103 protein-coding genes, 1 tRNA gene, 1 pseudogene and 1 riboswitch (1 of these 106 running past the window's edge) are annotated in these 115,343 nt (G+C 32.8%); of the genes and pseudogenes, 58 read left to right on the top strand and 47 right to left on the bottom strand.

Going from position 1 to position 115,343, the window contains the following annotated elements; genetic code table 11:
- The 6 genes from B0A66_RS00825 to B0A66_RS00800 form a co-directional block, all read left to right on the top strand.
- Nucleotides 1–285, top strand: partial view of a carboxypeptidase-like regulatory domain-containing protein gene (locus tag B0A66_RS00825; RefSeq protein ID WP_089048141.1) — the 3' portion only. 441 nt of this gene lie to the left of the window's left edge; 285 of the gene's 726 nt are visible here — the last part of the coding sequence; the start codon falls outside the window, past its left edge; the stop codon is at nucleotides 283–285.
- Nucleotides 275–1,027 (top strand): ferritin family protein, encoded by a 753-nt coding sequence (locus tag B0A66_RS00820; RefSeq protein ID WP_089047951.1) that lies wholly within the window; start codon nucleotides 275–277, stop codon nucleotides 1,025–1,027. Before B0A66_RS00825 ends, B0A66_RS00820 begins: the two co-directional genes overlap by 11 nt.
- On the top strand, nucleotides 1,027–1,533 hold the full coding sequence (locus B0A66_RS00815) for a DUF6702 family protein (RefSeq protein ID WP_089047950.1): 507 nt from the start codon (nucleotides 1,027–1,029) through the stop codon (nucleotides 1,531–1,533). Before B0A66_RS00820 ends, B0A66_RS00815 begins: the two co-directional genes overlap by 1 nt.
- A gap of 66 nt (nucleotides 1,534–1,599) precedes the next feature.
- Nucleotides 1,600–3,843 (top strand): M1 family metallopeptidase, encoded by a 2,244-nt coding sequence (locus tag B0A66_RS00810; RefSeq protein WP_089047949.1) that lies wholly within the window; start codon nucleotides 1,600–1,602, stop codon nucleotides 3,841–3,843.
- A gap of 105 nt (nucleotides 3,844–3,948) precedes the next feature.
- Nucleotides 3,949–4,296, top strand: a complete 348-nt coding sequence (locus B0A66_RS00805; protein WP_089047948.1) for a Sec-independent protein translocase subunit TatA/TatB — start codon at nucleotides 3,949–3,951, stop codon at nucleotides 4,294–4,296.
- Nucleotide 4,297: 1 nt separating this feature from the next.
- The gene (locus B0A66_RS00800; RefSeq protein ID WP_089047947.1) at nucleotides 4,298–4,861 is read left to right on the top strand and encodes a phosphatase PAP2 family protein; all 564 of its coding nucleotides are present in this window, start codon (nucleotides 4,298–4,300) and stop codon (nucleotides 4,859–4,861) included.
- 203 nt (nucleotides 4,862–5,064) lie between these two features.
- Here the strand turns inward: B0A66_RS00800 and B0A66_RS00795 are convergent, their stop codons facing one another.
- The 6 genes from B0A66_RS00795 to B0A66_RS00770 form a co-directional block, all read right to left on the bottom strand.
- Complete coding sequence (locus B0A66_RS00795; protein ID WP_089047946.1) at nucleotides 5,065–5,706, bottom strand: O-methyltransferase; 642 nt, start codon at nucleotides 5,704–5,706, stop codon at nucleotides 5,065–5,067.
- A 113-nt stretch (nucleotides 5,707–5,819) separates the two neighbouring features.
- On the bottom strand, nucleotides 5,820–6,218 hold the full coding sequence (locus tag B0A66_RS00790) for a hypothetical protein (RefSeq protein WP_089047945.1): 399 nt from the start codon (nucleotides 6,216–6,218) through the stop codon (nucleotides 5,820–5,822).
- 183 nt (nucleotides 6,219–6,401) lie between these two features.
- Nucleotides 6,402–7,010 carry a hypothetical protein gene (locus B0A66_RS00785; RefSeq protein ID WP_244283371.1) on the bottom strand — a complete coding sequence of 203 codons (609 nt, stop codon included), beginning with the start codon at nucleotides 7,008–7,010 and terminating at the stop codon, nucleotides 6,402–6,404.
- A gap of 32 nt (nucleotides 7,011–7,042) precedes the next feature.
- On the bottom strand, nucleotides 7,043–8,434 hold the full coding sequence (locus tag B0A66_RS00780; RefSeq protein WP_089047944.1) for a hypothetical protein: 1,392 nt from the start codon (nucleotides 8,432–8,434) through the stop codon (nucleotides 7,043–7,045).
- 8 nt (nucleotides 8,435–8,442) lie between these two features.
- A complete protein-coding gene (locus tag B0A66_RS00775; protein ID WP_244283370.1) occupies nucleotides 8,443–9,027 on the bottom strand; it encodes a YceI family protein in 585 nt (194 codons plus the stop codon).
- A gap of 430 nt (nucleotides 9,028–9,457) precedes the next feature.
- Nucleotides 9,458–10,048, bottom strand: coding sequence for a YceI family protein (locus tag B0A66_RS00770; RefSeq protein ID WP_089047942.1), 591 nt, complete (start codon nucleotides 10,046–10,048; stop codon nucleotides 9,458–9,460).
- Between the two features lie 477 nt (nucleotides 10,049–10,525).
- On the opposite strand from B0A66_RS00770, the gene rlmN reads away from it, so the two are divergent.
- The 6 genes from rlmN (at nucleotide 10,526) to dnaG (ending at nucleotide 17,678) form a co-directional block, all read left to right on the top strand.
- A complete protein-coding gene (rlmN, locus tag B0A66_RS00765; RefSeq protein WP_089047941.1) occupies nucleotides 10,526–11,569 on the top strand; it encodes a 23S rRNA (adenine(2503)-C(2))-methyltransferase RlmN in 1,044 nt (347 codons plus the stop codon).
- 276 nt (nucleotides 11,570–11,845) lie between these two features.
- Nucleotides 11,846–12,823, top strand: coding sequence for a polyprenyl synthetase family protein (locus B0A66_RS00760; protein ID WP_089047940.1), 978 nt, complete (start codon nucleotides 11,846–11,848; stop codon nucleotides 12,821–12,823).
- 175 nt (nucleotides 12,824–12,998) lie between these two features.
- Entirely contained in the window at nucleotides 12,999–13,559 is a 561-nt protein-coding gene (locus tag B0A66_RS00755) for an RNA polymerase sigma factor (protein ID WP_089047939.1), read from the top strand.
- Nucleotides 13,546–14,289, top strand: a complete 744-nt coding sequence (locus B0A66_RS00750; protein WP_089047938.1) for a hypothetical protein — start codon at nucleotides 13,546–13,548, stop codon at nucleotides 14,287–14,289. Before B0A66_RS00755 ends, B0A66_RS00750 begins: the two co-directional genes overlap by 14 nt.
- Nucleotides 14,290–14,455: 166 nt before the next feature.
- On the top strand, nucleotides 14,456–15,490 hold the full coding sequence (locus B0A66_RS00745) for a hypothetical protein (RefSeq protein ID WP_089047937.1): 1,035 nt from the start codon (nucleotides 14,456–14,458) through the stop codon (nucleotides 15,488–15,490).
- Nucleotides 15,491–15,617: 127 nt separating this feature from the next.
- Nucleotides 15,618–17,678 (top strand): DNA primase, encoded by a 2,061-nt coding sequence (gene dnaG, locus B0A66_RS00740; protein WP_089047936.1) that lies wholly within the window; start codon nucleotides 15,618–15,620, stop codon nucleotides 17,676–17,678.
- Here dnaG and B0A66_RS00735 read toward each other — a convergent pair.
- Together B0A66_RS00735 and nadE are read right to left on the bottom strand one after the other, a co-directional pair.
- On the bottom strand, nucleotides 17,675–18,304 hold the full coding sequence (locus tag B0A66_RS00735) for a response regulator transcription factor (protein ID WP_089047935.1): 630 nt from the start codon (nucleotides 18,302–18,304) through the stop codon (nucleotides 17,675–17,677). The two genes, dnaG and B0A66_RS00735, sit on opposite strands and share 4 nt — an antisense overlap.
- Before the next feature lie 94 nt (nucleotides 18,305–18,398).
- Nucleotides 18,399–19,205 (bottom strand): NAD(+) synthase, encoded by an 807-nt coding sequence (nadE, locus tag B0A66_RS00730; RefSeq protein WP_089047934.1) that lies wholly within the window; start codon nucleotides 19,203–19,205, stop codon nucleotides 18,399–18,401.
- 99 nt (nucleotides 19,206–19,304) lie between these two features.
- On the opposite strand from nadE, the gene gldB reads away from it, so the two are divergent.
- Together gldB and gldC are read left to right on the top strand one after the other, a co-directional pair.
- A complete protein-coding gene (gene gldB, locus B0A66_RS00725; RefSeq protein WP_089047933.1) occupies nucleotides 19,305–20,264 on the top strand; it encodes a gliding motility lipoprotein GldB in 960 nt (319 codons plus the stop codon).
- Complete coding sequence (gene gldC / locus B0A66_RS00720; protein WP_089047932.1) at nucleotides 20,264–20,602, top strand: gliding motility protein GldC; 339 nt, start codon at nucleotides 20,264–20,266, stop codon at nucleotides 20,600–20,602. The genes gldB and gldC overlap by 1 nt, the downstream gene beginning before the upstream one ends.
- Before the next feature lie 106 nt (nucleotides 20,603–20,708).
- On the opposite strand, the gene yihA is transcribed toward gldC, so the two are convergent.
- Together yihA and B0A66_RS00710 are read right to left on the bottom strand one after the other, a co-directional pair.
- The gene (gene yihA, locus B0A66_RS00715; RefSeq protein WP_089047931.1) at nucleotides 20,709–21,329 is read right to left on the bottom strand and encodes a ribosome biogenesis GTP-binding protein YihA/YsxC; all 621 of its coding nucleotides are present in this window, start codon (nucleotides 21,327–21,329) and stop codon (nucleotides 20,709–20,711) included.
- A gap of 42 nt (nucleotides 21,330–21,371) precedes the next feature.
- Nucleotides 21,372–22,136 (bottom strand): alpha/beta fold hydrolase, encoded by a 765-nt coding sequence (locus B0A66_RS00710; protein WP_089047930.1) that lies wholly within the window; start codon nucleotides 22,134–22,136, stop codon nucleotides 21,372–21,374.
- Between the two features lie 378 nt (nucleotides 22,137–22,514).
- Here B0A66_RS00710 and mraZ point away from each other — a divergent pair, with 378 nt between their 5' ends.
- The 17 genes from mraZ to B0A66_RS00625 all read left to right on the top strand — a co-directional run bounded on the left by mraZ (nucleotide 22,515) and on the right by B0A66_RS00625 (nucleotide 40,268).
- Nucleotides 22,515–22,988, top strand: coding sequence for a division/cell wall cluster transcriptional repressor MraZ (gene mraZ / locus B0A66_RS00705; protein ID WP_089047929.1), 474 nt, complete (start codon nucleotides 22,515–22,517; stop codon nucleotides 22,986–22,988).
- Nucleotides 22,963–23,871 (top strand): 16S rRNA (cytosine(1402)-N(4))-methyltransferase RsmH, encoded by a 909-nt coding sequence (gene rsmH / locus B0A66_RS00700; RefSeq protein WP_208862558.1) that lies wholly within the window; start codon nucleotides 22,963–22,965, stop codon nucleotides 23,869–23,871. Before mraZ ends, rsmH begins: the two co-directional genes overlap by 26 nt.
- A 12-nt stretch (nucleotides 23,872–23,883) precedes the next feature.
- Nucleotides 23,884–24,231 (top strand): FtsL-like putative cell division protein, encoded by a 348-nt coding sequence (locus B0A66_RS00695; RefSeq protein WP_089047928.1) that lies wholly within the window; start codon nucleotides 23,884–23,886, stop codon nucleotides 24,229–24,231.
- Nucleotides 24,222–26,228 (top strand): penicillin-binding protein, encoded by a 2,007-nt coding sequence (locus B0A66_RS00690; RefSeq protein WP_089047927.1) that lies wholly within the window; start codon nucleotides 24,222–24,224, stop codon nucleotides 26,226–26,228. Before B0A66_RS00695 ends, B0A66_RS00690 begins: the two co-directional genes overlap by 10 nt.
- On the top strand, nucleotides 26,225–27,688 hold the full coding sequence (locus tag B0A66_RS00685) for a UDP-N-acetylmuramoyl-L-alanyl-D-glutamate--2,6-diaminopimelate ligase (protein WP_089047926.1): 1,464 nt from the start codon (nucleotides 26,225–26,227) through the stop codon (nucleotides 27,686–27,688). Before B0A66_RS00690 ends, B0A66_RS00685 begins: the two co-directional genes overlap by 4 nt.
- Nucleotides 27,689–27,775: 87 nt before the next feature.
- On the top strand, nucleotides 27,776–29,008 hold the full coding sequence (gene mraY / locus B0A66_RS00680) for a phospho-N-acetylmuramoyl-pentapeptide-transferase (protein ID WP_089047925.1): 1,233 nt from the start codon (nucleotides 27,776–27,778) through the stop codon (nucleotides 29,006–29,008).
- Nucleotides 29,009–29,052: 44 nt separating this feature from the next.
- Nucleotides 29,053–29,403, top strand: a complete 351-nt coding sequence (locus tag B0A66_RS00675; RefSeq protein ID WP_089047924.1) for a four helix bundle protein — start codon at nucleotides 29,053–29,055, stop codon at nucleotides 29,401–29,403.
- Nucleotides 29,404–29,473: 70 nt separating this feature from the next.
- A complete protein-coding gene (gene murD, locus B0A66_RS00670) occupies nucleotides 29,474–30,805 on the top strand; it encodes a UDP-N-acetylmuramoyl-L-alanine--D-glutamate ligase (RefSeq protein WP_089047923.1) in 1,332 nt (443 codons plus the stop codon).
- A 122-nt stretch (nucleotides 30,806–30,927) separates the two neighbouring features.
- Nucleotides 30,928–31,248 carry a four helix bundle protein gene (locus tag B0A66_RS00665; RefSeq protein WP_244283369.1) on the top strand — a complete coding sequence of 107 codons (321 nt, stop codon included), beginning with the start codon at nucleotides 30,928–30,930 and terminating at the stop codon, nucleotides 31,246–31,248.
- Between the two features lie 51 nt (nucleotides 31,249–31,299).
- On the top strand, nucleotides 31,300–32,628 hold the full coding sequence (locus B0A66_RS00660; protein WP_089047921.1) for an FtsW/RodA/SpoVE family cell cycle protein: 1,329 nt from the start codon (nucleotides 31,300–31,302) through the stop codon (nucleotides 32,626–32,628).
- Between the two features lie 44 nt (nucleotides 32,629–32,672).
- Nucleotides 32,673–33,758 carry an undecaprenyldiphospho-muramoylpentapeptide beta-N-acetylglucosaminyltransferase gene (gene murG / locus B0A66_RS00655; protein ID WP_089047920.1) on the top strand — a complete coding sequence of 362 codons (1,086 nt, stop codon included), beginning with the start codon at nucleotides 32,673–32,675 and terminating at the stop codon, nucleotides 33,756–33,758.
- Nucleotides 33,759–33,913: 155 nt separating this feature from the next.
- Nucleotides 33,914–35,263, top strand: coding sequence for a UDP-N-acetylmuramate--L-alanine ligase (gene murC / locus B0A66_RS00650; RefSeq protein WP_089047919.1), 1,350 nt, complete (start codon nucleotides 33,914–33,916; stop codon nucleotides 35,261–35,263).
- Complete coding sequence (locus tag B0A66_RS00645) at nucleotides 35,250–35,972, top strand: cell division protein FtsQ/DivIB (protein ID WP_089047918.1); 723 nt, start codon at nucleotides 35,250–35,252, stop codon at nucleotides 35,970–35,972. Before murC ends, B0A66_RS00645 begins: the two co-directional genes overlap by 14 nt.
- Before the next feature lie 6 nt (nucleotides 35,973–35,978).
- On the top strand, nucleotides 35,979–37,400 hold the full coding sequence (gene ftsA, locus B0A66_RS00640; RefSeq protein ID WP_089047917.1) for a cell division protein FtsA: 1,422 nt from the start codon (nucleotides 35,979–35,981) through the stop codon (nucleotides 37,398–37,400).
- 99 nt (nucleotides 37,401–37,499) lie between these two features.
- Nucleotides 37,500–39,482: a cell division protein FtsZ gene (ftsZ, locus tag B0A66_RS00635; RefSeq protein WP_089047916.1), complete on the top strand. Its 1,983-nt coding sequence runs from the start codon at nucleotides 37,500–37,502 to the stop codon at nucleotides 39,480–39,482.
- A gap of 203 nt (nucleotides 39,483–39,685) precedes the next feature.
- Nucleotides 39,686–40,135, top strand: coding sequence for a GatB/YqeY domain-containing protein (locus B0A66_RS00630; RefSeq protein ID WP_089047915.1), 450 nt, complete (start codon nucleotides 39,686–39,688; stop codon nucleotides 40,133–40,135).
- 59 nt (nucleotides 40,136–40,194) lie between these two features.
- Nucleotides 40,195–40,268, top strand: a tRNA-Arg gene (locus tag B0A66_RS00625).
- Nucleotides 40,269–40,505: 237 nt separating this feature from the next.
- Here B0A66_RS00625 and B0A66_RS00620 read toward each other — a convergent pair.
- From B0A66_RS00620 to B0A66_RS00610, 3 genes are all read right to left on the bottom strand, one after another.
- Nucleotides 40,506–41,927 (bottom strand): WG repeat-containing protein, encoded by a 1,422-nt coding sequence (locus tag B0A66_RS00620; RefSeq protein WP_089047914.1) that lies wholly within the window; start codon nucleotides 41,925–41,927, stop codon nucleotides 40,506–40,508.
- 180 nt (nucleotides 41,928–42,107) lie between these two features.
- Nucleotides 42,108–43,007 carry a hypothetical protein gene (locus B0A66_RS00615; protein WP_089047913.1) on the bottom strand — a complete coding sequence of 300 codons (900 nt, stop codon included), beginning with the start codon at nucleotides 43,005–43,007 and terminating at the stop codon, nucleotides 42,108–42,110.
- Between the two features lie 95 nt (nucleotides 43,008–43,102).
- Nucleotides 43,103–44,095 (bottom strand): phosphotransferase, encoded by a 993-nt coding sequence (locus B0A66_RS00610; protein WP_089047912.1) that lies wholly within the window; start codon nucleotides 44,093–44,095, stop codon nucleotides 43,103–43,105.
- A gap of 229 nt (nucleotides 44,096–44,324) precedes the next feature.
- Here B0A66_RS00610 and B0A66_RS00605 point away from each other — a divergent pair, with 229 nt between their 5' ends.
- On the top strand, nucleotides 44,325–44,729 hold the full coding sequence (locus B0A66_RS00605) for a helix-turn-helix domain-containing protein (RefSeq protein ID WP_089047911.1): 405 nt from the start codon (nucleotides 44,325–44,327) through the stop codon (nucleotides 44,727–44,729).
- Between the two features lie 180 nt (nucleotides 44,730–44,909).
- On the opposite strand, the gene B0A66_RS00600 is transcribed toward B0A66_RS00605, so the two are convergent.
- A complete protein-coding gene (locus B0A66_RS00600) occupies nucleotides 44,910–46,523 on the bottom strand; it encodes a hypothetical protein (protein ID WP_089047910.1) in 1,614 nt (537 codons plus the stop codon).
- A complete protein-coding gene (locus B0A66_RS00595; protein WP_089047909.1) occupies nucleotides 46,516–48,981 on the bottom strand; it encodes an AAA family ATPase in 2,466 nt (821 codons plus the stop codon). Before B0A66_RS00595 ends, B0A66_RS00600 begins: the two co-directional genes overlap by 8 nt.
- A gap of 391 nt (nucleotides 48,982–49,372) precedes the next feature.
- Here B0A66_RS00595 and B0A66_RS00590 point away from each other — a divergent pair, with 391 nt between their 5' ends.
- Together B0A66_RS00590 and B0A66_RS00585 are read left to right on the top strand one after the other, a co-directional pair.
- Complete coding sequence (locus tag B0A66_RS00590; RefSeq protein ID WP_089047908.1) at nucleotides 49,373–49,729, top strand: type II toxin-antitoxin system MqsR family toxin; 357 nt, start codon at nucleotides 49,373–49,375, stop codon at nucleotides 49,727–49,729.
- A gap of 5 nt (nucleotides 49,730–49,734) precedes the next feature.
- On the top strand, nucleotides 49,735–50,739 hold the full coding sequence (locus B0A66_RS00585; protein WP_089047907.1) for a type II TA system antitoxin MqsA family protein: 1,005 nt from the start codon (nucleotides 49,735–49,737) through the stop codon (nucleotides 50,737–50,739).
- Between the two features lie 535 nt (nucleotides 50,740–51,274).
- Here the strand turns inward: B0A66_RS00585 and B0A66_RS00580 are convergent.
- From B0A66_RS00580 to B0A66_RS00570, 3 genes are read right to left on the bottom strand one after another with little or no spacing between them, the layout of a single operon-like run.
- The gene (locus B0A66_RS00580; protein WP_244283368.1) at nucleotides 51,275–52,075 is read right to left on the bottom strand and encodes a hypothetical protein; all 801 of its coding nucleotides are present in this window, start codon (nucleotides 52,073–52,075) and stop codon (nucleotides 51,275–51,277) included.
- A 34-nt stretch (nucleotides 52,076–52,109) separates the two neighbouring features.
- Nucleotides 52,110–53,429, bottom strand: a complete 1,320-nt coding sequence (locus B0A66_RS00575) for an MFS transporter (protein ID WP_089047906.1) — start codon at nucleotides 53,427–53,429, stop codon at nucleotides 52,110–52,112.
- 31 nt (nucleotides 53,430–53,460) lie between these two features.
- Entirely contained in the window at nucleotides 53,461–54,903 is a 1,443-nt protein-coding gene (locus B0A66_RS00570) for a mannitol dehydrogenase family protein (protein WP_089047905.1), read from the bottom strand.
- 291 nt (nucleotides 54,904–55,194) lie between these two features.
- Between B0A66_RS00570 and B0A66_RS00565 the strand changes: the two genes are divergently transcribed.
- Nucleotides 55,195–56,235: a LacI family DNA-binding transcriptional regulator gene (locus B0A66_RS00565; protein WP_089047904.1), complete on the top strand. Its 1,041-nt coding sequence runs from the start codon at nucleotides 55,195–55,197 to the stop codon at nucleotides 56,233–56,235.
- A 1-nt stretch (nucleotide 56,236) separates the two neighbouring features.
- Here the strand turns inward: B0A66_RS00565 and B0A66_RS00560 are convergent, their stop codons facing one another.
- Nucleotides 56,237–56,941 (bottom strand): LytR/AlgR family response regulator transcription factor, encoded by a 705-nt coding sequence (locus tag B0A66_RS00560; RefSeq protein WP_089047903.1) that lies wholly within the window; start codon nucleotides 56,939–56,941, stop codon nucleotides 56,237–56,239.
- A gap of 5 nt (nucleotides 56,942–56,946) precedes the next feature.
- Nucleotides 56,947–58,032 (bottom strand): sensor histidine kinase, encoded by a 1,086-nt coding sequence (locus tag B0A66_RS00555; RefSeq protein ID WP_089047902.1) that lies wholly within the window; start codon nucleotides 58,030–58,032, stop codon nucleotides 56,947–56,949.
- 326 nt (nucleotides 58,033–58,358) lie between these two features.
- Between B0A66_RS00555 and B0A66_RS00550 the strand changes: the two genes are divergently transcribed.
- Both B0A66_RS00550 and B0A66_RS00545 read left to right on the top strand, forming a co-directional pair.
- Nucleotides 58,359–59,849, top strand: a complete 1,491-nt coding sequence (locus tag B0A66_RS00550; protein ID WP_089047901.1) for a serine hydrolase — start codon at nucleotides 58,359–58,361, stop codon at nucleotides 59,847–59,849.
- Between the two features lie 195 nt (nucleotides 59,850–60,044).
- Complete coding sequence (locus B0A66_RS00545; RefSeq protein WP_089047900.1) at nucleotides 60,045–60,437, top strand: helix-turn-helix domain-containing protein; 393 nt, start codon at nucleotides 60,045–60,047, stop codon at nucleotides 60,435–60,437.
- Nucleotides 60,438–60,870: 433 nt separating this feature from the next.
- Here B0A66_RS00545 and B0A66_RS00540 read toward each other — a convergent pair whose 3' ends face one another.
- The 8 genes from B0A66_RS00540 to B0A66_RS00505 form a co-directional block, all read right to left on the bottom strand.
- Nucleotides 60,871–61,434 carry a helix-turn-helix transcriptional regulator gene (locus B0A66_RS00540; protein ID WP_089047899.1) on the bottom strand — a complete coding sequence of 188 codons (564 nt, stop codon included), beginning with the start codon at nucleotides 61,432–61,434 and terminating at the stop codon, nucleotides 60,871–60,873.
- 36 nt (nucleotides 61,435–61,470) lie between these two features.
- Entirely contained in the window at nucleotides 61,471–61,806 is a 336-nt protein-coding gene (locus tag B0A66_RS00535) for a type II toxin-antitoxin system HigB family toxin (RefSeq protein ID WP_089047898.1), read from the bottom strand.
- A gap of 130 nt (nucleotides 61,807–61,936) precedes the next feature.
- The gene (locus tag B0A66_RS00530) at nucleotides 61,937–63,073 is read right to left on the bottom strand and encodes a transglutaminase domain-containing protein (protein ID WP_089047897.1); all 1,137 of its coding nucleotides are present in this window, start codon (nucleotides 63,071–63,073) and stop codon (nucleotides 61,937–61,939) included.
- Between the two features lie 48 nt (nucleotides 63,074–63,121).
- Complete coding sequence (locus tag B0A66_RS00525) at nucleotides 63,122–64,186, bottom strand: serine hydrolase domain-containing protein (RefSeq protein WP_089047896.1); 1,065 nt, start codon at nucleotides 64,184–64,186, stop codon at nucleotides 63,122–63,124.
- A gap of 67 nt (nucleotides 64,187–64,253) precedes the next feature.
- Nucleotides 64,254–65,759 (bottom strand): serine hydrolase, encoded by a 1,506-nt coding sequence (locus tag B0A66_RS00520; RefSeq protein ID WP_089047895.1) that lies wholly within the window; start codon nucleotides 65,757–65,759, stop codon nucleotides 64,254–64,256.
- A gap of 251 nt (nucleotides 65,760–66,010) precedes the next feature.
- Nucleotides 66,011–66,865 (bottom strand): hypothetical protein, encoded by an 855-nt coding sequence (locus tag B0A66_RS00515; RefSeq protein WP_123868190.1) that lies wholly within the window; start codon nucleotides 66,863–66,865, stop codon nucleotides 66,011–66,013.
- Between the two features lie 45 nt (nucleotides 66,866–66,910).
- The gene (locus B0A66_RS00510) at nucleotides 66,911–67,705 is read right to left on the bottom strand and encodes a hypothetical protein (RefSeq protein WP_089047893.1); all 795 of its coding nucleotides are present in this window, start codon (nucleotides 67,703–67,705) and stop codon (nucleotides 66,911–66,913) included.
- Between the two features lie 85 nt (nucleotides 67,706–67,790).
- A complete protein-coding gene (locus B0A66_RS00505) occupies nucleotides 67,791–68,477 on the bottom strand; it encodes a hypothetical protein (RefSeq protein WP_089047892.1) in 687 nt (228 codons plus the stop codon).
- Between the two features lie 389 nt (nucleotides 68,478–68,866).
- Here B0A66_RS00505 and tssD (B0A66_RS00500) point away from each other — a divergent pair, with 389 nt between their 5' ends.
- The 7 genes from tssD (B0A66_RS00500) to B0A66_RS00460 all read left to right on the top strand — a co-directional run bounded on the left by tssD (B0A66_RS00500) (nucleotide 68,867) and on the right by B0A66_RS00460 (nucleotide 75,927).
- Nucleotides 68,867–69,253, top strand: a complete 387-nt coding sequence (tssD, locus tag B0A66_RS00500) for a type VI secretion system tube protein TssD (RefSeq protein WP_089047891.1) — start codon at nucleotides 68,867–68,869, stop codon at nucleotides 69,251–69,253.
- Between the two features lie 156 nt (nucleotides 69,254–69,409).
- Nucleotides 69,410–69,805: a type VI secretion system tube protein TssD gene (tssD, locus tag B0A66_RS00495; protein ID WP_089047890.1), complete on the top strand. Its 396-nt coding sequence runs from the start codon at nucleotides 69,410–69,412 to the stop codon at nucleotides 69,803–69,805.
- Nucleotides 69,806–69,861: 56 nt separating this feature from the next.
- Nucleotides 69,862–71,673, top strand: a complete 1,812-nt coding sequence (locus tag B0A66_RS00490) for a type VI secretion system Vgr family protein (RefSeq protein ID WP_089047889.1) — start codon at nucleotides 69,862–69,864, stop codon at nucleotides 71,671–71,673.
- A 3-nt stretch (nucleotides 71,674–71,676) separates the two neighbouring features.
- A complete protein-coding gene (locus B0A66_RS23050) occupies nucleotides 71,677–73,236 on the top strand; it encodes a GIY-YIG nuclease family protein (RefSeq protein ID WP_089047888.1) in 1,560 nt (519 codons plus the stop codon).
- Nucleotides 73,237–73,239: 3 nt separating this feature from the next.
- Nucleotides 73,240–74,076: a leucine-rich repeat domain-containing protein gene (locus B0A66_RS00480; RefSeq protein WP_089047887.1), complete on the top strand. Its 837-nt coding sequence runs from the start codon at nucleotides 73,240–73,242 to the stop codon at nucleotides 74,074–74,076.
- A 30-nt stretch (nucleotides 74,077–74,106) separates the two neighbouring features.
- On the top strand, nucleotides 74,107–74,451 hold the full coding sequence (locus B0A66_RS00475) for a ribonuclease E inhibitor RraB (protein WP_089047886.1): 345 nt from the start codon (nucleotides 74,107–74,109) through the stop codon (nucleotides 74,449–74,451).
- Between the two features lie 990 nt (nucleotides 74,452–75,441).
- Complete coding sequence (locus B0A66_RS00460; RefSeq protein WP_089047883.1) at nucleotides 75,442–75,927, top strand: hypothetical protein; 486 nt, start codon at nucleotides 75,442–75,444, stop codon at nucleotides 75,925–75,927.
- A 548-nt stretch (nucleotides 75,928–76,475) separates the two neighbouring features.
- On the opposite strand, the gene B0A66_RS00455 is transcribed toward B0A66_RS00460, so the two are convergent.
- The 3 genes from B0A66_RS00455 to B0A66_RS00445 all read right to left on the bottom strand — a co-directional run bounded on the left by B0A66_RS00455 (nucleotide 76,476) and on the right by B0A66_RS00445 (nucleotide 79,245).
- A complete protein-coding gene (locus B0A66_RS00455; RefSeq protein WP_089047882.1) occupies nucleotides 76,476–76,940 on the bottom strand; it encodes an Mpo1 family 2-hydroxy fatty acid dioxygenase in 465 nt (154 codons plus the stop codon).
- A 152-nt stretch (nucleotides 76,941–77,092) separates the two neighbouring features.
- Nucleotides 77,093–77,794, bottom strand: a complete 702-nt coding sequence (locus B0A66_RS00450; protein WP_089047881.1) for a gasdermin — start codon at nucleotides 77,792–77,794, stop codon at nucleotides 77,093–77,095.
- 221 nt (nucleotides 77,795–78,015) lie between these two features.
- Complete coding sequence (locus B0A66_RS00445) at nucleotides 78,016–79,245, bottom strand: TMEM143 family protein (protein ID WP_089047880.1); 1,230 nt, start codon at nucleotides 79,243–79,245, stop codon at nucleotides 78,016–78,018.
- Nucleotides 79,246–79,463: 218 nt separating this feature from the next.
- Between B0A66_RS00445 and B0A66_RS00440 the strand changes: the two genes are divergently transcribed.
- Entirely contained in the window at nucleotides 79,464–79,880 is a 417-nt protein-coding gene (locus tag B0A66_RS00440) for a DoxX family protein (RefSeq protein ID WP_089047879.1), read from the top strand.
- 9 nt (nucleotides 79,881–79,889) lie between these two features.
- On the opposite strand, the gene B0A66_RS00435 is transcribed toward B0A66_RS00440, so the two are convergent.
- Together B0A66_RS00435 and B0A66_RS00430 are read right to left on the bottom strand one after the other, a co-directional pair.
- Complete coding sequence (locus B0A66_RS00435; RefSeq protein WP_089047878.1) at nucleotides 79,890–80,600, bottom strand: LytR/AlgR family response regulator transcription factor; 711 nt, start codon at nucleotides 80,598–80,600, stop codon at nucleotides 79,890–79,892.
- Complete coding sequence (locus B0A66_RS00430) at nucleotides 80,576–81,343, bottom strand: sensor histidine kinase (RefSeq protein ID WP_244283367.1); 768 nt, start codon at nucleotides 81,341–81,343, stop codon at nucleotides 80,576–80,578. The genes B0A66_RS00435 and B0A66_RS00430 overlap by 25 nt, the downstream gene beginning before the upstream one ends.
- Before the next feature lie 413 nt (nucleotides 81,344–81,756).
- On the opposite strand from B0A66_RS00430, the gene B0A66_RS00425 reads away from it, so the two are divergent.
- The 3 genes from B0A66_RS00425 to B0A66_RS00415 all read left to right on the top strand — a co-directional run bounded on the left by B0A66_RS00425 (nucleotide 81,757) and on the right by B0A66_RS00415 (nucleotide 84,813).
- Entirely contained in the window at nucleotides 81,757–82,737 is a 981-nt protein-coding gene (locus B0A66_RS00425; protein WP_089047876.1) for a DUF6268 family outer membrane beta-barrel protein, read from the top strand.
- A 62-nt stretch (nucleotides 82,738–82,799) separates the two neighbouring features.
- A complete protein-coding gene (locus B0A66_RS00420) occupies nucleotides 82,800–83,012 on the top strand; it encodes a hypothetical protein (protein ID WP_089047875.1) in 213 nt (70 codons plus the stop codon).
- Between the two features lie 271 nt (nucleotides 83,013–83,283).
- Complete coding sequence (locus B0A66_RS00415) at nucleotides 83,284–84,813, top strand: SulP family inorganic anion transporter (RefSeq protein WP_089047874.1); 1,530 nt, start codon at nucleotides 83,284–83,286, stop codon at nucleotides 84,811–84,813.
- A 49-nt stretch (nucleotides 84,814–84,862) separates the two neighbouring features.
- Here B0A66_RS00415 and B0A66_RS00410 read toward each other — a convergent pair whose 3' ends face one another.
- From B0A66_RS00410 to miaB, 9 genes and pseudogenes are all read right to left on the bottom strand, one after another.
- Nucleotides 84,863–86,068 carry an alkaline phosphatase family protein gene (locus tag B0A66_RS00410; protein WP_089047873.1) on the bottom strand — a complete coding sequence of 402 codons (1,206 nt, stop codon included), beginning with the start codon at nucleotides 86,066–86,068 and terminating at the stop codon, nucleotides 84,863–84,865.
- A gap of 269 nt (nucleotides 86,069–86,337) precedes the next feature.
- Entirely contained in the window at nucleotides 86,338–87,966 is a 1,629-nt protein-coding gene (gene groL / locus B0A66_RS00405; RefSeq protein ID WP_089047872.1) for a chaperonin GroEL, read from the bottom strand.
- Nucleotides 87,967–87,993: 27 nt separating this feature from the next.
- Complete coding sequence (locus tag B0A66_RS00400) at nucleotides 87,994–88,368, bottom strand: four helix bundle protein (RefSeq protein WP_089047871.1); 375 nt, start codon at nucleotides 88,366–88,368, stop codon at nucleotides 87,994–87,996.
- Nucleotides 88,369–88,502: 134 nt separating this feature from the next.
- Nucleotides 88,503–88,778, bottom strand: a complete 276-nt coding sequence (locus tag B0A66_RS00395; protein ID WP_012023920.1) for a co-chaperone GroES — start codon at nucleotides 88,776–88,778, stop codon at nucleotides 88,503–88,505.
- A 144-nt stretch (nucleotides 88,779–88,922) separates the two neighbouring features.
- A complete protein-coding gene (gene secG / locus B0A66_RS00390; RefSeq protein ID WP_089047870.1) occupies nucleotides 88,923–89,267 on the bottom strand; it encodes a preprotein translocase subunit SecG in 345 nt (114 codons plus the stop codon).
- Between the two features lie 3 nt (nucleotides 89,268–89,270).
- Nucleotides 89,271–89,567, bottom strand: a pseudogene (locus tag B0A66_RS23250) (tetratricopeptide repeat protein); the annotation flags it as partial.
- Nucleotides 89,568–91,542: 1,975 nt separating this feature from the next.
- Complete coding sequence (locus tag B0A66_RS00380) at nucleotides 91,543–92,046, bottom strand: LptE family protein (RefSeq protein ID WP_089048138.1); 504 nt, start codon at nucleotides 92,044–92,046, stop codon at nucleotides 91,543–91,545.
- Between the two features lie 98 nt (nucleotides 92,047–92,144).
- On the bottom strand, nucleotides 92,145–93,401 hold the full coding sequence (locus B0A66_RS00375; RefSeq protein ID WP_089047869.1) for a sigma-54 interaction domain-containing protein: 1,257 nt from the start codon (nucleotides 93,399–93,401) through the stop codon (nucleotides 92,145–92,147).
- Between the two features lie 97 nt (nucleotides 93,402–93,498).
- A complete protein-coding gene (gene miaB / locus B0A66_RS00370) occupies nucleotides 93,499–94,944 on the bottom strand; it encodes a tRNA (N6-isopentenyl adenosine(37)-C2)-methylthiotransferase MiaB (protein WP_089047868.1) in 1,446 nt (481 codons plus the stop codon).
- A 620-nt stretch (nucleotides 94,945–95,564) separates the two neighbouring features.
- Between miaB and topA the strand changes: the two genes are divergently transcribed.
- From topA to B0A66_RS00335, 7 genes are all read left to right on the top strand, one after another.
- On the top strand, nucleotides 95,565–98,099 hold the full coding sequence (topA, locus tag B0A66_RS00365; protein ID WP_089047867.1) for a type I DNA topoisomerase: 2,535 nt from the start codon (nucleotides 95,565–95,567) through the stop codon (nucleotides 98,097–98,099).
- 18 nt (nucleotides 98,100–98,117) lie between these two features.
- A complete protein-coding gene (locus B0A66_RS00360) occupies nucleotides 98,118–99,269 on the top strand; it encodes a formimidoylglutamase (protein ID WP_089047866.1) in 1,152 nt (383 codons plus the stop codon).
- Between the two features lie 263 nt (nucleotides 99,270–99,532).
- A complete protein-coding gene (gene porK / locus B0A66_RS00355; RefSeq protein ID WP_089047865.1) occupies nucleotides 99,533–100,945 on the top strand; it encodes a T9SS ring complex lipoprotein PorK/GldK in 1,413 nt (470 codons plus the stop codon).
- Nucleotides 100,946–101,013: 68 nt separating this feature from the next.
- On the top strand, nucleotides 101,014–101,661 hold the full coding sequence (porL, locus tag B0A66_RS00350) for a type IX secretion system motor protein PorL/GldL (RefSeq protein ID WP_089047864.1): 648 nt from the start codon (nucleotides 101,014–101,016) through the stop codon (nucleotides 101,659–101,661).
- A gap of 52 nt (nucleotides 101,662–101,713) precedes the next feature.
- Nucleotides 101,714–103,255, top strand: coding sequence for a type IX secretion system motor protein PorM/GldM (gene porM / locus B0A66_RS00345; protein ID WP_089047863.1), 1,542 nt, complete (start codon nucleotides 101,714–101,716; stop codon nucleotides 103,253–103,255).
- Nucleotides 103,256–103,299: 44 nt separating this feature from the next.
- Nucleotides 103,300–104,289, top strand: coding sequence for a type IX secretion system ring subunit PorN/GldN (gene porN / locus B0A66_RS00340; protein WP_089047862.1), 990 nt, complete (start codon nucleotides 103,300–103,302; stop codon nucleotides 104,287–104,289).
- A gap of 77 nt (nucleotides 104,290–104,366) precedes the next feature.
- The gene (locus B0A66_RS00335; RefSeq protein WP_089047861.1) at nucleotides 104,367–105,440 is read left to right on the top strand and encodes an NAD(P)/FAD-dependent oxidoreductase; all 1,074 of its coding nucleotides are present in this window, start codon (nucleotides 104,367–104,369) and stop codon (nucleotides 105,438–105,440) included.
- Here B0A66_RS00335 and B0A66_RS00330 read toward each other — a convergent pair.
- On the bottom strand, nucleotides 105,421–105,804 hold the full coding sequence (locus B0A66_RS00330; RefSeq protein ID WP_089047860.1) for a DUF983 domain-containing protein: 384 nt from the start codon (nucleotides 105,802–105,804) through the stop codon (nucleotides 105,421–105,423). The two genes, B0A66_RS00335 and B0A66_RS00330, sit on opposite strands and share 20 nt — an antisense overlap.
- 75 nt (nucleotides 105,805–105,879) lie before the next feature.
- Here B0A66_RS00330 and B0A66_RS00325 point away from each other — a divergent pair, with 75 nt between their 5' ends.
- Nucleotides 105,880–107,793 (top strand): ABC-F family ATP-binding cassette domain-containing protein, encoded by a 1,914-nt coding sequence (locus B0A66_RS00325; RefSeq protein WP_089047859.1) that lies wholly within the window; start codon nucleotides 105,880–105,882, stop codon nucleotides 107,791–107,793.
- Between the two features lie 121 nt (nucleotides 107,794–107,914).
- Here B0A66_RS00325 and B0A66_RS00320 read toward each other — a convergent pair whose 3' ends face one another.
- Nucleotides 107,915–108,877 (bottom strand): App1 family protein, encoded by a 963-nt coding sequence (locus B0A66_RS00320; protein ID WP_089047858.1) that lies wholly within the window; start codon nucleotides 108,875–108,877, stop codon nucleotides 107,915–107,917.
- 62 nt (nucleotides 108,878–108,939) lie between these two features.
- Here B0A66_RS00320 and B0A66_RS00315 point away from each other — a divergent pair, with 62 nt between their 5' ends.
- Nucleotides 108,940–109,809, top strand: coding sequence for a diacylglycerol/lipid kinase family protein (locus B0A66_RS00315; RefSeq protein WP_089047857.1), 870 nt, complete (start codon nucleotides 108,940–108,942; stop codon nucleotides 109,807–109,809).
- Between the two features lies 1 nt (nucleotide 109,810).
- Here B0A66_RS00315 and B0A66_RS00310 read toward each other — a convergent pair whose 3' ends face one another.
- Both B0A66_RS00310 and B0A66_RS00305 read right to left on the bottom strand, forming a co-directional pair.
- Nucleotides 109,811–110,956 carry a GNAT family N-acetyltransferase gene (locus tag B0A66_RS00310; protein WP_089047856.1) on the bottom strand — a complete coding sequence of 382 codons (1,146 nt, stop codon included), beginning with the start codon at nucleotides 110,954–110,956 and terminating at the stop codon, nucleotides 109,811–109,813.
- Between the two features lie 120 nt (nucleotides 110,957–111,076).
- Nucleotides 111,077–111,565 carry a DUF1761 domain-containing protein gene (locus tag B0A66_RS00305; protein ID WP_089047855.1) on the bottom strand — a complete coding sequence of 163 codons (489 nt, stop codon included), beginning with the start codon at nucleotides 111,563–111,565 and terminating at the stop codon, nucleotides 111,077–111,079.
- Nucleotides 111,566–112,100: 535 nt separating this feature from the next.
- Here B0A66_RS00305 and B0A66_RS00300 point away from each other — a divergent pair.
- Nucleotides 112,101–112,406 carry a hypothetical protein gene (locus B0A66_RS00300; RefSeq protein WP_089047854.1) on the top strand — a complete coding sequence of 102 codons (306 nt, stop codon included), beginning with the start codon at nucleotides 112,101–112,103 and terminating at the stop codon, nucleotides 112,404–112,406.
- Between the two features lie 232 nt (nucleotides 112,407–112,638).
- On the opposite strand, the gene B0A66_RS00295 is transcribed toward B0A66_RS00300, so the two are convergent.
- On the bottom strand, nucleotides 112,639–114,189 hold the full coding sequence (locus tag B0A66_RS00295) for a PL29 family lyase N-terminal domain-containing protein (protein WP_089047853.1): 1,551 nt from the start codon (nucleotides 114,187–114,189) through the stop codon (nucleotides 112,639–112,641).
- Nucleotides 114,190–114,398: 209 nt separating this feature from the next.
- Nucleotides 114,399–114,621, bottom strand: a riboswitch (cobalamin riboswitch).
- Between the last annotated feature and the right edge of the window lie 722 nt (nucleotides 114,622–115,343).

The following is a 115,343-nucleotide window of genomic DNA, read 5'->3' as shown; positions in this document are numbered from 1 at the left end:
GATCTTTTGCTTAACTCTATTTCGGGACGAAAAGCAATGCTGAAAAAGGAGGTTGCAATAGAGAAAAAAGAGGCGCTTTTTAACAAGATTGAATACTTTTTTGATGAGAATTATTATACCGAAAGATTGAAGATTCCGCAGGAATATATCAAAGGATTTCAATTGTATTGCATAGAAGACGCCGAATTTGCTGTATCTTTGAGTAATAAGAACAAATCAATGTGTATGTTTTTAATAACCGATTTAGCCCGAAAATATCTAAAAATTATCGAAAATGAAAAATAGTTTAAGCCTACTTTTTGCCTGTGTATTTTGTCAAATTGCATTTGCTCAAAGTACTATAAGAAAGCCATTGCATGGAGAAGTCACCAACAAATCCCTTACGATAGAAAGTGGTTATGTGATGAATATAAACGCCAATACAAGAACATTTATCGGTCTAAACGGATTGTTTGATATTTTGGCGAGACCAAAAGATACTTTAGTGTTTACAGGACCTGAATTTCAGCCTAAAAAAATAGTCCTTACAGAAAAAGATTGTGCTCAGAGACTTTTTTCGGTGCATTTGGATTTAGTGAATGTAGAATTAAAAGAGGTTTTGGTTCATAAGGAATTAAAAGTAAAAGCATTAGAAGGAGGTTCGCAACAATTTGTAGATATGCAGGTTGTAGACGATCAGCAATCGATGGCAAAAAATAGTGTAATGCTTTCTGATCAGCCTATTAAATACGGAACTGATTTTGTGAGAATCTTTAAAGATGTAAAAAAAATGCTTCGTAAAGATCACGAAGTAGAGGATAAGGTTATCAGCGATATTGCTTTTGTAGAATATTCTAAAGATAATTTCACACCTGATTTTTATACTAAAACATTGAAATTGAAGGAAGATGAAATCGATTTGTTCTTAATGTTTTGCTCTAACGATGCTGAAGCTCAGAAACATTTGAAACCAGAAGAAAAATTTGAATTAATTGATTTTATGGTTAATAAGAATAAAGAATTTAAAAATATTAAGAACGATAAATAATGAGAAACAGAATAGTTTATTCTCTTGCCGGAATATTATTTTTCTTTCTTACTTCTTTTGGATTTCATAAATTTTATGTTGGTGTTTATCAGGTGAATTATGCTGCCGAAAAAAAAATGATTCAGATTACGTCACGTATTTTTCTGGATGATTTGAATAACGGATTAGAAAAGCAGTACCATAAAAAAACGTTTGTTGGCACGGACAAAGAAACGCCGGCCGATGAAGAACTTTTGAAAAAATATCTGGCAGAAAATTTTCGTATCAAAATAAATGGTCAGTCTAAGCCTATTACGTTTTTATCCAAAGAGGTTGAAAATGGCGATGTCTTAGTGTGCTACTCCAGAATAAAGGATATTAGTAAATTCAATACGATCGAGATTTCGAATACTATTTTGGTAGATTGGAATCCCGATCAGCAAAATATTACACACGTTTCTGCATTCGATACTAAAAGGAGTGTGCTCTTTACTGTTTCTTCCAGGAAAGAAGTGTTAAAATATTAGAGGAGTTAAAGAATTACTTTTTTAATTGTTATTTTCACGCTCTGATAAAAATACCATAAGAAATTTATGAAAAGACTTTCATTATTATTACTTTTTCCTGCTATGCTTATGGCGCAGGACAAAACCACAACTGTTGCTCCTAAACAACAAGGTAGATATGATACCAATAAATTTAGTCAGATGTATGATTTATTAGCAACGCCTAATATGTTTCGTACAGCATCTGGAGCTCCGGGTCCTGCTTACTACCAACAACAAGCAGATTATAAGATTGATATTGAATTAGATGATAAGAATTCAAAATTAAGTGGTTCTGAAACGATTACGTATTCTAACAACTCTCCGGATAGTTTAGAGTATTTATGGATTCAGTTAGATCAGAATCAGGCAAGAGCGAATACACAAACTTCTTTGGCAGAAGGTGAAAAAATCAATCAGGTTTTGCCTTTGGAAGGTTTTGCAAACAAATACTTGAGAAAAAATTTAGAGCGCGGTTTTAATATAGAGCATGTAAAAGACGCAAAAGGAAACATGATGTCATACGATATTAATGAAACCATGATGCGTATCAACCTGGATACGCCTCTAAAACCGGGTGCTAAAATTGTATTGGCTATAAAATGGTGGTACAACATCAACAATTACAGAAAAGAAGGAGGCCGTTCCGGTTATGAATTGTTTGAAAAAGACAAAAATAAATTATACGTAATTGCGCAGTTCTATCCAAGAATGGCAGTGTATAATGATGTAGAAGGATGGCAAAACATGCAATTCTGGGGAACAGGAGAATTTGCGTTGCCTTTTGGAAATTTTGATGTAAACATTACAGTTCCTGCTGATCACGTAATTAATGCAACGGGAGAATTGACCAACAGAAGCGAAGTTTTTACAGCTGAGCAGGTAAAACGTTACGAGCAGGCGCAAAAATCATTTGATAAGCCGGTTGTGATTGTAACGCAGGCAGAAGCAGAAGAAACAGAAAAAGGTTTCTCTGAAAAGAAAAAGACATGGAAATTTAGCGCTAAAAATGTACGTGATTTTGGAATTGCCTCTTCGAGAAAATTCATTTACGATGCAATGGCGGTAAAGCTTAATAATAAAGTAGTTATGGCAGAGTCTGTTTATCCAAAAGAAGCGAATCCGCTTTGGGGAGAAACATCAACAATGGTTGTAGCGCATACCTTAAGAAGTTATTCATCGCACACATTTGATTATCCTTATCCAAAAGCAGTTTCTGTTTCGGCAGAAGATCAGGGAATGGAATATCCAATGATTTGCTGGAATTACGGTCGCCCAGATGAAAATGGTGTAACAAGCAAAGAGGTTAAAAACGGAATGATTGGTGTTGTAGTTCATGAAGTAGGGCACAACTTTTTTCCAATGATTGTAAATTCAGATGAGCGTCAATGGTCATGGATGGATGAAGGGTTAAATTCTTTCTTAGAATATTTGGCAGAACAGGAATTGGATCCTACTTTTCCATCAAGACGTGGTCCTGCAAAGAATATTGTTCCTTACATGAGTGGAGATCAAAAGTTCTTAGAACCTATTATGTCTAATTCTGAAACCATTCACCAATTCGGAAACAATGCTTACGCAAAACCGGCTACAGGACTTAATATTTTGAGAGAAGTAGTAATGGGAAGAGAATTGTTTGATTATGCTTTTAAAACCTTTGCAAACAGATGGAAATTTAAGCATCCAACTCCAGAAGATTTCTTTAGAACAATGGAAGACGCTTCGGCAGTAGATTTAGACTGGTTTTTTAGAGGATGGTTTTATTCAACAGATTTCGTAGATATTGGTATCAAAGACGTAAAACAATATTATGTTTCTGATACGCCAACAGCAGATCTTAAAGATGTTAAAGTGAGAAAAGGACGTTTTGGATACGAAAAAGGACCGTTCGTTTATTTACTTTCAGGAGACAATACAGAAGTTACTGCAACGAAGAAAAAGCCGTTGCAAGTAGAAGATTTGAAACCTTTAGCTGATTATGTAAACCAGACTTTTAGCGCAGAAGAAAGAGCTGCTTTTAAATCGCCTAAATATTTCTACGAAGTAGAGTTTAATAAGCCAGGCGGAATGATTATGCCTATTCTTGTAGAAATTACGTATGAAGACGGAACGAAAGACAATTATAAATATCCGGCGCAAATCTGGAGAAAAAGTAATGAAACCGCTAAAAAAGTATATGCTACTTCAAAAGTGATAAAAAGCATTCAAATAGACCCGCAATTATTGACAGCAGACATTGATGTAACCAATAATTCCTGGCCAAAAGTAGAAACAAAGTCAAAATTTGACTAAGCAAAAACCAAAGAAGACTCTGAAAAGAGTCTTTTTTTTTAAGTTAATTTTAAAACGAGGGGCTACAAAAATTAATATCTTTGTGGACACATAAAAATAAAATATATGTTTGGTATAGGAGGAGGAGAATTAGTTTTCATACTGTTTATAGTACTTATGCTTTTTGGTTCAGATAAAGTTCCTGAAATTGCTCGTACAATGGGAAAAGCGATGGCGCAACTTAAAAATGCGACAAATGATATTAAAAGCGAAATTCAAAAAGGTGCAGAAGCAAATGGTTTAGATTCTAAAGCTTTAACAGATATCACAGGAAATATCAATGCTCAGATCAGCGATGCAAAATCGAACTTGTTAGGTGATTCTACTAATTTATTAGGCGATACTGCTACAGAAATCGACAAAGTAAAAGAAGATATAGATTCTATTTCAGGACCAGTAAAACGCCAAAGATAATATGATTGAAAAAATAAAAGAACTAGATAGCAATCTGCTTGTTTATCTTAATGGTTTGGGGTCTGAAAAATACGATCCGTTTTGGTTGTTTATTACCAATCAGTTTTACTGGACACCCTTTTTTCTGCTCTTGTTTTATCTTATTTATAGAAAGATAGGTGGTAAGCAATTGTTATATATAATTCTTTTTGTTGCTGTTTTGATTGCATTTACAGATCAGACAACGAATCTTTTTAAACATACTTTTGCACGTTTACGACCATGTAACAGTCCTGATATAAAATCGATTATTCGCCTTGTTCAGGTTCGAAGTTCCTATAGTTTTTTCTCTGGTCACGCAGCGAATACAATGGCGGTTGCGACTTTCTTATTTTTGATTTTAAGACGCCATTTTAAATATTTAGGATTCTTATTCTTATGGCCTTTAATTTTTGCTTATAGCCGAATATACTTAGGATTGCATTATCCTGGTGATATCCTGACAGGATACTTCTTTGGAGCTCTTTTTGGGTCACTTCTGTATTTAGTATACAGAAAGCTGAAGCCGCAATATTTTCCGGGTTAATTAGGAGCTGATCCAGCTGTCCACTATATCTTTTCCTCGCTAAAGAAGCGAGAAAAAGGATGCCGTTTCCATCTGGGCTAGGGTATCAGTTTTCAAAATAAATAAAAGGTTTATTTATATATTCAATATAAAAAACATGCAAACAGTTTTACTAGTAATAGTAATTGTTTGCATGTTTTTTTTATGTTTAGTTTAATTGAAATTTACAAAACCCTGCTAACAGTTAAACCATCACGAATAGGCAGTAAAACAGTTTCGACTCTAGGATCATTTTTTAAAAGTAAATTGTATTCTAAAAGTACTTTTGTACTCACATCATTTGGGTGAACCGGTTCCAGGATTTTACCGCTCCATAAAACATTATCAGATAAAATAATACCTCCTTTATTCATTTTGGGAACGATCATTTCCCAGTAGTTCAGGTAATTTTCTTTGTCTGCATCGATAAAAACCAAATCAAACTTAACATCTAAAGAAGGGATGATTGTAACCGCTTCGCCTAAATGCTGAAAAATTTGTGGTCCCCATGCAGATGCATCGAAGTATTTTCTTTGAAAATCTATTAATTCTTCTTTTATATCTATGGTATGCAATTGTCCGTTTTCCTGCATGCCTTCGCACAAACACAAAGCAGCATAACCTGTATAAGTTCCTATTTCGAGGATGTTTACAGGACGAATAAGTTTAGACAACATACTTAATACACGCCCCTGAAAATGTCCGCTTAACATTCTTGGTAAAAGTATTTTCTGGTACGTTTCTTTGTTTAAACGAGCCAATAATTCCGGTTCGTTTTCAGAATGTTGTTCGATATAATCTTCCAGGTCTTGTGAAATAAAATGCATGTTGTAAATCTTAAAATGAAACGCAAAAATACAAAAAATAACGGCTCGCTTTTTTGCATAAAAAAAACCATTCGCAATAACGAATGGTTCTGAATTAATTAATTATAGATGAATTATTTTTTCAAAGCATCATTGACTTCTTTGGCAGTTTTAACCGTTCCGTCTTTTGCCGCTTTCGCAGCATTTTCTACTTTTTCAGCTCCTTTTTTTGTAGCGTCTTTTACATCTGTAGCTGTTTTTTTAGCGGCAGTTTCTACTTCGTTAACTGTTTTTTTAGTAGCATCTTTTGCTTCCTGTAATGCATTTTCCGAAGCTTCTTTAGCTTTAGCAGCAGCAGTTTCTGCTTTTATTACTGCACTATCTTTAACTTGTTCGATGTCGGTAGTTAAAGTATCAACTTTGTTTCCAAGTGTTAATTCTTCTTCTCCTTGTTTCGGTTCTTTCTTTTCGCAAGACTGAACAGCAAATGCTAATAAAGCAATAGCGGCTAAACTTAAAATCTGTTTTTTCATGATTAGTTAATTTTTAAAAGGTTATAAAAATATAAAGGTTATAAAGCTGAAAATAAAATTACAAATTTTAAAAATTAGTGCGCGTTCTGTAATATTATTTTTCTTCTCATAGAAAAACAATACTTGTGCCAAATTTTTTAGTTTTAACAGTTTAATGCAAAAAATGTATGTAAAGAACTTTTTTTAATTTTTAATAGATAAACTTGGAGCGCTCACAGTTTTAAATAGCGTGGTAACTGATTTTTGTGTTGTGCCTGTTTTTAGTACTGTTGGCTCTTTGTATAGGGTAAAATTAACGACAATAGCATCTTTTACTTTAATCAGTCCGGCCATTTTTACCGGCGCTTTTAACTCAATATCAGAGAAATTCAGATTCAATGATCCGTGAATTCTATCATCGGCATTGTATAACATGAAATCTTTATACTTAAGCGTTTTATTGGTTACAATAAAGGTAAGGTTGCATTTGTAATTTTTACCGCAAGGTTTTATGTCAGAAAGAGAAACAGTACTGTTTGGAAATTGTTTTACCTTAACAGTTCCCTGTAAATCTTTAGTCATTATTTTGTTTCCACAATCAAATTTAGACATGTTAATCTCTGTATCAAAACTATCGTTTTTGGATGAGTTTAAACAAATGGTGTCTTTTTTATTAAATGTGGTGGAACAATTGTATTTTCCAACCGTAGATAATCCTGTAATTTCAATTTTAATTTTACTAATTAGCAAGACAGGATCGTCTACAAAATTAGGTTTAGCACTTCCTAACGTGAAGAAAGTGGCTAAACCCATAATTAATATTTGAAATCTACTTAACATGTCTGTTAGAATGAGATTACTGCTTCGAACATTAGACCTTTGAAGTTACCACCGTAAAAATCGTTTGGTGTAGCTCCGTTGAATTGAGAGAAGTTTTTATAAGTTTGATCTACATATTCTAGTTTTGCCAGAACATTTTTAGTCATAAACCAACCTGCTGCTGCTTCGAATCTGTTTATTTGGATATTCTGAGCACTTGCATTTGAAAGTTTTCCATCAACTAAATTGTATTTTCCACCTACATAAAATCTTTCACCTTCTCCAAAACGATACACGATATCTCCAACATACTGATTTACTTTACGAGTATCATCAGTTCCTTTGCGGTCACCTCCAGAAGTTAATTCGATAGTTCCAAAAAACTCAAGACCTTTGTATTTTACGAATGGATTGATCATGTATGATGTAGCCCAGTTTCCGTATCCGGGATTAAATCTTCCGGTATCTTTATTGGCAGCTGCGTCAAAATTGTTTGCTACGGCAGTTGTTGTAGTTCCGGTAACCGGATCAATAACGTTGTAAGCATCGTGCGTCATCACACCGTAAAAACGGCTTCCGGCTCTGTCAGAAGAATATAAATTTCCACTAGAATTTGCAGTATGATATAATGATCCTGTTAATCTAATTCTCAAATCATCATTAATTTGTTTGTCATAACCCAATTTTGCTAATATTGACGGACTCACTGTTGTATTTTGATCAGGTGCCGCTGGTGTAGTTGGTGAAGGAACGATTTCAGCAACACTTTGATTTAGTTTAGAGTTGGTAACCCCAAGCATACTAACAAATCCATCTCTGTTATAGTACACTTCCGCACCCATTTCAGTAATAAAGGCATCCATAATATTGTTTCCTACGAAAGGATTAGCAAAAGCATTTCCGTTGTCAGATCTTCTAAAGTGTGCATCACCATAGTTGTTCTCCATTTGACCAATTTTAATCGTAGTGTATTGCATAAATTCGGCAAGGAAATCTTTTTTGATGAAGTCTAACTTGTCAATTTGCAAATACCCGCCTTTTACCCAAGTTTCGTTATGGTGTCTTGAAGCCAGGTAAACATCTAAGTTTACACGAACACCGTCAAATAATTGTGCGCCTATTGTAAAGTTGGCATTTGGTAAATTAAAGTTATTCTCTAAATTATTTAATCTGTAACCTGGTGCTGTTGCAAGGTTTTTTTGATCGTTGAATGAGTTTACAGCTTGAAATTGTAAAGCGAAAGCCGCTCCCATATCTACACTTACTCCTTTAAATTCTACAGAATCTTTTTTTACATCGAATTGATTGATTCCTTTTTGACTTCTTGGAATTTGATTCTGAATGTGTCCAAAACTAATTTGTGCATTTGCAGCAAACGTACTAACTAATGCTGCTATAAGGATATATATATTTTTCATGACGCTTCTTAATTGAAGTTTATATTAAATTTTACCGTTAAGTCTTCACCTGTTTTAATAGTACCTAACATTGCTGTTGGAGATTTCATTCCAAATTCAGTAAAAGTGATTTTGTTAGATCCCTGTAAGTTAAGACCGTCTTTTGTTACAGTTGTTTTTACAGTTGTTTTAAGAACTTTGTTTGTTCCGGCGATAGTGTAAGTACCAGTAAGTTCCCAAGTAGTTTCATTTACTTTATGAGCTGATTTAAGTACATATTTAAGAGATGGGTGTTTGTCTGTTTTCAAAGTAGTATAAGCTACTTTATCCATACTTTTTTTATGACTTTTAACGTTTTCTACCGGGAGGCTTATTGATAGTGCTTCGATTGCTGTAAGTTTAGAATCTGCAATAGTAAGATTGGCTGTTCCTGTAGCTGCGGTTGTTTTCTCTGTTCCTGATGGAGATGTCATTTCCCAATCGTGTAGCGTTGAAGTACCTGCAACTGAAAAAGTAGATGTTTTGTCTAATTTATAGCTTTTTTGTGCGGTTACCATTGTAGCAATTCCGAAAAAAGCAATAAAGGCTAATAATTTAAATTTTGTAATGTTCATTTTGGAAATTTTTTTGGTTAAACAATAATTTGGGACTTGGGCTTAATAACTATTGGGTATTTTAATAAACTGATTTAATGTTTTTTGATCTGACATCGAAACAATTACCTCGTTATTTTTTAGCAATTTTATCGAATAAGAACCTAAAATCTTAATAAACCTACTAAATACTTGCTCACTATATTTTAAATAGGAATTAGTTTATTTATAGAACTAAGATATAGATTTTTATTACATTAACAAATTAATAGTCAGTTTTATACTCCAAATACCCAGCGAAAACGATTGATTGTAGTTTTTTATACCTTAATTGTGGTATTTAAAAGGCATAGAACCATTGTCTATAAATCACTCGTGTGATAATAGGGCATTATTGTAGTTATAATAAAGATTCGGTCTGAGTATGGCTTACATCGAAACCATTTTTAAATTAATTACTTGATAAAAAATTCTTTGCACCGGCTGGATCAAAAGTGATGTTAAAAATCACTGTTACGTCTTTTCCAGCTTTTACAGCTCCCAGGGCTGCTGTTGGAGGTGCCATTTCAAAATCAGTAAAAGTGATGTGGTTAGCTCCTTGTAAGGTAAACATGTCATTGTTAATGCCGATTTTTACCTGAGTCTTGTATTCTCTACTAACGCCTGCAATTGTATATATTCCGGTTAGCGCCCATGTAGTTTCATTCACTTTTTCTGCATTTTTTAAAAAATAGCTGATCGTGTTATTGGTTTTTGTGTCTAAAGTTTCATAGGCCACATGATCCATACTTGATTTGCCACTTTTTAAGCTTTCTGCTACTAGTATAATGTTTAAGCTATTTATTCCAGCCAGCTTAGAATCAACAATACGTAAATTTGCTGTACCATTTGCTGCTGTAGATTTCATTGTCCAATCATGAATATTAGAAGTTCCTGCAATTTCAAAACTAGATTCAGATACGTTATATTTTCTTTGCGCGTTTGCTTGTAATGTTATTGTTAATAAAAGCGCTGCTGCTAAAATTGATTTAATTGTTCTCATTTTGATAGTGTTTAGTTAGTAGGTCAAATAAAGAAAGTTTGTGATTTGATTACCGTTAGTGAGAGTATTAAATCCTTTCCTTTATTTTTATAGTACAAATTTACCACCCATACCTATCTTATAAGATGATAAAAATCATGGTTAAAGTTTTATTAAATAGTTATAATAATAAGGGTAAAAGCATTTAAACAGATGATTTATGGTTTTAATTATTCTTTTTTAATGTTAATTCATTGATAATCAGTTATTTGTATGTTTTGTAGAATTTATTATGATTGCTGATTTCTCAAAAACAGCATCAAATTTTGTGATTTTAGCAAAATCCACATGCTGAAATTGCGAAATGAGCAATCACAGGGCTTCAGCTCTAATATAACGTTTGAAATAAAAATGAAATTATTTTTATAATTTTTGGACTTAATTAACAATGGAGTAAAAAATCAAAAAAAAAATGACAAAAGTGATTAACTTTGCACCATGCAAATGGAAAAAAAAGACATAAGAGCCTTATCAAAAGACGAACTTCGAGATTTTTTTGTCAAAAACAATGATAAAGCATTTCGTGGTAATCAAGTTTATGAATGGTTATGGAGTAAAGGAGCGCATAGTTTTGAGGATATGACAAATGTTGCAAAAGCAACACGTTCGATGCTCGAAGATAATTTTGTAATCAATCATATTAAGGTAGACACCATGCAGCGAAGCAGCGACGGAACAGTAAAAAATGCTGTACGCCTGCATGACGGTTTGGTAGTCGAATCTGTTTTAATTCCAACAGATACCAGAACTACTGCTTGTGTTTCGAGTCAGGTTGGCTGTAGTTTAGATTGTAATTTTTGTGCAACTTCCCGATTAAAGCGTATGCGAAATCTGGAGCCCGGCGAAATTTACGATCAAATTATGGCAATTGATAAAGAAAGCCGTCTGTATCATAATCATCCGCTTTCGAATATTGTTTTTATGGGAATGGGAGAGCCTTTGATGAATTACAATAATGTCATCAAAGCAATCGATATGGTCACTTCGGCAGAAGGTTTAGGAATGTCTCCTAAACGTATTATGTTATCGACTTCGGGAATTCCGAAGATGATCAAAAAAATGGCTGATGATGATGTGAAATTCAAATTAGCAGTTTCGTTGCATTCCGCTATCGACGAAACCCGTGCCCGCATTATGCCTTTTAGTAAAAATTTCCCTTTAGCAGATTTAAGAGAAGCATTAGAATATTGGTACAGAAAAACGAAAAGTAAAATCTCGTACGAATATGTAGTGTGGAAAGGTATTAATGATGATAAAGCTTCGATTGATGCATTGGTCAAGTTTTGCAAGTATGTACCCTGCAAAGTAAATTTAATTGAATACAATCCAATTGATGACGGAGAGTTTCAGCAAGCTTCAGAAGAATCAATTTTAGCTTACATAAAAGCATTAGAAAATATTGGCGTAGTAGTAAAAGTGCGACGCAGCCGCGGAAAAGATATCGATGCCGCCTGCGGACAATTAGCCAATAAAGAAGGATAAGTCAAAATAAAGATTTCAAATAAATAAAAAAGCATTAAAGACAAGTAACAACTTGTTTTTAATGCTTTTTTTGGGCAAAAAGGGTGGTGTGTTTTAAAATGTTTTTCTGCTAAACCATCATCTTTAATTATTCTTCACAATATTTTTAATTGAATTTAGATTAAAGACTGCATTTTAGTATTTTTGTTTTACTTTTCAATAAAAACATAAAATATTCATATACTAATATAAAATAAAGAACGTTTTTTTATTAAAAATAGTATATTTGGAATCGAAATGAATATTACTTCCCAAATAAAACAGCCCATCTTTGACGAGATGGAACTTTTTGAAACAAAGTTCCATGAATCGATGACTTCAAAGGTTGCGTTACTGAACCGTATTACCTATTTTATCGTAAACCGAAAAGGAAAGCAAATGCGTCCGATGTTTGTATTTCTTACAGCAAAAATGGTTTCGGGAGGCATAGTAAACGAAAGAACGTATCGTGGCTCTTCTGTAATTGAGCTTATTCATACCGCAACTTTAGTTCATGATGATGTAGTCGATGATAGTAATCGCCGCCGCGGATTCTTCTCTATAAATGCGCTTTGGAAGAACAAAATTGCCGTTTTGGTTGGAGACTATTTATTATCAAAAGGATTGTTGCTATCTATAGACAATGGCGATTTTGATTTACTTAAAATCATTTCAGTTGCCGTTCGCGAAATGAGCGAAGGCGAATTACTTCAGATTGAAAAAGCCAGAAGACTCGATATTACAGAAGACGTTTATTACGAAATCATCCGAAAAAAGACAGCTACACTTATTGCGGCATGTTGTGCTTTGGGTGCGAAATCAGTAATTGAGGATGAGGCAGAAGTCGAAAACATGCGTAAGTTCGGTGAACTTATCGGAATGGCTTTCCAGATCAAAGACGATTTATTCGATTACAGCGAAGAAGCTATTGGTAAACCAACCGGAATCGATATCAAAGAACAGAAAATGACCTTGCCGTTAATTCATGTTCTGAATACCTGTACAACTCAGGAAAAAAAGTGGTTGATAAACTCCATCAAAAACCACAACAAAGACAAGAAACGCGTTAAAGAAGTAATTGCTTTTGTAAAAAATAATAATGGTTTGGCTTACGCCGAAAATAAAATGGTGCAATTTCAACAAGAAGCACTTGCCTTATTAGAAAATTACCCTGATTCAGAGTTTAAAGCAGCACTTACCTTAATGGTGAACTACGTTATCGAAAGAAAAAAATAAAGTTTTTAAAATAAATTAAGAATTAAATATCATGCTAATTGTTTTACAGTTAGTGTGTTATGTTGTTTTTTAATTTTTTAATTTTAATTTTTCATACCTCATGCAACCCTTTTACAACTTTAATCGTCTATGCTAATAGAAGTCTGTTAGTAAAACAAAATCTGTACGCTTATTAATGAAAATTATTTATTTACATCAAGAAGAAACCGAAATCATAAAGTTGGCTGTCGAAAATAATCGACAAGCGCAGCAGCAGATTTATAGCCGTTTTTCTTCGAAGATGCTGAGTGTTTGCCGACAATACATAAAAGACATTCAATTAGCAGAAGATGTAATGATCACAGCGTTCATGAAAGTCTTTACCAGTTTAAACAAATTTGAGCATAAAGGCAGTTTCGAAGGCTGGATTCGTAGAATTATGGTTAATGAATGTATTTCGTATTTAAGAGTTCAGAAAAAAGTAAAATTTGTTGAAGACGAAATTTATATAGAAGAAAGTTTTAACGCTATTGACAGTCAGTTCTCCATAGATCAGATTCAGTTTTTAATAGATGCTTTGCCGGATGGCTACAAAATGGTTTTTAATTTATACGCTATCGAAGGATACAAGCATAATGAAATTGCAAAGATGTTAGGAATTAATGAAGGAACATCTAAATCTCAATTGTCGCACGCCAGAAAAATGCTGCAGACACAAATTAATACATTAAAAAAACAAGATAATGGAACCGAATAATTTTGAAAAGGATTTCCGTGAAAAGCTAAACCAACGCAAGATCGAACCAAGTGACAAAGCCTGGGATCGATTGGATGCGATGCTGAGTATTGCTGAAGAAAATAAGCCTGCAAAAAAAGCTAAAAACAAAAGAAAATGGATGTATGTCGCGGCAAGTATAGCGGGTTTTCTATTGTTGGGTACTATCTTCTTTAATCAAAGTAAAAATTCATCGGAAGTTTTGAACACTATCGAAGTTCAGAATGATAAGAATGTAGTAATCGAAGAGGGAACACAAAAAGATTCTGTTATAAAAACTATTGTTCTCCAAAAAGATTCAGATAAAAAAGTTATTGCAGTTTCAGAACAAGTTTCGGTAAAGTCGACAAATCAAGAAGGCATTAATAGAAGTACGAAGTCAAATAAAACCATACACATTGCGTCAAATCAAATAACGGAGTCTTCAATCATCAATCAAAATCAGGAAATACAATCAATCAAAAACCAAAGTGCAGTTACAGAAACCGCTGCAAAAGAAAGCACAGATCAATTATTGGTAAAGGCTGAAAAAAATAATTTAGCTGATAATGTAGTGAAACCAAAATCAAAAGTAAAAATTAATGCCAATGATCTGCTTAATCAAGTCGATGGCGAATTAGAACTTTCGTTTAGAGAAAAAATGATTGCTAAAGTCAACAAGAATTATCAATCAGTAAAAGTGGCTATAACGAATCGAAATCAAGAAGAATAAAGAGTTATGAATTATGAATTATGAATTATGAATTATGAATTACATTTTATAATCCACAATCCACAATCCACAATCTATAATCTACAATTTACTATTCACAGTTCACCGTTCACAACTTACAATTCACAATTAAAATCATCAATCAACAATCAAAAAAAAATCAATCATGAAAAATTTTACAGTTTATCTCGTTATTCTCATTTTCTTATTTGTTAGCAAAGTATTGGGACAGGAAACCTTTGAATCGAAAGCAAAGAAGATTGCCAATAAAATAGAGCAGATTACCAAAGAAGAAAAAGAAGCTTTAAAGGAAGAAGTAGAAGTAGTAAATGTCCAGTTATCGGAAGGGAAGATTTCGCACGAACAAGCAGAAAAACGCAAAATAGAATTGGCAGAAGCCAGAGCACTACGCATAGAAGAAAAAGTAACGCTGGCGCAAAATGAATTGAACGAATTGGTACAACAAAAAGTAGACGGAAAAATAAAAGAAGATTCGTCTCGTGTATACATTCTTCGTTTTAATCCAAGAAAATGGGAGAGAGACTCAACGCGTATTCATGGCGAAAAACGAACCACTTCACAATTTGTATTTGCGATGGGTTTAAATAACATGATGCAGGACGGAGAACTTCAGGATTCTAATTATCGTTTTAAAGGTTCGCATTTTTACGAATGGGGTCTGACCTATAATACAAGGCTATTCAAAAATGATAATTTACTACACGCCAAATACGGGCTTTCGGTAATGTACAATAATATCAGGCCAACAGATAATCGCAGTTTTGTGGTAAGCGGAAATCAGACCAATTTAGAGGTAAATCCAGTGCATTTAACGGAGTCTCGTTTTAGAAACGTATATCTTGTTGTGCCGGCGCATTTAGAATTTGATTTTACAAAAGCAAAAGAAACAGATGGGAAAAAATATTTCAAAACACATAAAAGTTTTCGTTTTGGAATTGGTGGTTATGCCGGAGTTAACGTGAAATCGAAACAAATTTTAAAATTTGAAGAAGAAGATTTAAAATACAAAACGATCATAAAAGGAGATTATAATGTAAATAATTTTATTTATGGATTAAGTTCTTACGTAGGTTACAGGGATGTAAGTTTGTATTTAAAATATGATTTGAACCCCTTATTTAAAGATAATGAAGTAAAAGAAAATAATATTTCATTAGGATTACGTTTTGATTTGAATTAAAACAAGATTGCGATTAGTTAGTAGAAAAAGCACTTCGAAAGAAGTGCTTTTTTTATTTGAAATTACCTTGTTTAATGCAGGATTTGTGTACTTTTACAGGCTCTAAACTCTAAAAATATTTTACGTTTTGATTTCACAAAATACAATTGATACTGTTTTTGAAACTGCTCGTGTAGAGGAGGTTATTGGTGATTTTGTTAATCTAAAACGTGCCGGAAGTAATTTCAAAGGATTGAGTCCGTTTTCAGATGAGCGCTCTCCGTCGTTTATGGTTTCGCCTGCAAAAGGAATATGGAAAGATTTTAGTACCGGAAAAGGAGGGAACTCTGTTAAATTCTTAATGGAACATTCGCAGTTTACCTATCCGGAAGCCATTCGTTATCTGGCGAGAAAGTACAATATAGAAATTGAAGAAACAGAACAATCTGATGCTGAAAAAGCGATGACAGATGTTCGTGAAAGTATGTATTTAGTTTCAGAATTTGCGGCAAAGTATTTTCATGATGTTTTACTCAATTCAGAAGAAGGAAAAGCGATTGGACTTTCGTATTTCAAAGAAAGAGGGTTTACCAATGAAACCATTAAAAAGTTTGATTTAGGGTATTCTCCGGAAACCTGGGATGCGCTTACCAAAGAAGCGTTAGGAAAAGGATATAAGTTAGAGTTTTTAGAAAGTACAGGATTAACCATTGCGAGAGAAGATCGTCCTTTTGACCGATTCAAAGGACGTGTGATGTTTCCTATTCAAAGTATGTCCGGACGAGTTTTAGGCTTTGGAGGACGTATTTTAACCAATGATAAAAAAGCAGCAAAGTATTTAAACTCGCCGGAAAGTGATATTTACCATAAAAGTAAAGTGCTTTATGGAATCTTTCAGGCGAAACAAGCTATTGCAAAACAAAACAATTGCTATTTGGTAGAAGGTTATACCGATGTTATTCAGTTTAATCAAGCCGGAATAGAAAATGTTGTAGCGTCATCAGGAACCGCTTTAACGCCAGATCAGATTAGGTTGGTAAATCGTCTGACCAGAAACATAACTGTTCTTTTTGATGGAGATGCTGCAGGATTACGTGCTTCTGTTCGAGGAATCGATTTGATTTTGGAGGAAGGTATGAACGTTAGAGTTTGTGCTTTTCCTGACGGAGAAGATCCGGACAGTTTTGCCCGTAAAAATTCTCATGATGAGCTAGTAGCTTATTTAGAAACAAACAGTAAAGATTTTATACAGTTTAAAGCATCTCTTTTAATGAAAGATGCAAATAACGATCCTATCAAAAAAGCCGATCTTATTAGAGATATGGTCAATAGTATTTCGAAAATTCCGGATCGTATTCAGCGTGAGGTATATATTCAGGAATGCGCCAGAATCATGGATATTTCAGAGCAGGTGCTTACAAGTACTTTGGCTCAGCTGATTCAAAAAGATATTGCAGAAGCAAATAAAAAGCTAAAGCAGGATCAAAAGCCTTTTGAAGTTTTCAGAAATCAGAATCCTAAAAATGCAGGATATTCAGGAGGAGACCCGGAAGATCCAAGAACGGGACCACCAGATGATTATCCGGGAGAGCCGGGATATTCGGCACAACCTACGGAGAAAGTTGATATTCTGTATCGTTTAGAGCGAAAAGTAATTGAAATATTATTGCTTTACGGAGATCAGACAGAAGAGTTTGAAGATGTTCACTTAAAGAATAATGAAGAAGGTGAAATCGAAATGGTTACAGAAAACAGACAGTACAAAGTTTTTCAGCGCATCTATTTGAGTTTGCAGGAAGACGAGGTGGAACTTTCTAATAATTTGTTTCGTGAAATTTTTCAGGATTTAACTGCTTTTTATCTTCAACATGAAAAATTCAGTCTGGAGCAATATTTAATGCGCTTACAGCCTGACTTTGCTCAGGAAGTAACCGATATTTTGATGGAAGATGAAAGATTGACGCTTCACAATTGGGAAGGGCAAAATATTTTTTCGAAAGGGAAACACGAAACAATTGCGCAATACGTTAATGAAACCATCATGTCTATGCGCTGGTATTTGGTAGATAAAATTATCGAAGAATTAAAAAGCTCCATAAAACCTGATAATTCAGATAATACGGAGCTTTTGTCAATGGTTGTAGATTACTCAAAACTTGTTAATTCGTTTTCGAAAAAACTAGGACGAGTAATGTCCAGATACCATTAAATGATCTCTAAGGTTTTAGCCTTATTAACTAAGTCAACTAAATTAGTAACATTTAATTTAGTTAACAATCTCAATTTGTAAGTACTGATCGTTTTTTCGTTCAAGTTCAAAATCTTTGAGATTTCATTGTTTTTCTTACCGTCACTTAAATAACGTAAAACCTCGATTTCACGGTTTGACAGTTTTCTGTACAAGCGTTCGCTTTTGCTTTGTTTCGCAATCAAAGCCATGTTTTTGCGAACCGTTTCATTGATAATAATTTTTCCTTCGTGTACTTTAACAATAGAATGACCTAAAGTTTCAAGTTTTTCTGTTTTGTGTACATACCCGGATACTCCCGCCTTAATCGCATTTGGAGCATACATTTGTTCAGCCAAGTCACTAAAAATTACAATCTTTGTTTTTGGGAAATTTTTCAAGATCGACTTTACTTCAAAAATGCTCGAAAGACCTTCTAATTCTAGATCTAGAATTAAGATGTCGATCTCCTTCGTTTGAAGAATATCTCTTACCATTGAAAAGTTACCTACGTTGGCAACAATTGAAATTTGATCGTGGTCTTTAAAATAAGACTTTACGCCAAAGTGAGTCACAGGATGATTGTCTGCTAGACATACTTTAATCATAATTTTACTTTTTTAGAATTATTATCATGTTTTTTGGAGCTGTAAAATTAATAAATAAATTCTGTAATTAATCGCAGATAAATGTTAAAATGTATTATTTTAACGTTTTGGGTATTAAACAGACCGGAATTGGATCCATTTTATGCTTGTTGCTGGTGTTTAAATGTTTATAAATTTCAAAGACAGATTTTTCTCTCCCAATGTACTCAGCTCCCGTGTTTCCTGACTCCACAGCTTCCATCGCCCATTCGAGTTCGTCGTAACTTGCTCCTAATTGGTCTTCATCTGTGCGATTATCGCCAAATAATCCATCGGTTGGTGCAGCGGTCAAAATTGACTCCGGAATGGCTAAAAATTGTCCCAAAGCGTACACATCAGACTTCATAAGGTCTGCAATTGGACTTAAATCGACTCCACCATCGCCATATTTTGTATAAAAACCTACACCAAAATCTTCAACTTTGTTTCCAGTTCCCGCAACTAATAACCCGTAAATTCCTGCTAAGTAATATAGAGAGGTCATTCTTACGCGAGCTCTTGTATTTGCCAAAGACAAATTTACTTTTGCTAAATCGTCTGATTGAGGTACGGCACTTTTAAAGGCTTCAAATGTTGCCGTTAAATCAGTTTCTATATTAGTAACATTCGGAAAACGTTTTTTTAGTTGCTCAATATGTTCTCTACCTCTTGAAACCTGGTTTGGAGCCTGGTGTATTGGCATTTCTACACATAATACCTTAAGTCCGGTTTGAGCACATAAGGTTGAAGTTACAGCAGAATCAACTCCACCGGAAATTCCAATTACAAAACCATTTACTTTTGCATTGTTAGCGTAATTTTTTAACCACTCTACAATGTAAGTATTTACTTTTTCTACTTGAATAGAACTTTTTTTAGCCATAATAGTTTAAGTTTTAAGATGCAGGGACGTATATTTGCACAAATATTTTTTAAGTATATGTTTACTTAAGTTAAGCAACACAAATCTAATTAAAATAAAATGAAAATATATCGCTTTGTAGTGGTTCTGTGCTTGTTTTTTTTATCATGTGATCAAAAAAGTAAGGCAGAAAAAGCCATTGAAGAAATTCCGGTTGATATTAAGGTAGAACGTTTTGACAAGGTGTTTTTTGAAACTAAACCGCAGGATTTGGCCAAAGTAAAAAAACAATATCCTTTCTTTTTTCCAGCGGGAAATGATGATAATGTCTGGCTTAAAAAAATGCAGGATCCGCTTTGGAAAGAGGTTTACACAGAAGTCGAGAAAAAATACTCGGATTTTGAACCAGTCAGAGAAGAGTTTAATAATCTGTTTAAACACGTAAAATATTATTTTCCTGAAACTAAAACGCCAAAGGTAATAACCGTAATTGGAGAAATGGATTATACTGCTAAGGCTATTTATGCTGATAGCCTTGTGATAGTAGCATTGGAATTGTACTTAGGAAAAGAACATAAGTTTTATGAGTTTCCGAACTATATGAAAGAGAATTTTGAAGAAAGACAAATTATGCCGGATGTAGTGTCTAGTTTCTCTTACCGAAATATACCCGCTTTTCCTGATAAAAATTTACTTTCTCAAATGATTTTTGAAGGAAAGCAATTGTATGCAAAAGATTTGCTTTTACCGGATTACTCAGATGCTGAAAAAATGGGATACACACCAGAACAAATAAAATGGTGTCAGGAAAATGAAAGTTATATGTGGCGCTTTTTTATAGAAAGTGAAATGCTTTACAGCGAAGATCCTAAACTAAACACACGCTTTATCGCACCGGCTCCTTTTTCGAAATTTTATTTAGAAATAGATAATGATTCACCCGGAAGAGTTGGAGCGTGGATCGGATGGCAAATGGTTCGCTCTTATATGAAGAATAATAATAGTGTAACTTTGCCGGAATTATTAAAAACAAATGCAAAAGAAATTTTTGAAAAATCAAAATATAAACCTAAGAAGTAATGTCAGATACAGTAAACTCAGAAATTAGATTCAATATAGAATTAGATCAAAACCGTGTTCCGGAAAAATTATCATGGACAGCAAAAGATGGCGGAGTAGAAGCCGAAGAAGCAAAAGCTATTATGTTGTCTATTTGGGATAGCAAAGCCAAAGAAACCATGAGAATTGATTTATGGACCAAAGATATGCCGGTAGATGAAATGAAGATTTTCTTTCACCAGACTTTAGTAGCGATGTCAGATACATTCAAGCGTGCTACAGACGATGAGAAAATGGCAGACACAATGAAAGATTTCTGTGATTATTTTGCAGAAAAACTAGATTTGACAAAATCATAAGCAGTAAGCTATAAAATCAAAAAGCCCCAAATTTTAGAATAAAATTTGGGGCTTTTTGTATATTTTAGAACCATCAACCATCAACCATCAACCATCAACCAAAATCCTAAAATTGGCTATTGTTTTTAAAAACTTCCTGATTTACGTCATCAATATAGCTTAGCACTTCTTCTTTACCTGTTGATTCGGTTGCAGAAGTCACAAAGTAATGCGGCATTTCTTCCCAGTTGTTGGCGTACATTTTTTTCTTGTAGGCAGCAATATGAGAATCTATTTTAGTTTTACTGATTTTATCGGCTTTAGTGAAAATAATGCAAAACGGAATTTCACTTTCTCCCATATAAGACATGAATTCAATATCGATAGTTTGAGCCTCATGACGAATATCGATTAAAACAAAAGCACAAACAAGTTGTTCTCTGGTTTCAAAATAATCAGTAATAAACTGTTGAAAAACAGATTTAGTTTTTTTTGATACTTTAGCATATCCGTAACCTGGTAAATCGACCAAAAACCAATTGTTATTAATCTTAAAGTGATTGATTAATTGTGTTTTTCCGGGTCTTCCAGATGTCTTAGCTAGGTTTTTATGATTGGTAAGCATGTTAATTAACGAAGACTTACCTACGTTTGATCGTCCGATAAAAGCATATTCCGGCAAAAAATCCTGAGGACATTTTGCAACTTCAGAATTACTGATAATAAATTCGGCGGTTGTAATTTTCATTTGTTTTGTTTTTAAAACCTCCTTGAAATCGAAAGTTAAGTGCTATAAATTCTTTTTAGTAAGCCATTCTTCAAGAATTACATTAAATTCCTGAGGGTGCTCCATCATAGCAGCGTGTCCACATTTGTCTATCCAGTATAAAGTGGAATTAGGCAATAAATTATTGAATTCTTCCGCAACATTCGGAGGAGTTACAGCATCGTTTTTTCCCCAGATAATGCAGGTTTCTGCAGTCATTTTAGGTAAATCTTTTGCCATATTATGTCGAATTGCACTTTTAGCAATCGTTAAAGTTTTGATTAGTTTGATACGGTCATTAACCGTGGCATAAACTTCGTCGATAAGTTCCGGAGTTGCTATTTTTGGGTCATAAAATACATCTTCAGCTTTCTTTCTGATGTATTCGTAATCGCCTCTTTTTGGATAGCTGTCTCCCATTGCGCTTTCATAAAGTCCTGAACTACCTGTAATTACAAGACCTGCTACTTTTTCAGGATATAATTTGGTGTGGTAAAGCGCTATATGACCGCCTAAAGAATTGCCTAATAAAATAACCTTATCAAATCCTTTAAAAGTGATAAAATCCTTTACATATTTTGCAAAACTTTTTACGTTCGTTTTTAAGATACTCTGCGTGTAGATTGGCAAATCTGGAATAACAACTTTGTATCCTTTCGTGGGGAAATATTCCGCTACAGCATCAAAGTTACTTAGGCCTCCCATTAAGCCATGTAAAATAACGATAGGAGTTCCTTCTCCAGCTTCATAATAGCTGTATTTGCCTTCTTTTTTGTAGTTCTTGTCCATTTAATTTAATGCCAATTTCATTTTGGACAAATATAGGGTTTAATAAATAAAAATGAATTTTTGATACCGTTTTTTAACTAGATTATTTTAGTAGAACTTATAAGTGGTTAAAAATCAGCTTTTAATGTCTTTTTTGGAGTATTCGGAAAATGTTAAATTGTTTGCGTAATCTGCAATTTTTTAAGAGAATGACTGTGTATTTTTCGCAATACTTAAACAATAATGTTTTTTGGATAATTAATATCTAAAGTATTGATAATCTATGAATTAATGAAGGTGCTCTAAAAGTGGTTAAACTTATTAACAAAGTGGTAATTAGTGGTAATTAGTGGTAATATTTTTTATATTTTTGCTGTGTAACATGCTAATACATTTTTCTTGAACACAATTGTTGGAACATACGAGTGTAAAGTCGATGCTAAAGGCAGGCTAATGATACCAGCCCCTTTAAAAAAGCAATTGGCTTCATCACTTCAAAACGGATTTGTTTTGAAGCGCTCTGTCTTTCAACAATGTTTAGAGTTGTATCCAATGGACGAATGGGATCTCATGATGCAGAAAATCAATAAGCTAAATCGCTTTGTAAAAAAGAACAACGATTTTATCAGAAGATTTACCGCCGGAGTAAAAGTGGTAGAGATTGATGCATTAGGAAGATTATTGATTCCAAAGGATTTGGTAGCATTTTCAGGTATTGCCAAAGATGTGGTTTTTTCATCTGCGGTTAATATTGTTGAGATTTGGGATAAAGATTTATATGAAAAATCAATAAGCGGCGAAGATATGGATTTTGCAGATCTGGCCGAAGAAGTAATGGGAAATATTAATGACGACGACAATGGAATATCATAATCCGGTTTTACTTCATTCTACAGTAGATGGCTTAAATATTAAGCCTGATGGAATTTATGTAGATGTTACGTTTGGTGGCGGTGGACATTCAAAAGAAATTTTGAAGAGACTGGGACCAAACGGAAAATTATTTGCTTTCGATCAGGATGAGGATGCTCTTGCAAATGCATTGCCGGACGAAAGATTTACTTTAATCAATGAGAACTTTAGATTTATAAAAAGGTTTTTACGTTTTCACGGTGTTAAAGGAGTAGATGGAATTTTAGCAGATTTAGGTGTTTCATCGCATCAGTTTGATGTGCCGGAAAGAGGTTTTTCTACCCGTTTTGATGCGGGACTGGATATGAGAATGAGTCAAAAAAATGATTTAAATGCCTATCGGGTAGTAAATGAATATGACGAACAGGATTTACGTCGTGTTTTTTATGATTATGGAGAATTAAAGAATGCACCGCTTTTAGCAAGATCAATTGTAGAAGCAAGAGAGCAAAGGTTAATTAAAACTACAGATGAATTAAAAGACGTTCTGGCGAAATTTTTACCGGAGAGAATTCGAAATAAAGTATTAGCTCAGATTTATCAGGCAATACGTATTGAGGTCAATCAGGAAATGGATGTTTTAAAAGAATTTATTGAGCAGTCGTTAGAAATTTTAAACCCGGGCGGAAGATTATCAGTGATCTCTTATCATTCTTTAGAAGACAGATTGGTAAAAAGATTTATAAAAAACGGAATGTTTGAAGGAGAACCGGAACGAGATTTTTACGGAAATTTTTCAGTTCCCTTTAAAACCATCGGAAAATTAATTATTCCGGATGACGCTGAAATCAAAATCAACAACAGAGCAAGAAGCGCTAAATTAAGGATTGCAGAAAAGATATAATTAATAGGTAAGATGAAAGGTGGAGTATTTAGCATATTAAAAGCAAGATTTCTGTTAAACGATGATGCAGTAAAAAACTGGCGATTCATTGTTTTTATAATTCTGCTTGCAATAATAATGATTGCAAATACACAGCGATACGAACAAAAGGTTTTTGAAATTGCAAAGTTAAATAATGAGGTAAAAGAATTGCGCTCAGAATTTGTAGATCGAAGATCAGAATTAATGAAGTTAAAAATGGAGTCTACCATATCGGATAAAATGCTCGAAAAGCAAATTTTCCCATCAACGGTACCTCCGGTTAAAATAGAAATTAAAAAAGAAGAAGAAAAAAGTTTCTTTAAAAGAATATGGCAGTAGACGATAAACATATATCCTACAGAATTTACCTCGTAGCAGTTTTCATCTTTTTGATGGCAATTGCTATTGTTGTTAAGTTAACCAATATTCAATGGGTTGAAGGTGATCATTACAGAAAACTGGCGAAACAGCGTACCGTTAGAAATTTCGTAATCCCGGCAAACAAAGGAAATATTTATTCTGCTGACGGAAGTTTATTGGCAACCTCAATTCCTAATTATGAGATTAGGTTTGATGCCAAAGCACCGAAAACAGAAACTTTTGAAAAACATGTTAAAGCATTATCAGATTCACTAGTAACGGTCTTAGGAAAATCAGGTAGTTATTTTGAAAAAGAATTAAGAAAAGCCAGAGAAAATAAAAACCGCTACTATCTAATTGCCCGTAATCTGAGTTATACAGAATATGTGAAAATTAAAGGATTTCCACTATTTAATCTTGGAGCTTTTAAAGGTGGTATTATAATCGAGCAGGAAACCATCAGAAAACACCCGATCGGAAAAATTGCAGAAAGAACCATTGGTTATGACAGAATTGACCCTTCAACAGGAGTAGAAGTCGGAAAAGGAATTGAGTGGGCATTTAAGAGTTATCTGAATGGAAAAGACGGAAACATTCTGAAGCAAAAAATAGCAAAAGGACAGTGGAAGCCTATTCGTGATGTCAATGAAGTTGATCCGCAGGACGGTTATGATGTAATTTCAACAATAGATGTTTTTATTCAGGATATCGCGCACCACGCGCTATTAAAACAATTAGAAAGCTACGAAGCAGATCATGGTTGTGTAGTGGTAATGGAAACAGAAACAGGTCATGTAAAAGCAATTTCGAATTTAGGAAGAGCAGAAGACGGATCGTATTATGAAACCACAAATTATGCAATAGCAGAATCTCATGAGCCGGGATCTACTTTTAAATTAGTCGATTTAATGGCGATTTTAGAAGATAAAGTAGCAGATACAAGTACTGTTTATGACAGTAAAGGTGGAGTAGTTAAATATTACGGACGTTCCGTTCGCGATTCGCATATAGGAGGTTACGGAAAAGTTTCGTTAGCACGCGGATTCGAGCTTTCATCAAATACAGTAATGGTTCAGGCTGTTTATGAAAATTATAAAAACAATCCTTCAAAATTTGTAGATCATATTAGGGGTTTTGGATTGCATAAAACGCTGGGACTTCATTTTAAAGGAGAAGGAAGAGCAATTATTCCGCATCCGGGCGATAAAAACTGGTCAGGAGTTTCACTTCCGTGGATGGCATTTGGTTATGGCGTTTCGGTTACACCAATGCAAACGCTAACATTATACAATTCTGTTGCCAATAATGGAGTAATGGTGAGACCACAATTTGTTTCCGAAATTAAAGAGTGGAATAAAACCATTAAAAAGTTTGATGTCGAAGTAATGAATCCGCAGGTATGTTCGCCGGAAACCTTAAAAAAGGTAAAAGCAGTTTTGCTGAATGTGGTTAAAAAAGGAACAGGATCTAAGTTGTATTCAAAAGATTTTTCTATGGCAGGAAAAACAGGAACAGCGATGGTGAATTATGGTAAAGCAGGAAGAGAAGGAATGTATTATGCTTCTTCATTCGTAGGTTATTTTCCCGCAGATCATCCTAAATATTCTTGTATTGTAGTCGTTCATAAACCGAATACAGCACGAAATAATTATTACGGAGCAGACGTTGCAGGGCCGGTTTTTAAAAGAATTGCGCAAAAAATATTTACGGACGCACCATCAACAAATAAAATTAAAGAGTTAGATACAAAAATTCCGAAACAGGAAAATAGTTATAACGAATATTACGCTAAAGCGGAAAAGAAAACAAAGCAAATTCCGAATTTAAAAGGAATGCCGGGAATGGATGCTATTGCTTTACTTGAGAATCTGGGTTTAAAAGTAAAAGTAAATGGAGTAGGGAAAGTAAAAAAACAGTCGTTAGAAGCTGGAGAAAATATTAGTAAAAACACAACAATAGTATTAGAATTATCGTGAAAATACTGAAAGACATATTATACAAAGTAGCCATTGAATCGGTAACAGGTTCGACTGAAATTGCTATACATAAAATTGATTTCGATTCAAGAAAAATTGAAGAGAATGATGTTTTTGTGGCAATCCGCGGATCACTTTCTGATGGTCATGATTATATAGAAAAAGCAATTCAGTTAGGTGCTGTGGCAATCATTTGCGATGAATTGCCGGAGAATCCTGCAAAAGGAATTACCTACATCAAAGTAAAAGATACCAATACAGCATTGGCTTTTATGGCGGCTAATTATTTTGAAAATCCTTCGGAAAAATTAAAATTAGTTGGGGTAACCGGTACTAACGGAAAAACAACGATTGCATCATTATTGTTTCAGTTGTTTCAAAAAGCTGGATTTAAAGTTGGTTTATTATCAACTGTAAAAATCATGGTAGATGAAACAGAATACAAAGCAACACATACTACTCCGGATTCGCTGACAATCAATCATTATTTAAATGAAATGATCGAAGCGGGAGTAACACATTGTTTTATGGAAGTGAGTTCACACGGAATTCACCAAAAGAGAACAGAAGCCTTGCATTTTGTGGGTGGAATTTTTACGAATCTTTCACACGATCATTTAGATTATCATCCAACTTTTGCAGAATACAGAGATGTAAAAAAATCATTTTTTGATTCATTGCCAAAAACAGCTTTTGCTTTATCAAATATTGATGATAAAAACGGACCTGTGATGCTGCAAAATACAGTTGCAAGAAAATTGACTTACGCCTTAAAATCGTACGCTGATTTTAAAGCTCAAATTTTAGAAAGCCAATTATCAGGTTTATTGCTAAAAGTAAATGACAATGAAGTTTGGGTAAAACTAATAGGAACTTTTAATGCTTATAATGTTTTAGCTATTTACGGAACAGCAATAGAACTAGGAATGGATAGTCTGGAAGCCTTGCGTTTATTATCTGATTTAGAAAGTGTTTCGGGGCGTTTTCAATATATTGTTTCAGAAGGGAATGTGACGGCAATTGTCGATTATGCACATACACCGGATGCTCTTGAAAATGTACTTAAAACAATTGCTGATATCAGAACAAAAAACGAGCAGCTCATAACCGTTGTAGGATGCGGAGGAAACAGAGATACAACCAAGCGTCCGATCATGGCAAAAATTGCAGCTGATTTAAGTGATAAAGCCATTTTAACATCTGATAATCCAAGAAATGAAGATCCTGAAGTGATTTTAGATGAAATGGAAAAAGGAATTGAAGCGCATAATTATAAAAAAATGCTGAGAATAACCGATAGAAAGCAAGCCATTAAAACAGCTTGTCAATTAGCTCAGCCTAGTGACATTATATTAATTGCCGGTAAAGGTCATGAAACCTATCAGGAAATAAAAGGTGTTCGCAGTCATTTCGATGATATGGAAACAGTAAAAGAAATTTTAAATCAATTAGGAAAGTAAAGTTTAAAAGTTAGGTGGTTTTCATAATCAGATAATTATCAAACGAACAATTAACAAAACAACGATAAAACAAATAAACAAAGATATATGCTATACTATTTATTTGAATATTTAGATAAAACATTAGATGTTCCGGGAACTGGAGTTTTTCAGTACATCACTTTTAGATCTGCATTAGCTTTTATGCTTTCGCTTCTTCTGTCAACGATTTACGGAAAACGAATCATTAATTTTTTGCGCAATCAACAAGTGGGTGAAACAGTTCGTGAGCTAGGTCTTGCAGGTCAAAATGAAAAAGCAGGAACGCCAACAATGGGAGGACTGATTATCATTTTCGCCACATTAGTGCCCGTTTTGTTATTTGCTCGTTTGCACAATATTTACATCGTATTATTGATTGTAACGACATTGTGGATGGGGATCATTGGTTTTGTTGATGATTACATTAAAATATTCAAAAAAGACAAACAAGGATTAAAAGGAATTTTTAAAGTTATTGGACAAGTTGGTTTAGGGATTATCGTGGGATCAGTTTTGTATTTCAATCCAGCCGTAACCGTAAGAACTGATACCGGAAAAATCGATATTTATAAAAGCGTGAGTTCTACAGCAGTTGTTTTACCGGCTCCTGTTGAAGAAAAATCGACAGCTACAACAATACCTTTCATAAAAGATAACGAATTTGATTACGCAGAACTTTTAGCATGGACTGGTGAAGGATATGAAAAATGGGCTTGGTTAATTTTTATTCCGGTTGTTATTTTTATCATCACGGCAGTTTCAAATGGAGCTAATTTAACAGATGGTATAGACGGTCTTGCTGCAGGAACTTCGGCAATATCAGTGCTTGCCCTCGGGATATTTACATTTGTTTCGGGAAATATTATTTTTTCCAATTATCTAAACATCATGTACATACCCAACTCCGGGGAGATGACGGTCTTTATATCGGCCTTTGTCGGTGCGCTGATAGGATTTCTCTGGTACAATTCTTTTCCCGCATCGGTTTTTATGGGAGACACAGGAAGTTTGACTATTGGTGGAATCATTGCTGTTTTGGCGATTGCAGTTCGTAAAGAAATATTGATTGTTTTCTTCTGTGGAATTTTCCTTGCCGAAAGTGCTTCCGTAATTATTCAGGTAGCGTATTTTAAATATACAAAAAAACGATTTGGTGAAGGACGCAGGGTTTTTCTAATGTCTCCATTACATCATCATTATCAAAAAAAGGGATATCATGAAAGTAAAATTGTAACCAGATTCTGGATTGTTGCGATCATGTTAGCTATTTTATCAATCGTTACTTTGAAACTGAGATAATGATCAATTAAAAATTGAGAATTAAAAATTAAAAGTTCATAGGAATGAAAGAAAATGTTGTTCAGGATAAATCATTTCTGTTCGCGGTTAGAATAATTAATTTATATAAATATCTAACCACTAAAAAGAAAGAGTTTGTTTTGAGTAAACAGATTTTAAGATGTGGAACTTCAATTGGAGCAAATATAGAAGAGTCAATTGGAGGACGTTCTGATAAAGAGTTTCTGTTTAAACTTGAGATTTCATATAAAGAAGCGAGAGAAACAATTTATTGGTTGAAATTATTAAAAGCAACAGATTATATCTCTGTAAGTGAATTTGAAAGTCTCTTTAGTGAGGCTGATGAAATTTGCAGAATATTAGCAAAAATTATAATAACCCTAAAAGGAAAATAGGAATTTGATTAAAAGCCTGATTGGAAAAGATTTTTAATTTTTAATTCTCAATTTTTAATTGACATAGAGTATGAGATTAGTTGTTTTAGGAGGAGGAGAAAGTGGTGTCGGTACCGCTATTCTGGGAAAGAAAAAAGGATACGATGTATTTGTATCGGATTTTGGAAAGATAAAGGAGAGTTACAAAGAAGTTCTTATTATTAACGGAATTGCGTGGGAAGAAGAAACACACTCTGAAGACCTGATCTTAAATGCCGATATCGTCATGAAAAGTCCGGGGATTCCAGATAAATCTCCTATCGTAAAAAAACTAAAGGAAGCTGGAGTTAAAGTTATTTCTGAAATAGAATTTGCAAAACCTTTTACAGAGGCTTTAACAATTGGAATTACAGGAAGTAATGGTAAAACAACAACAACATTGCTGACACATCATTTACTGAAATCAGCAGGATTAAATGTTGGATTAGGAGGAAACATCGGAAAAAGTTTTGCCTGGCAGGTTGCCGAGAATAAATTCGATGCCTATGTTTTAGAACTCAGTAGTTTTCAGCTTGACGGAATAGAAGAATACAGACCGGATATTGCAATTATTACCAATATTAGTCCGGATCATTTAGACCGATACGAATATAAATATCAAAATTATATTGATTCAAAATTTAGAATAACGATGAATCAAACCGAAACAGATTATCTGATTTACGATGCAGATGATGAAGCAATCGGAGAATGGTTGAAAAATAATACAACAAAAGCAAAATTAATTCCTTTTTCATTGACTAAAGAATTCGGTGAAGGGGCTTCTATAAATAACAACAAAATGGAAATAAAGATCAACCAAGAAGAGTTTACAATGGACACAGAACACATTGCGTTAGAAGGAAAACATAATATTAAAAACGCAATGGCAGCAAGCTCGGTAGCAAAGTTGATGCAGATTAGAAATGCAACAATTCGCGAAAGTTTATCGAATTTTCAAGGTGTTGAACACCGATTAGAAAAAGTATTAAAAATTCAGAATGTACAATACATCAACGATTCAAAAGCAACCAATGTAAACGCTACGTTTTTTGCTTTAGATAGTATGACTGCTCCAACCGTTTGGATCGTAGGAGGTGTTGATAAAGGAAATGATTACAACGAATTGATGTCATTGGTTCGCGAAAAAGTAAAAGCAATTATTTGCTTAGGAGTTGATAATCATAAAATTATTGACGCTTTTGGAAACGTGGTTGACATGATGGTTGAAGTAAATAATATGAGCGATGCTGTAAAAACAGCACAACGTTTAACAGAAAAAGGCGATACTGTTTTATTGTCTCCTGCCTGCGCAAGTTTCGATTTATTCGAAAGCTACGAAGACAGAGGAAAACAATTTAAACAAGCAGTACAGAACTTGTAATTTTAGATTTCTGATTTTAGATTTTAGATTGTTTTCTAAGTTCTGAATTCAAAAAGGTAATGTAGGTTCTTAGGATTATGACGACGGATGAAATGAAGGTGAGAACGAAAAAGTTCTCTTTAATGATAATTGATTTAGCTGAAAAATTACCAGCAACATACGTAGTAAAGGTAGTAGCAAATCAAGTTGTGCGAAGTGGAACATCTGTAGGTGCGAATTACAGAGCAGCTTGTAGAGCAAGAAGCGACAAAGAATTTGTTGCCAAAATGAATATAGTTTTAGAGGAAGCTGATGAAACTTTGTTTTGGCTAGAAATTATAAATGAAAAAATGTGGATTGCTAAATCTGAATTAGAAAGAATTTGGAAAGAAGGAAATGAGTTAACGGCCATTTTCGTAAGCAGTTTAAAAACAGTAAACAATAGAATTAATAATAAAAAATAAAATCGAAGATTTTAAAAACAATCTAAAATCTAAAATCAGAAATCTAAAATTATGAAGCAACTCGTAAACAAACTAAAAGGAGATAGAGTAATATGGTCATTCGTGGCTTTATTAGCGCTGTTTTCGTTTATGCCAGTTTTTAGTGCGAGTAGTAATTTGGCTTATATCGGTCATGGTACCGGAAATACATTAGGTTATTTAGTAAAACATTTGGCTCATATCTGTATCGGTTTCATGATTATTTATTGGGTACATAAAGTTCCGTATCATTATTTCAGAGCGATTTCAAAAATTGCATTGCCTGTAGTTTGGATTTTGTTGTTGTATACGTTGCTAAAAGGAACTGTAATTGCGGGAGCAAATGCAAGTCGTTGGATTCAGGTTCCTTTTATTGGAATCACGTTTCAGACTTCGACCTTGGCTTCTATAGTATTGTTTATATATGTGGCTCGTTATTTGTCTAAAACCAAAGAAGAGAACGAACCTTTTCAAACCTCGTTAGTAGAGCTTTGGATTCCGGTTTTTATCACATTGGCATTGATTTTACCAGCCAACTTTTCGACCACAGCGTTGATTTTTGCAATGGTAATGATGTTAACCTTTATTGGAAAATATCCGATGAAATACATAGCCTTTATCATAGGGTCAGGTATTGCAATGTTGATGTTTTTTCTTTTACTGGCAAAAGCATTTCCGGAATCAAGATTCTTTAGCAGGGTAGGAACATGGGGAAGTCGTATTGAGAATTTTACAACAGACAAACCGGACGAAGACGATTATCAGATAGAAAAAGCAAAAATTGCAATTGCCTCAGGGAGATTAGGAGGTTTAGGTCCCGGGAAAAGTGTTCAGAAGAACTTTTTACCACAATCCTCTTCCGATTTTATTTACGCGATCGTAGTAGAAGAATACGGACTTGTAGGCGGAGTAGCTATTTTGGTTTTGTACTTATTGTTGTTGTTCCGATTTGTAATAGCATCCCACAAAGCCAATACATTATTTGGAAAATTAGTAGTAGTCGGTCTCGGTTTTCCGATGATATTTCAGGCCATGATTAATATGGCGGTTGCCGTAGAGCTGTTGCCCGTAACAGGACAAACATTACCACTGATAAGTAGTGGAGGTAGTTCGATTTGGATGACCTGCTTTTCTCTCGGAATTATAATTAGTGTAACTAAAAAAGACGAAGAAATTGTTGAAGAGCAAAAAGAAAAAGAAAGAAGAAAAGAAGCACTTCAGCGATTAATAGATAAAGAACTGGGAGAAGATGATTTGGTTCGTAATGAAAGCGAAAACAAAGAAACCTACCAATTAGAAGAGCAAATGTATTCGATTGAAGATAATTCTAAAAATCCAATGAATGCAGTATTAAATAAATAAACTAAAACAGAATAGTTTTTAAAACGGTATAACTTTTTAAAAATATGACAAAGTATAAATTCATACTAAGCGGTGGAGGAACAGGAGGACACATTTATCCTGCGATTGCGATTGCGAACGAATTAAAGTTGCAATTTCCTGATGCTGAATTTCTTTTTGTAGGCGCCAAAGATAAAATGGAAATGCAAAAAGTACCACAAGCTGGTTATGAAATAAAAGGACTTTGGATTGCTGGTTTACAAAGAAAGTTAACATTGCAAAACATGATGTTTCCTTTAAAACTAGCCACGAGTTTATTAGAATCCAGAAAAATCATAAAACAATTCAAGCCCAATGTAGTTATTGGAACTGGTGGTTTTGCCAGTGGTCCTTTATTGCAGGCAGCAGGAGCAGCAGGAATACCAACCGTTATTCAGGAGCAAAACTCATTTCCGGGAATTACCAATAAATTATTGAGTAAAAAAGCCAATGCTATTTGTGTGGCCTATGAAAATTTAGGACGCTTTTTCCCAAAAGAAAAAATAGTTTTGACAGGAAATCCGGTACGTCAGGATTTAATTGATATCGATAGTAAAAGAGAAGAAGCGATTGCTTTTTACGGATTAGATACTACAAAGAAAACGCTTTTAATCCTGGGCGGAAGTTTAGGAGCAAGAAGAGTAAATCAATTAATAGAAAAAGAATTAAAAAATATCTTGTCGCAAGATGTTCAGGTAATCTGGCAATGCGGAAAATTATATTTTGAAGAGTATAAAAAACACAATCAGCTGAATGTAAAAGTGGTTGATTTTATTGAAAGAATGGATTTTGTGTACGCTGCGGCAGATGTAATCATTTCGCGTGCAGGAGCATCATCAGTTTCGGAATTATGTATTGTTGGAAAACCTGTAATTTTTATTCCGTCGCCAAATGTTGCCGAAGACCATCAAACAAAAAATGCACAGGCAATTGTAGATGAAAAGGGAGCTATTTTGTTGAAAGAGTCAGAATTAGACAGTCAGTTTGCTATTGTTTTTGAATCGCTATTAAAAGACGAAGGAAAACAGAAGCAATTGAGTGAGAATATTAAAAAACTGGCCATGCCCAATGCGACAAAAGTGATAGTCACAGAAATTAAAAAGTTGTTATAATGTAACTTTTTACGAAAATTATACAACACAAGACAACTGACAGAACGTTATTTTTAGACGTTTTGAGTTATTAAAATAAGAAAATTACAAAGGCTTAATTACTAGTTTTTTATAAAATAAAGTAACCCGTAAATAGCTCAAAAAATAAAATTAAAATGAATTTAAATCAAATACAAAACGTTTATTTCATAGGTATTGGAGGCATAGGTATGAGTGCTCTGGCCCGCTATTTTAAATATATCGGGAAACAGGTATCGGGTTATGATAAGACGCCATCAATGCTAACGACGGAATTAATTGAAAGTGGTATTGATATTCATTTTGAAGACAATATAAATTTAATTCCAAAAGATTATTTTGTAGAAAATACATTGGTCATTTTTACACCAGCTGTACCTATGACACACTCAGAATGGAATTACTTTATCGAAAGACATTACGAAGTAAAAAAGCGTGCTGAAGTACTGGGAATAATCACAAAAGATACGTTTTCGTTTGCTGTTGCAGGAACACATGGTAAAACAACCACATCGAGTATTTTAGGTCATATTTTATATGAAAGTGGAGCCGATGTTACTGCTTTTGTGGGTGGAATTGTAGAGAATTACAATTCAAACTTAATTGGTAACGGAAAAACAGTAACCGTTGTTGAAGCAGATGAATTTGATCGTTCGTTTTTGCATTTACATCCCAATATTGCCTGTATAACTTCAATGGATGCAGATCATTTGGATATTTATGGAACAAGTGATGCAATTGAAGCTTCATTTGTAGAATTTGCTTCGAAAGTAGTAGATAAGTCTAAGCTTTTTATAACAAAAGAGTTGCCTTTGGAAGGTGTTCAATGTGCTGTAAATGAGGACGCTGTGTATAAAGCTTTCAACATTAGAATAGAAGACGGAAGCTATATTTTTGATGTACAGACGCCAACAGAAATCATGAAAGATTTACACTTTGGATTGCCTGGGAAACATAATTTAATGAACGGGTTAATGGCTATTGCAATGGCCAAAACCTACGGAACATCTACAGCGGCAATTGCAAAAGCAATTGCTTCTTTTAACGGAATCAGAAGACGTTTTTCGTATCAGATAAAATCAGATAAGTTAGTTTATATAGATGATTACGCACATCATCCAACAGAAATAAATGCGGTACATCAGGCAGTTCGTGAGTTGTATCCGAATCGTAAAGTATTGGCAATTTTTCAGCCGCACTTGTTTAGCAGAACAAGAGATTTTGCGGATGGATTTGCTGAAAGTTTGTCAAATTTTGATGAAGTGTTTTTGATGGATATCTACCCGGCACGTGAATTGCCAATGGAAGGAGTAACATCAGAATGGTTGTTAGAAAAAATGACAAATTCGAACAAAAGAATTGTTGCAAAAAATGATTTATTAGCGTCTATCCAAGCCAGTGATGCGCCAATAATTGTAACAATAGGAGCTGGTGATATTGGTGAAATGGTTCCGTCAATCAAAAAAATGCTAAATGAAACTATTTAATTGGACAAACATTCGATTAATTCTCATTTTTGGGCTTGTACTTTTCTTGTATTCGTTCGCTCAGCATCGAAATGGGGATAGAAAATTAAAGAAATCTACCGTAGTTTTTGTAGGAGAAAATACGTTGTTTATTAAGCCTGAGACAGTTAATAAATTGTTGATAGAAAATAAAAAAAATGCTTCTAGTATCCGAAAAGATGAAGTAGATTTGAACAAAATTGAGAAAACCCTTGACACGCAAGACATGATTGAAAAATCAGACGTTTTTGTAAGTATCGACGGTGTTCTAAAAGCGGTAGTAAAACAGAAGACACCAATAGCGAGAGTTTATGATGGTGTTAACTCTTTTTATATTGACTATGAAGGAAATAAAATGCCTTTATCAGACAATTTTACCGCGAGAGTTCCTATGGTTTCAGGAACAATAAATAAAAAAAATAACGAAGAATTAGCTACCCTATTTCGCACAATTTATGACGATGCGTTTTTGAAAAAAAACATCATTGCAATCCAAATTATGCCTAATGGTAGCTTAAAATTGTTTAATAGAAACTATAATTACTTCATTGATTTTGGCAGAACAATGAATGTAGATACAAAATTTAGAAACTATAAAGCGTTTTTTCAAAAAGCAGTTTTAGATAGTTCGTTATATAAATACAGTAAGATTGATCTTAGGTTTACGGAACAAGTAGTTTGCACAAAATAGTAGAAAATGGAAAAAGATAACATTGCAGTAGGTCTAGATATTGGAACGACAAAGATAGTTGCCATGATAGGCAAGAAGAACGAGTATGGTAAGCTTGAAATTTTGGGTATTGGGAAATCCAAAAGTTTAGGTGTTGCCAGAGGTGTTGTAAACAACATTACGCAAACTATTCAATCCATTCAGCAAGCTATACTTGAAGCAGAAAACAATTCAGGTTATAAAATAAAAGATGTGGTGGTGGGTATTGCCGGACAGCACATCAGAAGTATTCAGCATACAGATTACATCAGCCGAAGCAATCCGGAAGAAGTAATTGGAGAGAATGATATTCAGCTTTTAATAGATCAGGTAAACAAATTAGCCATGTTACCTGGAGAAGAAATAATTCACGTATTGCCGCAAGAATTTAAAATTGATGGACAATCTGAAATAAAAGAGCCAATCGGAATGTACGGCGGAAGATTAGAATCTAGTTTTCACGTTGTAGTTGGACAAGCATCATCGATCAGAAATGTAGGAAGATGTATTCAAAGTTCAGGAATCGAATTATCTGGTCTGACTTTAGAACCTTTAGCTTCTGCTGATGCTGTTTTAAGTCAGGAAGAAAAAGAAGCCGGAGTAGCGCTTATTGATATTGGAGGCGGAACAACAGATTTAGCCATTTTTAAAGATGGAATCATTCGTCATACAGCTGTAATTCCTTTTGGAGGAAATGTAATTACAGAAGATATTAAAGAAGGATGTTCGATTATAGAAAAGCAGGCAGAATTGCTTAAAATTAAATTTGGTTCAGCCTGGCCAGGAGAAAATAAAGACAACGAAATTGTTTCTATTCCTGGATTAAGAGGAAGAGAGCCAAAAGAGATTTCGCTTAAAAACTTATCTAAAATTATTCATGCCCGTGTGGTAGAAATTGTAGAGCAGGTTTTTGCTGAAATTAAAGCGTATGGACACGAAGACCCACGCAAGAAACTGATTGCAGGAATTGTGCTTACAGGTGGTGGAGCTCAGCTAAAACATATTAAACAATTAGTAGAGTACATTACCGGAATGGATACCAGAATAGGATATCCGAATGAGCATTTAGCAGGAAATTCGAGCGAAGAAATTTCAAGTCCGTTATTTGCAACTGCAGTAGGTTTGGTAATGAACAGTATCGAAAACAGTACGCAAAGTGCTGTTAGAATGGAACTTGTAAATGAACAGCCGAGAGTAGTATACAGAAATGTTCCTCCACAGGCAGAACAACCTGTAAGAGCCAAATACGAAGTTGAAGAAAACTACGTTGAAAGAGTAGAAACTGTTGAACAACTAAGAGATAACGGTAGTAATTTGGTTAAAGAAGAATCTACAGAAACAAAAATTAGAAGATCGTTTTTTGATCGTTATGTCGATAAAATCAAAGATTTCCTTGACAACGCAGAATAAATCGATAGAAAAAATAGAGTAATAAAAGAGAAGGATTACTATTTGGCCCCAAGTCAAGAAGTAAAAAATGTATTTAATAAGAATTTCAAAACCAAAAAGATGATGAGCAACTCAGAATTTGGAAGTATTTCATTTGATTTACCAAAAAACCAATCAAATGTAATCAAAGTAATAGGTGTAGGTGGAGGTGGAAGTAACGCTATAAACCACATGTTCAAGCAAGGTATTAAAGGGGTAGATTTTATCGTTTGTAATACAGATTCACAAGCACTACAAAACAGTGCTGTACCAAATAAAATTCAATTAGGGGTAAACTTAACAGAAGGTCTTGGAGCAGGAGCAAATCCTGACGTAGGACAACAATCGGCTATTGAAAGTATCGCTGACATCGAAAAAATGTTAGATCGTGGTACTAAAATGGTGTTTATTACCGCTGGTATGGGTGGAGGAACAGGTACAGGTGCTGCTCCCGTAATCGCTCAGTTAGCAAAAGAAAGAGAGATTCTGACAGTAGGTATCGTTACCATTCCGTTTCAGTTTGAAGGGAAAGTACGTCAGGAACAAGCGCTTTTAGGAATCGAGAAATTGCGTAAGCAGGTAGATTCGCTAATTGTGATCAACAATAATAAATTAAGAGAAGTATACGGAAATCTTGGTTTTAAAGCAGGATTCTCGAAAGCGGATGAAGTTTTAGCAACAGCCTCAAGAGGTATTGCTGAAGTAATTACGCACCACTATACTCAAAATATCGATTTACGTGATGCTAAAACTGTTTTATCAAACAGTGGAACAGCGATCATGGGATCATCTGTTGCCGAAGGTGAAAACAGAGCAAAAGAAGCTATTGTTTCAGCTTTAGATTCTCCTTTGTTAAACGACAACAAAATTACAGGAGCCAAAAACGTATTGTTGCTTATCGTTTCTGGATCTAACGAAATTACATTGGATGAAATTGGAGAGATCAATGATCACATTCAGTTAGAAGCTGGTTTTAATGCTAATATTATCATGGGAGTTGGTGAAGACGAAACTCTTGGTGAAGCTATTGCCGTAACAATCATTGCAACTGGTTTTGATGTTGAACAACAAAATGAAATTGTAAATACAGAACCTAAGAGAATCATCCACACGTTAGAAGACGAGCAAAGAAGTGTTCATAATTTAACGAATAAACCGCTTACTTCATTTGACATAAACGCTGAAACGCCTGTTGCTAAAACAGAACCAAAAGTTGTTTTTGATTTAATGGAAGACACGGTTGCTCCAACATTACCTGTACAAAATCCTGTGACTGTTGCTCCGGTTGCTCCAACAATGAATCAGGACGAGTTAGTAGTAATGTCTGAGTTTATTAAAAACCTGGATGTAACTTTTGAAATCGTTTCGCCAATTACAGATATCGATTTTACAATTACAACACCTCAGGCACCAACTTTTCAAGAGCCGGTTCAGCCAAGAGTTTTTGAAAGAGAAGAACAAACGACTTTTTCATTCGATTTGCCTATTTTCAGAGCAGAACCGGAAGTTAAGAAAGAGCCAGTTGCAGAAGAGCCTAAGATTTTGTTTGAATTAACAAACGAAACACGCAATATAAAAGTTAACGATCCGGTACAATTTGTTCCGGTAACAGAAGTTTCAGACAAAGGTGTAATCAGATATTCGTTAGAAGAATACATGGAAGTTGAAAACGACTTGTTAACGTCTAAACCTGTTGAGAAAGTGGTAGAAGAAGTAATTCCTGAGGAATTAAACATTACCATGAAACCAAGAGTTGATTTTGCAAGCGAAGCAACTTACACAACTAAAGACACAATATCTCCGATGGAATTAACAATCGAAGAAACATTGCGTTTAAGAGCTGAGGAAAGAAGAAAAAAATTAAAAGAATTTAATTATAAATTCCATAATAATGTTTCGAGAATTGATGAGCTAGAAAAAGAACCAGCTTACAAAAGACTAGGTATCGATCTTTCAAGTAATCAGTCGAATACAACCAATTCAAGAATCTCTGTTGGTACAGATAGTAATAACGATTTACAATTGCGTTCAAATAATTCATTTTTGCACGATAACGTAGATTAATTTTACAATCATAATAATAGGATAACCCGAAAATTGGATTTAATTTTCGGGTTATTTTTTTTATCTTCGCACAGAATTTTAAATTTGACTTCTTTACTCGGTTTTAAAAGTTAATTTTGCTGTCCCGGCAATTGAAGACGAAGAATAGATTCTCAATCAATATATAAATTTATAAGCCTGGCTTATTCAAATAAAAAACTAAAATGAGTTTACAAACACAAATCATGGACGAGATAAAAACCGCCATGAGAGCAAAAGATACAGTAGCATTAGAAGCATTAAGAGCCATTAAATCTGAAATGTTATTGGCAGCTACAGCTTCTGGTTCTAAAGAAGAATTATCAGAAGACGAAGAAATCAAATTACTTCAAAGATTGGTTAAAACCCGAAAAGAAAGTGCCAGAATTTTTACTGAGCAAAATCGTCCGGACTTAGCTGAACCAGAATTAGCACAAATCGCTGTAATAGAGAAGTTTTTACCAGCACAATTAAGCGAAGAAGAAGTAGAAGCTGTGATTGCTAAAATCATTGCTGAAACAGGAGCTTCTGGAATTGCTTCTATGGGTAAAGTTATGGGATTAGCATCTGCTCAATTAGGTGGAACTGCTGAAGGAAAAACCATTTCTACAATAGTGAAGAAATTATTAGTATAATAATTTTAGATTTTAGAGTTCAGATTAATTTGAACTCTAAAATCTAAAATTAAATATAAGACCGCGTAGTTCAACTGGATAGAATATCAGATTTCGGCTCTGAGGGTTGGGGGTTCGAACCCCTCCGCGGTCACTATAAAAAAATGAAAGCCTGCAAAGTGTATATTTTGCAGGCTTTTTTATGGTTTTAAGTCTCTTCGATATTTTTTTATTTTTAACAGAGTCTCTCTGTTCAGTTGATTAAGCTTCTAAGTTGTATAAGGTCTTTTCTAATTTTTTAAATAAAATTTTATCTTTTGGATTTGTTTCGGGTAAATTACTAATGATTATACCAGCTGTTGTTATTCACATATTTTAATTTATTTATATTTTATTCTTCAACTTTATTTTCTTTGTTTTGTATTAAATTATATTGAACTTGCTTATAAAATTCCCAGTATTTCCCAATATTTTCATCATCTTCAAATTTTAAATTAGGATCTATTTGATAATTAGCAATGTGTTGTTTCTCATACCAATATTCGTAAAAATGGTCTAAAAAGCTAGCTGCATCTTCCTTGAACATAAATCGGTAAAGTCCTATTTCTAAGTTGTTTTTATCATTATAAGCATCTATGCCTTCATTCGTTAATAATCCTATTTTTTTAAAACATTTCAAAATAAAATAAAATGGTTTTATAGCGCCTTTCTTTGTAATGGAAAAGCCGTCATAACTCCATTCTGCTTTATCCCAAACTTGTTTTTGTTCTACACTTTTGCTCAGAAGTTCTCTTAATTCGGTGTATACAATTTCTTTTTCTATTGTTTCTATTTTTGAAATTAAATTACCTTGAATATCAATGTAATAGTCCTCCTTATTAAATTCGGCACGAGTAAGTTTGGCATCAAAATAGTCGCGACTTTCCAAGACCTTATTAAAATCAGAAATATGTTCAAATTTCGGTTCAAATTTTATTTCTCCAATAAGATTGATTAATGTCCATTTTTTACCAATTTTAGCTGGAAAAACTCCATTCCCAATCCATCTTACGTTATCAAATTTAAATTCAATAATTGTATGTCCTGATGTATTAATTAAACCGTATTTATCTCCTATCTTAGCTAAACAATGACCTTCGGTGAAAACACCTACGATCCTGTCATATAAATAATCGATTACAAGCTCATTGTTTTCGTTAATAAATCCATATTTGTTTTTAAGTTTAACAATCGCTCTATCTTCATAAAATACTGAAGTTATCTTATGCTTTGTTTTATAAATTTCTCCGCTTTTATTTATTAATAATTCTTTGTTTTTGATTTTTACTAATGAATAACCATTTTGAAAGTTATCCGCTTTATCATAATCAAATGGGATTACAATCTCATTTTTTTTATTTATAAACCCATATTTCTCATCTTTTTTTATTCTCGCAAGACCATTAGAAAATAAAGAATATTCAATTTCGGAAGTTGAAAAAATAAACGGAATGACTTCTTCTCCATTTTTGTCTAAAACTCCATGTTTCTTTAGTTTTTCATCATAACAAAAAGCAACATCATCAGAGTATCTATTAATTGTTAAATTTTTTTTGAAAGGAAATAGTATATCACCCTCTTTATTTATGATTGTAGAAGAGGTGTAATAATAAATTTCCCCATTATATTTAAAATGTATTTCTGACAGTTTATTTGAAACACGACAGACTTCATTTGAAAAATGGTCAGTATAATCAAATATAGGCTCGATGATTATTTCACCTTTTTCATTAATAAAACCCCATTTATCATTGCGTTTAATTGGATATAGCATAGTTCGTAAAATTCAAGTCAATAATTTATTTTTTTTGATTACAATATAGAATTATAGTTAAAAGTTTTTTTAAGCTTAGATTAAATATTTTCTAAAAGTTCATTAGATTTTTTAATTGATTACTTGTCTGAAAAACTATACATTTATTTTAAACAAATTGCCAAAGTTCTTTTGTATCTTTTAGTAGTAGCTTTTTTGTCTTTCATATGTAGTAAGTATGTTTTCCATTATGTTGTAAAATCCATCTTTATCAAAATCCTTTGGTTTTCTTTTTAAATTCTCATAATCGTTTATTCCTTCGAGAATTTTTTCTTTCAATAATTGATACTGTTGCTTTTCATCAAGATTTTTTATTTCTGAATAATCGAAGTGTTTGACTACAAGATAGTTTTTATATTTCGTTCCATATCTTTTATAGTTCTCTGTTTGTTTCATAAATGGTGCAAAGCCACCATTGAAGTCATATAGTTCAAAACCAAAGTCTATAGCAGTAATAGATTGACCGAATGTTTTGCCGGCAATCTCATTATTTATGAAATCCTGAATTTCGTTAAGATCAAAATAGATTTTATTTTTATCAACTTCGATTGTTTCAGTTCTTCGGAAAAGAAAACGGGTAGTATCAAAAAACTTGAGAATAGCTTGGTCTGTTTCAGCTTGACCTAGTAACAATGATTGGCTTTTTAAATATTCTTTATAGTCCGTAAACAAATATTCTGCATTAAAATCTTTTGGTAAAGGAACTCTTTGTTGTAAATATTTTACTAGAATTAAAGAAGCATTGAGAAGTAACCTCAATTTTTCGTCATCACTTACTTTGTCAAAGAGTTGTTTGTCAATATGAGCAGACAAGTGAGCACAACTATTATAAATACTATCAGCTTGTCTTCCAAAATTTATTTTTGGTTCAATATAGATGTCAAAACGAAAAAGCCCGATACCTAAACCATAATTTTTATCAGAAATAAAATCAAGAAATACTTTTATAGCTTTTTGTTCAATTGCAACAAATTCTTTTTCAAAAATATGTTGGTTGACTAAAAACCAACATCCATATTTCTGTTTATTGTCATTTTTCATTTTAGGACTTTTGGTTGTGTTTGTAGTTTTCGTCTTCTTGGTTTTTCTTAAAAAAGCTCACTTTTTTTAATTTTTGATTAAGGCTAATATATAACTTATTTCATTTCAATTTTATTATATGCCATCCATCGTTTTAGATTAGCAGTAAACCTTTTTAAATGATCTTCGTTTAGAAATATGTTTGTCCAATTATCAAATCTGTCGCATTGCATTGCTATATAATATGTCATAATGCCTAAACAAACAAAGGGTAAAATTCGTTGCTCTTCTTTACTAATCTTTATTATATTTTCATATCCTCTAAGAAATGCCTCCGCTTTTTCTTCGTAGTCTTTCTCATTCGGATTTGTTATGAATAATTGAAATAGAAAATAAGAAATATCCAAACATAACCATCCATTACCACAAAAATCAAAATCAAAAAATGTTACTTTATTTTCGTCGTTAAAATGTAAATTATCGAACCATACATCAAGATGAACCGCACCAGATCTAATTTGGTCGGTTTTTACATTTGCAAATTCATTTTCAATAAACTGAGCCATTTTTTTCAAAAAGACTATTTCATCAGTTTCTTTTTTAAAAAAATCTTGTGTTAGCTTTATCGAATTTACTAGCAGAACCTTCTCACTGTATGTTTCCCTGTTCAAAGCGAAATTTTCGGTTGATTTGTGCACTTCTGCTAAAGCTTGTCCGATAAAAAAACTTGTTTCCGCATTAAATCTTGCTGATTTCGCACCGTCAGCAAATGAAAACAACACACCAAATCTTTTCCCTTCAGGAGCATTTAATTCTTGGATATATTCATTTAGATTATCTGTAATTGGAAAAGAAACAGAAGTTTTATTTTCATGTAAGTGAAGTAAAAGTCTTAATTCTTCGGCTATTTCTATTTTTGTTCTCCAATTAAAAGTGTAGACACGGAAAATGTATTTTTTATCGCCATCAGTAACAATATAAACATGGTTCATGGCAGCTCTAAACAGTTTACATTCAGTTTGTTTACTTAAGCCGTATTTCTGTTGTATTAATTCTCCAAGTTTGGTAGCTGAAAGTATGGAACTTATTACACTAAAATGTTCTGTCATTTGGTTACTTTATTCAGGATTTTTGAAAGCATAAAATTAATGTTAATAGTTAATTAAAAATAATTTGATTGCAGATCATTTCTAAATATGTTCTTTAATTGATTACTTGTCTGAAAAACTGTACTTTTGTATTAGACACTAATAAGTAAGTAAAACATGTATTTTACGGCAATTAAATGTATCATACATACAGCTTACTTTTTTTATTTGTAATTATTATCTTTGAATTATGACGACATCAGCAAAATCAAACCACATAGGGCGAAAAATCAGCCGTATTCGTGAATTAAAAGACATGAAGCAGGAAGCATTGGCTTTGGCTATGGGAACAAACCAGCAAGCTATTTCTATTATTGAAAACAGTGATACTATAGATTATGAAAAATTGAAAGAGGTAGCAAGAGCGCTTGGTGTAAGTATTGAAGCAATTGAGAATTTTTCAGATGAAGCTGTGTTTAATATTATTAGTAATACAGTAAACAATCATGATAGTGCATCATCAAATTCAATTTTTCAATATCAGCCAACGTTTAACCCGCTTGATAAAGTAATAGAACTTTATGAGCGTTTGGTTCAAGTTGAAAAAGATAAGAATGTTTTTATGGAGAAATTATTGAAAGAGAAAAAAGAGTAAAATTTTATATATTTAGTAAGAAAGAGACTTTAAGGTCTCTTTTTTATTTTTAGATTGTTTCTGTAAAGAAATTGATGTTTGAATTGACTATAGCAATGGTTACGAAATTGAGAAGCTCCGCATATCGAGGTTTTTTAAACTCCATATTAGTGAGAAAAAAGTTGTAATTTTTTTATTGTATTATTCATTAAATAAAGTTTTTTCGATGAAATTTTTTAGATTGGTATTTTTAACTTTAGAAGGTAAAATGCTGATTTTTGGTTTAAAGATATCATTGCCAAAAATTGTCTCTTCATTTTGTCCTGGATAGATAAGTATTAATTCTTCAACTTTTGTTGATTTAGAATTAGTAATTCCAATATCAAGGATATAAGTATTTATACATTTTGGTAAATGTCTATCTTTAACTGTGTTTTCTGAGGAATATTTTGAGTCTAAAATGTAAAAGTATATATTATATTCTGTTTCTAATTTGATTATATAATCAGGTTTGTAGTACCCATTAGAAATTCGTTGTAATCCAATTTTGTTTTGTAAATTACCTATATAAGCGTCGTAATACAATGATATTTTGTAATTTGTAAATTGAAAATAAAATTCTTGAAATGTATTGTCGTCAAGTTTAGGGTTTTCCTTTTTAAAACTAATTGGATTTTTAAGTAATATAGAATTTATTAAAACGAAAAGATTAAATCTTTCATATAAAGTACTTAATTTTTTAATGTTTAGTAAATTTAGTTCTCCATCGAGATTGATTTTTATATCTCTTATCAATCTTATTTTATTATAAGCATCTGTATAGTGTCTTTTATTTGAAAATACAGGTGTTAACTTAGGAAAAGTATTTTTTGAATTTGCTTTGACAAATATATCTTTGTATTTTCTTTGTAAAGACTTAATTTTGCTTTCTATTTTATCTAGATCGTCTTTAAGCTTTAGAAAAGGTATTATTTTAAACTCATTGATACTGTAAAAATCTTTTTCGTAATATTGTTTTGTAGAAAGGTAACTTTTAATTTTGTTTTTTATTTTTGCTATTTCTAGAATAACATAGTCAAAAGTTCCAAGAATAATTTGATTTTCATATATATTGAAGTCGCTGAATTTTTCTTCAGTTAGAATTTTTTCGATTACACCGTAATTGTTTTTTATTGGTATTGAGTTTTTGTCATTTTTATATGAGTAATCTATATGCAATTCATCAAGGTTATTTATTAGCCAATCAATAGAATTATTAGAAATATCAGATGTTTCATAGTCTTTAATTATGTTTTTTGTTCTTAAAACATTATGAGGTAATGATTTAAAAACAAAAAAACTGTTTTTGAAAAAATTGTAGTAATCTTCGAAAATATTTACAAATTTTGAACTATAATCTAAATTTTGATTCTCCTTATCAAGTTTTGATTTTAAGGTGCTTTTTGAGAAAAAGTTGTCAAAAATAATAGGATCTTGGTTCCATAAATATAAAAGTATTTCTTCTAATTCTGGTACTTTTAATTTCTGAATTCTTACCTCAAAATTAAAAGTATGATCGCATATATTAATTTTTAAATATCCAAAATAATCTTCGAAAATTCTTTTTTTTTCTTTAGTTGAAATACTGTTTTCTGTGAAGGTAATTAATTTATTTTCGTAATCAAACACTTCATCTTCAATAAAAATAGTTTTACTTGTAATTGATCCAGTAAATTGAAATTTATATTGATATAATTCATAAACAACATATATCCCGTTCTCGGGATATACTTCGTGTGCGTTATGATATTGGTCTATTGAAAAAATTTTAAACATTTGATAAAGTTAAAAAGTAATTAAAACTGTCTTCATAAATCCCTTTTTCAGAACCGATGCTAATTATGTCTTCTAGAATTAATGTAGAAATTTCACATTTATTAGTTTTTAATTGTTCCTTTAAAGATTCTAATCTCTGCTTATTTTCGGAACCTTGTAGATTAATTAATGGTAATAATCTTTGTGCTACACAATAATCCAATGGTTTATTAACATCGGACATATATTTACTTGCCAAAGTTATATATCTTTTTATGGCAATTTCTACTCTTGGGCTGATGAAAATTTTCAATTTCTTGAACTCACTTTTAATTTCTTTATATCCTTTTTCTATTCGATCTTCTATTTTTAATTCAACTGAATTCGTATCTGTTAGTTCGAAAAAATCTATACATCTTTTATATGATAATTGAATGTTTTTAATTTTTGAACTAGATATATTGTTAAAAATTATATCTTCGGATTTGTTAAGTTGAATTATATTTATTCTATCTAAAACCCTTGGAGATAATTCCTCTGTTGTGTGGTCATAATTAATTGTGCCAATAAATCTTAAATTATTTGGAAATTTAATAGTTTCATTATGGCCAAGCTTAACTTCAAGCATACCTGTTGAATCTGTTAAATTATAAAATGATGACCAATAATGCTCTAATGGGCTTAAATTAGCTTCGTCAAGAATAATAAAGGACATAGGTGTTTTTAGATAAATCTCTTTATCCTTTGATTCTTCATTCATTTGTTTTGTTAGAGAATATATGTCCGTTGATGAAGAATGAAACCTTTTCGTTAATGGATTTACAAAACCAATAAAATCTTTTTGAGATGACCATCCCCTATTTACAGAAACTTCTCTTATTTTTCCCTCTGGAGTCAGAATATTAGTTAATATTCTTGCTAGTGTGGTTTTACCAGTTCCTGGAACACCAGCAAATATTGTTAAAGTATTTTGAAAAATAGATATTAAGAGATTATCTACAAAATGAGTTTCAAAATTTCGATTATGTTGTTTTAAAATAGATACTAATTCGTTTCTAAATTCACGATACTGATTCTGTTTATATTGGTCGTTTATTTTAAAATCTTGAGGGATAAAAGTATTGCTCTCTTGTTCGGATAAATCTCGTCCACTTATAAAATCAAAATGAACTTTTGATTTTATTAAATTTTGTAAGCTAATTTGAGCGTTTTTTTGTTCTTCTTTAAAATCTTCTTTTAAATTATCTATTTGAGTTTTTAATTCTGTTTTGTTTCTTTCATAGTAATCAATATCTTCTCTTGTTTTGGCTAAACTTTTTTCTAAATTTAGTTTATTTTGTTCTACTTCTTTTTCTAAATTATTTTTACGTGTTTCTAAAATTTCAATTTCTTTGTGAAATTCATTTTTTTGTTTTTCTAATTCTGCTGTTTTTGTTTCTTCTAAAATCGTGATTTCTGTTTGTAAATCTTTTTTTCGTGCAGTTATTTCTTCAAATTGTTGATTGTGTATAAATAATTCTTCTTCAATTTGCTTTTTTTCTTCTTTTATTTTTTTTACTTCTGGAATTAAATTTATTAAATCAATATTTCTAATAAGCATTTTTTTGCTTTCTTGAAGTAATTGTTCTAGGCGACTATTGTCATTTATTATTTTTTCTAACGATTTTAATTCGGATGATTTTGTAATTATTTTTTTTATATTTTCTAAAGAAATTTCATTAAAATATTCAGGATGGTTTGTTAATTCTTTTTCAAATTCATTTAATAATTCTTCATCACTAATAAAACGGTATTCTTTATGGTATATTAAACTTAAATTACTTGTTTCAATGTAAATTTTTCGAATTATTTCATTTGCTTTAAACTCTAAAAAAGACTTTTCATTAAATTTATATTCTCCAAAATTTTTAAAGGTGCTCTTTGCGATTTTAAACGAGTTTTCATTTACTTTTAATGCTGTGAAAGGACCAATAAGTTTATTTTCAAAAATCGCAAAAAAACAATTTTCACTTTCTACATAAACATTTTTTATTAATTCAAAAACGTTCGCTGAATTTGGAGTGAATAGAGAATCACCTTCATTTATATTACCTTCAAAGAATTCGATTATTTGATTTGTGTCAAAAGAATTAATGTTTGCATTGAAAGTTTTTACTTTTGGCATATTGGGATTTTCAGCTCCTAAATTTTCAATAATTGTTCCATAATCTATTTTTATCAACTGATTAATATAGAATCTGTTTAAAGATAGATCTTCGATGTTATGTGGGTTATTATATGGAGGTCTTGTTGCAAATAAGTTGTTCTCAAACTCATATTCGTCTAAGTCGATCAATTTATTGTTTTCAACAGCTATAATAGTTTTTATGTTAAACTCATATCTTTCATCTCTTACACATATTATGAATTTTTGTTCTGAAAATCTTTGATTTTTATAAGAAAAGATTTCATGCGATTCTGTTAAGCTTCCAACTTTCATATGTTCTTGCTGTTAATTTTGTTTATGATTAAATGTTTTTTATTGTGGATTGATTTAGTTCAGTAATATTAGAGGTATTTAATTATTTAAAAATATACAAAAGCAATTTTTAGCTTGAATAAATTAGGTTTTGCTCTTCTATCACCAAATAACATAAAAAACTTTATTATCCTATTACTGAAAACCGTAACAAGAAAATGATTTAAATAATTAGATGCAACGCGTAATTATACTGGTTTTTCATCAATAATGATTGATTTAGTTAAAGAGTATTTGTGTTCTAAGTTCAATTTTAAAGTGGTTTAATTGTGTTTTTATGATCGATTAACAACTATAAAGTTGTATTTTTGATAATAAACGATTACTTTTGTAGAGTTATTAAATTATAAATATGTCTCACAAAGCCACTGTAAAATCTTTTTTGCAAGAACTCAAGCAAATCATAAAGACGTGGGATATATTCTTTGTAAACAGACCCAAGAACAGTGTGCAGGATTTAGCAGATATTGGTATCACAGCTAATTCAAGAAAAGAAATAATCGCTCAGTTAGAAGTTGAGGATTATAGCGAAGGACCACTACCAGAAACACAATTCAATGGAAAGGAATTATGGATTTTTGGAAAAATTATTAAAAAACAAGAAGTTTACATCAAGTTAACGATATCAAGGACTACCAATAATGCGATTTGTATTTCATTTCACAAAGCAGAGCATTCTATGGAATTCCCGTATAAACAACAGACATAAAAATCATGAAAAGTCCAATTACAGGTAAGGAAATGACCTTGAAAACCAGCAAAAGCAGCGTGGTTTTTCGTAAAGAAGAGTTTGAATATTTACATTTAGCATATTATTGCCAAGACACTGACGAACAATTTACAACAACAGAACTTGATGAGTTAAATTTAAATCAGGTTTATAATCAGTATAGAAGTAAACATAATATTCTTTTTGCAGACGAGATTTTATGTATCAGAGAAAAATATGGATTATCTGCAAACAAGATGTCGCAAATACTTGGTTTTGGAGCAAACAGCTATAGAAATTATGAAAAAGGAGAAGTTCCGAGTATGGCAAATGCCAATTTAATACAAACTATATCGAATAATTCTAATGTTTTTAGAGATTTAGTTTTAAGAAGTTCTGATTTGGAAGAGCAGGAAAGGAATAAAGTATTGGTAAAAATTGATGCTGCAATAGATTTAGAAGATGAATCAAAGGATGAAAACAAATTTGTGAGTATGCTTTTTGGTAATATGCTTCCAGATGCTTTTTCAGGATATCGAAAACCAAACATTCATAAACTGTCTGAAATGGTTGTATATTTTACAGAAAAATTGCATCCGACAGTTACTATGATGAACAAGCTATTGTTTTATGCTGACTTTTTAAATTATAAAAAATCTGCTTATTCCATAAGTGGAGCAAGATATATGGCTCATAATTATGGACCTGTTCCAGTTCGATTTCATGGTATATTTGATTATATGACAAATAAAAAAATTGTCGAATTACAAACAGAAAATTTTGGTGAGTTTACGGGAGAAAAATTTATTCTTCCAGTCACTAAAAATTTTAATTCTGAATTGTTTAATGACATAGAATTAGAATCTTTAAAGGATGTTACAGCTAAGTTTAAAAATTGTAACGCCACCGATATTAAAGAGATTAGTCATGAAGAAAGAGCGTGGATTGAGAACGAAAAAGAGAAGAATAATATTAACTACAATTACGGATTTGATTTAATTCATGTCTAGAAGGTTATTTAATTACATTGTACAGTTAGGCAAGTAATCTATTAAATATGCTTTTTAAAATTCCGTAAGAATTAACGATTTTGTAGCAACGGATTTCAATCCGTTGATCGTATATTGATCACAACAAAAAGTTCCATAGGAACGATCCATTTCGCACGTTTTTTTTCGCGATTAACCCAAAATATGCCCCGATCCTATGGATCTATTTTTCTCTTTTTAATACATAAGACCGGATTAAAATCCGGTCCTACAATGTTTCCGAGCCTCTGGCTCTTTAGTGGTTTCGAATAAAGAAATCGATATTATATTTTAATGTAAATCGTAAATTCAGATTATGCACGCTTTTTAAAATTCCATAGGAATGAACCATTTTTAGCAACGGATTTTAATCCGTTGATTGTTATTGATTGCAATAAAAAGTTCCATAGGAACGATCGATTTTTTCTATTTTTTTATTTGAAATAATTGCACTAAACGGCTACTAATTACAATAGAATCTCGCAAGTCTAAATCAGAAAGCTTTGTTTCAGCAAGCTTAAAAAGAATAAACTTCTGCTGAAAATTGCAGATAACCATGATTATCTACAGGATTCCACATGGCCCATATACCAATTGGAAGTTCAAATCCCATAATGGGTATTTCTTTTGAAACGATTAGGCTTACTTCATTTAATCCGCTTTTGTGGGCAAAGAAATTGTTTTTTTCGCCGGCACTATTCAATGCAGAGGAATATCCTATTCTTCCTTTTACCTTTAGCGTTTCTTTTTCGTAAAGCAGATATTCTGCAGATGCAAAATAAGAATATTTGTTTTCCGTATTTTGTACGTTTCTGTCACGACCAAAAAGAACGGCATTCCAGCTAAGTGTTAAAGGAAAATTTTCAGATATTGTATAATTAGACCTGAAATCAAGGAAGCGTCCCGTTTCATTTGCATTATAGTTGAAAAATTCAGTATTGTTATACGTTGCAGCGGGTGAGAAATTATAAATATCCCATAGTTCAACGTTGAATCTTCCTTTTTTAAATCCTGCATAATTGTTGAATTCTTTGTAAACACCATCACCGCTTCCTCCGCCCCAGAAGCCACCATAGAAATATTTTCCGTCAAGGTGCAGATCCCCGGTAAAAACCAAACCTGAAGCAACTTCTATTCCGCGCCATAAATGACTATTTCTGGCTTGTAGTGAAGAATGAAAATCCTGACTGTAGGAGATATTCGAAAAAGTTATGAAAGCACCAAAAAGTAAAATGGGATTGCTTAATCTCAAAATTTTTGATAATAGGATATCTTGGCCGTCATGTAGTAACAATGACAGAGAATGTATAAATTTCATAAAAAAAATGGTCTTATAGAAGTACTAAAGTAATTTAAAGGATGATATCTTTTTTTCTTTGGTGAGATCCAAATAGTGCATACGACAGCATTACCAATTCGCATATAAAAGAAAGAATCCATGTCCATCTCCAGGCGCCAAATACATCGGCAAGAACGCCTTGTAACAATGTGAATACAGCACCGCCAAATACCGCAGAAACAAATATTCCTGAAGCCTTAGAAGTATATTTTCCCAAACCTTTTATGGAAAGAGAATAAATACAACTCCACATTGAAGAATGCAAAAGACCAATGGCAACCAAAAACCAGATGTTTTGAGTAATCATAGCAATTATTACAAAAATTGCAGCAATACTTGTAGTGGTAATTAATTGTTTTTTAGCCGAAATATGACTTAGAAAACTAGAAACCCCACGACCAACCATAAATCCGCCCCAATACAGTGTGGAGAGCAGCGCATGTATGCCGAGATCCATATTGCCGATGATAATTTTGGTTTTTCCGAAAAAGCTTACAGGATATCCCAATGCTTCCAGTTCAAAGGCATATAAATTTATATTGGCACCAATGGCTACTTCAGTACCTACATAAAAGAAAATAGCCATTACGCCTAATACAAAATGTCTAAAAGACCAGACACTTCGCTCCAGTTTTTCTCCTGAGGTATCACGAGTATTCTCAATATCCGGTATTTCCAGTTTTCTGGTCAGTAATAATACGGCTGCTATACAAAATATAAGAATAGCCAAAGGAGTCATAAGCTGTTTTATCTGGATGTTCTCGATAGAGACACCGCTAAAAATTACGAGTGTTACAAAAAATGGGGCAGAGGTGGTACCTATAGAATTGATTCCTGTGGTAATATTCAAACGCTGAACAGATTGCGTTCCCGGCAAATCATAAGAAGCTACATAAGGATTTACCACCACCTGAATTACTGCAGCAGAAGTTCCCATAATAAAAGAACCAATTAAAAAAATAAGAAAACTATAAGGAATAATGGCATCTCCAATCTCAAAATGAAAGTCGGGGAATTGATACCCCATCCATGAAGAACATAAATACAAAGTCAAGCCAGAGATAATAAAAAACATGCCTCGGATTATGGTATTCTTGTAACCATAAATATTAACCCATTTGCTTCCTAAAGATCCATTTAAAAGATATCCTAAGAAAAAGAAGAAAGAAATTGAGGTGGTAAGCGTATTTTTGTAACTTCCTGCTTCGGCTAAAAAAGTAAACTTTAATGGTGCCTGAAGTTGCTCATTTATTGTAGTAAGAAAACCTACAATGAAATAAATGAAAGTCACAATTGCAAAAGGTAAAATCTTGTTTTGTGGTTTGGTTGTCATAAAATACGGGTTTTAATAGATTAGTACGATTTTAGTCTACAATTGTCTTTATCGCTGATTTGATTCCTTTTTCTTTAATCATTTCTGTAAAATGAATGTAACCTTCAATAAATTGCTCTGAACTGCCAAGGCTGTAATTTTTAAATGGCGCAATATTTAAGAAATCAGTTGGATTATTGCTTTGAATCCATTTAGAGTCATCCGGAGTTAGCCAAGGTTCTGCAATATCGTAAGCCGCATTTTCAGAATCTGTTTTGTATTTTAAATAATGTCTGTAAGCAGCAAAAAGAAAAGTTACTCGTTTTAAATCTTTGCCATCTTTAATCATTTTAGAAAGATTTGGCATAATATAAACAGGGAATTTTGAAAAACCATCAAAACATAGTCTGCTCAATTGGTCGCTTACGCTTCGGTTTGCAAAACGTTCGATAAGTGTTTTTTTATACAATTCAAGATCGGTTCCTTTTGGTGCCGGTACATAAGGAGTAATATCAATATTCATAAAGTCCTGAACGAAGCGAATAATTAGCTGATCGTGCATAGCATCATCAACTTTTCGATATCCCATTAAAAATGACGGGTATGACAAAAGTGTATGAGAGGCATTAAGAAGACTTAATTTCATGTTTTCATATTGAGAAACATCCTCCGTAAATTCAACACCAACACGCTCCCAATTAGGTCTTCCGGCTATAAAATTATCCTCGATAACCCATTGTACAAAATCCTCACAATACACAGGAACAGCGTCAGTAGTAGTATTCTTTTTATTGAGCCATTCTACATTTTCAGGCAATGTAGCGGGAGTAATTCTGTCTACCATACTGTTTGGGAAACTTATGTTTGTTTTAGCCCAGTGTGCCAGATCTTTATTTTGGGCTTCAAAAAAACTCATAAATGCATTTTTGGCTGTATTGCCGTTATGTTGTAAATTATCGCAGGATAGAATCGTAAGACCTCCATTGCCTGAGGCGATTCGTTTGCGAAGACCCTGGGCAACAAAACCAAATACAGTTTTGGGAGTATCAGGATTTAAAACATCATGTTGAATATCTTCATTTTCAATATTAAAAGCATTACTATGTTTGTCTATATTATAACCACCTTCTGTAATAGTAAGCGTAATTATTTTTACATCAGCATCAGCAATTTTATCGCTAACTGCCCCAGGATTTTCTACGCCCCAGATAAGTTCAGTCAATGAACCAATTTTATAAGCTTCATCATGTCCATCACGTCCACAGATCGTTAATGTATATTCGCCATTCTGTTTTTTTAATTTTTCTACTAAAGAGGCATCAGAAGGTAATAAAGCTATTCCGCAAATACCCCATTGCTGCTGATCACTATTTTCAAGAATCAGGTTAGTATAGTACTGCTCATGTGCACGATGGAAATTACCAACTCCTATGTGTACAATTCCAGTCTTAATTTTCGTACGGTCATATTGATAACCAATTAAATTTGTCTCCATATTTATATGTTTTGATTCAACTATATCGTTGTAGAACGAGTGCAAAGTAGTACTAAAGTTAAATATAATGTTGCAGCAGTTGGTAAAATCAACCTGCAAACGTTTCTGCAAACGTTTGAAAAATCTGCAAACGTTTTAAATTTGGGTTAATTAATCAATTTTCTAACAGCTTTTTGGATTTATTCTGGAAAGCAAATTCAAACCTTAGTCTGTTATTTAAATAATTTTTTACAATCAACTTTGTTTTTTGTATGAATATCCTAAATTTGTTTATTCTCAAATATTTATGCTGTGAAACCTGTTACTATTAAAGACCTCGCTAAACATCTTTTATTGTCCTATTCAACGGTTTCAAGAGCATTGTCCGATGATAAAAATATTCGTAAAGAAACTCGTGAACGGGTAATCGAAGCGGCCAGGGAATTTGGGTATCAGCCAAATACAACTGCTCAGAATCTTAGGTTAGGCCGTTCCTACAGTATTGGAGTTATTGTACCGGAAATGATTACTCCTTTTGCATCACAAGTGCTGGAAGGAATTCAGGAAATACTGGGAACAAAAGGATATAAAGTAATTATTGCGCAATCCGATGAAAATCCTGAAACTGAAAAGAAGAATCTTTTGATGATGGAACAATTTCGGGTCGATGGACTTATTATTAGTTTAACACATCAAACCTATAACAACGAAATATTATTGCAATTACAGCATAACGGAATGCAAATGGTTTTTTATGATCGAATACCAAGCAATCTGGACGTTACAAAAGTAATTGTAAATGACTATGCCAAATCTTTGCTGATGGTAGAGCATCTTATTAGCAGTGGAAGAAAACAAATTGTACACATTCAGGGGCCGGATCATTTGCATAATGCAAAAGAGCGGGCAAGGGGATATAGTGATGCGCTTGCAAAATTTCAGATACAAAAAAAATCAGATTACATTATAAAGGCAGGTCTTACCTTTGAAGATGGTCGCCAGGCTGCAGAAGAATTGCTTAGAAAAAAGATCCCGTTTGATGGTGTTTTTGCTTTTACAGATACGCTCGCAATTGGTGTAATGAATTACCTGCGGGAACAAAATCTTAAAATACCCGAAGATGTAGCCATTGCAAGTTTTTCAGGAACAAAATTATCTACAATCGTTTATCCTCAGCTTACTACGGTGGAACAACCATTAAACGAAATGGGACGTGTGGCTGCCGAATTACTGCTGGAAAAAATAACAGATAATACTAAACCGGATAAGACTATAATACTAAGTGCTGAACTAAGATTTAGGGCTTCTACTAAACTATCTGAAAATCCAACAATTAAAGATCGAACAATCTAAATCAATTACTCTTAAGCATCTTAAAAACATATTCCTTGTAACTTGCTCCAATAGGTATTTCGATGGCGCCAATTTCAACATCGTAAGCGGTAAAAGCGGTAATGTTTTTTAGATTGATGATATAGGAGCGATGAATGCGCAGGAAATTTTTGTTCTGCAGTTCGATTTCGATATCACTAATTTTATACTTCGCATTCAGTTTTACTCCGTCTTTTTGGTGTACGATAATATAGTCTTTTACACTTTCGATGTACAAAATAGAATCTACATTGATCTTGTTGAATTTTGAGGCGTTTTTGATGTAAATAAAGTCTTCCTGCGATGGTGTAATGATTTTATTATTTACGGGACCACTTATTCTTAAATAACGATCCGTCGCTTTAAAGAAACGATCGAACGTTATAGGTTTTAAAAGATAATCTACAATTTCAAGTTCATAACTCTCCAGTGCGTATTCGCGATATGCCGTAGTAAAAATAACCGAAGGAGGATTTCGTAATGTCTTCAGGAAATCTATTCCTGTAATTTGAGGCATTTTAATATCGAGAAACATCAAATCAACAGCCGTTGTTCTTAAAACTTCTGCTGCCTTTAGCGCATTCGGACACGTACCCACCACTTCTAAGTAATCTAATTTACTAATGTGATTTTGTAGTAAGCTAATTGCCAAAGGTTCGTCATCGACTAATAAACACTTTATTTTCATCTGTCTTAAGCTAAGTTATATTGTGATGCAAGATTGATCTTTAGTTGTGCCGTAAAATCCTCAGCGGTTTTCGTGACATTAAAAGTATAATTTTCAGGATAAATTTTATCAAGCTGCTGAATAATATTGTTCAGACCAATTTTTCCGGTTTCGGTTTCAAACACGGTTTTGCTGATGGTGTTTCTAATGGTAAATTCAAAGTTGTTGTTGATTAATTTTAGATCAATTTCAATTTTAGGTGCAATTCCAACATCTTCTCCGGCACCGTGTTTAAAAGCATTTTCTACCAAAGAAAGCAAAATCAAAGGCGCAATTGATCCGTTTTGATCCATTTCATGATTGAAGATTACACTTAAACGTTCGTCATAACGTAATTTTTCGAGCGAAATATAATTTTCGAGTAAAGTGATTTCCTGCGAAAGCGGTACATAAGTGCTGCTGCATCGGTATAAAATACAATCTAATATCTCAGACAAAACAGCAATAGATTTTGAGGTAATCGGAGAGTTTATAACCGAAAGCGAATAAATATTATTAAGGGTATTGAACAGGAAATGCGGATTCAGTTGTGCTTTCAGGATTTTTAATTCCGTTTCGGCTTTTTGTTTTTCGAGCAACAAAGACCTTTTCTGAATGATGTACTGATCTTTTATCAATTTTATGAAAATAAAAAATATCGATAACGACAGAATGTGCAAAAAATACGCTCCAAACAAAGTAGGCAGATCAGCCAGGATTTCCGTAATGGATTCCTGCTTAAAAGGCGGTTTTCGTACAATAGGTTCCAGAACAAAAACCATCGTTAGTCTTGCAATGACAGAAATAAAATAACTTCCTAAAATAAGTTCTCCCCACGTCCAATTGTTTTTTTGTGTTGTCATTAAACGAGGCAGAATTCTGTAAGACAAAAAATAAGCTACAATTATAGAAAACAACTCGTAATACAGCGTGTATAAAACCTCAATCTTAAACTCTTCAGGATTAGAAAAATTTTTATTAAAAAAGAGAATAAAAATAAAGATCCAAAAAATAAGATGCGTAGTTATTCTGTGGGCAGAACTGAAGTTTATAATTTTTTCGAATGGTGTCATGCAGTCAAAGTTAGTATTTATTTGTAAAGACAAAATAGTTGTCGATGAACATGCAAAAAAAAGATACCAACAAATAAAAATTAAGGATAAACGCGACTTATATCCCTAATCTTATTGTTTGTCGATAATAAAAGTCCTTATAGCATACATGCGAATTTTGATTGCAATAAAAAAGGAGATTTGCTTCAAATTAAAAACACAAGCAAAATGAAACCAAAACAGCATTGTATTATTTACAATCAGAATTTAAATCGAAAGGGCGCTATGTAAAGCTAACTGTGATACCCTTTCAACTCCTAAATACTATACAACTAAATCAAAAAATCATGAAAATATTTTCTTTTAAATCGCTTATAATCTCCTTATTAATTAGTTTAACTGGCGTTACAGCAAATGCTCAAAACCAACAGCAAACAGATAGTATCGATCTTTTTCTGAAAGATAAAATGGAAAAACTTCACATACCGGGATTACAGCTTGCCATTGTTCAGAATGGAAAAATAATAAAACAGCAGAGTTACGGACTTGCGAATATTGAAAACAACGCAAAGGTTAGTGATCAAAGTATGTTTGCCATTAATTCGTGTACCAAAGCATTTGTGGGTGTTGCTGTTTTGCAGCTTCAGGAAGAAGGAAAATTAAATGTTAATGATCCAATTTCAAAATACCTGGATGATTTGCCTATGGCATGGAAAGGATTAACGATCAAACAATTGTTTTCGAATATTTCCGGGCTTCCGAATGTTATTGATGCAACAGAAAATTTCTTAGGAGATACCGAGGAAACAACTTGGGAAAAGGTAAAAACATTACCAATGGAATTTAATACCGGAGACCGTTTTCGATACAATCAAACAGGTTATGTTATCATTGGCAGAATCATCAATAAAGTAAGCGGCATGCACTTTACTACATTTATAGAAGAGCGTCAGTTTAAAGCAGCAGGAATGAAACAAACCCGCTTTGGAGATTCTAATGATGTTATTGCCAATGCAGCAGGAACTTATACAAATCAGGCTGTTGTTGGCGGAAAATGGGTTACAACAAAGAATATACAAAACAACTTTTTTAAATTTCCGGAGTATTTTAGAACCTGTGCAGGAATAGTAACTACATCCGGCGAAATCGCACAATGGATTATTGCCTTGCAAAACGGAACCTTGCTTAAACAAAAATCAAGTTTAGATGTACTTTGGCAGCCAGCAATTCTCAACAACGGACGTATAAAAGGATTTAACAAATTGGTAAACGGATACGCAACAGGCTGGCCTATTGTGGCGAGAGCGGAACATCCGGCAGCAGCACCAATTGGAGGAATGCGATCTGCTTTTTTTGTTTATCCAAAAGACGATCTTTCGATTGTGGTTCTAACGAATTTTCAGGGTGCAAATCCCGAATTTTTTATCGACGAAATAGCAGGTTTTTACATTCCGGAAATGAAAGAATCGAATGGTTTTGGATGGTCGCCTTCTCTTAGAAAATTAAGAAAAGAACTGATGAAGCAAGATTACAACAACGCTTTACAAATTGCCGAAAATCTAAAAAAGAATACATCGGATTTTGCATTAAATGAAAATGAAATAAACGATTACGGATACAAGTTATTAGGAGAAGGCAAACAAAGTGAAGCGTTAAAAATCTTTAAACTAAACGTTGACCTTTATGCTAAAAGCGGAAATGCTTATGACAGTTATGCAGAAACACTGGCTGGTTCAGGAAACAAAAAAGAAGCTATTAAAAATTACAAACGTGCATTCGAACTGAATCCGAAAAATACAAATGCTCTGGAGCAGATTAAGAAATTAGAAAGTTTGTAAAAAGAGTTAACACTAAATACACAAAAAGTGCATTCCCCTAAAATATAGGTTTGTACTTTTTTTAATTGATACTTGTCTGAAAAACTGTACTTTTGTTTTAGACACTTTTAAGTAAGTAAAACATGTATTTTACGCGCAATTAATGTATCATACATACAGCTTACTTTTTTTATTTGTAATTATTATCTTTGAAGTATGACGACATCAGCAAAATCAAACCACATAGGGCGAAAAATCAGCCGTATTCGCGAATTAAAAGACATGAAGCAGGAAGCACTGGCTTTGGCTATGGGAACAAACCAGCAAGCTATTTCTATTATTGAAAACAGCGATACGATAGATGATGAAAAATTAAAAGAGGTAGCAAGAGCGCTTGGTGTAAGTGTTGAGGCAATTGAAAATTTTACAGACGAGGGTATGGTTAATTATTTTAATACTTTTAATGATAATAGTACAGGAACAGTGGGGAATTACCATTGTAATTTCAACCCACTTGATAAAGTTGTTGAACTTTATGAACGTTTAGTTCAGACAGAAAGAGAGAAGAATGTCTTTATGGAGAAATTATTGAAAGAGAAAAAAGAGTAAAAAATGATATTTTAAATTAACAAAGAGACTTTTTTGGTCTCTTTTTTTGTGTAAATTCTTTTCCGGATTTATATTATTTCTAATAGATATTATTGTGATGGAAGTCAACTAATCTAACAAGATGTAATTCCGTAGGAATGAATTATTTTGTAGCGACGGATTTTAATCCGTTGATTGTATATTGATCGTAACAAAAGTTCCATAGGAACGATCCATTTTGCCCTGTTTTTTGCGCAATTAACCCAAAATATGTACCGATCCTATGGAGCTCTTTTTATCTTTTTATTCATAAGACCGGATTGAAATCCGGCCCTACAATATTTTTCGAGCCTCTGGCTCTTTGGTAGTAAATTAAAATTATCCTCAAATACACAAAAAAAAGCGCCAGTCTTATTTTTAAAGACTGGCGCTTTAGTATTAGATAGTCAGAACGTTAAGCAAAGCTAATTTCTAAATCTTCTCTAGTTAATTTTAATTCAGGTTTGTTTATTTTTATTATAGATGCTTGGATTCTGTTTCTGTCTTTTTCAGCAATAATCGTAGGAATTAAATTTTCAAGTTTAATATGGAATAAACGATGAATTATTATTAAATCTTTATTGCTGAAAGGGCTAATTCCATTCATAAGTTCTGACATATAAGATTTGCTATGGCCTAATAGTATGCCTAGATCTTGTTGATTCATACCATATTTTGAAATTTTCTCTTTAATAGCATTTTTTCTGTTTTCTGAAAAAACACGTTCCTGTTCAGCTATAAACTCTGCAAAATCGCTTTCATGTATTTTTTCATCTGAGATAACAGAGTCTTTACTCCAATGCGTATTTTCGTATTCTTTAATAAGAGTACGAAGTTGTTTTCTTTGATCAGCAAATTCAGGATGCTCTTTAACAAGCAAACGAAGTTTTCGATCTAGAATCATTGCTCTCTCAAGACCAATTTCATCAGAAATAAATCCTTTTTTTAATATCTGTTTTAAATCTACTTGTGTTTTCATATTTTAACTATAACAAATGTTACATCGAAGAGTTTATTAAATATATCCTTTCTGTTTTAACCATTTCTTAATTGTACTTTTGTTGTTCTTGAATGTGCTCTCGTATTCGTCATGGCTTCCGCACCAGACTATTGTAGCTTCATCATCTTCAAACTCTATTAGTATAAAAGCTCTATGAATATTAATATTAAAAAAGTAAAAATCATCATAAACACAATCAGCATCTTGTCTATGATGAACAACATCAAGTTTATTATTCCAAGTACTCTCTTTTAAGTCGTCGAATAATTTGTCTATTGCAGCATGTAGCAAAATGTTCCCTTTATTTTTACTTTTCAGTTTCTCTAAAAGTTTTTTTCCAATTATTTCCATAATTATTACAAAGATAAGCAAAAAAGTTCTAAAAATATTAGAACTTTTTTGCTTTGAGTTTATAAGTTGACTTTTTTAATTATAATGTCTATTCTTTGTGGTATTTAGAATTATGAACAGAATTTTTATTTTACTTCGGCAATCCCCAAAACAAATTAGGATTATTGGTTTTGTAGTAGGTAAACTTTACTCCGGTTTTAGCATTTGTTTTTTCTTCTTTCTGTGGTGTTTGTTCAATACCGTCTAGAGGAAGTAGTTCTACGTATGTAACTTCTTTTCCGCTTTTCCAGGTTTCCGTATCGTATTCGCTAACAAGAGGCGTTTGAATGCGGTACAGGTTTTTGGCCATATATCGTTCTAAATAATCCTCTTTGGTTTGCGAGTTTTGTTTGTTCCAGTTGGCGTCCGGATTTAGGATCAATGTTTTTTTATTGATCAGACGTTCTCTAACTTCTGCAGGACCCAGTAATTCTCCTTTTTCATTCATGACATAAGCATCAAAAGTAGCGTCAATCCAAATCCATTTTTTAGCATCTGTGCTGTATACCATATTGATTACGTGACAATCATCAAATTCAGTTTCTTTGGGCATGCAGGTAATGTATCTGGATTTTATACCCATTGATAAATAACATTCGTTGAGAACTGTTGACATCATTCTGCAATTAATACCACGGTTTTCGGCTTTGCATATTTTGATTAAATCAATAGCATTTTTAAGTGTCGGATTATTGCTTGCTCCGTCATGTCTTACGATATTGTGAAGCCAGTGTAACAGATTCAGTATTTTCGAAGTTTCATTGCCTCCTCCTGCAATAGAATCTAATTTTAATTCTTTTCTTATTCGAACCAGATTCGGATTATCCATTGCCTGATACTTGAAATTAGGAACTTCTCGGGTATCGGCATAATTGTATTTTTCTGCTTTTTTTAGTTTTTCTAAATAGGGTACTTTATATTTAATCTGTGTATGTGCTTTTATAGAATCATTTAGCAAAACGATAAAATCAAATTGCATGTCTTTTTTTATTTTTACACTAATAGAATCTTTATCGGTTATAAAAGTAACTTTTTGTCCCAATGAACTGGATTGATAAACGTCTGGATTTAGTTCCGGTGAAATATTCCAGCCTCCTTTCGTTAAAATTCCTCCATCGCGAATGTCAACTTTTTTGGAAGAAGCTTTTACTATTGGAAGCTTTGCTTGAGCAGTGATGAGGTGCCCGGCAAAACAAAAAAATAGTACTAAACAGATTTTGATTTTCATGATTGATTTTGATTGATTGTTGATTGATTGATGATAATGTTTAGGAAGCTATTTTTTACTTAAAGCCTGCTCATAACTGGTATTGATAATATCTCCAATGATACCGGAATTGTTATGGTTTAATAAGATAATCATCCCCCAATTCGATTTCGGATTGTAGGCAAGAATAGACGAGCACGCCATTGTGTTTCCTGTTTTATAAAAATACACATCCTTTTCAGTTCGTTCCATTTGCAATCCGACACCTATTTCTCTCAGGGTGTTTTTATAATACGTATTTTCGGCAACTCTGGCAGCATTCGCTATTTGACCTTTGTTAGACAAGAGCGCTTTTAGCAATTTTGTTAAATCTGAGGTATTTGATTTTAGTAAACCTGCTGGTGCAACTAAAGTATTCCAATTAAAGAAGTCTTGTTGAACACCCTTGTAGTCATGACCAACAGCTTTGTTTTTTACATTAAAATCAGCCGTCAAAGTATTTTGCATTTTAAGTGGTGAAAGGATTTTTTCCTTTACTATAGACTCATAATCTTTGTTGTATACTTTTTCAAGTATCATTCCCATTAGAATGAAACTCATATTGGAGTAACGATAATTTCCATAATCTATTAATGTCGTCTTCTCATTAAAAACAGCCTGAATAGTTTCCTTACCAATATCCAAAGGCTGCTTAGGATTTAATTCGGTCAGCTTTTTAAAATCCAGATCAGGTAATCCGGACTGATGCGAAGCCAGATCTGAAATTTTAATTTTGCCTTTGATTTCCTTACCTAATACATATTCCTTTGGTAAATAATCGTCTATAAAGTCATCTACTTTCAATTTGCCTTCGTTTTGGGCTTGTGCAATTAAGTTTCCTGTAAAAAGTTTAGTGACAGATCCTATTTCATAAATCGTATTTTGGTCTACAGCAGTTTTGCTTTCCGTACTAATTTTTCCATAATTGAAAAAGTACTCTTTGCCATTATCAAGTAATCCAATACTAATACCGACTCCCGGATTTTTAGCCGCAATTGTCTTACAGATAGAATCAATTTTTTTTGCTGTAGCTTGTCCCTGAACAAACTGTCCGGTGATGAATAATAAGAATAGAACGATTTTTGTAGGTTTCATTTATTTTGCTTCTTATGGTTAAATTAGGGTTACTCCAATGAATTTTTGGTAGTATTGAAATGCTGTTTTACTTTTTCAGTAAACTATCAATTTTGACTATCATTGATTTGGCATTTGGGTTGGCTGGTTCTATTTCTAAAACCTTCTGATAATCTGTTTTGGCAAGATCGTATTCTTTTTTAGCAAAATAAGCTTCTCCGCGGCTATCGTAAACATTGAATGATTTTGGAAACTCCGCAATATTTAAACTAAAGATTTTGATAGCATCATCAGTCTTTTTATCACCAAGAAGTTCATAACCAAGCTGATTTAGTTCGTTTTCATCAGCAAAATTATAAGTATTACTGTCTTCTTTTTTAAGTTTTTGGTATAAAGCAACACCTTTGTCAGCGTTTTTTAAGGTTTCTTTTCGAATAGTCAAAGCAATAGATTCTTTAACAGGTTCTACAGGATAATTTTTCCATTCGTTTGTACTTGCGATGCTGGTAATGATTTCTTCGATGATTTTTATAGTACGGCCATTTGTCATCACTACACATCCATTTCCATCTTCGACACTACCTATATAAAAACAGACAAAACCTTCATTACCTCCACTGTGTCCAAAATATTTACTTCCTTTAAAGTCATTTAAGAAAACGCCTAAATTATTATCGACTCTTTTTTGAGACATTTCTTTAGACAATATTTTATTTGATTTCCCTAACAATGACAATTGTGTCTCGATAATATATTTAGATAAATCGATCGGATTAGTCCATAAAGCAGCAGCGGCTTGTTCAGGATAAATATGATATTTTCCTTTTACTTCTATTCCGTTATTGTAGCCTGTGGCCAATAAGCTTGCTTTGTCTTTAGCAGGAGGCTGATTAAAAGAACTGCCGGTCATACCAAGTGGAGTCAAAATATTCTTCAACATGTAATCCTCGTATTTTTGTCCTGTAACATTTTGAAGCATCAGCTGAGAAATAGTAGTTCCCCCTCCGGAATATTGAAACTTTGTACCCGGTTCAAAAATAGATCGTACAGCACTGGAATTAGCAGGTGCCGTTCCGTTAAGAACTTCTATAATAGTTGGTAATTTTTCTCCTTGTGCGTATCCTCTAAAGCCACTTGTAGACAATCCGCCCATGTGACTTAATAAATTCGCAAGTGAAATCTTTTTGCCTTTTGAAACCGAATCATACGGAAATTTCCAGTCCTTCAAATAAGTATTGATATCATCATTCAGTCCCAGTTTTTCCTCTTCAACTAATTTTAATTGAGCTAAACTATTGATTGATTTACTGATAGAAGCAGCCTGAAAAAGGGTTTGCGTCGTAACAGGTCTTTTTTCAGAAACATCGGCAAAGCCATACGCTTTAGACCATTCGACTTTAAAATCTTTGATTACTGCAATACTTACTCCGTGGACATTGTAAAAATCCATTCGGTCTTTTAAAGTCCATTTCTTAGTCTTGGTCTTATCCCAATGGAACAGATCATTTTCTAATAACTTTATTTTATCAGCCGTTACTTGAGCAAAACTGTTTAACGCTAAAAACAGTACGATAATTACATTTAATTTTTTCATTGATTGATTTTGATTTTGATTGATGATTTTTTTTGTTAAGTACTTAGTACCTAGTTCTTAGTTCTTAGTCAGTTAGTTTTTTAATTCTTAGTTTTTTATTCTCAATTCTTAACACTAAGTACTAAGAACTAGGTACTAAGAACTAAAAAACTAAGCACTACTAAACTAACAGACTAACATTTATAAAGATTGTTACACTTTTTGTAAGTTTTTAATTAATTATTTTTAATATTATGCTTTGCAGCCCTGATTTATAAGTTCTCTTGTTCTTTTGTTAGAATGTTGTAAATGTCTTCATTCTTGAAATTTTTCATAAAAGTATTAATCAAAGCCACAGTTGGACTTTTTGGATATTTTTTAAGGAAGCGATTAAATTCCTGAATGTTTTCGGGATAAATATATTTTTCTGTATGTGCATTTTCTACTGTTGGAGTATTGTCTAAACCACGCAGATAATCCAATTGATAACTTTTGTATTCCTCTGTTACCTGTTCTGTTAATTTTGAAGTTGGAAATTGATTGATAAAGTTCTCCCATGAAATAATTCGGTCTCCCAGGTCTTCAAAGCTAATAGCCAGCCCCGCATCGGCAGAATAAAGGAATTTGTTTTCTTCGCTTTTTAGATATAAATAACGTTTATAATCGCTTGTAACATAATCTCTAAAAAGAGCATAGTAGAAGTCGTTTTTGGTCGTAATCTCAACATAACCTTCTCCAATTTCTTCAAACTCTAATTTATGTTTTAAAAGTTTTTCGTTCAAAAGTTTAATGGCTTTCTTATCCGATGCTTTCTCACTGTAAAAGTTAGTTAGCGCATTAGATTCTCTTTGTTCTATTTGGTGAAGCAAAATATTATTTTCCAGAAAGTATTTTTCATACAATTCATTGGCTTCTTCATTAGAAATTGTTTTAAGTTTTGACGCAACTTCCTCTTCATTTTTTGAAAATAATTCCAGTAAGTCAGACGAATCTGCCTGTACCGTTTGTGTAGTATCTTTTACAGCAGCAGTTGGGGCAGTGTTTTTCTTTGAAACAGGTTTTTTAGCTTCATCTTTACAAGAAAAAAGTACAAGTCCTAGTGTCATCAAAGTAAAAAATTTTCTCATTAGTTCTAATATAATAATGTTATTGAATGGTTATTTAGTTGCGTTTTATTGTATGATTTTAATTTTAAAATATTTTATATTTACACTGTTTTCAGCATAGCCATCCGTTTCTGTTAGGTACAATGTTTCCTCATCTGTCCAAAACGAATTTCCGATCGTGCAAAGCCAGATTTTTGTCAGCTTTTCGAATTCTTCATCAAGCTGAATAATTTTGGTATACTCGTTATTGATTTTCTTTTCGATAAAATACGAATAACATTCCTGACCACCAAAGTGACCGTTTAAACGTACTTTATTTTGTGGAGAGAATCGTATTTCATCAGGGTTTCCTGTTTCTTCTGTTTCTTTTCCGTTAGTCAGATTAAAACTAACATCAGTTGTGTGTCCGCCTTCGCAAAGTAATATGTCTTCTTCAGGGTAATAAGCAACAAAGTAATAATAATCAAAATCATTGGAGTTACCAATTTTTTTACCATTTCTAAAATGTATAGCAGTAACAGCCTGAATGTTATCTTTATCATTTTCGTTAAAGTCTACAATGCCTTTCAGAAGTTTTTTAGCCTCTTTAAAATCCGTGATTTTTACAAGATTGTTTCCCTTATCACTGTTTTTTCCTTTGGCTGAGTGGTAGGCTGTCGAGTCTATTGTTTCGACAGTAATAGTGTAAGGTAAATTCTTTTCTTCGACTTTTTCAGTTGTTATAGTATCTGTTTTTACTGAGCTTATTTCCGGCTGTGGTTCAGTAGTTTGTTGGGTAGTTTGTTCGTTTTTATTTCCACAGTTTTGAAAAAGAATTGATGACAAAATCAAAAATGCTGCAAGTATAGTATTTCGGGTCATTATGTTTGTTGATAGTTGTTAGTTTTTGGTTTATAGTTTGAGTTGCTGTTAGTTTTTTTTAATTGCTATAAAATTACGAGAAACATCAGCGATAATAACGCTTTATTTCGTCATTTTTTAGATTCCGTTTGTTATATATAATTTGTTCATTTTCAGGAGTGGTAGGCTTGTATTTTTGAGTAACTGTCTCAGAGGTCAGGTATTTTTGAATCGCCTCAGGTATTTGCAAAAAGTATTTTGTATCGTTTTTAATATCTACTATTTTGCTTTTAGAATCTTTTGGAAACAGTTTATTAAGCCACCATTGCTTTTCGTATTTGGTGTAAAGCGGAATTTCATTCAAATACAATTTGTATCCCTCATAATGGTCTGAAAAATCACTTGAAACAGAAAAATTATAATAAGTAATAACCTCAACAGACTTCCAGTTTACAAAGCAGGTTTTGTCGAATAATTTCATTTCAATCGAAATTCCATTATCATTAAAATATACAGAATTGCGTCTGTCTTCGATTTCTTTTTGGCGTTTTTCAGAGAGCGAAAAGCCAAAAACAAAACCGTAGATTAACAACAAGGGCATGAGTATAAAAGTTAGAATAATAAACCAACCATAGAAAGGAACATTTGTTGGGTATTTTATAGCAAAATAAAGTCCTGCAAAACCAATAAGGGCAAATAAGGAAAGCGGTAATATGAAAAATATAACATCACTATTTTTTGTTATAAATTTTTCAATAACTCTTTTTACCATTTGATTTGCTTTGTTTTTCATCTGTAAATTGACCACACATTTTATGAGATAATGAGCCCAAAAATAGCAGTTGTTTTTTGGGCGAATATAAGAAATATCCGAATCGTAAATCATGAAAAATCTACTTCCTTTATTTTTTTTTAGAAATAGCCCTTATAAACTAATTCTTATTAAGTTATTCGGCTTGAATTCAGCTGAATTTGGATTGTTTGGAAACAAATAGTTAACAAAAAATGTCTTTATTTATTTGTTTTATTAAGAATTGTAAGCGCAATAGCTGTTGATTTGGCCTTAATCTTTTGATTTACTGATGTTTATCAATTGTAAATATAATTTTATTAAATTTAGCTTGTCAGAACAAAATAATTTCTATTTTTACGGCATAAATAAATAATTTAAATCTATACATTATGTCGTTTTTAACATCATTAACCGTTGCAGGTAAGAGTTACAAAGTATTAAACGTGAGCTATGACTTAGCTCAGGAAACAGATGCTTCAGGGCGTCCATCTACAGTAACTCGTGGAGGAAGAATCATGATTCAGGTTGAATCTACAGGCAGCACTGATTTGTTTGAATGGATGACGAACAACTTCGAAAGAAAAGATGGTTCAGTAAAATTCATCAAACGTGATTCAAATGCTACTTTAAAAGAGTTAAAGTTTACTGAGGCTTACATGGTTAAGTACAAAGAAAACTTTGATCATAACAGTGAAAATCCGTTAACGGAGACTTTTATGATTTCTGCACGTAAAATTTCAATGGGTGGAGGAGAATTTGATAATGCTTGGGTATAATCCTTTAGTATTATTTAAACTTTATCACACATAAAAACCATAAAAGGGAGTTCATTATGTGGACTTCCTTTTTTGTTTTAAACTGAAATCTTCTCGATGGGGCAGAAGCTTTTGGATTCACTAATTCTTTAATCTACAATCTAATACCACAACAAAATGAGTTTTTTATCTAAATTACATATAGACGGCGAAGAATATAATGTTCTTGATTTTAATATTAAATTTAAACAAGAAATAGACACTGCAAGCAAGCCAACTGGTGGAGCAAAAGGCGGTGTGATCAAAATAACTATTGAAGCATCTCAAAACACCGATTTTTTAAGTTGGATGTTAAACGGAGATCTAACCAAAGATGGTAAAATAGTTTTTTACAGACGTGACGCTTTAAGCAAAATGAAAGAATTAAGTTTTACAAAATCATTTTGTGTAAGCTACGATGAGCAGTTTTCAAGTACAAACGATATTCCAATGAAAATTACAATGGAAGTCGTGGCTAAAGACCTGAAGTTTGGAGATGCAAAATTCTCTAACAACTGGATTTCTTTAGGATAAATAAAAAGCTAAATACAAAAGGCTAATTAAAAATCTACTTAAAACAACCACGTATTATGTCACATTTTTCAGAACAAGTTCATATTTCTATAGGGAGCTTTTCCCAAAACGTTGTATACTATGATTTAAAGGTTTCTCAGAAAATGGGCGATCACCATCATTTTTCATTCGTTTGGCAATACACCGGAAAAGCAATCATTCAACCGGCAGATCAGGCAAAAGCTTTGAGAAGTTATTTAGGGGATGAAGTAATTTTTACCTTCAAAAGCCTTACGGGAATTAAATTAATGAGCAAAGGTATCATTACCGAATTATCGTCGATTGATCTTCATGGAGGTCCTGCTGGATTACACGTTTCAGGAGTAAGCCACAGTATCGTTCTCGACGATATGAAAAGATCAAGATCGTTTAAAGAACGTACGATGGATGATATCGTAGTAGGTATCTTTAGCGAAGGTCCCGGAGAGTTTTACCAAAGAGATTCTATCAAATCAACCTACCGCAAAGAATTTAAAAATCTAGTACAATACAACGAAAGTAATTTCGAATTCCTAAACAGATTATCACAGCGTTACGCGCAATGGTTTTATTTTGACGGAATGCGTATGCAATTTGGACAAACTAAAGAAAGCAAAGTAAAACTGGTAAACGGTGCTTCGCTTCATGGTTTTAAAATTCAGACTAACATGGCGTCGCATAAAATTTCGTTAACCGGTTTTGATTATAACAGCGCTTCCAACCTTCGAAATTCAGCTGCTAAAACTTCGACAGGAAGTAAAGATAGCTTTGCAACGGTAATTGGATACAACCAGGGAACCGTTACAAATCCGGACTTAAACGATGGCGTTTATACCGTAAACGCGAACAGCAAAGAAGACATTGAAGAAATGGTAACGATGCAAACCGCAGGAAGTGATGCCAACAGCGTTTACTACAGCGGAACATCTTATTTCCCGATAGGTGTTGGACAAGTATTTACTATTCAAAACCAAACTGTCGAGCACGAACTTCTTGCTATCGAAGTAGTTCACCACTCAGAGGTACACGGAAATTATTCTTGTGAGTTCAAAGCAATTCCAGCAGATGTAAGCGCACCACATTATACTAATGTACATGCTTTTGCGAAAGCGGAAAGTCAGCCTGCGCAGGTAAAAGAAAACCATGATCCCGAAGGATTAGGAAGAGTAAAAGTTGAATTCTACGGTACAAGCGGAACCGCAGTAACCGAATGGATTCGTATGGTACAACCGTATGCAGGTTCTGGAAAAGGTTTCTACTTTATTCCGGAGATTGGCGAAGAGGTATTAGTAGGTTTTGAAGGAAACAATGTTCAGAACCCGTATGTTATTGGAAAACAATATAATGGAAACGATAAAAGTCCTTATGCAGACAGCGGCAACAATATAAAAGCAATTCACACCCGAAGCGGACATATTATAAAATTCACCGAAGAAGAAAGTATTATTATTGCCGACAAAGGCGGTAACGAAATAAAACTGGACAGTGTTAACGGAGATATTAGTATTACCGCAACGAATACCATATTAATGAATGCTTCTAATATTGTCATGAATGCTTCTGAAAGCATCACGACAACAGCAGGAGTAAATCTTGTGGAGAGCGCAGGAGCTGACAAAACAAGTATTGTAGGCATGATGCTGAATACAAGTGTTGGAGGCGATAGCATTCTTAATGTAACAGGTAACTTCATGGAAAACATCGAAGGGAACTTAGAATCGCATACGGCTAAGGACAGGCAAGAAGTAGGTGTAAAAGGAGTTAATACCAGTAGCAGTGAGGGAGGGATAAATAAGCATTCAAAAAAGGAAATCCAAAATAATAGTGCAGAAAAATCTAAATCTCACTAAGATATGAGCAGGATAAGAATTGTTGGAGGTACTATTACCAAAACAACAAAAGGAGATCATAATATCTTTTCTGATGAAAATATTGTTTATAGTTCTGGTACAACTATTTCAGAAACAAGTGAAACAGGAATTACTTATGGAGAGCCTGAAGATCTGCCGGAATTTAAGATGGTTGATATAAAAGTAACCAAAGTTGAAGGTCCTTTTGATGAAGAAAAGAATATTGTAAAAGATGTTATTGCTGGTGAATCATATACATATAAAGCAACACCGTCAAGAAAACCGACAGGCTCTGAGTTAACACTCTTAAAATGGGCTGTGAAAAATGATGACAAAGAAGAAGTAAAAATATCTGGAATTAGTCATCTAAATCAAGTTTCATCAGACGGTACAATGCCAATAAACATCAGATTAGTTGATTGTAATAAGGCAACAGTTTTTGCGTATTTTAATGATAAAAGTGAAAATCCAGGTATTCAAATAAACTTAAACGGTGAGGATGGAGAAATAAAAGAAAACCAAAAAGACACCAACATTTTTATAGTAAACGAAGAGGGGACTAAACTCAACCAAATAAAACATGAATTTGTTAGTGTTGGAGAGAGTATAGCGCAAATAAAGCGAACTACTTCGGCAGGGTTTACTTCTTCAGGAACAGTAATTGTTAGTCAATTTAAGTCGCAAGTAGCATCTCGTGGTGAAGAAGTTTGGGCATACAAAAATGAACATGCTACTTTTGAAGGTACTCTTGAACAAGCAAAAAAGGCATTTCCTGATGTAGATTTCTCAGGATTAAAAAAACCAGTTTCAAAAGACAGGATTGTACCCGAGTTCAATACAAATATTACTATTCCAAGATATTCTCCATTAAAATGGGAAACATTAAACGAATTTGATGCAGAGAAAAACGGAGGTAAACCAACCAATTGGGATGCTTATTTAGATGCAACTCAAAGTGCATTAGATATAATAGGATTGATTCCAGTTGTTGGGGAAGCTGCTGATATAATTAGCGGAACAATATCGCTAGCAAGAGGTAACTACGGTGATGCAGCGTTGAGCTTTGCATCTGCAATACCAATTGTGGGAAGTGCAGTTGGCGGGATTAAAATTGTCAAAAAAGCAACAAAAGTCCTTGATAAAATAGCAGACAATAAGGGAGTTTATGATTTGGTTGTTAAAAATGGTGACGATATTCAGGGTTATGTAGGTCAATCTAAAGATGTATTTAAAAGGATAACAAATCATTTTAATAAAAACTTAAAAAAGCCTGGCAAATTATCGCACACTACGAAAGAAGGTGCTGAAATTATTCATAGAATGAAAGGTTCTACAAAAAAGGAACGCGAAATGTATGAGCAATTTATTATATTAGAAAAATATGGGGGTGATATAGCAAGTAAAAGTAGTACTGAGGTTAGTAAATTGATTAATAAAGTAAATCCTGTTGGAGGTAAATTCAAACTTGGAACACCTGAGGGAAGAAAACTATTTAAAGAGGAAGCTTTGAAAGTAGCTAAAAAATATAATTTACCTACTACTTTTGATCCTCCTAATTTTTAAAATATGAATATAACAAAATTACCATTGGGGAATAGATTAGATTTGAAAGAAGATTCAAATTTAGAGAAAGCACGTGAAGTCTTCGAAAGTGGAGATTATACTATTTGCTTTACACCTTTGACAGAAATAAGTAATATTAATTATTTAAGTAAATTTTTAAAATACTTTAATGATATTTCTAGTTTAAATTTTTTGTGTTTTGGAGAAGGGGTATACTATAGCTTTTTGTACGAAATGCCTAATCTTAAATGGTTAAATTTAGATTGCATGTATCCTATTGATTTTGGTAATTTAAAGCAACTAGAAACACTTTCTGTTTTGTGGAATAAAAAACTTATCTCGAATTTTGATTCGCTAGCAAATCTTGAAGTATTGTCTCTTAGAGACTTCGATGAAAAAGACTTAACAAAATTAAGTACTTTAACCAATTTGAAAAGTTTGAGTATTACCAGATCAAAAATAAAATCTTTAAAAGGTATCGAGACTTTAACAAACTTAGAATTTTTATCATTGGGCGCAGTTAAAAGTTTAACTGATATATCTGATATTACAACTTTGCACAAGTTAAAACGATTAAATTTTGATATCTGTTGGAAATTAGAAGATTTTAGTCCAATCGGAAATTTAAAGAATATAGAAATTTTAGAACTCCAAGATTGCAAAAGTATTAAGTCTATAAAATTTGTTGCAGAAATGCCAAAGCTGAGAAAGCTTATAGCTTTAGGAAGTACAATTATTCAGGATCATGATACAAAACCTGCAAAAGATATTCCGATATTTTGGGGCAGTCAACGTACTGAATATAACGTGCATTATCCGGAGAAGGAGATTAAAGAATAGTATTTATTACATTAAGAATTCAGTTAAAACATGGATAACGAATTACAAGAGCACTTAGAAAGAAATGAACAAATGTGGAAAATATGGGAAGAGAGAGGTGTGAATTCAGAAACTGAACTTACGGTTAATTTTCATTTTTATGCTGCAAAAAAAGATAGAATGCAATTATTGGTTGACGAATTAAAAGCAGAAGAAATGGTTTTTCGTGTAAAAGAAACACGTACATTACTGTTCTTTAAAGGTTGGCAAATTGAGACGGATATTACGCAGAAATGGAGTTTACCCTTACTTCAGGCAAAAATGGGTTGGATGTTGGTCTTAGCACGTCAGACAGATGTTTCTTTGGAAGGTTGCGGTGCAGTCATGCCAAAATAATTCATGAAAATAATGTTTTATACTTCTGCCTTTTTTTTGGTTTAACTAATGCTCAGAATAACAATAAAAAACAAGATCTTTTTCAGAAGTAAATAGAGTCTTGCAGAATAGTAATTAACGATTCTGTTAGTGTTTTTAGAATACAGGAAAATGTAAAAGGCAACGATATAGATATTGTTGTTAAAACAGAGAATGACGTTATTGAGAAATGTTCAAATCAAAATGTAACAAATGAAATACTAAAAGCAACAACTGCATTCCAAAATCCTTTAATAAAAATAAACAACCATTTAATTAGTGGCTTTACTATTGTTGATTATCCAAATTTAATCCCACAAAAAATAAGTGTATTAAAAAGAAATAGCAATAGTGTTTTAATTATTGAATTATATAATTTTTCATATTCTACTGTAGGAAATGCTTATATTAATCTCTGTTTTAAAATTGATTCAAAAGGAGAAGTTATAGAAAAGAAAATGCTAGAATCAAAATTGCCAATGAAATCAAAAAAATATTATCAGATTTTTAATTAGATAGTAATGAAAATGTCAAAAATTTTAAAGTATTCTTTCTTTTTATTTCTCTCTAATGTTACATTATCCACTATACTATATTCGGTAAGCTCATTAAAAACAGGAACTAAGGCTGATAGTATTGAATTTATTGGTATTGTTTCTTTTTTTGTGATACTATTTTTCTTGAGTATCATTATGTATAGTATACTATATTATGTTTTTAATTTTGAAGATAAAATAGTAGTAATTATTATAAATATGCTCGTTTTGTTTTTAATTTTAAACAATCATACAGAAAACTGGAAAAATCCGTACTTGTTAATTTGTACTCCAGTATATTTTGTACTTCAATTTATTTCTTTTATAATTTATAAAAAGAATACAGAAGTGTCTTAAATGAGACAGGTTTTTTAAAAGATTAAATGAGATTTATATAAATCGACACAAATGGAATTTAAAATTATTAGAAAGTAATATGAAAAAAAGTGAACCAAATCTTAACACAACAGCTAAATTGTGGATTCTGCATATATTGGTTTATTATTTTGTTTTTGCGTGTTTACATGTTTTTATTATTCGTTATTATTCAGGAAGTATAATTTGTAAAGAATCATTGAATATTATATTATTATCTCCTATTATTGGGTTAATGGGATTTTTTGATCTTTTCCCCGGATTTATAGTAATTCCAATTATAGTTATGCTTTTAATATTGAGCCATATTTATATAGGTGAAATTTATAAATCATATTTAGTATCAATATTGCTTGTTAGAATAGTACATTATATAGTAGCAGCTTCCACAGGAGCAAGCAAATATCCTTTTTTAAGTTCTCAAATAAAAGTAAACATATTGTTTCTCATTTTTCCAAGTTTAGTTGCGGCTTTGTTAGTTAATTGGTATTTATTAGGGAAACATGAAAAAAGTACATTGTTCAAGATGTACTACGACAAAGAGTAAATTTTTCGCTTAAATAAAAAAAAAATTTTAAGATTTGTAATATGCTTTTCATCCCAATACTAGTTTTAAGTTTACTTATAGGGGTTTGTACATTTCTTTTATTTGCATTTTTAAAAAAGGAATACTTTAGAACGATATCAATATATTGTCTTTGTGTAGATTGTTTTTTTATTCTTTTTTATTCTCTTCTGTTTGGTGTTCTTTTTATCTTGAAAAAAATAAATATTTATACAATTCCGCATGGAATAGATACTTACGGCAGTATTTTTTTGATAATTATATTGTTGATTTTTAGAAAACTCTTTCTTCTTTATATGAAGAGATATTTTCTCTTATTAAATATGATCATGATCTTTTTTAGTTTGCTTTTAGTTATTTATGGCTATGAAAATTATAATAGTAGTTTATGAATTTTAAGGCAGTACTGTGCTAATGGATAGTCTAAAAAGAAAAAATTAAAAAATAAAACAACTCCTGAAAAATCTTTCATAGAATTTCAGGAGTTTTTTTTAGTTATTTATTACTTAATAAAAAGACTCAAAATAAAATTATTTTTTCGAAAATAAATTCTCCACCACCCATGCTGGTCCAATCATCAGGAACTGAATGTCTTTTAAGAAAGAAGGTTTCTTGCCTTCAATATTGTGACCGTAAAATTGTCCGATCCAGGCGATGGCAAAAACACCAATAGAAAAAAGCCATAACGGGACAACTTGCCCAATGTAATAATTTACAACAAGACAAATCGCAGAGAAAATCGCAATTTTAATCGCCATTGTAATAGACAAGCGAATGTAAAAAATAAGTACAAAAATTAAAACAAAAACGGCCCAGTTTTCTATAATTGGTGCATTGAGTTGTAAAGTGTTGGCGATAAACGAACTTGGAATACTCATTAATAAACCCACAATAGAAAAGTAAATGGCGGGAACGCATACGTAATGAATCGCTTTGTTTTTTGGGTTTTGGTGACTTACGGCATATTCCGCAAACCATTGGTCTAATGTTCTCATTCTTTTTGGTTTAGATAGGTTAGTAATGTAAAGCTATTAAATTTTCTTTTTGTTTGGTCAAAGTGTTTTTATAAAATATAGGTTTACAAAAAAAGCGTTACAAATGTTTATTCATTTATAACGCTTTGCTTAATAATGTTGATCAAGTGTTTTTAAAAGATATTGTTAGAATCTGTAGCCAGAATTAAATTTTTGAATTTACTTCTGTCATAATCTATTTTGCTTGCTTTTACAGCAATCGGAAAATACACTTCGGCAATAGAAACCATCTTTATTTTATTTTGTTTGCCTTGTGTAAAATCAACTTTACCACCGGCGAGATTATTTAAATCGGCTAACAAAGCGGTATCTAAAGCAAAATCAGTATCAATTTCTACAATCAGATTTTTAGCGAAAATTGTTCCGGTAATAATAAGAATGTGATTTCGATTCGCATTTTTGAGCAAGGAAGGATTTGGATGCAGGAAGTCAGCAGCATAAAAATAGTTTTCAAGGTTACCAATTGCATATTCTTTGGTAATAGAATTGTCATAACTAATTGTTACCGTTTTCCCTGATTTAATCTTTGCCGATAATTCTAACGCGCCAAGTCCAAGAGTCTTTAGAATTTCTTCCAACAACGTAATACCAATATTAAATCCGTAATCATCCTTTTGATTAGAATTGACATTCAAGGCAGGATTTTCGATTTCTGTTAACACAACATCACTTTTAAAAGCATGTGCAATATTCTCATAATACAGCTGTGCTTCATCAAATGGTTTTTTAAGCCAAAGCTGTAAAGGTTTGTGACTTCTGACTGGCCCTTCAATAATATCATAGCCTTGTCCTGTTAGGAATTTGGTAAGTTTCATTTCAGTAGTTTTAGTTGTACTATTTGGGATTTTGTAGCTTTTTTTTAATTTCTAATATTCTTACAAAAATAAGATTTAAATACTAAAACAATGTTTTTTTTGTCAGATTTTTGAGCGCTGAATAAATAAAAAAAAGCGCAAGAAATCAATTGATTTTTTTGCGCTTTAAGCAGTTGTTTTGTGTTGAAGAAATTTTTTCTTCTGTATGTTTTCAGGAAAAGTTATCGTTGATTGTAATCAAAAACATTGTCCCATAATTCATCAATCTGGATAAGTGCTTTTTCTAACGAAAGAACTTTCCATTTGCCATTGGTTTCGATACCAAGACCAATATTTTTTAGTTTTTCCAGCGCATCTTTAACATCAAAGTCAAGATGTGTATACAATTGAGTAGAAAACCAGGATTCTATTTGATGATCGAGTTCCAAAGCCGTTAAAGGTTTCTCGCTTCTGTTTAAAAAAGCATACGCCAGAATCGTTTCTTTAAGCACTTCTTCTTCAGAAGAATTCAATAGTGAATAAAATGCTCCGCTGTTATTTCCAAGATTTTTAAAGTACAAACTATCAGAAAGCAGCTTCGAATATTTAATCTTCTTATTTACAAAGTTGCTGTATTGTCGAAACAGGTAAGCAGATAATACCCCAAGAGCAATTAATCCCTGATTTAAGGACGCTTTACTGTTCAGTAAGTCAATAGTTTCGCCAGATTGATACGCTGCATACATAGCAATAAGCGCCGGAATTACAGTAGTACTCAATAATGAAATTCCACCTCCAACACCAGGAACCCAAAACAAAAGTTTATCTGTTGTAGACATTCTCGGAATCGCATTTGGGAAAATCGTTTCGAGATCGTTTTTAGGAACACGTTTAAATATCTTTAAAGAAATAGAGCCCGGATCAATAGGCATTTTTCCCAGCTTAACCTTTTTTTCGCTCAAATAATCGGCTTCGTTATAATTAAGGTAAATCATAACGCGGTCGTAATATTCGATTTCAATTTCTTTTGTCCAGAAAAAATACTTCTTTACTTTTTCCTTGGCTTTATGATGACCGCGAACATACAATTCATAATCTTTAAAAGCATTAAAATCGATAGAAAGATCCAACCCAATTAAATCAGAATTGCTGAAAGCTTCGTCCAGTATTTCCTGTTTTACGCGAGTATAATTTCCGCGTTCTAAAACCGTCAGCAATGTTTTCTTAAATACAGTAAAATCGCTTTTACCGCTAAAAGCTTCCCGTTCTGCAGGACTTAAATCAGGATCGAATAAGGCATAATTTCGCTTTAGATTGCGGTTGAGGTTAAAAGTTTCATAATGGTAATAATGTTCGATGATATCGAAAAGCTTCTTGAAATCGTCGACCTTTTTTTTGTCGTCAGCGAAAGTGGCAATCTGTTGTTCGAGTAAGAATTCCTTGTTAAAGGGAATGTAATGTTCTCGTGTCATATGAATTTCGGCTTCTTTAATTTTAGCAGTCTTTAAGGGATCTAAGCCTCAAAGATACAAAGGTTTTTTAAAAAGTAACAAACAACAAAAGCCGAATATTTTTCTTTTGTAAATTTTTAAAATCACTAAAAACGTAAGCGTTATTATCGTAAATTTGATAGAGACCCGTTTTATGAAATGGTGTTCAAAACTAAAATTTAAATAAAAAAACATATAATATGGAAAATGTAAAAACGTCTAAAATTCAAAAATTCTTTAGAATACTGCTGGGTGTTTTTATGATAACCGCTGCAATAGGTCATTTTACTTTTCAGAGAATCGATTTTCGTGCGCAAGTACCCAATTGGATTCCGCTGAGTAAAGATCTCGTTGTGTTGCTTTCAGGAGTTGTAGAAGTAACGCTTGGGCTTGGAATGCTGTTTCTGTCCAAACACAGAGTAAAAGTAGGTATTGCGCTTGCCGTATTTTATGTCTTGATTTTTCCCGGTAATATTGCACAATATTTAAACGGAACTAATGCTTTTGGACTTGATACAGATCAGGCACGTCTGATCAGATTATTTTTTCAGCCCGTTTTGATTTTTCTTGCGTTGTGGTCAACAGGTGCTTGGGCGGTTCTTTTTAGAAAAAAGTAATGGAAAGCTTTATTTAAAGAAACCGTCCAGTAAAATCTGGTATTTTCTTCCCACAGGAATGATTTCCTGATTCGTCATGGTTAGATTTTTGAAAGTAACAGAAGTAATCTTGTCCACATTTACAATGTAAGACCGATGTACCTGAATGAAGTTTTTGTGATCGATTTCCAGAGCAATGCTTGAAAGAGAACCGTAAATAATTAAAGGCGTATTGTGTCTGGCACTGTAAAGCTTCATGTAATTACCAAGACTTTCAATATACAAAATATCCTGCAGAGAAATGTCCATCATTTGCCCGTTTACACGTTGCGAAAGTATTTTGTAATTTGTTTTGTCCTCTTTTTTAGAAGCATTTCCGGAAGAGAAAATTTTTGCTTTTTCGATAGCTTTAGCAAATTTTTCAAAAGAAATGGGTTTCAGTAAATAATCAATTGCATCGTTTTGGTACGCAGAAAGTGCATAATCAGAATAAGCAGTTGTTACAATCGTAAGCGGTCGGTTGGGTTGTAGTTCCATTAGTTCAACCCCCGAAATTACAGGCATGTTAATATCCAGAAAGATAATATCATAGCTATTTTCGTTAAGCATTTTTACAGCTTCCATGCCACTAAACGCGCTTCCGGAATGTTCCAGATCGTCAAATTTCGAAATATGCGAAGCCAAAGCCTTGTGTGCCGGTGATTCGTCATCAACGATCAGACAGCGGTAGGTAAGTGCCATATATTTAATTTTACGCTAAAAGTGTTTCTTTCTTTTTTGCAGGTCAATTCATGTTTCAAACCATAAACTTCCAAACGTCTTTTTAGGTTTTCGATTCCAATTCCGGTACTCGAAAGTCGTGATCCTGAATCCAGACAACTGTTTTTTAAAGTAAAAGACAAGCCTTTGCATTTTATTTTTAAATCAATATTAATAAAAGGTTCCGTAGTTTCTGCAGAGAACTTAACCGCATTTTCTACTAGAGGTAAAAAGAACAAAGGCGGAATTTCGATGCTGTCAAAGGCACCTTCATAATTTTGATTAACTGTGAGTCTTTCGTTTCTAAAACTATAATAATCAATGTATTTTTTAATAAAATCCAATTCCTCATCTACTAAAACATAATCTTTTTTACAGGCTTCAATCTGGTACCGCAGCATGTCAGAAAGATTCAATATTCTTTCAGGTAATTTATCAGGCTCTGTTAAGGATTCTCCATATAAATTATTCATGGCATTGAGTAAAAAATGTGGATTAAGCTGCTGCTTTAAAAAAGAAAGCTCCGATTTAAAATTAATGATATCCTTATTCGTTTGCGAAACCTTCCTCATAATTGCAATATGAAGAAAGTAAAAAAATGTTCCGTTAATAATAAGTGATAAAATTTGTAGTGTTTTTAAATCACCTAAACCGGCTAATGGAAAATACCAGTTCATAAAAAAGAAAAAAGAACCCCAATAAAGAATAAAAAGTGTAAAAAACATTTTGAACCTTTTCTTAAATAAAAAGGGCTTTATGATAAAGATATTAAAAATAGTGATCCAGATAATGCAAGGAAAATAACCTAATGCAACTATAGTAAAGGCGTAGTTAGAATCTTTTCCGCTAAGTTTTATTTCATCATAAACACAAGCTATTATAATTAGGTATATGATAGCGTTTACGATAACATTGCGAAGGAAAAAGTTTTGATAAATTTTAAGCATCTTCATAACGGCAAAATTAGCGTAATATTATAGTTAATAGTGCTTTGTTGTGCAAAATTATACAAACGCCATTAGTATAAATGATACGCCACTAGAATAAAAAGACTAGTACAGTAAAGGCTTCTTGGATTATTTTTGACCCAGAATTTTTATAAATAATCTCAAAAATAATCTTCATTTTATTCCAATTCATGAGAGCACAAATAATCACAGTTTTAGTAGTATGTACATATTTGCAAACAATGGCTCAGGACAAAGGGAAGAGTATGCAAAACTTTGGGAAAGCAGTTACAGACAAATTTCCGACCACAAGAACATTTGATGTGCAGTACGAACAGTTAACACCGACCAATTTTGATTCAGAACTTTTTGGGAAAGCTTTTGAAAAAGGTAGAATAGACCAGCATAACCGATTAAAAGTGGCGTTTAATATGCCTTTTTATGTTTCAGATTCAAAACGATTTATTCTGACAGCTTCTCTTCGTTACAAATACGAAACATATGGTTTTGATGAGATAAACAATGTAGCAACCAATACGACTTACACAAGAGAGAATCACGATTTTCATCTTTTTACAACTGCGGTAAGTGCTACTTATGTTTCATCATTATTTAAAAAACCGGTTGTTTACAATGCAACTGTTTTGGTAGATGGAAATGACAAAGATGTACAACGTATAAAAGGATTTGCTACCGCCACTTTAGTTTTAAAAAAAACCGCCAATACAACGATTACAATTGGTGCACTTGCCATGCTTGATCCTTCCTCAATTATTCCGCTTACACCGCTTTTTACGTATAATCATAAGTTCGAAAACTCAAAATGGGATATCGATTTTATTCTTCCGCAACGACTTTTGTTTAGAAGAGACATTTTAGAAAATGGAAGAATTTCAGTAGGAACAGAGTTAAATTCAGAGAGTTTTTATTTAAATCTAAATGGAGAAAATTTGAAAGGTATTTATGAAATGAATCAGTTAGAATTGAAATCAGGACTGACTTACGAATATCGCATTACTCCAAAAGTGATTACATTTTTTAAAGGCGGTGTCAATAATGTATTGTTTAGCAGAATTACGGAGAGAGGACAACGAACAAACCGATATGTATACGATCAAAAAGAAGAAACACAAGGATATTTTAGAGTAGGAATCTCCTATAATCCTTTTTAAGAAAATTCCATTAATATAATTTATAAGTCAATTATTTCATTTAATATAAAAATAAGATAATTATGGTTGTAGAAGTTTTTAAAACCAACGTGCAAAAAGAAGCAGATAAAAATAATATTATTACGATTATTCAGAACCAATTTCCGCATTACAAAGTCAATTTTGATTTAGAAGATTGTGATAAAATCTTAAGAGTAGAAGGGCGTGGCTTAAAGCCGAAAAGCATTATCGATTATGTAAATTGTCTCGGATACATTTGTGTAGCATTAGAATAATGGACTTATAAGATAGTTTTTTTTCGAGAAAGAAAAACGGGTGTATTTACGTGTTTTTCGTACTATTATTATGACTATTTTTGATTCGTTAATTTCTTTCTAAAAACTTTATTTTTAAGGATATGATTAGTTTTATTCTTTCGCTTATAATGATGCTGATTGCTGCTGTTTCGTAAACCTGTTCAAAGCATTACTTCATGAATTTATATTCTTTTTAGTAAAGAAAGGATTGTTCTGTTTATGCGCAATATTTTTTTAATTTTGTGCTCTTATGAAAAAGACTTTCCAACTCTTTGACTTTACTCAAAAAGTCAATTACAAAAACGAAATTTTAGCGGGACTTACTGTAGCCATGACGATGATTCCGGAATCATTATCTTTTGCTATTTTAGCCGGATTCCCTCCATTAGTGGGATTATATGCCGCTTTTATCGCCGGATTAGTGACGGCTATTTTTGGCGGAAGACCAGGAATGATTTCTGGAGGGGCAGGAGCAACGGTAATTGTTTTGATCGCCTTAATGAAGTCACACGGAATAGAATATGTATTTGCAGCCGTTGCTTTAGGCGGAATTGTACAAATTGCCATCGGATTATTTAAACTCGGAAAATTTATAAGACTGGTTCCACAACCTGTTATGTTTGGTTTCGTAAACGGACTTGCTGTCGTTATTTTTATGTCGCAGTTAGAGCAATTTAAAAGTATTGTAAACGGACAGGTCGCATGGTTGCAGGGAACACCTTTGTACATAATGATGGGTTTGGTGGTACTTACAATTAGTATCGTATTGCTTTTTCCTAAAATAACAAAAACAGTTCCGGCATCATTAGTAGCCATAATGGTCGTTTTTGCCCTTGTGATCGTTTTTAATATAGAAACAAAAACAGTAGAAGATATTGCTTCCGTTCAAGGCGGATTTCCACCTTTTCATATTCCAAATATTCCCATTTCTGTGGAGACTTTTCAAATTATATTTCCCTATTCTGTAATTGTTGCAGCGGTAGGCTTAACAGAAGGATTATTGACTTTAAATCTGGTAGATGAAATAACAGGAACACGAGGGAACAGCAATCGCGAATGTATAGCGCAAGGAAGTTCCAATATCTTAAACGGTTTCTTTTTTGGAATGGGAGGCTGTCCTATGATTGCACAAACACTGGTAAATCTTTCTGCTGGTTCCAGAGCACGATTATCCGGAATCATTGCAGCGTTAACTATTTTACTAATTATACTTTTTGGAGCACCTGTTATTGGAAAATTACCAATGGCAGCTTTAGTTGGTGTTATGATGATGGTTGCTATTACAACATTTGAATGGGCTAGTTTTAAAGTAATTAATAAAATGCCTAAACACGATATTTTTGTGGGTATTCTAGTGGCTGTAATTACCGTTTTAGTGCATAATCTGGCTTTGGCTGTTTTAATAGGTGTAATAATCTCTGCGTTAGTTTTTGCCTGGGAAAGTGCCAAAAGAATTCGCGCCAGAAACTTTACAGATGCCAATGGAGTAAAACATTATGAAATTTACGGACCTTTATTTTTTGGTTCTGTAGCCAATTTTATGGAAAAATTTGATGTTGCAAATGATCCCAATCGTATCGTTATTGATTTTAAAGAAAGCCGTGTAGCAGATATGTCAGCTATTGAGGCATTGAACAACCTCACCGAAAAATACAGTCAGCTTAATAAAATAGTAGAATTACAGCATTTAAGTCCTGATTGCAGAACCTTACTAAAAAATGCTGAAGGTGTTATTAAAGTAAATGTAATTGAAGATCCTACGTATAAAGTAGTGTCTTAAATAGAAAAGCGAGAATTAGATATGTTCTAATTCTCGCTTTTTTTATTATCTAATTGTTTTTCAGCATCGAATTTACCTCCCTTAACTCACCATCAACAGTATCGATTTTTAAATCTAATATTTTTGCAATCAGCGGATAGACAGATACATTCTGAAAAGATCCTACTTGTTTATTTACTTTAAAAGCAGGGCCTTTAGCATAAAATATAGCTTGCATGTCTTTTTCTTTATTATCATAGCCGTGCGTACCACCTTTTATATCTTGGGATTTCTTATTCACCAAACTATATCCTTTTTCGGCTTCAATAACAAAATCATGCACTCTCGGATTTGTGCCATAATGAAGTCTTTTCGGAAGCTTTCCTGCTCTCCAGAATTTAATATGTGGTACTTTCTTTAAAGCAGCTGCGATAGAATCATGAAAGCCTGGTTTTGCCTGCAAACTCATAATCGGATTAATGACCGCTTTATAATCAAGCCATTCCGGTTTTAAGTAATCTAAAATAGCAACCTTTTTATCATTGCTGATAGCAGCCATTCCGTGATCAGAAACAATAATCAGATTAATTTGTTTTCCGATAGCCAATCGATCCAGCTTAGCGGTTAATTGCCCCATGATAGAATCCATTTTGATGATTACTTTTTCGTTTTCAGGAGAAAGCGGACCAAAACCATGACCGGTATGATCTGGTTCGTCAAAATATAAAGTAATTAAATGTGGACGCTGTTTTTCGGGCAGTTCAAGCCATTTTATTACCGTATCAATTCTAGTCTCATACGGAACTTTATCATCATATTGTTTGTAGTACGAAGGTCTGTTTTTATCGGTATCAGAACCTGGCCAAAAGAACGAAGCCGCTTTTACGCCTTGTTGCTCCGCTACATTCCAAATTGGATTTCCGCCATAAAAACGAGAATCATTTTTTGCATTACTCGATAAATTAAAAGTTTCCTTTAAATTCGGATCATAAAACACATTGTTGATGATGCCGTGATGATCCGGATAAAGTCCCGTTACAATCGAATAATGATTGGGAAAAGTTTTACTCGGATAAGAAGGTCGCATAGATTTAGCATGAACACCTTCTTTGGCAATTTGCTTTAGATTAGGAAGATTAAAATGTTTCTCGTAATCCCAACGAAAGCCGTCCATAGAAACCAAAACGACGTAAGCATCTTTATTAGATTGAGAATGCGAAAAAACAGTAAAAAGTAAAGCTGTAAAAAGGAATAGGTGAGTTGTGAATTTTCTCATTTTGTAATTTTAATAGAACTGCAAATTTACTGATAAGCATTTTTAGCAGCAAAAACAGAATGTTAAACAATTTGTCTTTGCCGTTAAATAATAATTTATGAATTTAAAGATCGCCACGATTCGAGCGATAGTGAACAAGCGAAGCAATTCACGAATTTTCACTATACAATAAAGTAAAATAATTCATGAATTTGTGGCGGAAAAGTAGTTGCACAAAAAAAGCGCTGGATTTTTTATCCAGCGCTTTAAGTTTTTCAAAGAAAGAATGATTACATCATTCCTGGCATACCGCCACCCATTGGCATTCCGCCAGCGTTTTCTTCTTTAATATCAATTAATGCACATTCTGTAGTTAAGATCATTCCGGCAACGGAAGCAGCATTTTCTAACGCTACACGAGTTACTTTTTTAGGATCAATAATTCCAGCTTTTAGCATGTCTACGTATTCGTCAGTTTTAGCGTTGTAACCAAAATCTCCAGAACCTTCACTAACTTTTGCTACAACTACAGAACCTTCAAGACCTGCATTTTCAACAATAGTTCTAAGTGGAGACTCAACAGCACGAGAAACAATCTGAATTCCAGTTGCTTCGTCAGCATTGTCAGCCTTAAGGTCAGCTAAAGCAGCTTTTGCTCTAAGTAAAGCAACACCACCACCAGCAACGATTCCTTCTTCAACAGCAGCGCGAGTAGCGTGTAAAGCATCATCAACTCTGTCTTTTTTCTCTTTCATTTCAACCTCAGATGCAGCACCAACATAAAGAACAGCAACACCACCAGCTAATTTAGCTAGACGCTCTTGCAATTTTTCTTTATCATAATCAGAAGTTGTAGTTTCCATCTGACCTTTAATTTGGTTTACTCTGTTTTTAATGATATCAGCTTCACCAGCACCACTTACAATTGTAGTGTTGTCTTTATCGATAGAAACTCTTTTTGCAGTTCCTAACATTTCGATAGTCGTATTTTCTAATGTATAACCTCTTTCTTCAGAAATTACAGTTCCACCAGTTAAGATTGCGATATCTTCTAACATTGCTTTTCTTCTGTCACCAAAACCAGGTGCTTTTACAGCAGCAATTTTAAGAGCTCCACGCAATTTGTTTACTACAAGAGTTGATAAAGCTTCTCCATCAACATCTTCAGCAATAATTAATAATGGTTTTCCTGATTGTGCAACTGGCTCTAAAACCGGAAGTAATTCTTTTAAAGAAGATACTTTTTTGTCGTATAATAAGATATATGGACTGTCTAATTCAACTTCCATTTTCTCAGGATTTGTTACAAAGTAAGGAGAAAGGTATCCTCTGTCAAATTGCATTCCTTCAACAACATCAACGAAAGTATCAGTTCCTTTAGCCTCTTCAACTGTAATAACACCTTCTTTACCTACTTTAGCAAAAGCAGTAGCGATTAGTTCTCCAATCACTTCGTCGTTATTAGCAGAGATAGAAGCAATTTGCTTGATTTTATCAGAATCGCTTCCAACAACTTTAGCTTGTTTTGCCAAGTCACCAACGATAGCTTCAACAGCTTTATCGATACCACGTTTCAAATCCATTGGATTTGCACCTGCAGCAACGTTTTTTAAACCTTCTTTTACGATTGCTTGAGCAAGAACAGTAGCCGTTGTAGTTCCGTCACCTGCTAAGTCATTGGTTTTAGAAGCAACTTCTTTCACCATTTGAGCACCCATATTTTCTAATGGGTCTTTTAATTCGATTTCTTTTGCAACAGAAACACCATCTTTAGTAACAGTTGGTCCACCAAATGATTTTCCGATAATTACGTTACGACCTTTTGGTCCAAGAGTTACTTTTACAGCATTTGCTAATGCATCAACACCACGTTTTAATCCGTCACGTGCTTCAATATCAAATTTTATATCTTTTGCCATTTTTTTATTTGCGTTAAGCAGTAGGCTTTAAGCTTTAGGCTTTTCCTGCTGCTGAATTAGTATTTGTTTTAGTTTGTAAATTTTGCTTTTAATACTGTTGATTTTTTCTATTTGATTCTCTGCAATTTCATTATTGAAATACTGTAAATATTTAGCTAAAATCAAAAGATATTCTGTCTCGCTGGCAGAACCTAAAGCTATATTGAGAAATTGATTGAATTCTTTGTCACTGTTTCTTCCGCAACCCTCACTAATATTAGTTGGAATTGACGAAGACGCTCTTCTAATCTGACTTGTTAATCCGTATAATTCTTCTTTTGGAAAAAGAGAAGTTATTTTATAGATTTCTAAAGTAAAAGAATGACTTAGTTGCCAAATATCATATTTCTTAAAATCTCTCATTATCTTTTGCATTAGGCTTTAGGCGATACGCTTTAAGCTTTTTTTTATTTACTTTAAGCTTTTTTAAGCTTTAAGCAATAGGCTATAGGCTTTTTTGGAAAGCATAAAGCTTAAGGCTTATAGCTTACAGCAATTTAGATAATTGCAAGAATATCATCTTCACGCATAATCAAATAATCAGTTCCCTCAAGTTTTAATTCAGTTCCTGCATATTTACCATAAAGAACAGTATCGCCAACTTTTACAGTCATAGTATGATCTTTAGATCCATTTCCAACTGCAACTACAGTTCCTTTTTGTGGTTTTTCTTTGGCAGTATCCGGAATAAAAATTCCTGATGCAGTTTTAGTTTCAGCTGCTACAGGCTCAATAAGTACGCGATCTGAAAGCGGTTTAATGTTTAAAGCCATGATTTATATTATTATAAGGTTTATAAGTTTTTATTAACGTTCAAAGAACTTTCAGAAATTATGCCATGCTCTTAAAACTGACATTATTTCTTAAAAAAAATGCCAGCTTTGACAGGCTGGCATTTTAATTTTATATCAAAAATATTATTTAGCTGCTGGAGTTTCAGGAGCTGCTGGTGTTTGTTGTGCCGGAGCAGCAGGTGTGTTAGCAGCAGGAATTTCAGATTTATCAATAATTTTAGAATCAGTATCACTTAATGATCCTGTAAAGCTTAAGCTTGAAAGTAAAATTAAAGCAATAAGAATAGTAGCTAAAGTCCAAGTACTTTTATCTAAAAAGTCTGTTGTTTTTTGTACTCCGCCTAACATTTGAGTTCCGCTAATTGTAGACGATAATCCGCCTCCTTTAGGGTTTTGTACCATGATTACTACGATCAATAGAAAGCAAACTATTGTGATTAAAACTAAAAAAACTGAAAATGTGCTCATTGTTTAAATATTATTGTTTTGTTGTAAAATCTTTATATCCGAAATACGGTCTGCAAAGAAACTAATTTTTTCTGGATATTTCAAAATTAATATTTCATATGCTTGTATTGCTTTCGTATATTTTTTTTGTTCCAAATATACACGAGCTAAAGTTTCGGTCATTAAGTAAGAATTATCTTCTTTGTTTATGTCGAATTGAACTGTTGGTGTGGTAACTATTGCTTCCTTAACAGGTGGAATTTTAGGATTAGCTTCAATGAATTTATCAATCAGTTCTGCTTTTTTCTTTTTTTCAACCTCTTCAACAGGAATATTTGTTGTAGTAACGGCCTCTATATCCGTTTCAGGAGCTTTTTCGATTGCTACAGGCTCCGGTTTTGTGTCTGCTTCAGGCTTAATTTCTTCAATTGCTTTTTCTTCAATTGTTGTTTCCGGAATTACTGTCTCTGGAATTTCTTCCGCTTTAGTTTCTTCGATTTCTTCAACTGTAATTTCCTCTGTAGTGTTTTCTTCTCCATTCGAAACATCTTTTGATCTGTCGATAGGTTCAGTTCTGGAAAGTTGTAACCATTCCTGAAAAGAATGTTTTTCGAATACCGAAAAATCTAATGGTTTTCCGATTTCCAGATTTTCTTCCGCTTCTTTAAGAGTCTCCAGTTTCGTTTCTGTAGCTTCTTCTTTTTGTTCCGCAGCTTCAAAAGTAGTGGTTACGTCTTCCTCAACATTATCTTCATTTGATTGGGCAACAAGCGGATCAGCATTAATTTCAGTATTTATCGATTGCTCAGTAGATACAACTGATTCAGTATTAGAAATAGTTGGATTGCTAACAGAATCTGAATCTTCTAAATCTTCATCCAGCACAATCTCATCAAAGAAAGTAGGTTTGAATACTTTAGCTGGAGTATCTTTAATCTCTTCTTGTTCGTTTTTAATTGTTATCGTTTCTGTAACAATTGATGTTGCTTCTTTTATTTCGGTAACAGTTGGCTCTTCAATAATAGGAATAATAGTCTCTTCATTTATTGAAACTTCATCAACAATAATAGGCACTATTTCTTCTGTTGCAGTAAAAACTGGTTCCTCAATAATAGGAATAGTCCGTTCTTCGTTATTTATTGAAACTTCATCAACAATAATTGGTGCTATTTCTTCTGTAGTATTAGAAATAGATTCTTCTACAATAAAAGTAGTAAGTTCTTCCTCTTTAATTATAGAAACTTCATCAACAATAATAGGCACTATTTCTTCTGTTGTAGTAAAAACAGTTTCTTCAATAATAGGAATAACAGGCTCTTCTTTAATTATTGAATTTTCATCAACAATAATTGGTATTATTTCTTCTGTAGTATTAGAAACAAATTCTTCTACAAAAGTAGTAGGTTCTTCTTCTTTAACTATTGAAACTTCTTCAACGACAATTGGTGTTGTTTCTTTTAGGGAAACAAAATCTTCAATAGTAGGAGTAACTGTTTTTTCTTCTGATTTTATAACTTCTTCAAAAATTATTGATTTAGTTACGTCTATAAAACTTGAAACAGGCTTTTCTGTAGAAGAGTCAATTGATTTATCATCTGATTGTTTTACTTCTTCAAAAACAATAGATGTTGTATCTTTTATATCCTTCGAGATAGGTGTTTCAGCAATAGGTTCAGTAGGTTTATCTTCTTCTTTTGGTTTTTCAAAAACAACCGTAGTCGCTTGTCTAATGGAAGTTAAAATAGATTGTTCGATAGGATCAATTCTTGCTTCCGGAATATGTTTTACTTCCTGAGGCGTAATAATTTCACTATCAAAAACTTTAATATTTAAAAGCTCGCGAAGTTTCTGATCATAAAAATCTCCCTGAATAGAAGTGAAAGTTTCCGAAGTAATAAAATCGAATAAGACAGAACGATCTGCAGTATGAGCAGCTGTAACTTTTAAAGCATAATTATACTTAAAGCTGTTTTGATTGTAAAGTCCCTTTAATCGTAATGCCCTTGCACTCTGAAAATACGGAAATTCATCTAAAACACTTCCTAATGCCTCCGTTTGCTTTCCTGTAATAGCATCGGGTTTATTAATTAGGTGAGTATAATCGGTTACGTTCATTTATATTTATTGTTTAATCGTTTATTTGTGGAATCGTTAAATCGTAAAATTGTTTATTCGTTAATTTGTTCATCTGTTTATTTGTTGAATTGCTAAAGCGTTACGTTATTTTGCGTTTCATCGTTTTAACAAATAAACGATTTCACGATTTAACAATAAACCGATTCAACAGCGAAGCAAATTACCATTTCGCCAATGACTCATTAAAGATATCTTGTGTAATCCTGTCAAAAATTTCTTTTATGGCTGCATTCAATGATGAACCTACAAGCTGTTGCGTTCCTGCGTAATCTTTATAGAATTCGAAGGTTTTTTCGAAATCATCTGATTCCTTCTTTTTATTGGTAAATCGTACTTGCACTCGAATGGTCAAACGGTTTTGAGCCGCTTGTTGATCTGCCGTTGCAGTCATTGGAGTTGTTCTGTAATCAATAATTTCACCTTCATAAACCAAATCACCAGCCTCACTTGTTAAGTTTAGGTTGGTTTGATTCATAATTAAATCCTGCAATGCTAATGTGAAATCCCTGTCAATTCCAGGTTCAATTAAATCGGCATTATTCTGGAAAAAGTTTACCTGAAAGGTTTTGGCATCGATTTTTCCCGTTCCTGTAAAATTGTAAACGTTACAGCTGCTAAAAGTTGCAGCAACTACCAGAATTAAAATATATTTTAAGTTTTTCATTTTTAATTTAAAATTGCTTCGCCAGTTTACCGGCATTGGTGTCAAAGATATTCATTTTCATTTAAAACATTTTGAGATGTAATCGCTTTGTTCTGCAGCTACAAATCAAATTGCTTGATTTTTCTATATAAAGTTCTTTCTGAAATACCCAATTCATCAGCCGCCGCTTTACGTTTTCCTTTGTTTTTTTCTAATGATTTTTTGATCATTTCGATTTCTTTTTGTTCTAAACGTAAAATCTCTTCCTCCTCGATAGTTTCAGCAAATAAATAATTGTCTTCTGGGATCTGATAATTGTCTTCTCTGTTAGAAGGAGTCATAACAGCCGTTCTTGGTTCTTCTTCAAAATCTATTTCACTATCATTTTCAGGAGATCCGTATATTTTTTTAATTAATGTTTTATTCGTTTCCTGAACATTAGCGCTGCCATTTTGCATAAGTTCCAATGTCAGTTTTTTCAGATCGTGCAAGTCACTTTTCATATCAAAAAGAACTTTGTATAGAATCTCTCTTTCGGTATTAAAATCACTGTCTTTCTTTTGATCGTTAATTACAGAAGGTAAATTGGTTCCCTCAGTAGGTAAATACGATTTTAAAGTAGCCAGATTAATATCGCGATTGGTTTCCAGAACAGAAATTTGTTCCGCTACATTTCGCAACTGACGAATATTTCCGTTCCATCTGAATTTTTGCAAAAGCTGTACGGCATCATCATCTAATTTTAATGGTGGCATTTTATACTTGTGTGCAAAATCAGCTACGAATTTTCTAAACAACAAATGAATATCATCATTTCTTTCGCGTAAAGGGGGTAAAGTAATTTCTACTGTTGTCAGACGATAATACAAATCTTCACGGAATTTACCTTTTTCAATAGCATTAAAAAGGTTTACGTTTGTTGCTGCGACAATTCGAACATTAGTTTTTTGTACCTGAGAAGAACCTACTTTTATAAATTCTCCATTTTCAAGCACACGCAGCAAACGCACTTGTGTAGTCAGAGGTAATTCTCCAACTTCATCCAGGAAAATTGTTCCGCCATCTGCTACTTCAAAATAACCTTCACGCGTGCTTGTGGCACCTGTAAAAGCTCCTTTTTCGTGACCAAATAGCTCACTGTCAATTGTTCCTTCCGGAATTGCTCCACAGTTTACTGCAATATATTTACCATGTTTTCTGTGCGAAAGCGAATGAATAATTCTTGGAATATTCTCTTTACCAACACCACTTTCTCCAGTTACCATTACCGAAATATCAGTTGGGGCAACCTGAATGGCTTTTTCGATGGCACGATTTAATTTAGGATCATTTCCAATAATTTCAAATCGTTGTTTTATTGCTTGAACTGTTTCCATGTATGTTTTTGTTTCAAGTTTCCTTTACTTTGTTTCAGGTTTGAGATTTCAAGTTTCAAGTTACAGAAATAACCTGAAACTTGAAACCTGAAACAATTTAATTCATGTCGCTTAACCCTACAGCTTCACCTTTTAAAGTTCCACTGGTACAGCTTGTGATTTTTACTAAAACAAAATCACCAATTTTATAATTCTCTTTTGGAAAAACTACAGTAATACTTTGAGAGTTTCTTCCTGAAAATTCTTCTGTTGATTTTTTAGAAACTTTCTCTACTAGTACTTCAACCGTTTGTCCAACAAATTCTTCACTTCTAAACCAGGCATGTTGTTGCTGTAAATCGACAATTTCCTGCAATCTTCTTGCCTTAGTTGCTTCTTCAACATCATCTTCCATCTTTCTTCCTGCCAAAGTTCCCGGGCGTTCAGAATAAGAATACATATAACCGAAATTATATTTTACATATTCCATTAAACTCATTGTATCCTTATGATCTTCTTCCGTTTCTGTTGGGAAACCGGCAATCATATCCTGTGAAATTGATGCATTTGGAACAATTGATCTGATTTTATCAATTAACCCCATATATTCTTCACGCGTATGCAAACGATTCATTTCTTTTAGAATTCGGTTGCTTCCTGACTGAACTGGAAGGTGAATATGTTTACAGATATTTGGATACTTTGCAATAACATGTAAAATGCTTTCGTGCATGTCCTGCGGATTAGATGTCGAAAAGCGAATACGCATTTTTGGAAAACCAACAGCAACCATTTCAAGTAATTGATCAAAATCGACCGCTGTAGCTTTTTGCATTTCAGAAGCATTAACAAAATCCTTTTTTAAACCGCCTCCGTACCAAAGGTAACTGTCAACGTTTTGTCCTAGAAGCGTTATTTCCTTAAAGCCTTTTTCCCATAAATCCTGAATTTCTCTCATTATACTTTGAGGTTCGCGACTACGTTCACGTCCTCGTGTAAAAGGTACAACACAAAAGGTGCACATATTATCGCATCCGCGTGTAATCGAAACCAAAGCAGTGATTCCGTTACTCATTAAACGAACAGGCGATATATCTCCGTAAGTTTCTTCTTTTGATAAAATTACATTTATAGCGTCACGTCCTTCTTCAACTTCCGCTAATAAATTTGGTAAATCTTTGTAAGCATCCGGACCTACAACAAGATCAACTATTTTTTCTTCTTCCAAAAACTGACTTTTAAGGCGTTCTGCCATACAGCCTAAAACACCCACTTTCATTTTCGGATTCGTACGTTTTACAGCATTGTATTTTTCAAGACGTTTACGGATAGTCTGTTCAGCCTTGTCTCGTATAGAACAAGTGTTAACCAAAACCAAATCAGCCTCTTCTAAAACAGATGTTGTGTTGTATCCTCCGTTAGATAAAATGGAAGCCACGACTTCACTGTCCGAAAAATTCATCGCACAGCCATAACTTTCTATAAATAGTTTTTTAGTATTCTCAGGTTTATTTTCCAGAACAAGACTTTCACCCTGTTTGCTTTCTTCAATAATCTTTTCCATTGTATAATTTCAAAGTGCAAAGATAACGTAAAACCAATAAATATGACAAGTTGGCAGAAAAAGAATTTTTAGAATAAGTTAGTTTGTGAAACCATAAATGAAGTAACCTTCAAAAATTGGGCAGTAACTTTTTAATTATCTCAAAATTAAAAATGTCTTAATCTAGTATTTTTTAAAAGTTTTAATCGAATACTATTGTTTTACTTTGCATCGTAATAATATCATTAAGGCGTTGATCAAGTGGTGTTTGCTGATTATTGTTGTTGTGTGAAATATTCAAACAACTTTTTTTAAAGCAAAAAATATTGAGAAAATGTTAAAAAAATGCAATTAGAAATTGAGACATTTATTTGATGCCTTATCGATAAAAAAAGGAAGTGTATAGTAATTTAGAGTTATTGGATTACAGTTAATTAATGAAAAGACTAACTATATTATTAGTTAAATAAAAGAGATTTTATTGATCATGATCATTTAAAAATTGTACCTATATATATTATAGAAGAGTTTACAGATAAATCTGTAATTTTTGGAAACATAATATTAAAATATCTCAAAAATGAATTAGCGGGGTTAATATTTAAAAAAAATAGATACTTTTGCTGCAGAAAAATAGACCAATGGCAAAGAATTTAGTAATAGTGGAATCACCTGCAAAGGCGAAAACGATCGAGAAATTTCTAGGAAGCGATTTTCAGGTAGAGTCTAGTTATGGTCACATAGCCGATTTACCATCAAAAGAAATAGGAGTAGATGTAGAAAATGGATTTAAACCTAAATACGAAGTTTCAGCAGAGAAAAAAGCCTTAGTAAGTAAATTAAAAACACTATCTAAAAAAGCCGAAATGGTTTGGCTGGCAAGCGATGAGGACCGCGAGGGTGAGGCTATTTCATGGCACTTGGCGGAAGAACTTAAGCTTGATATAAAAAAGACAAAAAGAATTGTTTTTCACGAAATTACAAAATCAGCGATTCTTAAAGCAATAGAGAATCCAAGAGAAATTGATTATAATCTGGTAAATGCACAACAGGCACGTCGTGTTCTGGATCGTTTAGTAGGTTATGAATTGTCTCCTGTTTTATGGAGAAAAATTAAAGGAGGACTTTCTGCAGGACGTGTACAATCAGTATCAGTTCGTTTAATTGTAGAAAGAGAACGTGAGATTCAGAATTTCAATGCAGTTGCGACTTATTCTGTAGTAGCAGAGTTTGTTAACGAAGCAGGAAAAGCGTTTAAGGCTAAATTGCCCAAAAACTTTAATACAAAAAAAGAAGCCGAAGATTTTTTAGCACAAAATATAGGTTCACAATATAAGGTAGCAGATTTAGAAACTAAACCTACCAAAAAATCGCCAACAGCACCATTTACAACATCTACTTTGCAGCAAGAAGCAGCAAGAAAGTTGTATTTGCCAGTAGGAATCACCATGCAGCTTGCGCAGCGTTTGTACGAAGCAGGACTTATTACCTATATGAGAACTGATAGTGTAAACCTTTCTAAAGATGCAATGGATGCTGCAGAAGCAGAAATTATAAAATCATACGGGAAAGAATTTTCGAAGCCACGTACTTTTGCAAACAAAAGCAAAGGAGCGCAGGAAGCCCACGAAGCAATTCGTCCTACAGATATGTCAAGACATACTGTAAATATAGATCGTGATCAGGCTCGTTTATACGATTTGATCTGGAAAAGAACATTAGCATCTCAAATGAGTGATGCACAGCTAGAGCGAACAAACGTAAAAATAGAAGCTAATAATCATAGTGAAGTTTTTACAGCCTCTGGAGAAGTATTGCTTTTTGAAGGTTTCCTTAAAGTGTATCTTGAAGGACACGATGATGACGAAGAAGAACAAGAAGGTATGTTGCCTGCGTTAAAGGTTAGTGAAAAATTAGCTAATAATTACATTACAGCGACAGAAAGATATTCAAGACCGCCGGCGCGTTATACAGAGGCGTCATTGGTAAAGAAATTAGAGGAATTAGGAATTGGACGTCCGTCTACCTATGCACCAACAATTTCAACAATCATCAACAGAAATTATGTTGAAAAAGGAACCTTAGAAGGTCAGGAAAGAAATTATACGCAGCTTACTTTACAAGCGAATAAAGTAGCCGAAAAATTACTTAAAGAAAATACAGGTTCAGACAAAGGAAAATTAGTTCCAACAGATATTGGAACAATTGTAACAGATTTCTTAGTGAAGAATTTTGGTAATATTCTGGATTATAACTTTACAGCAAAAGTAGAACAGGATTTTGACGAAATTGCAGAAGGAAATATTGACTGGGCAAGCATGATGCAGGAGTTTTACGATAAATTCCATCCAAATGTAAAAGAGGTTGAGGCCAATGCAGAACGCGAAAGCGGTGAAAGAATTTTGGGTAAAGATGCTGATGGAAGACAAGTATCTGTTCGTTTAGGAAAATTTGGCCCAATGGCTCAAATTGGAGAAGCAGACGACGAAGATAAAAAATTCGCCAGTTTAATGTCTGATCAGAATATCGGAAATATTACACTTGAAGAAGCACTTAACTTATTTTTGTTACCTAAAAGTTTAGGTGAATATAAAGGAGAAGAAGTAGAAGTAAGTAACGGGCGTTACGGACCTTATGTTCGTCACGGAAGTGTTTTTATTTCATTGCCAAGAGGAGAAGATCCACTTGGAGTTTCAAAAGACAGAGCTCAGGAATTGATTGATGAAAAAGCACTTGCTGATGCACCAATCGCAGTTTACAAAGGCGAGTCAGTTCAAAAAGGTGTGGGACGTTTTGGTCCTTTCATTAAATGGAATGGTCTTTTTGTTAATGTAAGTAAGAAATACAACTTTGATAATTTATCGCAAGCAGACGTTGAAGAGTTAATTGAAGATAAATTACAGAAAAATATAGATAAAGTTCTTCACAATTGGGAAGACGAAGGAATTTTAGTTGAAAAAGCACGTTGGGGACGATCAGTTATTACCAAAGGCAAAATTAAAATTGAATTGAGTAAAGATGTTGATGCTACAAAATTAACATTAGAAGAAGTTCAGGAAATGATTGCCAAGAAAACACCGGCGAAAAAAACACCGGCAAAAAAGGCGACAACAGCGAAGAAAGCAACAGCAACTAAAAAAGCACCGGCTAAAACAGCAGCTGCTAAAAAGAAATAAGACAAAAAAGAATAAAGAATGGAATTTGATTTTCTAGAACCAGTTAACGAAAAAATTTTAAAATTTATTAGTTCGTTATCTTCACAAGAATTGGGTAGCAAAATTGCTTTGCATACTCAGGATCAATTTCCGGATATTAGCAAAATAAATATTGCTATAGTTGGTGTTTTAGAAGATCGTAGAAATAGTGATATCATTAATGAGGTAAATCTAAATGCTGTGCGCAAAAAGCTTTACGGTATGTTTCCGGGTAATTGGGATGCGTCAATTGCTGATTTAGGAGATATTCTGGCAGGCGATTCAGTTGAAGATACTTACTTTGCTCTTAAAAAGGTAACATCTACCTTAATTAAGAATAAAGTGATTCCGATAGTCGTAGGAGGATCACAAGATTTGACCTATGCGCTATATCGTGCTTATGATGATTTGGAGCAAATGGTAAATATGGTTGCCGTAGATAATAAGTTTGATTTTGGAAAAGAAAACGAAACCGTTTCGGCTAATTCATATCTGACTAAAATTATAATCGACGAACCAAATAACCTGTTTAACTATTGTAATATAGGATATCAAACCTATTACAATTCTCAGGAAGAGATAGATTTGATCGAAAAATTGTTTTTTGATGCTTATCGTTTAGGTGAGATTTCAAATAAGATTGCATTGGCAGAGCCGGTTTTCAGAGACGCGGATTTGGTTAGTATAGATTTAAACTCTGTAAAGTCTTCGGATTCAGGTAATAATGTTACATTTGAACCGAATGGTTTTAATGGAAAAGAGATTTGTTCGTTGGCAAGATACGCTGGAATTAGTGATAAAGTTTCTTCTTTTGGAGTTTTTAATCACAATAGCAGTGTGCAGGAATCGGGTATAATTGCTCAAATTGTATGGTATTTTATAGAAGGTTATCATTATCGTTCTAAAGAGTATCCATTTGGCAGCAGAACAAATTATTTAAAGTATATAGTTCCGCTCGAAGAAGAGGAATTAATATTTTATAAAAGTGATAAAACGGATCGTTGGTGGATTGAAATTCCCTACGAATCTAATGGTCATAATAAATTGAAAAGAAATACGTTATTACCATGTTCTTACGAAGAATATTTGAGCGCTTGTAATCAAGAATTACCAGAAAGATGGTGGAAAGCGCAAAGAAAAAACGCTTTGTAGAACGAAAATTTAACGAAATTCTTGAAATAATAAAATTATTAAAAATTTGTTAAAATTAATTAGTAGGATAAGGTTTATATAATATAAAATTTAACGTTTTACATCGGTATTACACGGCAGTTTATCGACAAAATATTTTTTTTTTATTTTATTTAACATTATTTTTGAACGGTGAAATAAATTTCGTGAGTAGTGTTGTTTTTTTAATAAATAATAAATACGTTTACGGACTTATAATAATGAATAGATAATCCCAAATTTATATGAAGAAGTTTATTGCATTTGCAGCAATGTTAACACTAGTAATTGGCTGTGGTAAGTCAGGAGACAAAGGTGAGTTAGTTGGTGTTACAGGAGGGAAATGGCATCCTGAAAAACCTTATGGAATGACATTAGTTCCGGGTGGATCTTTTATTATGGGTAAATCAGATGCTGATTTAGCTAATGTGGAAGATGCTCCAACTAAAACAGTAACAGTTCGTTCTTTTTACATGGATGAGACTGAAATTACGAACAGTGAGTACCGTCAGTTTGTGGAATGGGTAAAAGATTCTACAATGAGAGTTCGTTTAGCGATTTTAGCTGATGAAACTGGACAAAAAGGTACAGGAGATGGTAAAGGGAAAAAAGCTGGTAGTATTGCTGATTTCGCATTTAACGATTCTGAGCCGGATAAAATGACGGCATACGATAAATACATGTATGATAACTACTATAGCGTTGGAACTAAAGATGATCCTTATGCTGGTAGAAAATTGAACAAAAAAGTTAAGTTAATTAGAGATACAAAAGCTTATCCAGACGAATATTACGCTGAAGTAATGGACTCTTTGTATTTGCCAATTGAAGAATCATACAACGGTTTAAGAACAGTAGATGTTAATAAATTGAAATTCCGTTATTCTTGGATGGATATTCAAGCTGCTGCTACTGCAAAAGTTGGAAAAAGAAAAGACTTCGTTAAAACGGAGCAAATAGGTGTATACCCTGATACAACAGTTTGGATTAAAGATTTCTCTTATTCATATAATGAGCCAATGCACAATGATTATTTCTGGCACAAAGCTTACGGAGATTATCCTGTAGTTGGTGTTACATGGAAACAAGCAAAAGCATTTTGTGCTTGGAGAACATTAAACAAAAACAGTTACATCAAATCTAAGAAAAAAGGACGTGATTTAGTTAACGCATTCAGATTGCCAACAGAGGCAGAATGGGAGTATGCTGCAAGAGGTGGTCTGGAATCAGCTACATACCCTTGGGGAGGTCCTTATACTAAAAGTGATAGAGGTTGTTTCTTAGCAAACTTTAAACCAAGTAGAGGAGATTATGCTGCTGATGAAGCTTTGTATACTGTTGAAGCTAAATCTTATGAAGTAAATGGATATGGTTTATACAACATGGCAGGAAACGTTTCAGAGTGGACAGATTCAGCTTACAATCCAAATGCATATGAGTATGTTTCTACAATGAATCCAAACGTTATTGATGGTAAAAACCAAAGAAAAGTTGTTCGTGGTGGATCTTGGAAAGATGTTGCTTACTTCCTACAAGTAGGTACTCGTGACCATGAGTATGCAGATTCAGCAAGAAGTTATATCGGTTTTAGAACCGTACAAGATTATATGGGAACTCAGGTAACCGGAAGTAAGAAAAGCAGCGGAAGCAAACTATAATAAATTCAATAATTAAATTCAATTACCAAATCAAATCTATTTCAAATTAAAACCTAAAAAAAAGTATTATGGCATTACTAAGTAAAAAAACAATGAATTTCGCTTATGGTATGGGAGCGGCAGTAGTAATCGTTGGAGCGTTATTCAAAATTACTCACTTCGAGATTGGACCATTAACTGGTACAGTTATGCTTTCTGTTGGATTATTAACTGAGGCTGCGATTTTTGCCCTTTCAGCTTTCGAACCTGTTGATGATGAATTAGACTGGACTCTTGTTTACCCTGAATTAGCTAACGGACAAGCTAGAAAGAAAGAAGATAAAGTTGAGAGCAACGTTGAAGCTCAAGGTTTATTATCTCAAAAATTAGATGTAATGTTGAAAGAAGCTAAAATTGACGGTGAGTTAATGTCAAGTTTAGGAAACAGCATCAAAAACTTCGAATCAGCTGCTAAAGGAATTGCTCCTACTGTAGATTCTATTGCTTCTACTAAAAAATACGGAGAAGAATTATCTCTTGCTGCTGCTCAAATGGAATCATTAAACAGCTTATATAAAGTTCAATTAGAAAGTGCATCAAGAAATGCTGAAGCTAATAAAGAAATCGCTGATAATGCATCAAAATTAAAAGAACAAATGCAATCAATGACTGCAAACATTGCTTCTTTAAACAATGTTTACGGCGGTATGCTTTCTGCAATGAGTAACAAAGGATAATTAGTTTTTAACTATTATATTAAATTTATTAATAAGAACTAATTAGAAAAAAATGGCAGGAGGAAAATTAACCCCTAGACAGAAGATGATTAACCTGATGTATCTGGTTTTCATCGCGATGTTAGCAATGAATATGTCAAAAGAAGTTTTATCTGCTTTTGGCTTGATGAATGAAAAGTTTGAAAGTGCTAATGCTGCATCAGAGCAAACAAATGCTGCGATGTTAATGTCATTAGATCAAAAAGCTGCTGAAGCAAAAGGAGAATTTGCTATTGCTGCAGTAACTGCTCATAAAGTTGAAGGAGCTTCTAAAGAGCTTTACGCATTCATCGGTGGATTAAAAGGTGACGTATTAAAAGGTTTCGAAGTAGAAAAAGAAACTGGAAAATTACCTTACGAAGCGATGGATAAAGGTGATAATCTTGATACTTGGTTTACAGGTGAGGGATATAGCGCTAAAGGTAAAGAGGTTATCGCTAAAATCGAAAAATATAAAGCTACGATGAAAGCAGCTTTAGGTACTGATAAAAAATACGCTGCTATTTTAGCTGAAGTAGAAAAGAAATTTGATCTTTCTGATGTAAAAAACAAAGAAGGTTTAAAAGACAAATATTTATCTTACCACTTTAAAGGTTTCCCAGCTGTAGCTTCTTTAGCTAAATTATCAGCTTGGCAAAGTGATATCGAAAAAACAGAATCTGATATTTATAGTGCTGCATTAGGAAAAGCTGCTGTTGCTGCTGCTTCTTACAGTAACTATCAAGCAATTGTGGTTTTAGATAAAAACGCTTACTTTCAAGGAGAAAAAGTTACAGGTAAAGTTGTTTTAGGTCGTTATGACGAAAACACTAAACCAACTTCTTTTGAAGGACCTGGGAAAATTGAAAACGGTCAAGCCGTGATCTCATTAACAGCAGGTGGTGTTGGAGAACAAAACATCAACGGACAATTTTCATTCTTAGAAGATGGTAAAAATATTCCACTTAAATTCAAAGGAACTTACGTGGTAGTACCAAGACCAAACTCTGCTACAATTTCTGCAGACAAAATGAATGTTGTTTATAGAGGAGTTGTTAACCCAATCTCTGTATCTTTTGCAGGTGTAGACGCTAACAAAATTGTTGCAAGTGCTCCTGGATTAGTTTCAGCTGGTAAAGCAGGTCAATACAACATGAGCCCGGGTCAGGGTACAGAAACTACAATTTCTGTAACGGGAACATTACCAAATGGTGATAAAGTTACTGACAAAAAAACATTTAGAATTAAAGGTATTCCTGGACCAACAGGTACAATTAGAGGAGAAATGGGTGTTGTAAAAGGACCTAAGTCTAACTTAGAAATTGCTACTATTGGAGCTAAATTACTTGATTTCGATTTCGAAGTTGGTTTAGATGTTGTTGGATTTAATTTAAAAATTACTGGTCAACCAACAGTTGTTGTTGCTGGTAACAGATTAAATGCACAATGTAAATCAGCTCTTTTGAAAGCGGGTAAAGGAGATCAGGTTACTATTTCTGAAATTAAAACAAAACTTGTTGGAGCTGGTAGTTATTTATTACCAAGAACTGCTCCGGTAATTTATGAAATACAATAATTAAGTAGGTAAACCTACGCTCAATATCTTATAATGATATCATGATGAAAGTAAGAAATTTTTTAGTAGCTATTGTCTCTATCGCTGGAGGTTTTGCTTCGAACGCGCAATCAAATTTGCTTAATGCGAAAACACCTGCACAAATTGGACTTAAAACTCCCGCACAACTTATCTCAGATAATGATAAGCCTTTAGCTTATGGATATGTAGATGATAGAGATGTTTTGATGGGGAAAACTACGTGGGAAATTATTGATTTGAACGAAAAAATCAACTTTCCATTGTACTTTCCGGTAGATACTGCTAACATTGGTCCAGACAGACGTTCTTTGTACGATGTTTTAACCAAAGCTATGAAAAAGGGTAAAATAACTGAGGTATATGCTGATAGTTACTTTAACACTAAAAAATCTTTGAAAGACATCGAAGGATCATTATCTCGTATCGATACAACAGATGCAGGTAGAGAATTAATCAACCAATACCCAGATGACTACGTAACACGTGTTGTTAAGAAAAAAGTAGTTACTGGTACAGGTAAAAAGAAAGTGGTAACGTATGTTGATGAAACAGTTCCACCTTCAAGAACAGTTCCTTCTGAGTATATCTTGAAACAAGATTTAACTTCTGCAGATGTAACACAATACAAGATCAAAGGATATTGGTATTTTGACAAACGTCAAAGTGAATTAAAATATCGTTTATTAGGTATTTGTCCTATTACTCCTGACGTGTATACGATGAATAGTGATGAGAAGGATTATATTGAGTTGTTCTGGATTTTCTATCCAAATTCAAGAGATGCGTTGCACGAAGCAAAAGCATTTAATGACAGCAACTCAGCACTTCCAATCTCATTCGATCAGATCTTAAACTCAAGACGTTTTAATGCTGTAGTGTATAAAGAAGAAAACTTGTACGGAGATCGTGAGATCAAAGATTACATGAAAGACAATGCACAAAATCAGTTGTTAGAATCTGAAAGAGTAAAAGAGAAGATTCGTAACTTCGAACAAGATATGTGGAACTACTAAGTATCTAAAATTACATTATAATAAAAACTCTTACTACCTTTGTAGTAAGAGTTTTTTTATTTTACTAATACACAAATATGATTGATTATCTCATTGTCGGATCCGGATTAGCAGGAATTTCATTTGCGGAAGTTGCGCTAAAAAACAATAAAACAATTTTAGTTATTAATGATAAATCTCAGAATTCATCAAGAATAGCCGGAGGACTATACAATCCTGTTATTTTAAAGCGATTCAGCGAAGTTTGGAAAGCACAAGAGCAACTTGTTGTAATGGATGAGTTTTACAATAACATTGAGAATAAATTAAAAACAAAGTTTAATTTCGAACTCCCAATTTTACGAAAGTTTTTTTCAATCGAAGAGCAAAACAATTGGTTTGCAGCTTCAGATAAAATAAATTTAGCTCCTTTTTTATCTACAAAACTGATTACTACAAAATACAATAGTATTGATTCTCCTTACGACTATGGGGAAGTACTACATACAGGATATGTAGATTTAGCTGCGCTATTAAACAGTTACAAAGATTATTTACTGCAAAACGATTTGTTGTTAGAAGAAACTTTTGTTAGCAGTTACATCGAGTTTTTTGATGATTCAGTTCAGTATAAAAATATCAAAGCAAGACATATCATCTTTGCAGAAGGTTTTGGATTGCATAAAAACCCCTTTTTTAATTATCTGCCATTAGATGGTACTAAAGGAGAACTATTTTTGATTAAGGCACCTAATCTCAATCTTGATGTTATTGTTAATACAAGCGTATTCATATTGCCTGTAGGAGGAGATCTTTATAAAGTGGGAGCAACATACAATTGGAATGATAAAACAGATACGCCCACTGAAGAAGCGAAACAAGAACTATTAGAGCGAATAAAAGAAATTATTACATGCGATTTTGAAATAATAGAACATTATGCAGGAGTTCGTCCAACGGTTAAAGACAGAAGACCATTAATAGGAACGCACTACGAGCGCAAATCCCTTCATATCTTAAATGGTCTGGGGACTCGAGGTGTAATGCTTGGACCTGCTATGGCACAAGCATTGTATGATTATATAGAAAATGGAATTCCATTAGACCGTGAGATTGCTATAGAACGATTCCATAAGAAATATTTAAAAAGTATTATTTCTTCCCGGCCTTAGGATCGTATGAAATGAACATATTAATGTAAATGTTTCTGGAAAGACGAAGTACGAAAGGAAAAAGAACAACTAGCGTAATAATTATAGCCAGGAAAGATTGCTCTATTGTTGTTTTGAAAAAAACAAAAGAAACAATAAAAGCGGCAATTCCTACAGCCACATTCAAGCCATAACTTACATACATTGCACCATAAAAAAAGGAAGGTTCGATTTGATATTTTAAACCGCAATGACTGCAATTGTCGTTCATTTTTAGAACTTTAGTCAAATGAAGCATGTTTTTGTCCGAATACATACTTTCATTTTGACATTTTGGACAACTTCCTGTTAAAATGCTATTTATTTTCAATCCTTTTTTTAACATTTGCAAAAAATTAAATTTCCCATTAATTCGGGGGTGTAAATTTACACAATCAATTAGTTATAAAATAACAATACAATGCTTAATATACATAATTTATCGGTTTCTTTTGGAGGTTCTTATTTGTTTGAAGAAGTAACTTTTCGTTTAGGTGCTGGAGATCGGGTTGGACTAGTTGGAAAGAATGGTGCAGGAAAATCTACCATGCTAAAAATTTTGGCAGGTGATTTCAAACCAGATTCAGGTCAGATCGCTACCGAAAAAGAAATACGATTAGGTTTTCTTCGTCAGGATATTGATTTTGAACAAGGGAGAACTGTTTTAGAAGAAGCTTATGAAGCTTTTACTGATATTAAAGTTGTAGAGAAAAAATTAGAGCAAATCAATCATCAATTGGTTACCAGAACTGATTATGAAAGCGAAGAGTACAGTCAGATTATTGAAGATCTTTCTGATTATACACATCGTTTTGAGCTTTTGGGAGGTTACAATTATGTTGGAGATACTGAGAAAATTCTTTTAGGATTAGGATTTAAAAGAGAAGTATTTAACAACCAGACGGAAACATTCTCTGGAGGTTGGAGAATGCGTATAGAACTTGCTAAACTTTTATTGCAGTCTAATGATGTTTTATTGCTGGATGAGCCTACGAATCACTTAGATATCGAAAGTATCATTTGGTTAGAGAGTTTCTTGCGTAATTATCCTGGAGTTGTGGTTATCGTTTCGCACGATAAAATGTTCCTGGATAATGTTACCAATCGTACAATAGAAATTTCATTAGGAAAAGCCTATGATTTTAATAAACCGTATTCTCAATATTTAGAATTGCGTCACGAAATCCGTGAAAAACAACTAGCCACCCAAAAGAATCAGGCAAAGAAAATTGAGGAAACAGAAAAATTAATCGAAAAATTCCGTGCAAAAGCTTCAAAAGCTTCGATGGCGCAATCGTTAATTAAAAAATTAGATAAAGTAGAAAGAATTGAAGTTGATGAAGACGATAATTCAGTAATGAATATCTCTTTTCCAGTTTCAAAAGAACCGGGAAGAGTTGTTGTTGAAGCTGAAAATGTTACTAAAGCTTACGGAGACAAGACGATTCTAAAAGATATTAATTTATTAGTAGAACGTGGAAGTAAAATTGCTTTTGTTGGACAAAATGGTCAGGGAAAGTCAACTTTTATAAAAGCTATTGTAGATGAATTTGAATATCAGGGAAGCATTAAACTAGGGCATAATGTTCAATTAGGATATTTTGCTCAAAATCAGGCAGAATACCTTGATGGAGAAATTACGTTGCTTCAAACCATGGAAGATGCAGCAATGGATACCAACCGTTCAAAAGTTCGTGATATGTTGGGTTCATTTTTATTTCGTGGAGATGATGTCGAGAAAAAAGTAAAGGTACTTTCAGGAGGAGAACGTAACCGTTTGGCACTTTGTAAATTGTTATTACAGCCAATCAATGTTTTATTAATGGATGAGCCTACGAATCACTTAGATATAAAATCTAAAAACGTTTTAAAAGCCGCTCTTCAAAAATTTGGTGGAACATTGTTGTTAGTTTCGCACGATAGAGATTTTCTTCAGGGAATGTCTAATATCGTTTATGAATTCAAAGATCAAAAAATTAAAGAATATTTAGGAGACATCAACTATTTCTTAGAGCAGCGCAATCTTGAAAATATGCGCGAAGTCGAAAAGAAAGATGTTGCAAAATCAGCAGCTCCAAAAGAAAATAATAAAGCATCGTACGAAGATCAGAAAAAAGGTAAGGCACTGCAAAACAGATTGAGTAAAGTTGAGAGTCAAATAAAACAGTTAGAAAAAGATATTCAGCACGATGATAAGTTATTAGCATCTAACTATGATAAACATATCGAAGACGCTTCTTTCTTTACGGCTTACAATAAAAAGAAACAAGATTTAGATCAATTATTACTGGATTGGGAAGTTGTTCAGGAAGAAATTGATAATTTAAGCGTTTAAAAACATTCTTATCGTTTTTAAGCTTTTACTGGAATAAAAAAATGCATTTCTGTGTTCTGAAAAAAGTTTCTTTAGATCTTTTTTCGACATGAAATGCATTTTTTTTACCTATTTAGTAACCTTATTTAATAATGCCAAGCGCTCTTGAATGCATGATGGCCTGACTGCTATCTTTAAAATAGCAAACAGAAATATTTAAATCTTCTAAGTTTTTTAAAATTACCCTTGTTTCTTTTTTTTCTCGTTTTCCAGTTTGTCTAATGTAAACAGCTTTAACCGTCAACGGAAATATTTTACATATTCGTTCGTAAAGCACTGGATCATGTTGTGAATCATCGCCTAGTAAAACATATTTTAGATGAGGATAAAATTCCAGAACATGTTTTATTTTATCAAATTTATGATCATGATTTCCTCTTCCGCTCATAAAAAAATCAGTAACTCCTCTTTTTATATCTTTCAGTAAAATAACCGCCCTTGGTAACTGATGAAGTTTAGTGAATTTGGTAATAAAGCGATATAGATTCCATTCACTGCTCGAAATATAAAAAAAGGCATTTTGTTCTTCTTTATTATTGCGTCCTGCCGAACTTAAAGCTTGATAGTGTGGAACAACGTCTTTAAAAACTTTACGGTCATTTACATTTCGAAACAAAAGAATATAGATTTTTTTGAAAATATTTTTAGTGTGAGAAATTAAAAAAGTATCATCAATATCAGATATAATGCCCAGATTTCCTTTATGAGGTCTAATAAAACTATCCTTTGATGTTATCGTTCCTCCTTTATATTTCAGACTAACTTCATATTCCATCCATCCAAAATCGAATTCTTTTTCAATCGGGATACAAAATTTAAAATAGCCGTCATCCAGCGTTTTCGAATGAATCTCCAGATTTCCACATTTCAGGTAAACATCATAATTTTTAATCGTTTTTATTCTAAATTGATTGATGATTGAAGTGGCATTTTTAAAGTTTTTCTTCTGAAAATCATAATCATAGGTTCTCTTAAAAACATGCCCCATTACAATTAATTCTTGTTCATTAGCATAACCTCGATATAATTGTAGGATTGGTTTCATTAATTGCGTATTTTTATAGAGACTGTAAATTAATTATTTTAATTGGTTTTAAAAATTAAATTTTGAAAAAGAATATCATTTTTGTGGTAAATCCTATTTCTGGAGATCTGGATAAATCAGATTTAATAGAAGCGGTACAAGAATTCGCAACAACAAATCATTTTGACCTTGAAGTTTATGAAACTACAGGTTCCAACGATATTAAACAAATACAAAAACTTTATAATGAAAATATTCCGGATCGAATTATAGTGGCCGGTGGTGATGGTACCATAAAAATGGTGGCCGAAGCGATGGAAGAGCATGATGTTATTATTGGAATTTTGCCAGCAGGTTCTGCAAATGGATTATCTGTAGATTTAAATTTGCCCTCCACAATCGAAGAAAATTTGAAAGTAGCATTTTTAAATCACTTCATTGAGATGGATATGATTTGCATTAATGGCAAGAAAAGCATCCATTTGAGTGATATTGGAATCAATGCTGATCTTGTCAAAAATTACGAAGAAAGCAATTTAAGAGGTTTTTGGGGTTATGCATTGCAGGCCTATACAACTTTAGTAGACTCAGCCGCTCCATTTGTTGCGACCATTTCAACAAATAAAGAAGTAGTCGATCATACAGCCAGAATCATTGTAATCGCAAATTCTCAAAAGTATGGAACCGGCGTAACGATTAATCCGCATGGTTCTATGAACGATGGTAAGTTTGAACTGGTAATTCTAAAAAGCCTTGATTTATTGTTACTCGGTAAAATTATTACCGGAAATATGCCAATTGATTCAGAGGATGTTGTAATTATTTCGACAGATAAAGCCACCATAAAAACAGACTACAAAGTCAATTTTCAGATTGATGGAGAATATTGCGGAGCACAGGACCTATTAGAAATACATATCTTGCACAAACAAATGAAAATTGCGATTCCGTAATCTATTTAAACGGATTACGTTCTTGCCAGTCAGTTTTGGGTTCAAGATAATTGAAGAGTTTAGCAATGTTATGATTGATAAGTGCATTGCTGTGCGTAAGTAAACCGTACATTTTAATAGGTTTCGCACCAACAGAGCTTTTGATCTCCAATGCTGTTCTGGCAAAAACAATTTCAGAAAAACCTTGGTTTACAGAATATGCAATCATATCGTAGAGCATGTTGAGATAAAGCATTCTTTCACGTTGAATTTTTTCATCGTAACCTAAAAAATAGGTATCCATTACATTTCCGTTCTTGATCAGAGTATTGAATCCAATAAGTTTTTCGTCTAAAAAATAACCATAAAAAAGAAAATTTTCTTTCATGATCTCTTTAAAAATGCGGAAATGGTTTTTGGCAAGAAAGAAAGTGTTGAAAGGAGCGTTTTTAGCAACGTGAAAATACAAATCATAAATTACATCTTCATGCGCTGTAATTTCGGCTAACGACATTTTTTGTTTTACAATTCCGTCCGCTTTTTTACGGGCTCTTTTATATTGATCGCGGTATTTTTTTGAAAGAGCATCAATGTAGTCCTGTTCGTTTTTCCAGCTTTCATTGATATCAAAAACCATATTAGGCTGAGTCGAAAAAGTATAATTGTTTTTAAATTCTGCTTTTAGAGGTTCAATTTCAGTAGCTGTAAAATCTTTTATGCTCGTGATGTGAACTTTTCGTCCTCTCTCTTTGAAATCTTTTTTTAGCTGTTTTATAGCTTTGTGAAGTGTTTTATAAACTTTTGCCTGATTAGCATTTGCCGAAAAAGAAAAAGCATTCTGTCCCGTAAGCATGTTGTTGCCTACAAATAGCACATGCGAAGCAAATTTTTTAAAAGCAAAATTTCGCACAGAAGTCTTCAAACATTGATCACGTTCTCCAAACGATTCCAATTTTTCTGCAAATAGAAATTGAGTTAAAGCAATTCCAATTAAGACATCACTTTTAAAAATGCCAATAAAATTGCAAATCATATTAACCGGAGAAGATTTTTCGAGTACTTCGAGATATTCTCTGGTCAAAAAAATGTTATTAGGAGTAAGCGAATTCCATTCTAAAGGTAATGATGATGCGCTATTGTAAATTTGGAAAGAATAAGTTGTACTCAAGAGTGAAAGCTAGTTTTCTTCCAAAATTAGATAATATTTACAACACCTCATGAAGTTTAAGTTATTATTAAGAAAACCCTGTTTGAAATTGTTTTCAAACAGGGTTTAGTTTATTTATAATTAGGCAAATTGGCATATAATACCTCCCATAAGAGTCAATACTAAAATCCAATAACCACCATGAATAAATATAAGTTTCCATGATTTCCTCTCAAACAATGCATTTATACCCAATACAGGTAAAGCAAAAAACAAACCAGCCATAAAACCGTGAAGAGCTCCGTGCTTAAAAGTGCGAAAAGCCATTCCGTAATCTGCCATAAAAGCTTGAAATGATGGTTTTGCACTTTCTATTAATGGTGGTCCGCCCACCATGCCAATTGCGCCGGATTGGTGAATTGTTAATGACATTAGCGGTATTGTTATCATTAGAGAAAAGAGATAAGTAAATCCAAATATTTTTAGCATGTTTCCTTTACTTAGATATTCCTTAGTAAAATTGTTCTCTCTCATCCAGATCGTTCCAAAAACACTTGGATGATACCAAATAAATCCTGCAAAAAGAGTTGTAATAGCTGCAAGAAGTAATGCTGTAAAGTTAATTTCCATATTGTGAGGTTTTTACGGTTAGTTCTTCAAATTTACTAAAAAATAGCCATTATTCTACGATGTAGAAAAAACAGGATAAGGTGTTAATTTTTATATTTATTGCTATACTTTATCGATATTTTCTGTTGTATGTCTGTGATTTTGTATAATTTTAGCCCTGAAAATTAATCGTGCTTATGAATGAACTTTACCCTCGTTAAAAAGTTGATTAAATTTATTTAGTTAATTGTTGAAAACCGTAATTTGTTACGGTTTTTTTCTTTTCTATAGTTTTGGTTTTAAGATTTAATTTACTGGTTACTAATACAGTATGTGGAATTTTTTGTATTGATGATAGTAGAGATTAAGATTTTGAAAAGTTGAACGATTAAATCCGTTTTTATAGATTTTTTTTGCAGTAACTTTGCGGTCGATTAAAAATTAAATAGCACTATTTATAGCAATTTATTTTTTTTTCATAACTTTAATAACGATTTTAAATCATGACTATTAAAGTACCAAAAGAATAATTTAAAACCCTTTTAATAATACAATTATGGTAGTACAGTATCAAGGTGAACAATACGGGAAATCAACCACATTCACAATAAGAATTATAGGTAATAACCTTTCTAAAAGCAGTTCTAATTATCAAATAGATTTATTAGTTGGAGATCAGCAGTTGCCTACCTTTACAACCGCTATTCATCAAAGTTTATCCAATTGTTTAAAAGAGATTTATTTGTTCAGAAAGCATCATGGGATTAATTTTAATGCTTCATCAGAAAAAGTAAACCCAAAATTAGTGCCTTACGATTTAGTATTATTTAATTACAATAAATACGCTTTGTTCATGGCGTAATTGTTTTAAGTTAACATAGATATTATAGAAGACTGTTTATTGTATAATGAACAGTTTTTTTATGCTCAGTATTGATTGATTTTTACAGCAAACAGCTTTTATGGTATAATAAAAAAAGCTCCAGATTTCTCTGAAGCCTCTTAAATTATCCTAAGGATAAGTTCCAAAACATGATTTACTAAAAAGGTTAATTACAAAATGTAGTAAAGAATCACTTTGCAATATTTTTACATTATGGTAAATTCAAATCTTTAAATCCGTTTATTTCAGTAGAAACTTCACCTAGCCATCCACCTTCGGCACGGTTACTATTATAAACTCTGACAAAGTCAATTCCTTTTAATTTTACTGATTCACCTTTTGCATTTACAGCCCAGCTAATATCGATTTGTGCTCTTACATCTCCATTAGCCCAGTTATCAGCATATCCCCATTCATAAGCAGGATTTGCCCAATTGTTTCCAACTCCGGATTTATCATATATATTAGATTTCAGGAAAGTACCTTTATAAGTAAGAGTTTCGCCTTTCCATAAAGGATAAAAAGATTGTCTGTGCCATTGGTTTTTAGCAAGATAACCAGTCGCTCCCTGATTGTCAGTCCAACGAATATAATTTGGCTCATTTAGATTTGTAGGCTCTGTTTCTGGTTTGTAATAGGTTATTTCGTAGTTTTTAATAGTAGTCGCTTTGTTATGTTCAGATCCGGCAATTTCAAACCATTCATCATCTGGTTTTCCATTTTCATTAGAATCATAAGAAACCATAATAATACCCGGTTCTGCCCAATCATTAAATGCATTACCTAATACAATAAAGTCATTGCCTTCTTTATTAATAACAGTATGATCAAATCCAAATACAATATAACCTCCAAATCCACCAAGGCTCACCATTCCATTTGCGGTAAGAGCGGTCTCCGCTTTTAGACGCATCGTTTCATCAGTGTCTGTAATCTTACCATTAGGAAGCTCATTGGTGAATTGCCCAGGCGCCGGCAAGAAATCGAATACCTGAGTAATTTTATTATTGTATGCTTTCTCATTTACAGTAACAGTAAAAGTTTTAGAATCTTCACCAACACCATTTTTTGCGATAAGCTCAATGTTGTAAGTTCCCGCTACACCAAAAATATATAATAAATCTGCAGTAGAAGATACTTCTTCGTTATTTACAAGCCATTTGTAAGTCGCACCAACAGGGTATTTTATTTGAGGTAAAACCTTAAACCATCTCATTTTGTCCAACACAAAACCACCATTTGGACTAGTTAAAGTAATCTCTGGAGTATTTGCCGGAATACTAATCGTGCGACCGTCAGCAAAAGTAAAAGTCATAATACCGTTTGTAATAGAAACAGAAATGATTTCCGCAGCATCCTTTCCTTTCTGTGCAGCTGCAGAGACACCAGTGTCTTCATCGTTAATAAACCAATTCCCATTTTGTCCAATTGCAATTTTTGGAGCTTTTCCTTCTTCTGCAATTGCTTTATTTCCACTATCTATACCATCAATCCACCAATTACCATTTTCTCCAATCTCAATAAACGACGAAGCATTACGAACAGACAGTTTAGATCCGTCACTCATTGTAATAACATAGTTACCATCTTTAGTCTCATAACTTACCACGTAAAGTCTTTTGTTTAAAACATCCAGTAGGTTTTCATATTGAGCCATTCTTTCTTTCAGGTTATTAACATCGTTTTTAAGATCGTTAATATCATCTTTATAACATCCCGACAGTAATAAAATGACTGACAACATAAGTACTATTTTCTTCATTTTTAAAAATTTAAAGGTTATTAGTTATAGTTAGTTTTTAATTCCATACAAATAAGCATACTACATCATAAAGCAGGTTAGAAAACCTACTAAGCACGAGTGCATAGCAAAATAATCTATTTATAAAAAAAATAGTTTTTAAATGAAAAATCTAAATCAAATGTTAGTTTGATAACCGTATTTTTTCCGAAACTCTGGTCCACGAAAGCTCGAATTAATAGGCAGTGGCAGGTCTCCTGACTTATTCCCATTTTGAACCGCCTTCCCACATTTATAAAATGCAGTGGCAAAAGATAAGATCGCATAAAAGCAGATCAGTCAAAATGTTGCATGGAACTTACAGTAACGGGCTTGCTCAGGATTTTCACCTGATTCCCTCTTCGTTAACTACCCTTGAAAAGTTGTAGCTAAACCATTGCGGCTGCAAATGTAACACAAACTACTATGTTAAAACATTGTTTTGCAGGAAAAAGTCCTAAACATAGTCAAAAGTAGATTTATGTAAAAAAAGTATTTCTTTTTCTAATCGTAAATGCAGAATTAGTATGAAATATTAAGTGTTAGAAAAAAAGAAACAATTAAACAAAGGTGTTTTAGATATTAGTTATTATGAAAAACAACTAAATAATAGGGTAGACGTGCCAATTTACATACGTATAGTATTTGATGCTATATCTATAGATTTGTTTTGCGACTATATATAAGGAGTAAATCAAAGAACAATAAAGAAAGCTTTTTTATTATACCTATATATAAGGAGTCAACAACCTGCAAAGTTTTGAAAACCTTGTAGGTTTAACTAAGTGTAGTGTATCAAGTATTATATAAAAAACAATAACCGACGAAGTTTCCAAAAAAAACTATTAAGTCTAACTTATCAAGTAGTATTAGTAATAAGTGAATATGGTATATATAAGTAGCAACAACCTACCAGGTTTCCAAAACCTGTTAGGTTTAATGTATATAATAACGAAGAAGTATAGTTTTGAGGAGCTATTTCCCGCTGTCCGCTACAAACGAAGTTCACTGAACTCCGACTAAAATAAAAGCTAGGTGAAGTAATCTTTAGCTTTTTAAAGGAAAAAGCCAAAGGATTTCCACTCCCATCAGGGCTAGGACAGCAGTGTAGCAAAGAACAACAATAAAAAGAAGAA

This window comes from Flavobacterium hercynium, assembly GCF_002217285.1.
Lineage (GTDB): Bacteria > Bacteroidota > Bacteroidia > Flavobacteriales > Flavobacteriaceae > Flavobacterium > Flavobacterium hercynium.
This window is presented reverse-complemented; position numbering and strand designations above follow the sequence as displayed.

Bases quoted from the DNA above. Each gene is read 5' to 3' on its own strand.
- porK (WP_089047865.1), top strand. From the start codon at position 99,533: ATGAAGAAGTTTATTGCATTTGCAGCAATGTTAACACTAGTAATTGGC.
- B0A66_RS00735 (WP_089047935.1), bottom strand. From the start codon at position 18,304: ATGATTAAAGTATGTCTAGCAGACAATCATCCTGTGACTCACTTTGGC.
- B0A66_RS00770 (WP_089047942.1), bottom strand. From the start codon at position 10,048: ATGAGAACAATTAAATCAATTTTAGCAGCAGCGCTTTTATTAACAATA.
- gldB (WP_089047933.1), top strand. From the start codon at position 19,305: ATGAAAATATATCGCTTTGTAGTGGTTCTGTGCTTGTTTTTTTTATCA.
- B0A66_RS00425 (WP_089047876.1), top strand. From the start codon at position 81,757: ATGAGAGCACAAATAATCACAGTTTTAGTAGTATGTACATATTTGCAA.
- B0A66_RS00415 (WP_089047874.1), top strand. From the start codon at position 83,284: ATGAAAAAGACTTTCCAACTCTTTGACTTTACTCAAAAAGTCAATTAC.
- B0A66_RS00590 (WP_089047908.1), top strand. From the start codon at position 49,373: ATGTCTCACAAAGCCACTGTAAAATCTTTTTTGCAAGAACTCAAGCAA.
- yihA (WP_089047931.1), bottom strand. From the start codon at position 21,329: ATGAAAATTACAACCGCCGAATTTATTATCAGTAATTCTGAAGTTGCA.
- B0A66_RS00805 (WP_089047948.1), top strand. From the start codon at position 3,949: ATGTTTGGTATAGGAGGAGGAGAATTAGTTTTCATACTGTTTATAGTA.
- tssD (WP_089047891.1), top strand. From the start codon at position 68,867: ATGTCGTTTTTAACATCATTAACCGTTGCAGGTAAGAGTTACAAAGTA.
- B0A66_RS00600 (WP_089047910.1), bottom strand. From the start codon at position 46,523: ATGTTTAAAATTTTTTCAATAGACCAATATCATAACGCACACGAAGTA.
- B0A66_RS00360 (WP_089047866.1), top strand. From the start codon at position 98,118: ATGGAATTTGATTTTCTAGAACCAGTTAACGAAAAAATTTTAAAATTT.
- murG (WP_089047920.1), top strand. From the start codon at position 32,673: ATGACAAAGTATAAATTCATACTAAGCGGTGGAGGAACAGGAGGACAC.
- mraY (WP_089047925.1), top strand. From the start codon at position 27,776: ATGCTATACTATTTATTTGAATATTTAGATAAAACATTAGATGTTCCG.
- B0A66_RS00445 (WP_089047880.1), bottom strand. From the start codon at position 79,245: ATGACACGAGAACATTACATTCCCTTTAACAAGGAATTCTTACTCGAA.
- B0A66_RS00615 (WP_089047913.1), bottom strand. From the start codon at position 43,007: ATGAAAAATGACAATAAACAGAAATATGGATGTTGGTTTTTAGTCAAC.
- B0A66_RS00665 (WP_244283369.1), top strand. From the start codon at position 30,928: ATGATAATTGATTTAGCTGAAAAATTACCAGCAACATACGTAGTAAAG.
- B0A66_RS00755 (WP_089047939.1), top strand. From the start codon at position 12,999: ATGAAAATTATTTATTTACATCAAGAAGAAACCGAAATCATAAAGTTG.
- murC (WP_089047919.1), top strand. From the start codon at position 33,914: ATGAATTTAAATCAAATACAAAACGTTTATTTCATAGGTATTGGAGGC.
- tssD (WP_089047890.1), top strand. From the start codon at position 69,410: ATGAGTTTTTTATCTAAATTACATATAGACGGCGAAGAATATAATGTT.
- B0A66_RS23050 (WP_089047888.1), top strand. From the start codon at position 71,677: ATGAGCAGGATAAGAATTGTTGGAGGTACTATTACCAAAACAACAAAA.
- B0A66_RS00810 (WP_089047949.1), top strand. From the start codon at position 1,600: ATGAAAAGACTTTCATTATTATTACTTTTTCCTGCTATGCTTATGGCG.
- B0A66_RS00575 (WP_089047906.1), bottom strand. From the start codon at position 53,429: ATGACAACCAAACCACAAAACAAGATTTTACCTTTTGCAATTGTGACT.
- B0A66_RS00795 (WP_089047946.1), bottom strand. From the start codon at position 5,706: ATGCATTTTATTTCACAAGACCTGGAAGATTATATCGAACAACATTCT.
- B0A66_RS00475 (WP_089047886.1), top strand. From the start codon at position 74,107: ATGGATAACGAATTACAAGAGCACTTAGAAAGAAATGAACAAATGTGG.
- B0A66_RS00710 (WP_089047930.1), bottom strand. From the start codon at position 22,136: ATGGACAAGAACTACAAAAAAGAAGGCAAATACAGCTATTATGAAGCT.
- B0A66_RS00745 (WP_089047937.1), top strand. From the start codon at position 14,456: ATGAAAAATTTTACAGTTTATCTCGTTATTCTCATTTTCTTATTTGTT.
- B0A66_RS00645 (WP_089047918.1), top strand. From the start codon at position 35,250: ATGAAACTATTTAATTGGACAAACATTCGATTAATTCTCATTTTTGGG.
- B0A66_RS00690 (WP_089047927.1), top strand. From the start codon at position 24,222: ATGGCAGTAGACGATAAACATATATCCTACAGAATTTACCTCGTAGCA.
- B0A66_RS00570 (WP_089047905.1), bottom strand. From the start codon at position 54,903: ATGGAGACAAATTTAATTGGTTATCAATATGACCGTACGAAAATTAAG.
- groL (WP_089047872.1), bottom strand. From the start codon at position 87,966: ATGGCAAAAGATATAAAATTTGATATTGAAGCACGTGACGGATTAAAA.
- B0A66_RS00550 (WP_089047901.1), top strand. From the start codon at position 58,359: ATGAAAATATTTTCTTTTAAATCGCTTATAATCTCCTTATTAATTAGT.
- B0A66_RS00430 (WP_244283367.1), bottom strand. From the start codon at position 81,343: ATGTTTTTTACACTTTTTATTCTTTATTGGGGTTCTTTTTTCTTTTTT.
- B0A66_RS00515 (WP_123868190.1), bottom strand. From the start codon at position 66,865: ATGAGAAAATTTTTTACTTTGATGACACTAGGACTTGTACTTTTTTCT.
- B0A66_RS00815 (WP_089047950.1), top strand. From the start codon at position 1,027: ATGAGAAACAGAATAGTTTATTCTCTTGCCGGAATATTATTTTTCTTT.
- B0A66_RS00330 (WP_089047860.1), bottom strand. From the start codon at position 105,804: ATGTTAAAAAAAGGATTGAAAATAAATAGCATTTTAACAGGAAGTTGT.
- B0A66_RS00450 (WP_089047881.1), bottom strand. From the start codon at position 77,794: ATGAAACTTACCAAATTCCTAACAGGACAAGGCTATGATATTATTGAA.
- B0A66_RS00535 (WP_089047898.1), bottom strand. From the start codon at position 61,806: ATGGAAATAATTGGAAAAAAACTTTTAGAGAAACTGAAAAGTAAAAAT.
- B0A66_RS00335 (WP_089047861.1), top strand. From the start codon at position 104,367: ATGATTGATTATCTCATTGTCGGATCCGGATTAGCAGGAATTTCATTT.
- B0A66_RS00585 (WP_089047907.1), top strand. From the start codon at position 49,735: ATGAAAAGTCCAATTACAGGTAAGGAAATGACCTTGAAAACCAGCAAA.
- B0A66_RS00610 (WP_089047912.1), bottom strand. From the start codon at position 44,095: ATGACAGAACATTTTAGTGTAATAAGTTCCATACTTTCAGCTACCAAA.
- B0A66_RS00460 (WP_089047883.1), top strand. From the start codon at position 75,442: ATGAAAAAAAGTGAACCAAATCTTAACACAACAGCTAAATTGTGGATT.
- gldC (WP_089047932.1), top strand. From the start codon at position 20,264: ATGTCAGATACAGTAAACTCAGAAATTAGATTCAATATAGAATTAGAT.
- B0A66_RS00605 (WP_089047911.1), top strand. From the start codon at position 44,325: ATGACGACATCAGCAAAATCAAACCACATAGGGCGAAAAATCAGCCGT.
- B0A66_RS00675 (WP_089047924.1), top strand. From the start codon at position 29,053: ATGAAAGAAAATGTTGTTCAGGATAAATCATTTCTGTTCGCGGTTAGA.
- B0A66_RS00620 (WP_089047914.1), bottom strand. From the start codon at position 41,927: ATGCTATATCCAATTAAACGCAATGATAAATGGGGTTTTATTAATGAA.
- ftsA (WP_089047917.1), top strand. From the start codon at position 35,979: ATGGAAAAAGATAACATTGCAGTAGGTCTAGATATTGGAACGACAAAG.
- rlmN (WP_089047941.1), top strand. From the start codon at position 10,526: ATGCAAATGGAAAAAAAAGACATAAGAGCCTTATCAAAAGACGAACTT.
- B0A66_RS00580 (WP_244283368.1), bottom strand. From the start codon at position 52,075: ATGAAATTTATACATTCTCTGTCATTGTTACTACATGACGGCCAAGAT.
- B0A66_RS00790 (WP_089047945.1), bottom strand. From the start codon at position 6,218: ATGAAAAAACAGATTTTAAGTTTAGCCGCTATTGCTTTATTAGCATTT.
- B0A66_RS00695 (WP_089047928.1), top strand. From the start codon at position 23,884: ATGAAAGGTGGAGTATTTAGCATATTAAAAGCAAGATTTCTGTTAAAC.
- B0A66_RS00375 (WP_089047869.1), bottom strand. From the start codon at position 93,401: ATGGAAACAGTTCAAGCAATAAAACAACGATTTGAAATTATTGGAAAT.
- B0A66_RS00595 (WP_089047909.1), bottom strand. From the start codon at position 48,981: ATGAAAGTTGGAAGCTTAACAGAATCGCATGAAATCTTTTCTTATAAA.
- B0A66_RS00800 (WP_089047947.1), top strand. From the start codon at position 4,298: ATGATTGAAAAAATAAAAGAACTAGATAGCAATCTGCTTGTTTATCTT.
- B0A66_RS00820 (WP_089047951.1), top strand. From the start codon at position 275: ATGAAAAATAGTTTAAGCCTACTTTTTGCCTGTGTATTTTGTCAAATT.
- topA (WP_089047867.1), top strand. From the start codon at position 95,565: ATGGCAAAGAATTTAGTAATAGTGGAATCACCTGCAAAGGCGAAAACG.
- miaB (WP_089047868.1), bottom strand. From the start codon at position 94,944: ATGGAAAAGATTATTGAAGAAAGCAAACAGGGTGAAAGTCTTGTTCTG.
- B0A66_RS00555 (WP_089047902.1), bottom strand. From the start codon at position 58,032: ATGACACCATTCGAAAAAATTATAAACTTCAGTTCTGCCCACAGAATA.
- B0A66_RS00325 (WP_089047859.1), top strand. From the start codon at position 105,880: ATGCTTAATATACATAATTTATCGGTTTCTTTTGGAGGTTCTTATTTG.
- B0A66_RS00295 (WP_089047853.1), bottom strand. From the start codon at position 114,189: ATGAAGAAAATAGTACTTATGTTGTCAGTCATTTTATTACTGTCGGGA.
- porN (WP_089047862.1), top strand. From the start codon at position 103,300: ATGAAAGTAAGAAATTTTTTAGTAGCTATTGTCTCTATCGCTGGAGGT.
- B0A66_RS00480 (WP_089047887.1), top strand. From the start codon at position 73,240: ATGAATATAACAAAATTACCATTGGGGAATAGATTAGATTTGAAAGAA.
- B0A66_RS00510 (WP_089047893.1), bottom strand. From the start codon at position 67,705: ATGACCCGAAATACTATACTTGCAGCATTTTTGATTTTGTCATCAATT.
- B0A66_RS00490 (WP_089047889.1), top strand. From the start codon at position 69,862: ATGTCACATTTTTCAGAACAAGTTCATATTTCTATAGGGAGCTTTTCC.
- B0A66_RS00785 (WP_244283371.1), bottom strand. From the start codon at position 7,010: ATGGGTTTAGCCACTTTCTTCACGTTAGGAAGTGCTAAACCTAATTTT.
- murD (WP_089047923.1), top strand. From the start codon at position 29,474: ATGAGATTAGTTGTTTTAGGAGGAGGAGAAAGTGGTGTCGGTACCGCT.
- B0A66_RS00545 (WP_089047900.1), top strand. From the start codon at position 60,045: ATGACGACATCAGCAAAATCAAACCACATAGGGCGAAAAATCAGCCGT.
- secG (WP_089047870.1), bottom strand. From the start codon at position 89,267: ATGAGCACATTTTCAGTTTTTTTAGTTTTAATCACAATAGTTTGCTTT.
- B0A66_RS00420 (WP_089047875.1), top strand. From the start codon at position 82,800: ATGGTTGTAGAAGTTTTTAAAACCAACGTGCAAAAAGAAGCAGATAAA.
- B0A66_RS00750 (WP_089047938.1), top strand. From the start codon at position 13,546: ATGGAACCGAATAATTTTGAAAAGGATTTCCGTGAAAAGCTAAACCAA.
- B0A66_RS00505 (WP_089047892.1), bottom strand. From the start codon at position 68,477: ATGAAAAACAAAGCAAATCAAATGGTAAAAAGAGTTATTGAAAAATTT.
- B0A66_RS00540 (WP_089047899.1), bottom strand. From the start codon at position 61,434: ATGAAAACACAAGTAGATTTAAAACAGATATTAAAAAAAGGATTTATT.
- B0A66_RS00395 (WP_012023920.1), bottom strand. From the start codon at position 88,778: ATGGCTTTAAACATTAAACCGCTTTCAGATCGCGTACTTATTGAGCCT.
- porL (WP_089047864.1), top strand. From the start codon at position 101,014: ATGGCATTACTAAGTAAAAAAACAATGAATTTCGCTTATGGTATGGGA.
- B0A66_RS00410 (WP_089047873.1), bottom strand. From the start codon at position 86,068: ATGAGAAAATTCACAACTCACCTATTCCTTTTTACAGCTTTACTTTTT.
- B0A66_RS00660 (WP_089047921.1), top strand. From the start codon at position 31,300: ATGAAGCAACTCGTAAACAAACTAAAAGGAGATAGAGTAATATGGTCA.
- porM (WP_089047863.1), top strand. From the start codon at position 101,714: ATGGCAGGAGGAAAATTAACCCCTAGACAGAAGATGATTAACCTGATG.
- B0A66_RS00560 (WP_089047903.1), bottom strand. From the start codon at position 56,941: ATGAAAATAAAGTGTTTATTAGTCGATGACGAACCTTTGGCAATTAGC.
- B0A66_RS00780 (WP_089047944.1), bottom strand. From the start codon at position 8,434: ATGAAAAATATATATATCCTTATAGCAGCATTAGTTAGTACGTTTGCT.
- B0A66_RS00455 (WP_089047882.1), bottom strand. From the start codon at position 76,940: ATGAGAACATTAGACCAATGGTTTGCGGAATATGCCGTAAGTCACCAA.
- B0A66_RS00520 (WP_089047895.1), bottom strand. From the start codon at position 65,759: ATGAAAAAATTAAATGTAATTATCGTACTGTTTTTAGCGTTAAACAGT.
- B0A66_RS00530 (WP_089047897.1), bottom strand. From the start codon at position 63,073: ATGAAAATCAAAATCTGTTTAGTACTATTTTTTTGTTTTGCCGGGCAC.
- B0A66_RS00300 (WP_089047854.1), top strand. From the start codon at position 112,101: ATGGTAGTACAGTATCAAGGTGAACAATACGGGAAATCAACCACATTC.
- B0A66_RS00305 (WP_089047855.1), bottom strand. From the start codon at position 111,565: ATGGAAATTAACTTTACAGCATTACTTCTTGCAGCTATTACAACTCTT.
- B0A66_RS00400 (WP_089047871.1), bottom strand. From the start codon at position 88,368: ATGAGAGATTTTAAGAAATATGATATTTGGCAACTAAGTCATTCTTTT.
- B0A66_RS00525 (WP_089047896.1), bottom strand. From the start codon at position 64,186: ATGAAACCTACAAAAATCGTTCTATTCTTATTATTCATCACCGGACAG.
- nadE (WP_089047934.1), bottom strand. From the start codon at position 19,205: ATGGCTAAAAAAAGTTCTATTCAAGTAGAAAAAGTAAATACTTACATT.
- B0A66_RS00320 (WP_089047858.1), bottom strand. From the start codon at position 108,877: ATGAAACCAATCCTACAATTATATCGAGGTTATGCTAATGAACAAGAA.
- B0A66_RS00775 (WP_244283370.1), bottom strand. From the start codon at position 9,027: ATGAACATTACAAAATTTAAATTATTAGCCTTTATTGCTTTTTTCGGA.
- B0A66_RS00435 (WP_089047878.1), bottom strand. From the start codon at position 80,600: ATGGCACTTACCTACCGCTGTCTGATCGTTGATGACGAATCACCGGCA.
- B0A66_RS00760 (WP_089047940.1), top strand. From the start codon at position 11,846: ATGAATATTACTTCCCAAATAAAACAGCCCATCTTTGACGAGATGGAA.
- rsmH (WP_208862558.1), top strand. From the start codon at position 22,963: ATGACGACGACAATGGAATATCATAATCCGGTTTTACTTCATTCTACA.
- B0A66_RS00630 (WP_089047915.1), top strand. From the start codon at position 39,686: ATGAGTTTACAAACACAAATCATGGACGAGATAAAAACCGCCATGAGA.
- B0A66_RS00380 (WP_089048138.1), bottom strand. From the start codon at position 92,046: ATGAAAAACTTAAAATATATTTTAATTCTGGTAGTTGCTGCAACTTTT.
- B0A66_RS00440 (WP_089047879.1), top strand. From the start codon at position 79,464: ATGGAAAATGTAAAAACGTCTAAAATTCAAAAATTCTTTAGAATACTG.
- ftsZ (WP_089047916.1), top strand. From the start codon at position 37,500: ATGATGAGCAACTCAGAATTTGGAAGTATTTCATTTGATTTACCAAAA.